Raw genomic sequence first — 114,749 nt, 5'->3', positions numbered from 1 at the left:
CGAGGTCTTCCGCGCGCAAAGTTGGCTGCTGCGCCAACGGATGATGCTCCGGCAATGCCAGCAGCATCGGGTCGTCCAGTACCTGAAAACCCAACAAATCCGGGTCATCGGCGACGGGCGGTTCACTGACCAAAGCGATATCCAGACTACGCTGGCGTAGGCCTTCGAGTTGTTCGGCGGAGCTGAGGTTGTACAACGCGACGTGCACATTGGGCCGATCCACGCGCAACACGCGCAACGCATTCGGCAGCACGCCGGCGTGCATGGCGTTCTCGATATAGCCGATGCACAAACCGCCTTCTTCGCCACGACCCAGGCGTTTGCCCAAGGATTCGAGGCGGTTGGCGTGGGTCAGCAAGGCGCGAGTTTCGGCGAGAAAAGTCTGGCCGTCGCGGGTCAAGCGGATGCGCTGCTGGCTGCGTTCGAACAGCGTCAGGCCCAAACGCTCTTCGAGTTGAGCGATCTGCCGACTCAGCGGCGATTGCGAAATGTGCAAACGTTCGGCGGCGCGACCGACGTGTTCTTCCTCGGCGACGGCGACGAAGTAGCGCAATTGGCGGATGTCGATCATGTCAGACCTCTGGGGACTCAAGTGCTGCGCATTATGTCTTGGACGGTCCGACTCTCGCAATCTACGATCGGCTCAACGGTCACAAGAGCTGACCCTCAACACAGAGGAATCACCCATGAGCTTGAAAGACAAACTGCCCGGCGCGCTGGGTTTCGGCACCGCACCACTCGGCAACATGTTCCGCGCCATCCCTGAAGAAGAAGCGCAAGCCACCGTGCACGCTGCCTGGGATGCTGGCGTGCGCTACTTCGACACCGCGCCGTTCTACGGTTCGGGCCTCTCGGAAATTCGCTTGGGCGCCGCATTGGCCCAGTACAACCGCGACGACTACGTGCTCAGCAGCAAGGTTGGCCGGGTAATTCTCGATGAAATCGAAGACACCGCATCGCGCGATCTGGGCGAGAAGAGCGGCGTGTTCGAACACGGCCGGCCGAACAAAATCGTCAACGACTACAGCGCCGACGCGACCCTGCGTTCGATTGAAGACAGCCTCAAGCGTCTGCAAACCGATCGCCTCGACATTGTCTGGATTCACGACATCGCCCAGGATTTCTACGGTGATCAGTGGCTGGAATACTTCAATCAGGCGCGCACCGGCGCGTTCAAAGTGCTCACCCGTTTGCGTGAAGAAGGCGTGATCAAGGGCTGGGGTCTGGGCGTGAACAAGGTCGAACCTTGCGAACTGACCCTCGACCTGACCGAAGCGCAGCCGGACGGTTTCCTCTTGGCCGGCCGCTACACGTTGCTCGACCACGACCGCGCGTTGCAGCGTTTGATGGAGTCGGCACTGGCGCAAAACGTTGAAATCGTCGTCGGCGGTCCGTACAGCTCGGGCATCCTCGCCGGCGGTGCGCACTTTGAGTACCAGCAAGCCAGCCCGGCGATTATCAACAAAGTCGAGCAAATCAAGCGCATCGCCGCGGCTCACGGCGTCAGCATCAAAGCGGCGGCGTTGCAGTTTTCCCTGGCGAACCCGGCGGTCGCTGCGGTGATTCCTGGGGCCAGCCGTCCCGAGCGAATTGCCGAAGATGTCGCGGCGTTGAACGAAGTGATTCCTGCAGCGTTCTGGCAGGCACTGCGTGATTCGAAGCTGATTTCCGAACGCGCGCCACTGCCGATCATTGGAGCTTGAGCATGAAAATTGATCTGACTGGAAAACTCGCGATTGTCAGCGGCAGCACCGCTGGCATTGGCTTGGGCATCAGCAAGGCGCTGGCCGAATCCGGCGCGACGGTGGTGGTGATCGGCCGCGACTCGGCCAAGGTTGAGCAGGCGTTGGCGAGCATTCTCCACGACGTGCCGGGCGCGCAATTGCGGAGCCTGACCGCCGACCTCGGCACTGCCGAAGGCGCCGAAAAACTCTTCGCCGCCGAACCGCACGCCGACATCCTGGTCAACAACCTCGGGATCTTCAACGAGGTGGACTTCTTCGACGCGCCGGACAGCGAATGGACGCGCTTCTATGAAGTCAACGTGATCTCTGGCGTCCGACTGGCGCGGCATTACACGCCGCAGATGGTCAACAACGGCTGGGGCCGGGTGATCTTCCTGTCCTCGGAATCCGGCGTGGCGATCCCGGCGGACATGATCAACTACGGCGTGACCAAAAGCGCCAACCTGGCGGTGTCGCATGGCTTGGCCAAACGCCTGGCGGGCACTGGTGTGACGGTCAATGCGATTTTGCCTGGCCCGACGTTCACGGATGGTCTGGAAGAAATGCTCAAGGACGCCACCGCCGAATCCGGCCGCAGCGCCCGCGAAGAGGCCGACGCTTTTGTCCGCAAGGCGCGGCCAAGCTCGATCATCCAGCGCGTCGCGGACGTCGCCGAAGTGGCGAATCTGGTCGCTTACATTGCATCGCCTCTGTCCTCGGCAACCACTGGCGCTGCGTTGCGCGTTGATGGCGGCGTCGTCGACAGCATGGCAATCTGAACCCCGAATTCATCGAGAGAAATCATTTATGGCAACTGCATCAGCATTTATCGACATCCCGGCTTCGGCCGACGAAGTGTGGCAATTGATCGGCGGCTTCGACACGTTGCCGAACTGGCTGCCGTTCATTCCCAAGAGTGAACTGAGTGAAGGCGGGCGCGTGCGCACCCTGCAAACGGCGGACGGCGCGGTGGTCGTCGAGCGTTTGCAAACGTTCGACAACGCGGCAAAAACCTACAGCTACTCGATTGAACAAGCGCCATTCCCGGCGACCGATTACCTGGCGACATTGCGCGTAGAAGCGCAAGGGCAGGGCGCGCGGGTAACGTGGTCCGGTCGTTTTAACGCCAAAGGCGTGACCGATGCCGAAGTGGAAGCGCTGTTCGACGGCATCTACAAGGGCGGCCTCGAAGCCCTGCGCGCGAACTACCCGGCCTAAAACCCCCGTGTAGGAGCAGAGCTTGCTCGCGAAAGTGGTCTATCAGCCGACATCAAATTGGCTGACCCACTGCCATCGCGAGCAAGCTTTGCTCCCACAGGGATTGGTGCCCAACCACAAATCCCGATGCCAGCAAAAAAACCTGTAGGAGCTGAGCTTGCTCGCGATAGCGGTCTATCAGCCAACACCAAATTGACTGGCCCACTGCTATCGCGAGCAAGCTCGCTCCCACAGGGATTTGTGGCAAACCACCAATCCCGATCCCAACCAAAAAACCTGTGGGAGCTGAGCTTGCTCGCGATAGCGGTGGGTCAGTCACCACAATTTTCAACTGGCAGACCGCCATCGCGAGCAGGCTCACTCCTACAGGGATTGGGGCTAAGCCAAAAATCCGGACGCCAGCAAAAAAACCTGTAGGAGCAGAGCTTGCTCGCGAAAGCGGTCTGTCAGCTGAAGCCAAACTGGCTGACCTACCGCAATCGCGAGCAAGCTTTGCTCCCACAGAGATTGGTGCAAAACCACCAATCCCTATCCCAACCAAAAAACCTGTAGGAGCTGAGCTTGCTCGCGATAGCGGTCTATCAGCCGACACCAAATGCCTGACCCACTGCTATCGCGAGCAGGCTCACTCCTACAGGGATTGGTGTTAAGCCACAAATCCGGACTCAGCAAAAAAACCTGTGGGAGCTGAGCTTGCTCGCGATAGCGGTGGGTCAGTCACCACAATTTTCAACTGGCAGACCGCCATCGCGAGCAAGCTTTGCTCCCACGGCGGTTTCGTCAGGTCTGGGCGATGAGGTTTTCTCGGCAATCAAGCACCAGGCGTGCGCCGCCGCGTTCGCTGGTGCCGACGTCGAGGGTGAAGCCGTGCAGGCTGACGATTGCCGCGACGATCGATAATCCCAGGCCAAACCCGCTCTGCTGATTGCCACCCTCCGCGCGATAGAAGCGTCGAAACACCGCTTCACGTTCCGCCAGCGCAATTCCCGGTCCGGAATCCAACACTTCAATGCGCGTATGTCCGCCCTCATTCAACCCACGCAAAATCACCTCGCCACCCGGCGGCGTGAATTTGATCGAGTTGCTCAACAGGTTCGCAATCGCCTCAAACAGCAACGCGCGATCACCGTTCAATGAGGGCAGCGACTCCGGCAGTTGCAGCTGGAAAACCAGTTCGCCTTCTTCCGCCAATGGCAGATAAAAGTCATGCAGTTCCTGCAGCAACGGCATCGGGTCAAGCTGCACAAACCCCGAGCGCCGCTGCCGATCTTCCAGTTCGGAAATCCGCAACAACCCACGAAAGCGCGCCATCAGCGTATCGGCCTCAGCCAGCACCGAATCCAGTTGCTGCACCAGCGGCGAACTGTCGTCGGCCTGTTGCTGAATCCGGTACAGCTGAGCGCGCAGCCGTGTGAGGGGCGTGCGCAGATCGTGGGCAATGTTGTCGCACACGCCTTTGACTTCGTTCATCAAGCGTTCGATGCGTTCGAGCATGGCGTTGACGATAGCGGCGAGCATGTCCAGTTCGTCGCGGCGGTTCGACAGCGGCAAGCGATGGGTCAGGTCGCCGGCGACGATGGCCTCGGCGCTGGCCTGGATCGCGCGGATCCGCCGCAGCGGCCGGCGGCGCAACAGATGCCAGCCGGCGATGCCCGGCAGGATCGTCAGCGAAACCCCCCAGAACAACGCGTGCAGGATGATTTGCGTCACAGCAAACAGCGAACCGTTGTCGCGCACCAGCACCAGCCAACGCCCATCCAATGTGCGCGTGGCCACTGCATCACAACTGTCGGCGGGCAGGGTCGGGTCGTCGGATTCGGCGCAACTGGAGAGCATGTGAATCCGCCCGTCCAACGGCAATTCCGCGGGGATCTCGCGCAGGGCGCCGCTGAGGTAACGCTGCTCGGCATCGAACAAGCCATAGGCGTCGATGCCGCGAATATCAAACATCATGCTGGCGCCGAGCGCGTCTACCAGTTGCTCGCCCTGAAAGCGTGAAAACAAGTGCTGGCGCTGCATCAACGAGTGCTTGGCGAGGTTGTCGAGGTAGCCGGAAACCTCGTAATACATGACGCCCATGAGGATCGCGCTCCACGCCACAAACAGTGAACTGTAGAGCGCGAGCAATCGGCTGCTGGAGGACCGCCAGCCTTTATAGGGGTTCAGCAATGACATACCCCGAGCCTCGCACGGTGCGGATCAACGGGACATTGCCGGGCGGATCGATCTTCTTGCGCAAGCGGCCGATGTGCACGTCGATCAGGTTGGTGCCGGGGTCGAAGTGATAACCCCAGACTTCCTCGAAAATCATCATCCGCGACAGAATCTGCCCGGTGTTGCGCATGAGGAATTCGAGCAGTTTGTATTCGGTCGGCAGCAACGTCAGCAATTCGCCGTTGCGGCTCGCTTCGTGGCTGATCAAATTCAGTTCCAGGTCCGCCACCCGCAGCGTGGTGGCTTGGGCGCTGACGGTGTTCTGCCGACGCAGCAACACTTCGACCCGCGCGGCCATTTCGTCGGTGGCGAAAGGCTTGGTCAGGTAATCGTCGCCGCCGGCGCGCAAGCCGCGCACGCGCTCATCAACGTCGGACAGCGCGCTGATCATCAGGATCGGCGTGGCCACGCCCATGGTCCGCAGCGTGGTAACGATGGCCAAACCATCGAGCTCCGGCAACATGCGGTCGAGGGTGATCAGGTCGTAATCGCCGCTGACCGCGCGCGCCAGGCCTTCGCGGCCATTGTCGACCCAATCCACGTCGAGCCCGTGGCTGCTCAACTCAGCGACAATCTCGCGGGCGGTCACGGCGTCGTCTTCGATGGTCAAAATGCGCGTCATAAGGGCGGCCTGCTGTGCGGTTCGTTACAGAATGCGGGCATTTTGCCAAGAAATGCGCGCGGCTAATTAAATTAACTTTCATGTTGCTGGGAGATCAGCTGCGGGCGCAGGTTTCGCCTGACCCCAAGCGGTAATAAAAGCTACAAGCGCAAGTAGGGCGCTTAACACCGGATTCGCGCTTGCCGTCCAATGCATAAAACCCGCTGATATTAAGCAACTCTTGCAAATTGCATGGTCTTCAGAACATCTGATTTTTTAACCTTATGATTTATAACGAATTATTAAATTCGGACGACTGGCACGCTGCCTGCAATTCCTCTCCTGACAACAAGTTGTAACACCATCTTTCATGCCTGGAGCTGAACAATAATGAATAGATCTTCTGAGGGTTATTACGCTGCCGCAGATGAATCGAGCACGCTCTCGGGCGTGTCCTGGGGCGCGATTTTCGCAGGGGCTGCTGCGGCAGCGGCGTTATCGCTGATTCTGGTGCTGCTCGGCTTCGGTCTGGGCTTCTCGGCTGTTTCACCGTGGGCCAACGAGGGCGTCAGCGCCAAGGGCCTGGGCATTTCCACAATCGTCTGGCTGGCCGCAACGCAGATTATTGCTTCCGGGCTCGGTGGCTACATTGCCGGTCGTCTTCGTGTGAAATGGGCCAACATGCACGGCGATGAAGTGTATTTCCGCGACACCGCGCATGGCTTCCTCTCATGGTGTGTGGCGACTCTGGTGGCCGCGACGCTGATCGTCGGTTCGGTCAGCAGCATCGTCAGCGGTGGTGTGCAGGCCGGTGCAAGCGTTGCCGGTGGCGCCGCAAGTGCAATGACCCAAGCTGCAGGCACAGCCGCTGCCAATACTGACAGCGACCAGTACGGTTACTTCATCGACAGCCTGTTCCGCGATGATCGTCCAGCTGCCGTCAGCGATGACGCTGCACGTGGCACCGTGACCCGCATCTTCGTGCGCAGCCTGAGCAATGAAGGCCTGTCGCCGGAAGATCGTACCTACCTCGCACAACTGGTTGCCCAACGTACCAACCTGACTCAGGCAGATGCCGAGCGCCGGGTTGACGAAGTCTATGCCCGTGCCCAGAAAGCCGTTGCCGACGCTAAGGTTGCCGCTCAACAAGCTGCCGACACCGCCGCCAAAATTGCTGCCTGGACCGCGTTGTGGATGTTCGTTGCGCTGCTGGCCGGTGCGTTCTTCGCCAGTTTCGCAGCTACTTTCGGCGGTCGTCGTCGGGATGCCGTGGTGTATCTGGAATCCGATGCCTACGTGACCACCAACTCGCTGCCACCAGTTCGCTAATCAAGGAGAAATAACCATGCGCTCACTACTTCTGTTCTTTCTCGGCGTGCCGATCCCGATCATCATTCTGATCGCGCTGTTCATGCACTGATCCGTTTAATGCAATAACGCTTACGAGGCTCATGCCTCCGCCGCTTCTGCCCTTGGTAGAAGCGGCTTTTTGCATTTTGGGGCACTATGTAACCCGATGTATCCTTGTGGGAGCAGGCTCGCCCCTACATTATTTTTGTCGTATCAGGGAGTAACACGTTGGACAAGAAGGAAATCAAACGGCAACTCGTGGCGATGCTCGATGCCGGTCGCTCGAAAACCGAAACGTTCAAGACCTTTTCCGGTGGCGCGGTCAAGGATCGGGTGCTGGCCTACTGGATTGGCGCGCACCCGGACCCGGCGCGTACCGCGCAGCACCAAGGCAAAATGAAAATATTGCTGGCGCTGACGATTGCCCAAGCGGTGCTCGGCGCGATTGCCGGGTTCTTCCTCGGCATGATGATCGGGCCGATTGCGACGCTGTTTTTCACCCTGTTCGCGGCCGGCATTCCACTGCTGTTCGCCTACGGTTTCTACACCGTCAAAGCGCAGTTCTATACGGTCTACGTGATCCTTTCCCTCAGCCAGTTTCCACGTCTGTTCAAGGATTTTTCCGAGGACCCGGTGTCCGTGCTGATCGGTGCTGCGATCACCTTGGCAATGGTGTTTTTCGTGGCGTACATGAAAAACCTGCTGTTCCCTGACCTGGGTTTCATCGGCCCGAAAAAGATCAAGGGCCAGTTCGTATTTTCCGACTGACGAGCGGGTGGTAGCGGGGCAGGTTCAATGGCGTGGATCAATATTTCGCAATGAAATATCGCTTAACGTAAAAGACTAAGCCCTCGCTGCAGCTTCAACTACAGTGCATTGGCGCGCAGCTGATGCGCTGTCGGAGTACCGGTGCAGACCTGCGCGTTTTTCGCGGATCAGTTGTTCGGCAAGGTGTAGTGCAGCTTGGAGCTGACAAAATCCACCTGAAACTTTCACGGAAGAATCACGTAATGCAACCCTCAGACAGAACCTTCGATATCCAGCCGCTGGTGCGCGCGGATATGACTTTGCACATCAACGGCCAAGCGGTCAGCGCTGCCGTCGGCGAGACCGTCCTGACGGTCATTCAATCCCTTGGCATTCGCCAAGTGGCTCGCAACGATCACGATCAAATCAGCGGCGCCTATTGCGGCATGGGCGTGTGCCAATGCTGCCTGGTGAAAATCAACGGCCGGCACAAGCGCCGCGCCTGCCAGACCATTGTTCGTGATGGCATGACCGTTGAAACCCAAGTCAATCGCATTCCCGAGCAGGAGGTTTTATGAGCCTGCAACCGGTGATCGTCGGCGGCGGCCCGGCGGGCATGTCTGCGGCCATTGAACTGGCCCGGCACGGCGTGCGGTGTACCTTGCTCGAAGAAGCGTCGCGCCTTGGTGGCGTGGTCTATCGCGGACCGTTGCGTGACGGCGTTCAGCTCGATTACCTCGGGCCACGGTATTGCGAAGTGTTGGGCAAATTGCATGGCGACTTCCAGGAGCAATCCGGCCTGATCGATGTGCGCCTCAACCATCGGGTGGTCGGCGCCGAAGGCACGCGGGCGCTGGTGGTGCTGGATGGTGAAGAACGTTTGCAGGAGATCGAGTATTCGCAGTTGTTGCTTGCTGCCGGTTGCCACGAACGCAGTGTGCCGTTTCCGGGTTGGACCTTGCCGGGGGTGATTCTGCTTGGTGGTTTGCAACTGCAAATCAAGAGCGGCGTGGTCAAGCCGCAAGGTCTGGTGGTCATCACCGGCACTGGGCCGTTGTTGCCGCTGGTGGCGTGCCAGTTGCACGCGTCCGGGGTCACCGTGGCGGGGGTTTACGAGGCGTGCGCGTTTGGCAAGATTGCCCGCGAAAGCCTAGCGCTGCTGAACAAACCGCAGCTGTTTCTCGATGGCCTGAGCATGCTCGCGTTCCTCAAATTACACGGCATCCCGATGTTGTACGGCTGGGGCGTGGTCGAGGGGCAGGGCGACAACGAACTGCAATCCGTCACCGTCGCGCCGTATTCGCGCGACTGGACGGCGGATTTGAGCCGTGCACAAACCATTGCCGCGCAGACCCTGGCGGTCGGCTACGGGTTTATCCCGCGCACTCAACTCAGTCAGCAAATGGGCCTGAACCACGGGTTCAGCGACGACGGTTACCTGCGCGCCCAGTCGAACATTTGGCAGCAGAGCAACGAACCGCACGTGCATCTGGCCGGGGACATGGGTGGCATTCGTGGCGGTGAAGCGGCGATGCTCGCCGGGCGAATTGCCGCGACCTCGATACTGCTGCAACGCGAGGTGCTGGACCCGCAATTGGCGTTGCTGCGGCGAGACCGCTACCTGGCGAAACTCAAGTCGATTGTGCGTTTCCGCGCGGCGGTCGATCGTTACACCGAGCGCGGCGCCGGGCAGACCGCATTGCCTGCTGCCGAAACAGTGATCTGCCGTTGTGAACACGCGACTCGCGCCGACATCGACCGCGCGCTGCAGCAAGGCGTGCAAGACATGGCCAGCCTGAAAATGCGCACCCGCGTGAGCATGGGCGATTGCCAGGGGCGCATGTGCGTCGGCTACTGCAGCGACCGCTTGCGCGAAGCCACCGGGCGCCAGGACGTTGGCTGGTTGCGCCCGCGCTTTCCGATCGACCCGATCCCGTTTTCCGCTTTCCACAACGCCGCCACGGAGGGCGCCGATCATGAGTAAGTTCTATGACGTGGTCATCGCCGGTGGCGGTGTAATCGGTGCGTCTTGCGCCTATCAATTATCCAAACGCAAAAACCTCAAAGTGGCGCTGATCGACGCCAAGCGTCCGGGCAACGCGACCCGCGCATCGGCGGGCGGTTTGTGGGCGATTGGGGAGTCGGTCGGCTTGGGCTGCGGAGTGATTTTCTTCCGCATGATGTCGGCCAATCGCAAACGCGAAGCCCAGGGTTCGGCGGTAGTGGTCGATTCGAGCACGCCGCACATCCTGCCGCAGTCGTTCTTCGATTTTGCCTTGCAGTCCAACGCGCTGTACCCGGCCCTGCACAAAGAGTTGCAGGACAACCACGGGATGGATTTCAAGTTCGAGAAAACCGGACTGAAGTTCGTGATTTACGACGACGAAGATCGGCTCTACGCCGAGCACATCGTGGCGTGCATTCCGCATCTGGCCGAACAAGTGCGCTGGCTCGATCAAGCCGCACTGCGCGAGGCCGAGCCAAGCGTCAGCCATGAGGCGAGGGGCGCGCTGGAGTTTCTCTGCGATCATCAGGTCAGCCCGTTTCGCCTCGCCGATGCCTACACCGAAGGTGCGCGGCAGAATGGTGTCGATATGTACTTCAACACCAACGTCACCGGCGTGCTGCATCACGGCTCGCGGGTGACCGGGGTGCAAACCGCCGAGGCCGGGGTGTTCCATTGCGACACGTTGATCAACGCGGCGGGGGCGTGGGCGGCTGATTTGAGCGAACAGGCCACCGGCATCCGGATTCCGGTGAACCCGGTCAAAGGTCAGATTCTGCTGACCGAGCGCATGCCGAAGATCCTGCGCGGCTGCCTGACTACCAGCGATTGCTACGTGGCGCAGAAGGACAACGGCGAGATCCTGATCGGCAGCACCACCGAGGACAAAGGCTTCGACGTCACCACCACCTACCCGGAAATCGCCGGACTGGTGCAAGGCGCGGTGCGCTGCATTCCGGAGCTGGCCGAGGTAAACCTCAAGCGCACCTGGGCCGGATTGCGTCCGGGCTCGTCGGATGAGTTGCCGATTCTCGGGCCAATGAACGGGGTGGAAGGCTATCTGAATGCCTGCGGACATTTCCGCACCGGCATTCTGACGTCGGCGATTACCGGGGTGTTGCTGGACAAGCTGATCAACAACGAACCGCTGCCGCTGGACATCACACCGTTTTCGGCGGATCGCTTTCAAGCCAGGGCGGCAGTCGCAAACAAAGAACTGGAACTGGCCTGATGAACTGTGGGAGCCGAGCTTGCTCGCGGTAGCGGTGGGCCAGCTGATATTGCGCTGTCTGACACCGCGCCATCGCGAGCAAGCTCGGCTCCCACAGGTCCGCGGCAAGGCTCAGATCCCTGGTGGGAGAGAGCCTGCTCGTGAACAGGATTTGTTGACCGCCTGCGGCTTAAACCTTGCCCGATTCCTGCTCTTCCAATTGATCCGACTCAAACAATCTGGCCAATTCCGCCCGGGCTTCCTGGGCGGTTTGCAGGACTTTGGCGGCGTCGTCGTAGATAGCATGCTGGGCTTCCAGCACCTGTTCGTCGTGATGCTTGAAGCGCTTGATCCGCGCATCCGCCTGCGCTTGCGTCAGGCCCAACCCGACCAGTGTGCGACGGCTCATTTCCAGGCTCGAGTAATAGGTTTCGCGCACCGCTTCTGCGCCCAGATCGACCAAACGGTGAACGTGCTGACGGTTACGCGCCCGCGCGATGATTTTCATGTGCGGGTAGAGCTTGTGCACCAGTTCAGCGGTTTTGATATTGGTGTCCGGATCGTCGGTGGCGATGACGAAATATTCCGCTTCCCCAACCTTCGCCGCACTGAGGATTTCCGGGCGCATCGGGTCGCCGTAAAACACCGGCACACCGCCGAAGCTGCGCGACAGTTCAATGGTTTCCACCGAGGTGTCCAGCGCAACAAACTTGATGTTCTGCGCGCGCAAGATACGCGCAACGATCTGGCCCATCCGGCCCATGCCGGCAATCACCACACGCGGCGCGTCGGTGTCGATTTCGCGGAATTTCTCCGGCACCACGACTGGCTGCACTTTCGGCGAATACAGCCGCGCGCATAACAGCAGCAACAGCGGCGTCACCGCCATCGACAGGGTGATGGTCAGCACCAGCAGGTCGTACAAACGTGGCTCGAACAGCCCTTGGTCGCGCCCGATCTTGAACACCACAAACGCAAATTCACCCCCGGCCGCGAGGACGATACCGAGGCGAATCGCACTGACTTTGCCCAGCCCACCGGCCAGGCGCCCAACTACAAACAGCAGCGGCAACTTGATCGCGATCAGCAACAGCGTCAGCCCGAGCACGGTGATTGGCGCGCTCAGCAGCAGGCTCAGGTTGGCGCCCATGCCGACGCTGATAAAGAACAAACCCAGCAGCAAGCCTTTGAACGGTTCGATCTGCGCTTCCAATTCGTGACGGTATTCAGAATCCGCCAACAGCAAACCCGCGAGGAACGCGCCCAGCGCCATTGACACGCCGACTTGATCCATCAGATACGCGGTGCCGATCACTACCAGCAACGCGGTGGCGGTCGACACTTCCGGCAGGCCGGTCTTGGCCACCACGCGAAACACCGGGCGCAGCAGGTAACGTCCGCCGATCACCACCACGGCGATACTGCCCAGCACACGCAAACCGTGATTCAAATCTTCGGCGGCCGTGGTGGTGTGATCACCGCCGGCGAGCAGCGGCACCATCGCGATCAGCGGGATCGCGGCGATGTCCTGAAACAACAGAATCGCGAAGGCCAATCGCCCATGAGGACTGGTCAGTTCCTTGCGTTCGGCCAGGCTTTGCAAGCCGAATGCAGTGGAGGACAGCGCCAGGCCCAGGCCTAACACGATCGCGCTGTTCAACGGCTGGCCGAACACGAACAACGCCAGCACACCAATCACCGAACCGGTCAGCAACACCTGCGCCAGCCCGACGCCAAACACCGATTTGCGCATCACCCACAAACGCCGCGGCGACAACTCCAGACCAATGATAAACAGCAGCAACACCACGCCCAGTTCAGAAATATGGCTGACGCTTTGCGGGTTGCCGATCAACCCCAGCACCGACGGCCCGATAATCACCCCGGCAAACAGGTAACCCAGCACCGCACCCAATTGCAGGCGTTTGGCCAACGGCACGGTGAGCACCGCCGCGAACAGAAACACGACAGCGGCTTGCAACAAGTTGCCTTCATGGGGCATGACAAAAACTCCAACGACTCGATACGGCGGGGGCGACAAGGATAAAGGCTGAGGCCGCAGGCGTCAGCTGCGCATTCGCCAGCGCCACCTCATTCCCCTGTAGGAGTGAGCCTGTTCGCGAAGGCACTCTCCAGCCAACCCAACCTTCGGCACATTCTGCATCAATTGGTTACATTCATAGGATAAGCTGATCAGTCTGTCTGTTTTCGAGTGCGCACCATGGCGATCAATTTCGACCTCAACGATCTGCAAGCCTTCCGCGCGGTGGTCGAGCAGGGCAGCTTTCGCAAGGCTGCCGATACCGTGCGCATTTCCCAACCGGCGCTGAGCCGGCGCATCGAAAAACTTGAAGAGGCGCTAGGGGTAAAACTGTTCGAGCGCACCACGCGCAAGGTCAGCCTGACCCAGGCGGGGCGCGGCTTCATCCCCAGCGTCGAGCGTTTGCTGGATGATCTGGACGTGGCGCTGTTGGGCATCAGCGAAGTGGCCTCGACCCGGCTCGGCCACGTCACGGTCGCCTGCGTGCCGTCGGCGGCGTACTACTTCATGCCGCGAGTGGTCGCCCGTTACCATCGGCAGTTCCCCCGAATCAAGGTCAAAGTCCTCGATTCCAGCGCCCACGACGTGCTTAGCGCCGTGGTCAACGGCGAGGCGGATTTCGGTTTGAGTTTTATGGGCACGCTGGAGGCCGAAGTCGATTTCGAACCCTTGGTGCAAGAAGGCTACGTGGTCGCCTGCCGCCGCGATCACCCGTTGGCCGAGCGCCGCAGCGTGACGTGGGACGAGTTTTATCGACAGGATTACATCTCGCTCGACAAGACTTCGGGCAACCGTTTTCTGCTCGACCAGGCGTTGGCCGGCGTGGTCCCACAACGCCCGAGCATCTGCGAAACCCGCCACGTCACGACCATGATCGGATTGGTCGAAGCCGGACTGGGGGTGGCCGCAGTGCCGCTAATGGCGATGCCGGCCGAGGATCATCCAATTCTCACGCGCGTGCCGCTGACCGACCCGCAAGTGATGCGCAGCGTCGGGCTGATCAAGCGCCGGGGTCGCACCTTGACCCCGGCAGCCCTGGAACTGGAACGTCTGGTGGTCGAAATGAAAGTTCAGCCGGCAACGCTCAACAACTGACGGTTAACGACTGACCGAATCCAGCCCGGTGCTCTGCACTTGCGGCTGAACGGCCGGGGAGGCCAGGAAGCTCAGCAAGGCCTTGGCTTGCGCCGGATGTTGCGCGCCGACCGGAATGCCCGCAGCGAAACGCGTCACCGACTGCATCGATTCCGGAATCTTTGCGACAAAACTCACACCGGGTACTGGCAGCAATTCGCTGACCTGCTGGAAACCCAATTGATAGTCGCCCGTGGCAACCACCGAGCCGACCGGAATCTTCGCGATCATCTTCGATTTGGGTTTGAGTTGGTCCTCGATGCCCAGGCGCTTGAACAGTTGCTGCTCGATGTAGACACCGCTGGCGCTATCGGAATACGCCACCGATTGCGCGTCAAGCAGGGTCTTTTTCAACGCCGCTTCGGAACTGATGTCGGGTTTCGCCGCGCCGTTACGCACCACCAGACCGATCCGCGAATCCGCCAGTTCGACTCGCGAGGCCGGGTCGACCTTGCCTTGTTTGATCAGCTCATCCAACGCGTAACCGACCATGATCACCACATCAGCCTTTTCGCCGCGCGCCAGACGATTGGGGATCGCCTCGGGTGCCTTGCCCATCGACGGCCCAAGCGCTGTGTCCAAAGTGTGGCCGGTGGCCGCAGCGAATTCCGGGCCGAGAATTTTGTAGGCCGCGGTAAACCCGCCCGAGGTCATCACCCGCAGCTCTTCAGCCTGGGCAACGCTGCTCAATCCAAGGCTGGCGACCAGGGCCAGCGCGGCGAAGTTGAATAGTTTTTTCATCAGTTGATTCTCAAAAAGTCAGGATTGCGAAAGAGCCGATTGCAGGCGACCAGTCGAACGGCGATACAGAAACAGCGTCGCGCACAACGCGCAGAGTGCGGCGAAACTCATCCAGTAACCGGGCGCGGCTTTGTCGCCGGTGTACTCGATCAGCAACGTCGACATGGCCGGGGTGAAACCACCGAACACCGCCGTGGCTAGGCTGTACGCCAGGGAAAAACCGGCGACCCGCACCTCTACCGGCATGATTTCGGTGAGGGCGGCAATCATCGCGCCGTTGTACAAGCCGTAGATGAACGACAACCACAGCAACACCAGCAGCATGTTGAGGAAACTCGGCGCGTTGACCAGGTACGTCAGCGCCGGATAAGCCGTGGCCAGGGTCAGCAGCGCCATGGCGATCAGCACCGGACGCCGGCCGATGCGGTCGGACAACGCGCCGCCAATCGGCAACCAGAAAAAGTTCGAAACCCCCACCAGCAACGTCACCAGCAACGCATCGGCGGTGCTCAGGTGCAGCACGGTTTTGCCGAAGGTCGGCGCGTACACGGTGATCAGGTAAAACGCGGTGGTGGTCAGGGCGACCATCATCATCCCGGCAAACACAATCACCCAATTCTGCGCCAGCGTGCGAAACACCTCGCCCATGCTTGGGCGGTGTTTGCGCGCGGCAAACTCCTCGGTTTCTTCCAGGTTACGGCGCAGGAAGAAGATGAACGGGACGATCAGGCAACCGACAAAAAACGGAATCCGCCAGCCCCAATCGGCAATCATCGCCGGCGCCATCCACTGGTTCAGCCCATAGCCCAACCCTGCGGCGACAATGATCGCCACTTGCTGACTGGCCGACTGCCAACTGGTGAAAAAGCCCTTATTGCCCGGTGTCGCGATCTCCGACAGATACACCGACACACCGCCCATTTCCGCGCCCGCCGAGAAGCCCTGAAGCAGGCGGCCGATCAACACAATCGCCGGGGCAAACAGGCCGATGCTCTCGTAACCGGGCACCAGCACAATCAAAATGGTGCCGCTGGCCATGATCGACAACGTCACGATCAAACCCTTGCGCCGCCCGACATCGTCGATATACGCACCGAGCACCACGGCGCCCAATGGCCGCATCAGGAACCCGGCGCCGAACACCGCAAAGGTCATCATCAGGGAGGCGAATTCGCTGCTGGCCGGGAAGAACACAGCCGCGATCTGCGTGGCGTAGAAGCCGAAAAGGAAGAAGTCGAATTGTTCGAGGAAGTTGCCCGAGGTCACTCGGAAGATCGCCCCGGCTCGCGAACCACCGGAAGGAATTGCTGCAGTCATTTGATGTGTCTCCACCGCTTTTATGACGTGCGCCTCGTTGCAGCGGCGCACGGTTCTTATTGGGGCGGATAGTGGAGCAGGGCCATCGATATGTTAATTGCATTGTTGGCATGTATTGATGCGTGAAGCGGATCAATGTCTGGTCATGCGTTGAGCGGCCAAGCGTATTGTTCTGGCAAATTTGATCACCGCAGCAAGGAATGATTTGCCGCGCGCGCAGTCCGAACTTCAGTACCCAGACATCCCAGAGGTTTACCGATGACAAGCAAAACCCTTATCGCCAGCCTCGCCCTCGTCGCAGGCTTCGCCGCAGCCACTCCAATCGTTCAAGCGGCGGACAATCCGCAAAAAACCGTGCAGCCCGGGGTCAACAACAAACGCACCCTGGAAGTCGGTGACCGTGCCCCGGACATCTACCAGCGCAGCGAAAAAGCCCTGAAAAACTGGAAAGAAAAAGGTCTGCAATCGCCGAAGGCTGATTCGCAGTGGGTGCAGATCAATGACAAGTACATGATGGTGATGATCACCAACGGGACGATTGTGGATATTCGGCCGGTTGAGCGTTAGCCCCTGAATCAATTGTTTCGGCGCACGCTTGACGCTGACCGTTAGCGCGCGCCGGGCAGTCGTTTCCCATCGCTCGGCTCGGCGCGCAGACTTCCTTCACAGAAACCACTCCTCAAGACAGTTGCCAACTCCGCAAAATTCTGGGAAAACGGCGCCCATTCAGCCCTTGCGGCTAATGAACAAAACAGAACAGATGAGTGCGGGCAATGAACGAAGAACTTCAGGTAATCGATCTCGAATCGGGTGATGGCAAGGCTGCGGTAAAAGGCGCTTTGATCACCACGCAATACCGTGGATGGCTGGAGGACGGAACCGAGTTCGATTCTTCCTACAGTCGCGGCAAGCCCTTTCAGTGCGTGATCGGCACCGGGCGCGTGATCAAGGGCTGGGACCAGGGAATCATGGGCATGCAGGTCGGCGGCAAACGCAAGCTGCTGGTGCCGGCACATCTGGCTTACGGCGAGCGCAGCATGGGCGCAATCACACCGAATTCGAACCTGATTTTCGAGATTGAATTGCTGGAAGTGCTGACGCGCGATGATTGATCGGTGGTGGCGTGAATGACCAAACCCCGCTGGCTGAAGAGGTGTCACTGCTTTCATACCCAGTTCACCATGACTACGGGCTATATGACCGAGCGCAGCGATGGCGGAAGTCGCGACAGATTCGACGTCATTGTTGATGTATTTCAGACACAGGTCTTGAGCCCAGATTCTGTCTTGCTCATTCAAACCAATGGAAAACCGGAATCCGCCCGTTCAGCGAAGGGCGATAAACCCATGACAACCGCTCCAACGCTGGCTTCATCGCCAAAATCTGCGTCAGGGTGGCACTCGCAATCGTCAGCGCCAGCAATTGCCCGGGACATTGATGCCGACCTGCGCCGAAGCTAAAGCTGCGACGGTTCGGGCGGTCGATCAGGAACGTGTCGGGCTGTTCATTGAGCAACGGGTCGCGATTGGCGGAGGCTAGCAACAAAAGAATCGTGTCCCCGCGCGCCAGGCTGACGCGGTCAATTTCACACGCCGCAGCGACGAATCGACGAGTGTTTTGCACTGGCGGATCGAAACGTTGGACTTCGGCTAGAAATTCGTCGGCGCCACCCGGCAACGGCGGGTTTTGAATCAATGTCACCAACGCATTGCCAATCAACCCGGCCGTCGCCTCGCAGGTTTGCGAACAGAGCCCGATCAAGTTAGCGATCAGTGTCTCTCGATCCAGATCGCCGGCCCGCTGCCTGATGCCCGTTAGCAGTGAGCTGTGCACGCCCGGAATTTCAAGCAACTCTATGAAATACCCGCGCAACTGTTCAGTCGCCGAATGCGCCGCCGCCAGTTGCGCCGTCGTGCTCAGCGGTGACAGGCAAGCGACGAAGTCGGCTGTCAAATCGCTGATCATCCGTCCCTGATCGGGGGTAAATCCGAGCAGCGCTGCGACCACGCACACCGGGTCACGCAGCATCGCTTTGTTCAGGCCGTCGGCGTCCGCAGTGAGCAGTCGTGCGCGAACCAGCGCGCGTACTTCGTCCTGATCAATCATCGCCAGGCCCGGCTCGACTGCCGCGCGCGGACATTGCTGGCGCGGGCCGTCATTCATTCGCATCAGCCGACCGAACACTTCACCGGCCTCGCCATCGGCAATCGCCTTGGGCACCGGCTCGGCGAACGGGCGCACGTGGCAGTCGGGATGCGCCAGCACCGCGGCGACGGCGGCGGCGCTGCTCGCGACCCAAAGCTGCAATTGCTGATGAAAAACCAGTCCACCCGCGGCGCGCAGTTGCGCGTAATACGGATAAGGATCGGCGTGAGTCGCAGCGATGATCGGGTCCATGGGCCGCAGCCTTGTTCGTGGAGGAGAAAGTGTTGCCAAGTAGCGGACTTGCGCGGTCAGCGCCGACGGTTTGCGCGCACATGCCTGAAGCGGAACAAACGCTGTCCTACGCCCGAAAATCCCAGACTATTTCCACCACGCGAATCGCCAACACCAGATAAATCAGAAACAAAATCACCTGAAACGCCGTGTGGTAGGGCAACCGCGACAATCGCCGCATGCCATCGCTGACGTTGAGCAGCATCAACACTGCCGACAAGCCGATCAGCGCCCAACCGGCCAGATCCGCGGCCAGCAGCCCCATATATAGGTGATGGCTACTGTCGAGGGCATTGGTGCCCGCCGCGAACAATAACGCGCAGACCAGCAGGTTCTTGATGTTGTCGAACACCTGCGTGGTGAAGTCGGTGTCCAGCAAGGCCAGATACTTTCGCCAGAATTTGTTCATGGTCTTAATACCTGTCGGGGGCATTCACACGCGGCTAGTTTAGTGAGGAATCGGTCCATGCGCCGATTTCATCCGGTCCGACGGAAGGGTCTGTTGCCGGGTTGTGCGTCGGGAGCCGAGTCTATACTGTATATCTGAACAGTAAAAGGCTCTCCTCATGGAACTCATCGACAAGCTCAGCATTCTCGCCGACGCCGCCAAGTACGACGCGTCTTGCGCCAGCAGTGGCGCGCCCAAGCGCAGCTCCGAAGGCAAGAGCGGGCTGGGTTCCACCGATGGCATGGGCATTTGCCACAGCTACACGCCGGACGGGCGCTGCGTGTCGCTGCTGAAAATCCTCCTGACCAATTTCTGTCTCTACGACTGCCAATACTGCGTTAATCGCCGCTCTAGCGATGTACCTCGGGCGCGGTTCACGCCAGAAGAAGTGGTGACGCTGACCATGGATTTCTACCGGCGCAATTGCGTCAGCGGATTGTTCCTCAGTTCAGGGATCATTCGTTCCGCCGACTACACCATGGAACAACTGATCCGCGTAGCCAAACTGTTGCGCGAAGAGCACGAGTTCCGTGGCTACATTCATTTGAAGACGATTCCCGAAGCCGATCCAGCATTGATTGCAGAAGCGGGGCGTTATGCCGATCGCCTCAGCGTCAACATCGAATTGCCCACCGATGCCAGCCTGCAAACCCTGGCGCCGGAGAAACAACTGGGCTCGATCAAACAAGCGATGCAGACCATCTACACCGGCGAGCAGACTGTGCTGAACGAGCCTCGCGCACCGAAGTTTGCCCCGGCCGGGCAGAGCACGCAGATGATTGTCGGCGCCGACGACACCGATGACAGCACTATTCTGCACGGCGCCCAGGCACTTTACGGCAACTTCAAGCTGCGGCGGGTTTACTACTCGGCGTTCAGTCCGATCCCGAACAGCCCGAAAAGTGTGCCGCTCGCGGCGCCGCCGCTGATGCGTGAACACCGTTTGTACCAAGCGGATTTTCTCCTGCGCAGCTATGGCTTTACCGCTGGTGAGCTGTTCAAGGGGCCGGGGCATCTGGCGCTGGACATTGACCCGAAACTGGCTTGGGCGCTGGAGAATCGCGAGGTATTTCCGCTGGACCTGAATCGCGCCGAAGCCTCGTTGATCGCGCGTATTCCGGGGATTGGCTTGCGCACCACCGAGCGGTTGGTGGAGCTGCGCCGCCAGCGGCGTATTCGATATGAAGACCTGGCGCGCATGCGTTGCGTGTTGGCCAAAGCCAAACCGTTCTTCATCACCAGCGATTACCACCCGCAGCAGTCGGAAGTCACCAGCCATTTGCTTTATCAGCAACTGCGTGACCGGCCGCAGCCGCAACAAATGGGCTTGTGGGGATGATCAACCTCGATTGCGACGACCTCTTCGACCTCTGGCGCCAGCAGGCGCGCTGGTTGCTCAGCCATGAGGTTGATCCGAGTCTGGTCAGTTGGGCGTCGGAAGGTGTTGCCGACCTGTTCGCCAGCGATGATTCGCCGCCCGAGGGCCAAGGGCCGTTCCAGGCGCGTATTCCCATGGCGCTGCTGGGCATTCTCGAAAGCGCCTCACGCTATCGCGGTGATCAGCGCTGGAGCCTGCTTTACGAAGTGTTGTGGCGAGTCAGCCATGGCGATCGCACGGCGATGCTTGCCGGCGACAAGCTTGGCAGCGAATTGCAGCGGCGGATCAAGCAAGTGCAGCGCGAGGCCCATCACCTGCACGCGTTCGTGCGTTTCGTCGAGCGGCCGCCAAACGTCGAAGGTCCGCAATACGTGGCGTGGCACGAAGCAGCCCACGACATTCTGCACAGCGCGAGTGAGCACTTCATCGGTCGTATGGGCCGCCATCGCTGGTTGATCGCCACGCCACGCGACGGGGTTTATTACGACGGCGAACAGTTGATCCACGAACGTCAGTGCCCGATTGAATGGCAAAAACTGGCGCAGAACGTCGACGATCCGCACGGCGACATGTGGCTGACTTATTACAGCCACATCTTCAACCCGGCGCGGCTGAACCCGAAGGTCATGCAGGGCCATTTGCCGGCGCGGTTCTGGAAGAATCTGCCGGAAGGCGCGTTGATTCCCGGGCTGATCACTCAGGCACGAACCGGCAAGCAGCAGGACGGGCAGGCCAGCAGCATCAAGGGCAGGGGCGGTAAACGCATTGCGCTGGGCGATGGCGAGCGCGGTTCTGCGGTGAATTCGGAGTAACGACTTACCGTAGGAGCGAGGCTTGCCCGCGAAGGCGCCGGCACAGCCAACATCTATTTGACTGATACAGCGCTTTCGCGGGCAAGCCTCGCTCCTACGGAAAAGCAGTTTTCAGCACGCATAAAAAAGCCCCTCATCACCAAAGCAATGAGGGGCTTTTGGTAGCTGGCGTCAGATCAAACCTTGACGATCCAGCCCGCTGGCGCTTCGACGTCGCCGGTTTGCACACAGGTCAGCTCTTTGTAGAGCTTCTGGGTGACCGGGCCGACTTCGGTTTCGCTGTGGAACACGTGCAGTTTGTCGTTGTAGCTGATGCCGCCGATCGGGGTGATCACGGCAGCCGTACCGCAAGCGCCGGCCTCTTTGAAGTCCGAGAGCTTGTCGATGAATACGTCACCTTCGATCACTTCCAGACCGAGACGCGATTTCGCCAGCTCGATCAACGACAGACGGGTGATACCCGGCAGCACCGAAGGCGACTTCGGCGTGATGAATTTGTCGTCGTGGGTGATACCGAAGAAGTTGGCCGAGCCGACTTCTTCGATTTTCGAGTGGGTCATCGGGTCGAGGTAGATGCAGTCGGCGAAGTTGGCTTTCTTGGCTTGCGAACCAGGCATCAGGCTCGCGGCATAGTTGCCACCGACCTTGGCCGCGCCGGTGCCTTGTGGGGCCGCGCGGTCGAAGCTGGAAATCAGGAAGTTGTGCGGGGTCAGGCCGCCCTTGAAGTAGGCGCCGACCGGGATTGCGAAGATCGAGAAGATGAACTCGGGCGCAGTGCGCACGCCGATGTTGTCACCGACGCCGATCACAAACGGACGCAGGTACAGCGCGCCGCCGGTGCCGTAAGGCGGAATGAAACGCTCGTTGGCGCGCACCACGGCTTTGCAGGCTTCGATGAACTGCTCGGTTTCGACGAACGGCATCAGCAGGCGCGCGCAGCTGCGTTGCATGCGCAGGGCATTCTGATCAGGACGGAACAGGTTGATCGAGCCGTCCTTGCAACGATAAGCCTTCATGCCTTCGAAGCATTGCTGGCCATAGTGAAGGGCAGTCGAGCCTTCGCTGATGTGCAGCACGTTATCTTCGGTCAGGGTGCCTGCGTCCCACTCGCCATTGCGCCAGTACGACAGATAGCGTTTGTCGGTCTTGATGTAATCAAAACCCAGCTTGTCCCAATTGATGCTTTCGTTACCCATGACACCCTCTATCACTGAACAACCGTCGAAACGGTTCAAGGCTTCTGACGTTTTTTTGGATGGGGACAACAATACTTCATTCCGGGCCTAAATCGCAGCCCGGACTATTGGGTGATTGGCAGATAAATCGAGTCGCCTGCGAAAATCGCGAGCAAGCTCGCTCCCCCATTTGATCCCGGTCTGTCTTGACATCTACAAACACCACAAATCCCCTGTGGGAGCGAGCTTGCTCGCGATGAGGCCATCACTGACCCCATCAATCCCCCGGGTTACAGATGCAGCGCGTGCCCCAGCGCACGCAACGCCGCTTCCTGCACCGCTTCGCCCAGCGTCGGATGGGCGTGGATGGTGCCGGCGATGTCTTCCAGTCGGGCGCCCATTTCCAGGCTCTGGCCGAACGCGGTCGACAGCTCCGAAACGCCCACGCCTACCGCTTGCCAACCGACAATCAGATGATTGTCCCGACGAGCGACCACGCGCACGAAGCCGCTTTTCGATTCCAGGGTCATCGCCCGGCCATTCGCGGCGAACGGGAAACTCGAGACGATGCAGTCCAGGCCCGCAGCTTTGGCGTCGTCCGGCGTCTTGCCGACCACCACCAATTCCGGATCGGTAAAGCACACCGCCGCAATCGCCGTCGGGTTGAACTCGCGGGATTTACCGCTGATCAACTCGGCAACCATTTCGCCCTGTGCCATTGCGCGGTGCGCGAGCATCGGTTCGCCGCTGAGGTCGCCGATGGCGTAGACGTTGCGCATGCTGGTCTGGCAGCGGTTATCGATCTTGATCGACGAGCCGTTCATCGCCAGATTCAACGCTTCAAGGTTCCAGCCCTGCGTGTTCGGTTTGCGCCCGACCGCCACCAGTACCTGATCAGTTTCCAGGTTCAACGTGTCGCCGTTCGGGTCCAACACCTGAAGCATATTGCTTGAAGAATCAAAGCCTTGCACGCTGTGCTTCAAGTAAAGCTTTATCCCGAGTTGCTTCAGTGCCTCATTGACTGGCTGCGTCAATTCGGCGTCGTAGGCTGGCAGGATTCGATCCTGCGCTTCGACCACGCTGACCTCGGCGCCGAGTTTGCGATAGGCGATGCCCAGCTCCAGGCCGATGTAGCCGCCGCCTACCACGATCAACCGCTTGGGCACAGTTTTCGGCGCCACGGCTTCGGTGGAGGAGATGATCGGGCCGCCAATTGGCAGCATCGGCAGGTTGACGCTTTTCGAACCGGTCGCCAGCACCAGATGCTCGCACTGGATCCGCGTATCGCCGACGTCAACGGTCTTGCCGTCGACCACGTTGGCCCAGCCTTGAATGACCTGGACCTTGTGTTTCTTCAGCAATGCCGCGACGCCAGTGGTCAGGCGATCAACGATGCCGTCCTTCCACTCGACACTTTTGCTGATGTCGAGGGTCGGCGCGGAAACGCTGATGCCCAGCGCTGAATGTTGGCTGTGATGCTGGGTCTGATGAAACTGCTCGGCGACGTGAATCAGCGCTTTCGAGGGAATGCAGCCGATGTTCAGGCACGTTCCGCCCAACGATTGGCCTTCCACCAGAATGGTAGAGATGCCCAGTTGACCGGCACGAATCGCCGTCACATAACCGCCAGGGCCGCCGCCGATAATCAGCAGCGTGGTGTTCAAAGTCTGTTGCATAACTGCTCCAGTCAAAACGCATCCACAAACAGGGTGGCGGGTTGTTCGAGCAAGCCACGAATGGCCTGGATGAATTGCGCCGCGTCCATGCCATCGACCACGCGGTGATCGAAGGAACTGGAGAGGTTCATCATCTTGCGAATGACGATCTGGCCTTTGACCACCATCGGCCGTTCGACGATTTTGTTGACGCCGACGATCGCCACTTCCGGCAGGTTCAGCACCGGCGTGCTGACGATCCCGCCCAATGCGCCGAGGCTGGTCAAGGTGATGCTTGAGCCTGACAGCTCATCGCGGCTGGCCTTGCCATTGCGCGCGGCGCTGGCCAAACGGGAGATTTCCGCAGCGCTGTCCCACAAGCTGCGAGCCTCGGCGTGACGCACCACCGGCACCATCAAGCCAATATCGCTTTGCGTGGCGACGCCGACATGCACCGCACCGAGGCGGGTGATGACTTGCGCTTCGTCGTCGTAACGGGCGTTGATCTGCGGGAAGTCGCGCAGGGCGACGACCAGCGCGCGGACCAGGAACGGCAGCAAGGTCAACTTGCCGCGTGTTGCGCCGTGTTTCTCGTTGAGGTGCGCGCGCAGTTCTTCCACGGCGGTCACGTCGATTTCCTCGACGTAGCTGAAGTGGGCGGCGCGCTGAGTGGCGTCCTGCATGCGCTGGGCGATCTTGCGGCGCATGCCGATCACCGGGATTTGCTGCTCGTCGGTACGCTGGGCGTAAGCAGCGGGGGCGGTCGAAGCGTTCGTCTGACCTTGCGCCAGGTAGGCGTCGAGGTCTTCGTGCAATACGCGGCCGGCCGGGCCAGTGCCACGCACCAGACGCAACTGAATCCCAAGGTCGAGCGCATGTTTGCGCACGGCCGGCGAGGCCAGTGGGCGCTCATCGGCTTCACGGCCGACCATCGGGCCTTGGCACACAGCGGCTGGGCGCGCAGACGCGGCCGGTTTGCTTTCAACGACGGGTTCGACTTTGGTCGGCGCTGCAACTGGCGCTTCTTTAGCCGCAGCAATCGGCTGGGCCGACTCTTTATGCGCCGGCTCTTTATAGTTGCCCGCGCCTTCCACTTCGATGCTGATCAGAATGCTGCCAACCGCCATCACTTCGCCCGGCTGGCCGCCCAGCGAAATGACTTTGCCGTGTACCGGCGATGGAATATCGACCATCGCTTTGTCGGTCATGACGTCGGCCAGGACCTGATCTTCGACGACCATGTCGCCGACTTTGACGTGCCACACCGACAATTCGACTTCGGCAATGCCTTCGCCAATGTCCGGCATTTTAATAACGTGCGTGCCCATTCAGACCTCCATGACCCGTTTCAACGCCGCGCCCACTCGGGACGGCCCTGGGAAATACGCCCACTCTTGCGCGTGCGGGTAGGGGGTGTCCCAACCAGTGACGCGTTCGATTGGCGCTTCCAGGTAGTGGAAGCAATGCTCTTGCACCAGCGCGACCAGTTCGGCGCCAAAACCGCAGGTGCGCGTGGCTTCGTGAACGATCACGCAACGGCCGGTTTTCTTCACCGATTTGACGATGGTTTCAAGGTCCAGCGGCCACAGGCTGCGCAGGTCGATGACTTCGGCATCGACGCCGCTTTCTTCGGCGGCGACTTGCGAGACATAAACCGTGGTGCCGTAAGTCAGAATCGTCACTTCCTTGCCCGGGCGGGCAATGGCGGCGACGTCCAGCGGCACGGTGTAATAACCGTCCGGCACTTGTGCGGCAGGGTGTTTTGACCACGGCGTTACCGGGCGGTCGTGGTGGCCGTCGAACGGGCCGTTGTACAGGCGTTTTGGCTCAAGGAAGATCACCGGGTCATCGTTTTCGATGGAGGCGATCAGCAAGCCTTTGGCGTCGTAAGGGTTGGACGGCATCACCGTGCGCAGGCCGCAGACCTGGGTGAACATCGCCTCGATACTTTGGCTGTGGGTCTGGCCGCCATAAATGCCGCCGCCGCAAGGCATGCGCAGGGTCATCGGTGCGGTGAACTCGCCGGCCGAGCGATAACGCAGACGCGCGGCTTCGGAAATGATCTGGTCGGACGCCGGGTAGACGTAGTCGGCGAACTGAATCTCGGCCACCGGGCGCAAACCGTAGGCGCCCATACCGACGGCGACGCCGACGATGCCGCTTTCGGAAATCGGCGCATCGAACACGCGCGAGGTGCCGTACTTGTTCTGCAGGCCTTCGGTGCAACGGAACACGCCGCCGAAATAGCCCACGTCCTGGCCGAATACCACGACGTTATCGTCGCGCTCAAGCATCACGTCCATGGCCGAGCGCAGGGCCTGGATCATGGTCATGGTGGTTGTGGTCATGGCGGTTTCCAACTCGATTTGGTTGTTGTGATCGTTCATGTCAGATCCCCAACTCTTGACGCTGGCGCTTCAAGTGCTCCGGCATCTCTTTGTAGACGTCCTCGAACATGGTCGCGGCGCTAGGCGTCTGGCCACCGGCGAGGGTGCCGTACTGCTCGGCTTCTTTCTGCGCGGCGATGACTTCGGCTTCCAGCTCAGCGCTGACGGCGGTGTGTTCCTCTTCGGACCACTGGCCGATTTTCACCAGGTGCTGCTTGAGGCGCACGATCGGGTCGCCCAACGGGAAGTGGCTCCAGTCATCGGCGGGACGGTATTTCGAAGGATCATCGGAAGTCGAGTGTGGACCGGCGCGGTAGGTGACCCACTCGATCATGGTCGGCCCGAGGTTGCGCCGGGCGCGTTCGGCGGCCCAAGCAGAGGCGGCGTAAACCGCGACAAAATCGTTGCCATCGACGCGCAGCGAAGCGATGCCGCAACCGACGCCACGACCGGCGAAGGTAGTGGCTTCACCACCGGCAATCGCCTGGAACGTCGAGATCGCCCACTGGTTGTTGACCACGTTGAGGATCACCGGCGCGCGGTAGACGTGGGCGAAGGTGAGGGCGGTGTGGAAGTCCGATTCAGCGGTGGCGCCGTCGCCGATCCACGCCGAGGCGATTTTGGTGTCGCCCTTGATCGCCGAAGCCATGCCCCAGCCCACGCCCTGCACGAATTGTGTGGCGAGGTTGCCGGAGATGGTGAAGAAGCCGTGATCACGAACCGAATACATGATCGGCAACTGACGGCCCTTGAGCGGATCGCGCTCGTTGGACAGCAGTTGGCAGATCAGGTCGACCAGCGGTACTTCGCGGGCCATCAGGATGCTTTGCTGACGATAGGTCGGAAAGCACATGTCGTCGATGTTCAGGGCCAGGGCCTGAGCGCTGCCGATGGCTTCTTCGCCGAGGCTTTGCATGTAGAACGACATTTTTTTCTGACGCTGGGCGACCACCATGCGGTTGTCGAAAATTCGCGTCTTGAGCATGGCGCGCATGCCTTTGCGGAGGATTTCCGCCGGCACGCCTTCGCCCCATGGGCCGAGCGCGTTGCCCTGATCGTCGAGCACGCGGATCAGGCCTTTGGCCAAGTCTGCGGTGTCCGCCGGTTCAACGTCGATTGGGGGTTTGCGCACCGTGCCGGCGTCGGTCAGACGCAGGTAGGAAAAGTCGGTCTTGCAGCCGGGACGCCCCGATGGTTCGGGAACGTGCAGGCGCAGCGGTTCGTACGCTTGGTTCATGGCTTCTACGCTCGATCTTGTGAATTTTTTGTAGTGAGCTGACGGTCATTCCACGGTGAGTGGAAATCTTGTCCTACAAACATCATAGGCTCGGCGCGGGAGAATATTTATCTCTGTTTCGTTGCGTTGTCGGTCATTTGGGGATAAAAAATCTGCATTAACAAAAATAACAGGTGGTTTTGTCTCATGCGCAAATTGGATCGTACCGATATCGGCATTCTCAACAGCCTTCAGGAGAACGCCCGCATCACCAATGCTGACCTCGCACGCTCGGTCAACCTGTCGCCTACGCCGTGCTTCAACCGGGTCAAGGCAATGGAAGAATTGGGCCTGATACGCGAGCAGGTCACGCTACTGGATGCTGATTTGCTCGGGCTGCATGTGAATGTGTTCATTCATGTCAGCCTAGAGAAGCAGGTCGAAGAAGCGCTGGCGCATTTCGAAGAGGCGATTTCGGATCGCCCGGAAGTGATGGAGTGTTATCTGATGGCGGGCGATCCGGATTATCTGATCCGTGTGCTGGTGCCGACGATTCAGTCGCTGGAGCGCTTCATGATGGATTTCCTGACCAAAGTCCCCGGTGTCGCGAATATTCGTTCGAGTTTTGCCTTGAAGCAGGTGCGTTACAAAACTGCGCTGCCGCTGCCGGCGAACGGGTTGACCCTTGGCAGTTGAGGCTGATCGTTGCCACGCAAAGCGTTGCAACGATTGAGCGTCAGAGTTTGTTCAGCGGGATCTTCAGGTAGGTCACGCCGTTGTCCTCAGCCGGGGGCAAGTTCCCCGCCCGCACATTTACCTGAATCGCCGGCAGCAACAAATTCGGCATGCCCAGCCCGGCATCGCGCTGGGTGCGCATCGCGACAAACGCCGCTTCATCGACACCGTCATGCACGTGAATATTGCTCTGGCGCTGCTCACCCACTGTGGTTTCGCAGTGCGGTGCGCGGCCCTCGGGCGGGTAGTCGTGACAGACGAAAAGCCGCACGCCGGCCGGGAACACCAGCAGCTTGTGGATCGAGGCAAACATCTGCCGCGCATCGCCGCCGGGAAAGTCGCAACGCGCGGTGCCGACGTCGGGCATGAACAGCGTGTCGCCGACCAGAATCACGTCGCTGTCGATCAGATAAGCCATGTCGGCCGGCGTGTGGCCGGGGACGTGCAGCGCGGTGGCTTTGAGGTTACCGATGCGAAACGACTCGTTCGGCGCGAACAGATGGTCGAACTGGGAACCGTCGATGCGAAATTCCGGTTCCAGATTGAACAGGGTTTTGAACACGTCCTGAACCTTGCTGATCGACTGGCCAATCGCAATCTTGCCGCCCAACTCGCGACGCAGATAAGGCGCGGCGGAGAGGTGATCGGCGTGGGCGTGGGTCTCCAGCAGCCATTGCACTTGCAGCTGGTTTTCGCGCACGAATGCGATCAAACGATCAGCCTGAACCGTGGTGCTGCGCCCGGCGGCGGGGTCGTAATCGAGCACCGGGTCAACGATTGCGCATTGCCCGCCAGCCTCTTCATAGACCACGTAACTGTAGGTCGAGGAGGCGGGGTCGAGGAAGGCTTCAATCTGCGCGGGCATGGGCTCTAGCCTCTGAAGGGAGTGATCTGAAAGCTGTGGTAGCGGTCATCAGTTGCAACACTTTATGTTTAGACATAATGTCTGCAGCTTAAGTGACCTCCAAGGCATCGTGCAAATGCAATCCAGTCTGACCGAAAGCGAAGTCGCCCAACTGCGGGCATCGGCGTCCAAAGCGTGCGCGCTGCTCAAGGCATTGGCCAATGAGGATCGTTTATTGATTCTCTGCCAATTGACCCAGGGCGAACGCAACGTTGGCGAACTGGAAACCATGACCGGCGTACGCCAACCGACACTCTCGCAACAGCTCGGCATCCTGCGCGACGAAGGCCTGGTCGCAACCCGGCGTGAAGGTAAATACATTTTCTATGGCCTGGCCAGCCACGAAGTGATTCAAGTGATGAAAACCTTGTCCGGGTTGTATTGCGGCGCAGTGTTGAAAAGCTGGGCGTGAGTCAGTGCCGCTGAAGCCGGGTTTTGAAGAGCTGTGAGCGCTGCGCACTCAAACGTGAGCAAGCTCGCTCGCCACGGGTTGGGTGTTGGGTTTTTAGTGATTGGTTTCGGCGGCCGTTTGGGTTGAGAGAATAATAATGTTGCTGGCGAGTTTTTTTGGTGTGGTGATGGGCTTGGTCCTTGGTTTGACCGGGGCCGGGGGCGGGATTCTGGCGGTGCCGGCGTTGGTGCTGGGGCTCGGCTGGAGCATGACGCAAGCGGCGCCGGTTGCCTTGTTTGCGGTGGGCAGTGCGGCGGCGGTCGGGGCCATCGACGGTTTGCGCCATGGTTTGGTGCGCTATCGCGCGGCGCTGCTGATCGCTTCGCTCGGCGCGGTGTTTTCGCCGTTGGGTATCTACTTCGCGCATCAGTTGTCGGAAAAAATCCTGATGGTTCTGTTCAGTCTGCTGATGGTCATGGTGGCCTGGCGGATGTTGCGCCGCGAGCGCAAGGACGCGGGCCCGAGCGACCACGGTCACGCCAACTGGGGCCAAAAGAACTGCATGCTCGATCAACACACCGGACGTTTTTCCTGGACCGCTAAATGCACCGCGACCCTGGCGGCACTCGGCGCGGTCACTGGCTTGGTCTCTGGTTTGCTCGGCGTCGGTGGCGGTTTTCTGATCGTTCCGGCGTTCAAGCAACTGACCGACGTACAAATGCGCGGCATCGTCGCCACATCGCTGATGGTGATCAGCCTGATCTCGGCCATCGGCGTCATCGGCGCGTTTCACGCCGGGGTGCGGATCGACCACATCGGCGTGACGTTCATCGTCGCGAGCATTGTCGGCATGCTGATCGGTCGCAAACTCTGCGCGCGGGTGCCAGCGCGGGCGTTGCAGGTCGGATTTGCCAGTGTTTGCCTGGTCGTCGCGGCTTATATGCTGCTGCGCGCCTGAACCCTGCAACGCTCGATAGTGCAGGCTGAAACCTGATTCGGCCGCTTGCCCGCGCTCCAACAATCGCAGCCCCGGCCGACCTGGCAAGTGATGTATCCAATCAATGCAAGACTTTTTCAGGCTTGAAACAGCGGCTCGGGCAAGCCTTTGACGCCCGGATCCAGGGCAAAAACCCCACCGGCCAACGACTGCTCGTCCCGATCATCCCCAGGGCGGATCGAGGTCACGAACAGCGTGTCCAGACGACTGCCGCCAAACGCACACATGGTCGGCTTCTTCACCGGCACCGCGAGTGAGCGATCCAGTCGGCCATCCGGGGTAAACCGGTGAATCAGCCCGGCGTCATTGGCGCAGATCCAGTAACACCCGTCGGCATCCACCGCCGCGCCGTCGGGGCGACCGCAGAAGTGATTCATGTCGACGAACAATCGACGATTGCTCGGCGTGCCGCTTTCGATGTCGTAATCAAACGCCCAGATCTGCTGCGCCAGCGGATGTGAGTCGGACAGGTACATCGTCCGCCCATCCGGGCTGAAACCCAGACCGTTGGGCACGATAAACCCGCTGAGCCGCGGATCGAGCGGCCCGCGTTGCCCGTGGCTGAAGCGATACATCGTGCCTTCAGCGGCGTTGGCGCCCATGTTCAAGACCATGCTGCCGGCCCAGAAACGTCCCTGGCGATCACAGCGGCCATCGTTCAAACGCATGTCCGGGCGCGCGTGATCGACGTGTGCGAGCAGCTCGCTGTCGAGGCTGCCGTCGTTGTTCGCGTGCAAATGGAAGAACCCGCTTTCCATCCCGGCGACCCAACTGCCGTCGCTGCAACGCGCTATGCAGGCGAGCATTTCCGGCGTGGTCCACGCATCGACATGGCCGGTTTCGGCATGCCAGCGTTGCAGGCCACCGGCAGGAATATCGACCCAGTACAGCGCGTTTTCTTCAGGCACCCACACCGGGCTTTCGCCGACCGTATTGCGGGCATCGACAATCAATTCGGCTTGCATGGCAGCTCATTCCTTTGCTCGAGGGCTCAATCGCCAAACGGACCGGCCGCGACAAATGCGCCGCCCTGATAAACCATCGCCGGGTCATCGGCCGCTGGCATCGGTTGCGCTTCGACCTTGTCGCGGAACACTTCGGAGCTGTCTTGCGGCACGTAACCGAGGCCGGCGGCGAGGCGGTTATCCCACCAGACGTTTTTGTTGTCGGAGACGCCGTAGATGATGGTGTGGCCGACATTCGGCGCGTACAAAGCGCGTTCGAGCAATTGCGTGAGGTCGCCGAAGCTCAGCCAGGTGCTCATCATCCTGCGGTTTTGCGGTTCCGGGAACGAGGAGCCGATGCGGATGCTGACGGTTTCGATGCCGTAGCGATCGAAGTAGAAACTGGCGACGTCTTCGCCGTAGGACTTGGACAAACCGTAGTAGCTGTCCGGGCGGCGCGGGGAGTGTGCGTCGATCACTTCGTCCTGTTTATAGAAGCCGATAACGTGATTGGAACTGGCGAAGATCACGCGTTTGACCCCATGCCGGCGCGCCGCTTCGTAGATATGGAACACGCCGCAGATGTTGGCGCCGAGGATCTCTTCAAACGCGTGCTCGGTCGAAACGCCGCCAAAGTGCAGGATCGCGTCCACGCCTTCGACCAGTTGGTGCACGGCTTGTTTGTCGGCGAGGTCGCAGGTCACGACTTCTTCGCTGCTGTCGCTGGCCGGGGTGATTTCGACAATGTCCGACAGGCGAATGACCTTGGCGTAAGGGCGCAGGGTTTCGCGCAGGACTTTACCGAGGCCACCGGCGGCGCCGGTCAAGAGCAGGCGATTAAACGGGGTCGGGGTCGAAGAGGTAGGGGAGGTAGTGGGCATGGAGATTCCTGAATATTTGAGTCATTGAAGTTGTTGTAAGTTGTCGTATGACTTGAGCGAAGTATCGTAAGGGATTCCAGTGCTTGTCAACGCGGCGGTGGCTGAAATTGATGTGTTGAATCTCAGCTGGCCATTCCTCCTGTGGCGAGGGGGCTTGCCCCCGTTCGGCGGCGAAGCAGTCGCAAACTCAGACAACTTGGTGAATCTGAACAACCACTGGGGCCGCTTCGCGACCCAACGGGGGCGAGCCCCCTCGCCACAAAAGCGCCTTGCCACGACTTCCCTTGCCACAAGCGTTATGAACGCCAGGCGAATTTCACAACAACGATATCGGATAGCTGACGAAGATCCGGTTTTCGTCGAATTCATTGGTGCTGTAGTCGCGGCGGATGCTTGCATTACGCCATTTGACGTTGAGGTTTTTCAATACGCCGCTCTGTACGGTGTAGGCCAGTTCCGACTCGCGGCCCCATTCCTTGCCGTCGGTGATGGTGCCGGTGTGCACGTTATCGCCGCTGATGTAGCGGTTCATCAGGGTCAGGCCGGGCACGCCGAGGGCGACGAAGTTGTAGTCGTGGCGCACTTGCCAGGATTTTTCCTTGGCGTTGTCATAACTGGAGTTGTAGCTGTCGTTGGCCAACGTTCCGCCGCTGGTGCCGTTGACGCGCATCCATGCATCGTCGCCGCTGAGTTTCTGCAGGCCAACGTAAAACGTGTTGCCACCGTAGCGGGCCGAGAGCAGGGCGAAAGTGGTCTTGTTATCCAGTTCGCCGGCCAATGCGCTGCCGTCCTCTTTGCCGGTGAAGAAACCGAGGTTGGCGCCCAGCGTCCAGTCGCCCATCGGTTGGCTGTGGCTGAGGTTGAAATACTGCTGCTGATAAATATCGCTGAGTTCCGAGTACCAGACGCCGACCAAAGTGCGCTTGTCGTTGAAGGTGTATTCGCCGCCACCGAAGTTGAACCGGTCCGAGGTGAACGCCGCTCGGCCGTTCATCGACATGTCGTCCATGCTCGAATCGTTGCGCGGGCTGTTGGCGCGGAACTGGCCGCCGTAGAGCTTCAAACCGTCAATTTCGCTGGAAGTCACCTGGCCACCGCGAAAGGTCTGCGGCAGCGAGCGGCCGTCATCCGCGCGCAGGATTGGCAACAGCGGCATCCACTCGCCGACCTTCAATTCAGTCTTCGAGACTTTGGCTTTGAACGCGACGTTGGTGCGGCCGAAGTTGTCCGCTGGGCGCCCGTCGCTGTCCAGCGGCAACAGTTGGGTGCCGCCGGTGCCTTTGCCGCCATCGAGTTTTTTCGAGTACAGGCCCAACACGTCGACGCCGAAGCCGACCGTGCCTTGGGTGAAGCCGGATCTGGCGTCGAGGATGAAGCTCTGCGTCCATTCTTCAGCCTTGCCCTGCGGGTAGGCCGGGTTGGTGAAGTTGCGATTGAAATAGGCGTTACGCAGGTTCAGCGTGGCGCTGGCATCGTCGACAAAACCTTCGGCGTGGCTGCTCAGCGGCAAGGCCAGTGCGAGGCTGCTGCAACCGATCAGGCTCAGGGTGTGGCGGCGTTTGAAGGTGAGGCGGGGCGTGCGGACAGAGGAATGACGGACGAGTTTGCTCACAGTGACGTTCCCTTTGTTTCTTTGTTGTTTTTATTTTTCGTTATACGTCGTCGTACAACATTGGCGGCGATTATTTGCGAGGGTTCGCGGGAATGTCAATCACAAGTTGTACGACAACGTGAGGGCCTAAATCAATCTGCTGGAGCGCGGCTTGTGTGGCGAGGGGGCTTGCCCCCGTTCGGCTACGCAGCAGTCGCAAAACCAAGCAGTGATATTTGTTTGGTATACACAGGGGGCCGCTTCGCGACCCAACGGGGCAAGCCCCCTCGCCACACAGGCCCCTGGCACAAGCCCCTGCCACAGCCCCTGCCACAAGCTTCTCGCCAGAAGTGCGCTGTTCCACAGGTGTGTATTGACTGTGATTTTCCGGCAAACTGGCGCGGTCCCCCGAACAAGGCTTTTGAATGGATCACTACGCCCCGCGCAACTGGCAGCCCCACGAGCGGCCCAGCTTGCCCGGTTCCCCCTCGACGCCCTTGCACTCCACGCCCAAGCGGCTGGCGTATGCGTTGGTCGGTCTGTTGGTGGCGTTGACCGGTGGCCTCGGCAACTCGCTGGTGATCGCCAACCTGCCTTACCTGCAAGGTGCGCTGGGCGCGACCACCGCCGAAATGGCCTGGTTGCCGGCCGCCTACGTCATGACCAACGTCTCGATGAACCTGCTGCTGGTGAAGTTTCGCCAGCAATTCGGTTTGCGCGCGTTCACCGAAGTGTTTCTGGTGCTCTATGCGCTAGTGACCTTCGGCCACTTGTTCGTCAACGACCTCAATTCGGCGATTGCCGTGCGCGCGGCCCACGGCATGGTCGGCGCGGCACTGAGTTCGCTGGGGTTGTATTACATGATCCAGGCGTTCCCGGCGAAGTGGCGGATGAAAGCGCTGGTGCTCGGTCTCGGCACGTCGCAACTGGCGTTGCCGCTGGCGCGATTGTTCTCTGAGGACCTGATGCAAATCGCCGAATGGCGCGGGTTGTACTTGTTCGAACTGGGCATGGCGCTGCTGACGCTGGGCTGCGTGTTCCTGCTCAAATTGCCGCCGGGCGACCGCTTCAAAACCTTCGAAAAACTCGACTTCCTGACCTTCGCTATTCTCGCTTCGGGCGTGGCGCTGCTGTGCGCGGTGCTGTCGCTGGGCCGCATCGACTGGTGGCTGGAAGCACCGTGGATCGGCGTGGCGTCGGCGGCGTCAATCGTGCTGATCCTCGCCGGCCTGGCCATCGAACATAACCGCAGCAACCCGATGCTGATGACCCGTTGGCTCGGTAGCGGCGTGATGATTCGTCTGGCGCTGGCGGTGATCCTGATTCGCATGGTGTTGTCCGAGCAATCCACCGGCGCTGTCGGTTTCATGCAAATGCTCAACATGAGCAGTCAGCAACTGCACAGCCTGTACGTGGTGATGTTGCTCGGCAGCATTGCCGGCCTCGCCACCAGCGCGCTGACGATTGATCCCAAACACCTGTTCATGCCGCTGATCGTGTCGCTGGCGCTGATGGCGACCGGCTCGGTGATCGACAGTTATTCGAACAACCTGACCCGCCCGGAGAACATGTATTTCAGCCAGTTCCTGTTGGCGTTCGGCGGTACGTTTTTCCTTGGCCCGACCATGGTCCTCGGCACGCGCAACGTGCTGACCAACCCACGCAATCTGGTGAGTTTTTCGGTGCTGTTCGGCATCTGCCAGAACCTTGGCGGCCTGATTGGCGCGGCGCTGCTCGGCACGTTTCAGATCGTCCGCGAGAAATTTCATTCGAGCAACATTGTCGAACACCTGACCCTGATGGATCCGCGGGTTGCCGCGCGGGTGCAAAGCGGCGGCAACGCGGTTGGCTCGCTGATCGCCGACCCGAGTTTGCGCAATTTGCAGGGCATTCGCAGCCTGGCCACGGCCGCCACCCGCGAAGCCAATGTGCTGGCCTACAACGATGTGTTCATGCTGATTGCGCTGATCGCGGTGCTGACGATGATCTGGATTTCCACTCGCGCGCTGTGGCTGATGAGCACCACCCAAGCGGTCGCGCCCGCCGCTCAAACTGCCACTTCTTCCGTTCAACCCAGCGGTGCCACTTCTTCATGACCGAACCGACTAACACCTCCACGCCGGCGTCGACCACGACCACCACCAATGCCATCGCCGCCACCCCGGAAGGCGTCGCGCCGCCGTCCTCGCCGGCCACCGAACCACGTTCGCTGCGGGTGCGGATCATCTCGTCGTTGGGCTTCGCGGCGATTGCGATTATTGGCGTGTTGATCGTGTTGTACGCCTGGCAACTGCCGCCGTTCAGCAGCGCCGTCGAAACCACCGAAAACGCCTTGGTCCGTGGCCAAGTGACGATCATCGGCCCGCAGCTCAGCGGCTACGTCTATGAAGTGCCGGTGACCGACTTCCAGCATGTGAAGGCCGGCGACTTGCTGGTGCGCCTCGATGACCGGATCTACAAGCAGCGTCTCGATCAATCGCTGGCGCAACTGGCGGTGCAGAAAGCCGCGTTGGCCAACGTGGTGCAGCAACGCAACAGCGCCGAAGCGACCATCAAGTTGCGGCAGGCCGCGGTGGTCGACAGCCAGGCGCAGGCGCGCAAAAGCGCCGCGGACCTGCGCCGTAACCAGGAATTGATCAATGACGGTTCGGTGTCCAAACGTGAGTTGGACGTGACCATGGCCGCCAACGCGCAGACCATCGCCGCGGTCGCGCAAGCGCAAGCCAATCTGGAAATCGCCCGGCAGGACCTGCAAACCGTGATCGTCAATCGCGGTTCGCTGGAAGCGGCGGTGGCCAGTGCCGATGCGGCGGTGCAACTGGCGCGCATCGACCTGTCGAACACCCGCGTACTGGCGCCACGTGACGGCCAGCTCGGACAAATTGGCGTGCGCCTCGGCGCGTTCGTCAACTCCGGCGCGCAACTGATGGCGTTGGTGCCACAGCAGTTGTGGGTGATCGCCAACATGAAGGAAACGCAGATGGATGAAGTGCGCGTCGGCCAACCGGTGACCTTCACCGTCGATGCGCTCAACCATCGAAAATTCCACGGCAAGGTGCAGCGGATTTCACCGGCGACCGGTTCGGAATTCAGCCTGTTGCAGGCCGACAACGCCACCGGCAACTTCGTCAAGATCGCCCAGCGCGTGCCCGTGCGGATCACCGTGGACGACGGCCAGGAACAAAGCGAACGGCTGCGCCCGGGGATGTCGGTGGTGGTGAGCATCGACACCGCGGCAGCCGGCCACACCGAAACTCCCGAACCTTTGTAGGAGCGAGGCTTGCCCGCGAAAGCGGTGTGTCAGGCAGCATCAATGTCAGCTGACACACTGCCTTCGCGGGCAAGCCTCGCTCCTACAAGGGTTATGTGGCGATCATGGGCGGCATGGTGCCGAGCAGCGAAACCGCCGCCACTGCGCCGATCCCCAGCAACCATTCCAGCAGCACGCTGGTTTTCAGCGTGCCGACCCGCTGTTCGCAATCCTTGATCCGCAGCCGATTGAACAACGCCAACCCGAGCATCGCTGCCACCAGCACAACCTTGATCAGCAGAATCAAGGCAAACCCCGACCATAACGGCGTCGGCCAGAATTGCCCGGTGAGTACGCGCACGTTGATCAAACCGGTGATCAGCAACCCCGCCACCAAGCCATAACCGATGCCGCTGAAACGCCGCAAAACCACATCCAGCGCAACCGGCTGGCGCAGAATCAGCACCAGCAGCATCAACCCGCCGAGCCACGTACCAACGCAGACCAGATGGATGATCTGGTTGAGAATCAGCAACTGACCGCTGAGCCCGTCAAGCATCGCGCCGTGCCCGACCGGCGCCAGCGTCGCCAGCAATAAACCGCTGACGATCAATCGCAAAGCAGCATTCGTGCGCAACGGCGTCCACAGCAACACCATCAGCAGCACATTGAGCAGCAAGTGCCAACGCCACACTTGGCCGAAAAAGGTTTTGCTCAGCACCAGACTCAATGTCGACGGCGCAAACGCCGCGCTCCAGTCGCCGGCCATACTGGCGGTGATCAGCAGCAACCACGTCACGCCGCTTAGCAGCGCCACGGCGGTCAGCCAACGCGTGATGCGCGCCAGTGACCGGTCGAGATTGACGGCGTCATCGGTCAACAACAGAGGCCTGAACACCCAGGCCCCGAACAGCATCAACACCACGACAAAATGCAGAAAGCGGCACAGCACCAGCGCATCGGTCATCGATTATTGGCCAATCTTGAAGCTGTAGGCGCCATCGCTTTTGTGCGTATCGACTGACGTCACTTTCCATTCAACTTTGTAATTGCCTGGCTGCAGCGCGACTTCCGGGGTAACGATCAAGGTCTTCTTGTCGCTGCTTTTGGTCGCGAGGTTTTTCACCGGCACGGCTTTGCCGTCGCGGCTGATTTTGACCGTGCTGAAGGTCGTTTCAATGCCTTCGGAAAACACTAGGCGCAATTCACCGGGGTCGGTGACGGTGCTGTTGGCGGCCGGGATCTGGCTTTTCAGGTGCGCGTGGGCAAACACCGAGGATGCGGCAAACAGCGAGCCGAGCAGGGCGGCGGCGGTCAGGGTTTTTTTCAGCGACTGGTTCAGGGACATGGTCGGTTACCTTCTTGGCAGAGGAAATGCGCGTCACTTAAACATGAACGCTAGACACCGGGAAATGTTTACGCCGCAGCTTTTCTCCCGGCAAGTGAAAAAACCGCTGTCGCCGCGACCCAGAGCGGATGCTAGTCTGAGGCAACGCTGTTGTCAGGGAGCCCTCATGGGCAATCACAAGATCGAAATCCGCCGCAGTAACGTCGAGAAAATCCTCCTCGGCGCCGAAAAGGTCTTCGCCGAAAAAGGCTTCGGCAGCACCGCCATGGCGGACATCGCCGCTGAAGTGCAACTGCCGCGCTCCAACTTGCATTATTACTTCAGCACCAAAGGCGAGCTGTACAGCGCAGTGCTGTTCGACCTGCTGGAAGTGTGGAAACAGGACGCCTTGTGCTTCGAGATGTTCGACGATCCGCGCGTGGTGCTCAGCAGTTATATCCGCGCCAAAATGAACCACTCGCGCAGCCGCCCGCACGGCTCGAAAGTCTGGGCCAACGAGATCATTCACGGCGCGCCGACGCTGGGCGAGGCGCTGGACGCCAGCTTGTATGACTGGGCGAAAATGAAGGAAGCGAAGATTCGCCAATGGGTCGAGGACAAACGCATCCTGCCGGTCGAGCCGTCGGCACTGCTTTATATGATCTGGGCCTCGACCCAGCATTACGCCGACTTCGATCATCAGGTGAATATCCTCAATGATCATCAGGCGTTGTCGGACATGCAGTTCGAGCGGGCGGTGCAAACCGTGACCAGCGTGATATTGCGCGGGATCGGGTTGGAACCCTGAGAAGCACCCCTCACCCCAGCCCTCTCCCCATAGGGGAGAGGGGGAAAGGGGGCCGATCTCCATGCCCTCCAAATCTGAGTTCGACTCAAATGTCCCCGGTCGCAAACTATCTGAAAATCACCTCGGTCAGTCCCCTCTACCCATAGGGAGGAGGGACGAAGGGGGCCGATCTCCATGCCCTCAAAATCTGAGTCCGACTCAAATGTCCCCGGTCGCAAACTATCTAAAAATCACCTCGGTCACTCACCTCTACCCATAGGGAAGAGAGGCGAAGGGGGCCGATCTCCATGCCCTCCAAATCTGAGTGCGACTCAAATGTCCCCGGTCGCAAACTATCTGAAAATCACCTCGGTCAGTCCCCTCTACCCCTTGGGGAGAGGGTTAGGGTGAGGGGTGGATTCCGGATCAGCCCCTAATCTAGAGAACAACGTGGTAAGGATTACGCGGATCATGATTCCAATCCAGAAACGGCTTGCCGGTGTCCATCGGCACCATCTCGATGCAATCCTCGACCGGGCAGGTGATCTGGCACAGGTTGCAGCCCACACACTCCTCATCGATCACTTCATATTTGTGCGTGCCGTCCACCTGTTTCAGGCTGGCCACCGCTTGGTGCGAGGTGTCTTCGCAAGCGATGTGGCAGCGCCCGCAACCGATGCACGCATCCTGATCGATCTTGGCGATCACCTGATAGTTGATGTCGAGGTACTTCCAGTCGGTGGTATTGCCCACCGCGCGCCCGGAAAACTCGGCGATATTGGCGTAGCCCTGACTGTCCATCCAGCGTGACAAGCCGTCCTTCATCTCATCGACAATGCGAAAACCATGCAGCATCGCCGCCGTGCACACCTGCACCGCGCCGCTGCCCAACGCCATGAATTCCGCCGCGTCACGCCAACTGCCGATGCCGCCGATGCCGCAGATCGGCAAGCCGAGCGTCTGCGGGTCACGAGCGATTTCGGCGACCATGTTCAGCGCAATCGGCTTCACCGCCGAGCCGCAATAACCGCCGTGGGTGCTTTGATGGCCGACGGTGGGCATCGCGACCATTTGCTCCAGATTGACGCTGGTGATCGAGTTGATCGTGTTGATCAGCGACACCGCATCGGCGCCGCCACGGTGGGCCGCACGCGCGGCAACGCGGATGTCGGTGATGTTCGGCGTCAACTTGACGATCACCGGCAGCGAGCAATAGGTCTTGCACCAGCGGGTCACCTGTTCGACGTATTCCGGGACCTGGCCGACCGCCGCGCCCATGCCGCGTTCAGGCATGCCGTGCGGGCAACCGAAGTTCAGCTCGATGCCATCGGCCCCTGTGGCTTCAACCAGCGGCAGAATGAATTTCCATGACTCTTCGACGCACGGCACCATCAGCGAAACAATCAGCGCGCGGTCCGGCCAATCCTTTTTCACTTGGGTGATTTCCCGCAAGTTGATCTCCAGCGAACGGTCGGTGATCAGCTCGATGTTGTTGATGCCCATGACCTCACGGTTGGCGCCGTAATGCGCCGAGTACCGCGACGAGACGTTGACCGCTGCCGGGTCTTCGCCGAGGGTTTTCCAGACCACGCCGCCCCAGCCAGCCTCGAAGGCGCGGACCACGTTGTAGGCTTTGTCGGTGGGTGGCGCGGAGGCCAGCCAGAATGGATTGGGGGCTTTGATACCGGCGAAGACAATCGAAAGATCGGCCATTTACGCAGCCTCCACGTTGAGCATGAGTTGGGCATTGATGGCTTCGGCAGCCCGTTTGCCATGCTGCACGGCTTGCACCGTCAGGTCCTGATCGAGGTTGGTGCAATCACCACCGGCGTACACGCCGGGAATGCTCGTGCGCAGGTTCGCATCGACCTCGATGCGCTCGCCCTGGCGTTTGAGATTGCGCGCCAACGGGTCGGCGAGGGCGCTGCCATCGAAGGCCTGGCCGATGGCTTTGAAGATTGCATCGGCGGCCAGTTCGAAGGTCTGCCCGGTAGTCTGCAGGCGCCCTTCGATCATGCAGGTACGGGCGAAACGCATGCCGCGCACGTGGCCCTGATCGTCGAGAAGCACCGTTTCCGGTTGCGCCCAGGTCAACAGGCGCACCTGATTGGCTTTGGCGATGTCTTGTTCGTGACCGGTCGCGCCCATGTCCTCGACGCCACGCCGATACACCAGATTGACGTCGCGGGCACCGAGGCGAGCCATTTGCACGGCCATGTCGATCGCGGTGTTGCCGGCGCCAAGGACGATGCAACGGTTGGCCAGCGGCAGTTGCGTCAGGTCATCGGCCTGGCGCAGTTCGCGGATGTAATCGGTGGCGGCGACCAGCCCCGGCGCGTCTTCGTGGTCGAGACCGAGCTGTTTGCTGGCGGCCAGACCGAGGCCGAGGAACACCGCGTCGTACTGCTGGTGCAAATCACTGAGGGTCAGGTTGGCGCCGAGTTTCTGTCCGTGGCGGATTTCGATGCCACCGATTTGCAGGAGAAACTCCAGTTCCTTTTGCGCGTAATCGTCCACCAGTTTGTACTTGGCGATCCCGTATTCATTAAGGCCGCCAGCCTTTTCCTGGGCTTCGAATATCACCACGTCATGCCCGTGCATCGCACTGCGATGCGCGCAGGACAAACCCGCCGGCCCGGCACCCACCACGGCGATGCGTTTGCCGGTGGCGGCGGCGCGCTGGAACGGGTGTTCGCTGAAGTGCGCGTTGTCCACGGCGTAGCGTTGCAGCAAGCCGATCAACACCGGTGCGCACTCGTGATCGTTGTTGCGCACACAGGCCTGCTGACAGAGGATTTCGGTCGGGCAAACCCGCGCGCAACTGCCGCCGAGAATGTTCGCCGAGAGGATTTTCTGCGCAGCGCCCTGGACGTTTTCCTGATGGATATTGCGGATGAACGACGGAATATCGATCTCGCTCGGACAGGCGTTCACGCACGGCGCGTCGTAGCAATACAGGCAGCGCGAAGCTTCCAGATGCGCCTGACGGGCGTTGAGCGGCGGCGCCAGATCGGTGAAATGGCCGGCGAGGGCGGCCGCATTCTCGTAAGGGTGCGGGAGATGGTTCAGGGTCTTGATCACGGTTTAAGGCCTCATGTTTTTTTGAGGTGCCTGCCTCTGGTGGGCAGTGGGGTTGTGTGCAGTCAGGGCCGGCCTCTTCCCGGGCAAGCCTCGCTCCTACAGGGGAATGCATTTCAAACTGTAGGCGCGAGGCTTGCCCGCGAAGGCCGAAGGCCTCGAACTCAGCGCTTTACCGCTGTCGGCTTATTCAGCTCAGCGCGCTTGCTGAGCAAATCAAACACCGCCGGGTACGCCGGCCGTTCGACATAGCGCCCGGCGCCACGCTCGGCGCGCAGGTCGCCATCGGCCCAGACCACGCGGCCCTGACTGACGGTGTGGCTCGGCACACCGCGCACGGTTTTGCCTTCGAAGATGTTGAAGTCGACTTTCTGATGATGGGTTTTTGCCGAAATGGTGCGCGTGCCCTCTGGGTCCCACAGCACCAGATCGGCATCGGCGCCGACGCGGATCGCGCCTTTGCGCGGGTAGAGGTTGAAGATCTTCGCGGTGTTGGTGGAGGTCAGTGCGACGAAATCCTGCATCGACAAACGCCCGGTGTTCACCCCTTCATCCCACAGCAGCGCCATGCGGTCTTCGATGCCGGCGGTGCCGTTGGGGATCTTGCTGAAATCATCGCGACCCGCCGCTTTCTGCTCGGCGCAAAAGCAGCAATGGTCGGTGGCGGTGGTGTGCAGGTTGCCCGATTGCAAACCGTGCCAAAGCGCTTCCTGGTGGCCGCGCGGACGGAACGGCGGGCTCATCACGTAACCGGCGGCGGTCTGCCAGTCCGGGTGTTGGTAGACGCTGTCATCGAGCAGCAAATGCCCGGCGAGCACTTCGCCGTAGACCTGCTGACCCTTGCTGCGCGCATAGGTGATTTCGTCGAGGGCTTCCTGGGTCGAGACGTGCACCAGGTACAACGGCGTGCCGATGGTTTCGGCAATCCGGATCGCCCGGCTCGCCGCTTCACCTTCAACTTGCGACGGACGCGACAGCGGATGCGCTTCCGGGCCGGTGATGCCTTGCGCCATCAATTTGCGTTGCAGGTGATAGACCAATTCGCCGTTTTCCGCGTGCACGGTCGGCACCGCACCGAGTTCCAGGCAGCGTTCGAAACTCGCTACCAGCGTGTCGTCGGCGGCCATGATCGCGTTTTTGTACGCCATGAAATGCTTGAAGCTGTTGATGCCGTGATGGCTGACCAGTTCGGCCATTTCCTCACGCACCTGCTCGCTCCACCAGGTAATCGCGACATGGAATCCGTAGTCGGAAGCGGACTTCTCGGCCCAGCCGCGCCACTGGTGAAACGCTTCCATCAGCGACTGCTGCGGGTTGGGAATCACGAAGTCGATGATCGACGTCGTTCCCCCGGCCAAACCAGCCGCCGTGCCACTGAAAAAATCTTCGCTGGCAACGGTGCCCATGAAGGGCAATTGCATGTGCGTGTGTGGGTCGATGCCGCCGGGCATCAGGTATTGGCCACTGCCGTCGAGCACTTCAGCGCCCGCCGGAACATCAAGGTTGTCGCCAATGGCTTTAATTACGCCATCAGCGCAATAGACGTCGGCGCGGTAACTTTCATCATGGGTAATAACGGTGGCGCCACGGATCAACAGAGACATTCCGAGTTCCTCGCAGGCATGACCGACTTATGCCGGTTCTAAATGTTTTGTATGAAGCCAGCGCAAACAGGTGTATTCCTGTCATCGCTGTCAGGAATAGAAACTAGTCGTAGTTTTTGGAATGAGCAAGAATAATTTTTATAAGCTTATGCCTGTTTTAACCAATTGAAATATAAGCAATAAATACATAAATCACCAAAATGGTGAGGCTGTTCACCATTTTGACGCACTTGACAGGAACGCAAAATAGACGAGATTTCCTATGTGAAATCAGCCGCTTGAGGAAGGTCTATGGTTGAGGCGCAATGCTGAAAAAAACATTGATGCACCAGATTGAGTCCTGACTGTTTCGACAACTTGCTGCACATTCGGCCTGAGTGGCGTTGCAAGTAACCGAAGACTCATTAATTGAATAAATAAAACTCAATGACTTCAGTTGTTTAGCAGGATTTTATGGCATTGGCCGTTGCATCAGTGGGGACCCCGGCACGTTTATTGATGCCGCCGCTGACACCTTGGCCGGTCCGTAAAAGTTGTCAGTTCCTCCGGCCATCGTCGGTTGGCGCGAGCAAGCGCCGGCCCCTGATGAGCAAAAAATAATTCAAAGAAAGTGGAGCGGCCATGCAACAGATCAGATCGCAAGTGACCGAGCGCGACGGCTTGTTCGAGCTCGAAGCCGGCACCGACGTCCTCGACAGTCCTCGTTACAACCACGACATGGCACCGACCAAGGTGCACGAACGAACCTGGAACAAGTGGCACATCACCGCGCTGTGGATCGGCATGTCGATTTGCGTGCCGACCTACACCCTTGGCGGCGTGCTCACCGCGTATTTCGGCTTGAGCGTCGGCGAGGCGCTGCTGGCGATCCTGTTTGCCAACCTCATTGTGCTGATCCCGCTGACCCTCAATGCCTTCGCCGGCACCAAGTACGGCATCCCGTTTCCAGTGTTGCTGCGCTCCTCGTTCGGCATCCTCGGCTCCAACGTACCGTGCCTGATCCGGGCATTGGTGGCGTGTGGCTGGTTCGGCATTCAGACGATGTTCGGTGGCCTGGCGATTCACCTGTTTCTCGGCTCGATTTTCGACGGCTGGAAGTCGCTCGGCGGCACCGGCGAGGTGATCGGTTTCATGGCGTTCTGGGCGCTGAACCTGTGGGTGGTGCTGCGCGGGGCCGAGTCGATCAAATGGCTGGAAACCCTCTCCGCGCCGCTGCTGGTGGCGGTCGGCATCGGCCTGCTGGTGTGGGCGATGCCCAACGTGTCGATGACCGAACTGTTGGCGATTCCGCCGAAGCGCCCTGAAGGTGCAAGCGTGGTCAGTTACTTCGCCGCCGGGCTGACGGCGATGGTCGGGTTCTGGGCGACGTTGTCGCTGAACATCCCGGACTTCAGCCGTTACGCGAAAAGTCAGAAGGACCAGATTCTCGGGCAGATTTTCGGCTTGCCACTGACCATGTTCCTGTTCGCCGCTCTTGGCGTGGTGATGACTGCCGCGTCGGTGAAACTGGTCGGCGTGACCGTGTCGGATCCGGTCAGCCTGATCGGGCATATCCAGAGCCCGGTGTGGGTCGCGGTGGCGATGGCGTTGATCATCATTGCGACGCTTTCGACCAACACCGCAGCGAACATTGTCTCGCCGACCAACGACTTCCAGAACATCGCGCCCAAGGTCATCAACCGCACCAAAGCGGTGTTGCTGACCGGTGTGGTCGGGCTGCTGCTGATGGGCCACGAGTTGCTGAAAAAACTTGGCTGGATCGTTTCCGAGGTCAGCCTGGAGACGGTTTATTCGAACTGGCTGCTCGGCTATTCCAGCCTGCTCGGGCCAATCGCCGGGATCATGGTGGTGGATTATTTCCTGATCAAGAAACAGCAACTGGACCTCGCCGGGCTGTACCGCGATGACGTGTATCCAGCGTGGAACTGGTTCGGTTTTATCGCCTTCGGCGTGCCGGTGGTGCTGACCCTGCTGTCGCTTGGGAGCGATGCGTTCAGCTGGTTCTACAGCTACGGCTGGTTTACCGGTTCGGCGCTGGGCGGGGTGATTTATTACGGGTTGTGCTCGATGCGGACCAGCCCGTCTGTTGCGAAGTCATCGGTGTGATTGCTCGCCTCTTCGCGGGCAAGCCTCGCTCCTACAGGTTCGTGCAGTCCCTTGTGGGAGCGAGGCTTGCCCGCGAAGACGGCCTCGAACACACCAAAGAACTACCTGAAGAAACCCATAAGAACAGCCTGAGGAGATCACCATGAACGCAGCCGTAGACGTTCTGCAATCCACCCATCAGCACATCAACCGCGACCGCTTGTGGCAGTCGCTCATGGAACTGGCCAAGCTGGGCGCCACGGTCAAGGGCGGTGTTTGTCGGTTGGCCCTGACCGACCTCGACCGCCAGGCCCGGGACATTTTCGTCAATTGGTGCGAGGAGGCCGGCTGCACCGTGACGGTCGATGGCATCGGCAATATCTTCGCCCGCCGTCCCGGTCGCAATCCCGACCTGCCACCAGTGATGACCGGCAGCCATATCGACACCCAACCCACTGGCGGCAAGTTCGACGGCTGCTTCGGCGTGCTCGCCGGAGTCGAGGTGTTGCGCACCCTCAATGACCTCGGCATCGAAACCGAGGCGCCGCTGGAAGTGGTGGTCTGGACCAACGAAGAAGGCTCCCGTTTTCCGCCGTGCATGATGGGCTCCGGGGTGTTTGCGGAAAAATTCACCCTCGAAGAAACCCTGGCCAAAGTCGACGTCGATGGCGTCACGGTCGGCGACGCGCTGAACGCCATCGGTTACGCCGGGCCGCGCAAGGTCAGCGGCCACGCGGTCGGTGCCTATTTCGAAGCACACATCGAACAAGGCCCGATCCTCGAAGACGAACACAAAACCATCGGCGTGGTGATGGGCGCACTCGGGCAAAAATGGTTCGACCTGAAACTGCGCGGCGTCGAAGCCCACGCCGGGCCGACGCCGATGCACTTGCGCAAGGATGCCCTGGTCGGCGCGGCGATTATCGTCGGCGCGGTCAATCGCGCCGCCCTCAGCCACCAACCGCACGCCTGTGGCACGGTCGGCTGCCTGCAAGCCTACCCCGGCTCGCGCAACGTGATTCCCGGTGAAGTGCGCATGACCCTCGACTTCCGGCACCTGGAACCGGCGCGCCTCGACTCGATGATCGCCGAAGTGCGCGAAGTCATCGAAACCACCTGCGAGGCCCACGGCCTGACCTTCGAACTGACCCCGACCGCCGACTTCCCGCCGCTGTACTTCGACAAGGGCTGCGTCGATGCGGTCCGCGACGCCGCCCACGGTTTGGGCCTGTCGCACATGGACATCGTCAGCGGCGCCGGGCACGACGCGATTTTCCTCGCCGAACTCGGCCCGGCCGGGATGATCTTCGTCCCGTGCGAGGGCGGCATCAGCCACAACGAAATCGAAAACGCCGCACCGGATGATCTCGCGGCCGGTTGCGCGGTGTTGTTGCGGGCAATGCTGGCGGCGTCGGCGGCGATCGCCAGCGGACAATTGGCGGCCTGATCAGCAGGTCAACTTCGCGCAGCACTATCGCAAACCCGTGCGGTCGTAATCTTCACAGGGCGGTGCCGCAGAGCGCCGCCGCCATTTTGTGGAGAGCCAATGAGCCAGGACGTCCTGACCACCGAAACCAATCGTCGTCAGTTGCAGCAGATCATCGCCGGTTTGTCCGACGGGGTGATTTTGCTCGAACTGGATCAGACCATTCTCTGGGCCAACGACGCGGCGCTGGCCATGCATGGGGTCAGCCGGGTCAACCAGCTCGGGGCGAATGCCAAGGAATACGCCAAGCGCTTCAACTTGCGCTATCGCAACAATCATCCTGTGCCGACCGAAAGCTACCCGATCAATCGAATCGCCGGTGGCGAGGTTTTCAGCGATGTGTTGGTGGAAGTAACGCCGAGCGACGATGAAGAAAGCCTGTGGGTGCACAACGTGCGCAGCATGCAATTGACCGACAGCGCCGGGCAGGTGGAATCGCTGGTGCTGATCATGAGCGATGTCACCGAGTGGGCCAGCGCCGAGCAGCGTTTCGAGAAGACCTTCAACGCCAACCCGGCGCCGGCGGTGATCTGTCGCCTGAGTGATTTGCGCTATATCAAGGTCAATCAGGGTTTCCTCGAAATGACCGGCTATACCCGCGATCAGGTGATCGGCGTTTCCACGTATGAGCTGGACATCCTCGACGGCGCCGAAAAACGCGATTTGGCCATCGAACGCCTGCGCCAGCACACAACGATTCCGCAGATGCAGGCCGAACTAAAACTGCCCGAGCGTGGCAATAAACAGGTGATCGTCGCCGGCCAGCCGCTGGAGCTCAACGAAGAAGCGTGCATGTTGTTTTCCTTCGTCGACATGGAACCGCGGCACAAGGTCGAACTGGCCTTGCGCCAGAGCGAGGAGCGCTTTGCCAAGGCGTTTCGCTTGACGCCGATGCCGACGCTGGTGTGCGGCGCCGAGAATGAACTGGTGATCGACGTCAACGACGCGTTCCTGGAAACCCTCGGGTATCCGAGCGAAGAAGTGCTCGGTAAAACCGTTGAGGAAATCGACTTTATCGATGACTCCGGCACCCGCACGCGCCTGTTCGCCGCGCTGGAAAAGGCCGGCAAACTGGATCGCGTCGACGTGCGCATTCGCAAAAAGGGCGGCGAGCTGATCGAGTGCAACGTTTCGGCCGACACCGTGAACATTCAGGACAGCCCGTGTTATCTGCTGGTGTTGATGGACATCACCGAACGCAAACGCACTGAAGTCGAGTTGGTGGCGGCAATCGAAGAAGTGATGAAAGACGCTTCGTGGTTCAGCCGCACGCTGATCGAGAAACTCGCCAATGTGAAGAGCGTCAATTCGCCGAAACTGCCTAGCGTGTCGTTCACCGACCTGACCGCACGCGAGCGCGATGTGCTCGGCTTGATCTGCGAAGGCCTGGCCGACAAGGAAATCGCCGCGCGCCTGAAACTGGCGCTGAACACGGTGCGCAACCACGTTTCGACGGTGTATTCCAAGCTTGATGTGCACAGCCGCAGTGAGGCGATTGTCTGGGCGCGCGAGCGCGGGTTGTTCGCCAGCGAGTGGCGGCCCAAGGCGCAGCGTTAGGGTGCAAATGCACTAGGCGCAAGGGGGCAAATGCGGGTTCTGGCCGGGTGGCGCAGTTCGTAATCTGGGAAGGTGCGGTAGAGCCTGCGGCGGGATGTCGCGTCGCTGCGAAAGCGCATTTTCGAAACAGACAGAGGAACAGCTACATGGATCAGCAACCGTTCAATGGTGTGTTCGATTTTGCAGTGTTGGTCGGGTGACCCGGAATGATTTATCTAACGCAGTTGCGTGCTCAACTGGAGCGTAGCTTTGCGCCGCTGGCTTGTGATTGTGCGCTCACTGGGGACAACTCCTTGACGGTCAAGCTCTACCACCCGGCGTCGGGTCAGGTGGATCTGGTGGTCAGCGGGTTGAGTGCGGCGAATTTGCGCACGCCGGAAGCGGTGGTCGCGTTGATTGAAGAGCTGCGCTATGAGCTCGAAAGCAATAGTTTGCATCGCTCTGAAAAAATGTAAGCAATAACCAACCTGTAGGAGCAGAGCTTCTCGGACTCACCTGTAGGAGCAAAGCTTGCTCGCGATAGCGGCGTGTCAGACGACGGAAATACAGGCTGACACGCCGCCTTCGCGAGCAAGCTCTGCTCCTACAGGGATCGGGAAAATTCTGATCTTCTGGCATTGCCCGGCGGCTGGGCTATAAGAAATGCGTGGTATTTATTTTCCGTGTCGCGGAAAAACCCCCGATCAGCCACCGCAGGTCAGCCTATGAAGAGTCTTGGGAAACGGTCGTTCACGCCGCTGTCGCTCGTATTCTGCGCAATCATCTTGAGTGGTTGCGCCAGTCCTCCACCGCCACCCCCCGCAGCACCACCGCCACCTCCTGAACGCACCTGCGAAACCCAGGACAAAACCGACGTGCTCGGCGATGTACGCGCCGACGGCCAGGTAACGCGAGTGACCACAACCACGCGGTGCGTGACGCAGTAGCGCCTGAGCTTTTGTGGCGAGGGGGCTTGCCCCCGTTCGGCCGCGCAGCAGTCGTACGACCATTGACGGCCGCTTCGCGCCCTTACGGGGGCAAGCCCCCTCGCCACAGGACCAAAGGTTCTTCGCGAGCAAAGTAAAAAGGCAGCCATGGTCGGCTGCCTTTTTTCGTGTTACCGGCGCCGCGTCAGGACAGAAACCCGCCATCCACGTTCAGCGAAACACCGGTCGTGTAGCTGGACGCATCGCTCGCCAGGTACAACACCGCGCCGGCCATTTCGCTCGGATCCGCCACGCGTTTCAGCGGAATCTGCTGCAGCGCAGTCTTCAGGATCGCGTCGTTTTTCACCAGCGCCGAGGCGAATTTGGTGTCGGTCAGGCCCGGCAGCAGGGCGTTGCAGCGGATGCCGAACTGCGCGCATTCCTTGGCGAACACTTTGGTCATGTTGATTACCGCAGCTTTGGTCACCGAGTAGATGCCCTGGAAAACTCCCGGTGAAATGCCGTTGATCGAAGCCACGTTGATGATGCTGCCGCCACCGTTGTCGCGCATCAGCTTGCCGGCTTCGACCGACATGAAGAAGTAGCCGCGAATGTTCACGTCGACAGTCTTCTGGAACGCCCCGAGGTCGGTGTCCAGCACGTTGCAGAACTGCGGGTTGGTCGCCGCGTTGTTGACCAGAATATCCAGGCGTCCAAATTGTTCGCGAATGGTCGCGAAGACTTGGCTGATCTGTTCCATCTCGCCGATGTGGCAAGCAATCGCAGTGGCTTTGCCGCCAGCGGCGATGATCGCGTCGGCGACGTGTTGGCAGCCGTCGATTTTGCGGCTCGAAACGATGACGTGCGCGCCTTGCTGGGCCAGCAGTTTGGCGATGGCTTCACCAATGCCACGGCTGGCGCCGGAGACGAAAGCGATCTTGCCGTCGAGGTCGAACAACTGAGTCTTGGACATGGGATTTCCTTGTTATAGGCCGGATATTTTCAGGCGCCAGTCTTGCCGGCGAACAACGATGACGCGGCTTTATCAATACACCGCAGCGTCTGGTTCGCCGGCAAGCCTGGTTCCTGCGGATCGTCTTGCTATCAAAGGCTGGATTTCTGGATGACCTGCAAACTCATCTGCTCCAGCAGTTTGTTCATGTGAATGAACTGCGCGAAGCGTTTGTCCTGGGTCTGGCCATGGAAGAAGCGGTAGTAGATCTGCTGGACAATCCCGGCGAGACGGAACAGGCCGTAGGTGTAATAGAAGTCGAAATTGTCGATCTGAATACCGGCGCGCGCGGCGTAATAGTCGACGAACTCGCGGCGGGTCAGCATGCCCGGTGCGTGGCTCGGCTGGCGACGCATCAGTTGCACCGGCGCCGGGTCGTCGGCCTCGATCCAGTAGGCGAGGGTGTTGCCCAAATCCATCAACGGATCGCCGAGGGTGGTCAGTTCCCAATCGAGCACGCCGATGATTTGCATCGGGTTGTGCGGGTCGAGGATCACGTTGTCGAAGCGGTAGTCGTTATGGACGATGCTTGAGGTCGGGTGGTCGGCCGGCATTTTCTCGTTGAGCCAGGCTTTCACCGCTTCCCACTGCGGCGCATCGGGGGTCAGGGCTTTCTCGTAGCGCTCGCTCCAGCCCTTGATCTGACGAGCGACGTAGCCTTGCGGTTTACCCAGGTCGGCGAGGCCGCACGCGGTGTAGTCGACCTGATGCAGCTCGACGAACTTGTCGATAAAGCTCTTGCACAGTGCTTCGGTTTTCGCCGAATCGAGATTCAGTTCCGGCGGCAGTTCCGAGCGCAGGATGATGCCGTTGACCCGTTCCATCACATAGAACTCGGCGCCGATCACTGTTTCGTCGGTGCAGTGCACATAGGCTTTTGGGCAGTACGGAAAGCCGTCCTTGAGCTGATTGAGAATGCGGAACTCGCGGCCCATGTCGTGGGCGGACTTGGCTTTGTGGCCGAACGGCGGGCGACGCAGGACAAATTCCTGTTGCGGGTATTCGAGCAAGTAGGTGAGGTTCGACGCGCCGCCAGGAAACTGGCTGATCTGCGGGGTGCCGCTCAGGCCCGGAATATGCGCCTTGAGGTAGGGATCGATCAGGCTGGCATCGAGTTCTTCGCCGGAGCGGATACGGGTGGACTGGTCAGTAAGCGCCATGCTTATCCCTTCTGCTTATTTTGGAGGCCAGACATCATTGGCTAATCTAATGCTGAGACGGGCGTGCCACAAGCTCGGCCCGGTCTTATAGGTTAGCGTGTTGCCGGATAATCAGCGTTCCTGATGCGCGGGGATGGCGGGTTTGAACGGCAGCCTACAGACCACCAGAGAACCCATGTGGGAGCGAGCTTGCTCGCGATAGCGTCCTGCCAGCCACCATTCATCTCGGCTGAACCGACGCTATCGCGAGCAAGCTCGCTCCCACAGGGTTGTCTATTGATGGTAAGAGACAGTGCAGGCAGGTCTAGCCCATCCGGCTGACCAGCGTGGTCGGTAGCGTAATCGGCGTCAGCACCGGTTCACCCGCGAAGAACGCCACGAGGTTTTTCCCCACCAGCTCCACCGTGCCCTGCGTCGCTTCCGGCGACAGCCCGGCCACGTGGGGGGTCAGGATCACGTTGGCCAGCGTCTTCAGCGCATCCGGCACTTGCGGTTCATGGTCGTAGACGTCGAGTGCGGCGCCACCGATTCGCCGTTGTTCCAGCGCGCTGATCAAATCCGCCGTGGCCACCACACTGGCCCGCGCGATATTCACCAGAAAGCCGTCCGGCCCCAGCGCCTCCAGCACTTGGCGGTTGATCAAATGTTGCGTGGCCAGCCCGCCGGGCGTCGCGACGATCAAAAAGTCCGAGGCCCGCGCCAGTTCGGTCGGCGTCGAGCAGTAGCTGTACGGCACGTGGCTGCGGTGCTGGCGGTTGTGGTAACTGACGCTCATGTCGAAGCCATTTGCCGCACGCTGAGCGATGGCCATGCCGACCGCGCCCAGACCGAGAATGCCCAGGCGTTTGCCGGCCAGCGACGGACGCATGATTTTCGGCCATTCGCCACGGCGCACGGCGGCGTCGGCCCGTGGGATATCGCGCACCAGCGCCAGCAGCAACGCCATCGCGTGATCCGCCACCGACGAGGCGTTGACCCCGGCGCCGTTGGTCACGGTAACCCCACGGTCGCTGGCCGCTTGCAGGTCGACATGCTCGTAACCGGCACCGATCACGCAGATGATTTTGAGGGCGGGCAGGGCGGCGATCTCGTCAGCGTACAAACCCAGCGGACCACGCGTCAGCACCGCGTCGATGCGCGCGCCATAGGTGTCAATGGCCTGGGCGCGCTCGGCGGGCGTCGGCGCCAGAATCAGGTGAAAGCCCTGACGTTCGAGAATCGGCAGGTAGTCATTAATCGTTTCAACCAATACCAGAACGGTTGCAGTCATGCTGGGCTCCTGTGGGCGCCGAGGTCGGAAACTCGAAAGTGCTTTCAGATTGCTGACTCAAGAGCGGTTTGGCAATCACCAAAGAGGATAGGCCATGCCCTTGCAGATCGCCGGAACGCGCACCCGCGAAAACCTGTGGGAGCACAGCTTGCTGGCGATGACTAACCTGAGGACGCCATCGCGAATACGCTTTGCTGCGATGTGTCACGGGTTTGGCGACGGGGCTTCCTTGGTCAAAAACGTGCGTGCCGCTTCGAGGATTTCGTCGGACAGGGCGTCGCCACGGGTGGCGCGGGCGAGGGTCAGGGCGCCGACCATCAGCGAGTAATCGACCAGCGCCTGGCGCCGATTCTGCGCGGCGTCGCCCGCGTCGATCAGCGAGCCGTAGGATTGCAGCAATCGGTTGAGGCCATCGAGGAAGGTCTGGCGCAAACCGCTGTCGGCCGCTTCGTGGCACATGTCGCCGGCGAAGGCGACCACCGGGCAGCTGTCGCCGGGATTGTCGCGGCTGGTGGCGGACAGGTAAGGATTGATCAGGGAACGGCGTGCCTGGTCCTTGTTGTCGTGCTCGGCGATTCGCGCGTTCCAGCGCTCGGCAGACTGCTTGAACGCCCGGCCACCGGCCTCGCGCGCCAGGGCTTCCTTGGACTCGAAGTGGCCATAAAAGCCGCCGTGGGTCAGGCCGGCGGCGCCCATCACGTCAACGACGCTGATGCCGTGCAAGCCACGCTCGCGGAACAGCCGCGTGGCGGCCTCGACGATGATTTCGCGGTTGAGGTCGGCTTGCTTGCGGGAGACTCGAGGCATCAGCGGCTCACAGGTGTAAAGAGGTCGGTGGGTTAAAAATACATGACGATGAACCTTTATCAAGCGTCAGATTAGTCCGGCAGACGAAATACACGCCCCCCCAACACTGAATAACCCTGTAGGAGTGCGCCTGCTCGCGATGGCGTCCTCACCTGCGAAATCACTCTCGACTGACCCACGGTCATCGCGAGCAAGCGCGCTCCCGCAGGGGCTTGCGGCGCTGTAGGCATCTGATCCGCACAACCGCTCCTCAGCTAAGTCTTTGCTTCTGCTCGTTAATCCCGGACAATCGCGCCCCTGTTTCGATCAGGGCGCTGCCTGTCGGGTTTTTCCGACTCGTCCTGGTCGGGTAGCAACTGACCGGAATGCGGAGATCCCACCGGATGAATGATCAGGCCAATAGCGTCGACGAACGCTATGTAGCGGCGAAACCAGCGACGCTCGAAAGCTGGAATCGCCATGACACCACCTGGATGCTGGGCCTGTTTGGCACGGCGATCGGGGCGGGCACCTTGTTTTTGCCGATCAATGCGGGCCTGGGCGGCTTCTGGCCGTTGCTGGTGCTGGCAGTGCTGGCGTTCCCGATGACGTTCTACGCACACCGTGGCCTGACCCGTTTTGTGTTGTCCGGCCGCGAAGGCGCCGACATCACCGAGGTGGTTGAAGAGCATTTCGGCATCAAGGCTGGCGCGCTGATCACCTTGCTGTACTTCTTCGCGATCTTCCCGATCCTGCTGATCTACAGCGTGGCGCTGACCAACACCGTCGGCAGTTTCCTCGAACACCAACTGCACATCACGCCGCCGCCGCGGGTGGTGCTGTCGTTTGTGCTGATCCTCGGTTTGCTTGCGGTGGTGCGCTGCGGCGAGCAGGTGATCGTCAAAGCCATGAGCCTGATGGTTTATCCGTTTATCGTCGCGCTGCTGTTTTTGGCCGTGTTCCTGATTCCGCACTGGAACGGCGGCATCCTCAGCACCGCTTCGACCCTGCCTGAGCCATCGGCGCTGCTGCACACGTTGTGGCTGGCGATCCCGGTGATGGTGTTTTCGTTCAACCACTCGCCGATCATCTCGGCGTTCGCCGTGGACCAGAAGCGTCGTTACGGTGAACACGCCGAGGAGCGCAGCTCGCAGATCCTGTCGCGCGCCCATGCGTTGATGGTGGTGATGGTGTTGTTCTTTGTGTTCAGTTGCGTGCTGACGCTGTCGCCGGCGCAGTTGGCTGAGGCGAAAGCGCAGAATTTGTCGATCCTGTCGTACCTGGCTAACCATTTCAGCAATCCGACGATCGCGTTTGCGGCGCCGTTGATTGCCTTTGTGGCGATTTCGAAGTCGTTCCTCGGGCACTACATTGGCGCCAGCGAAGGTCTGAAGGGGCTGATCGTGAAGAGCGGCAAGCGTCCTTCGCCCAAGGCACTGGACCGCATGACGGCGGCGTTCATGTTGGTGGTCTGCTGGATTGTTGCGACGTGGAACCCGAGCATTCTGGGGATGATCGAGACGCTGGGCGGGCCGATTATTGCGGCGATTCTGTTTTTGATGCCGATGTATGCGATTCGCAAGGTGCCGGCGATGGCGCGGTATCGTGGGCAGGCGTCGAATGTGTTTGTGACGGCCGTGGGCCTGGTGGCGATTTCGGCGTTGATTTATTCGCTGAGTGCTTGATTGCTGCGCTTTGCTTTTATGAAGTGATAACGGCTGACCCGATTGTGGGTCGGCCGTTTTTTTTGCCTAGGATTTTTGTGTCTTCGGCTGCGTAGTGACGCCAAACCCCTGTAGGAGCGAGGCTTGCCCGCGAAGGCGTCCTGACAGCCAACCGCGTTTCACGGATGTACTCAGCCTGAATGTAGGAGTGAGCCTGCTCGCGATGGCGATGTACCTGCGCACATTCAACCCCGCCATCACCCAAATAACGGATATGCACCCCACACAAAAAAAGCCAAAAAAAACGCCGCGCATCTCTCGACACGCGGCGTCTTTCAACTCAAAGGCTTAATACATAAAACCCTTAAGCCTGAACCACCGGAATATTTGCGTTCGCAGCAGCCTCGCGGAACTCCGCAATCTGATCGAAAGACAGATAACGGTAAACATCAGCCGCCATGCTATCGATCTTGCCAGCGTACTCCATGTACTCCTCAACAGTCGGCAAACGACCCAGAATCGAAGCCACAGACGCCAACTCGGCCGAGGCCAGGTAAACGTTCGCGCCATCGCCCAGACGGTTCGGGAAGTTACGGGTCGACGTCGACACCACAGTCGAATTCGGCTCAACACGTGCCTGGTTACCCATGCACAGCGAGCAGCCCGGCATTTCCATGCGCGCGCCAGCCTTGCCGTAGATGCCGTAGTAGCCTTCCTCGGTCAACTGGTGAGCGTCCATTTTGGTCGGCGGCGACAGCCACAGACGGGTTGGAAGCTGACCTTTGACTTGATCCAGCAACTTGCCGGCAGCGCGGAAGTGACCAATGTTGGTCATGCACGAACCGATAAACACTTCGTCGATCTTCTCGCCAGCAACGCTGGACAGCAGACGGGCGTCGTCCGGATCGTTTGGCGCGCAGAGCACAGGCTCTTTGATGTCGGCCAGATCGATTTCGATGATTTCAGCGTATTCGGCGTCAGCATCGGCAACCATCAGCTCAGGGTTGGCAACCCAGGCTTCCATCGCTTGAGCGCGACGTTCCAGCGTACGTGGATCGCCATAACCTTCACCGATCATCCAGCGCAGCAGCGTGATGTTGGAGTTCAGGTATTCGGTGATCGACTCTTTCGACAGCTTGATCGTGCAACCGGCAGCCGAACGTTCAGCCGAGGCGTCGGACAGCTCGAAAGCTTGCTCGATGCTCAGGTTGTCCAGGCCTTCGATTTCCAGGATGCGACCCGAGAAAGCGTTCTTCTTGCCTTTCTTCTCGACGGTCAGCAGGCCAGCCTGAATCGCGAAGTAAGGAATCGCGTGAACCAGGTCACGCAGGGTAACGCCCGGTTGCATTTTGCCTTTGAAGCGCACCAGGATCGATTCCGGCATGTCCAGCGGCATAACGCCGGTGGCTGCAGCAAATGCTACCAGACCGGAGCCGGCCGGGAACGAAATGCCCATCGGGAAACGGGTGTGCGAGTCACCACCGGTGCCGACAGTGTCAGGCAGCAGCATGCGGTTCAGCCACGAGTGGATGATGCCGTCGCCCGGACGCAGGGAAACGCCGCCGCGGGTCATGATGAAGTCTGGCAGGGTGTGGTGGGTGGTCACGTCGATCGGCTTTGGATAGGCCGCGGTGTGGCAGAAAGACTGCATCACCAGATCGGTCGAGAAGCCCAGGCACGCCAGGTCTTTCAGTTCATCACGGGTCATTGGACCAGTGGTGTCCTGGGAGCCGACGGTGGTCATTTTCGGTTCGCAGTAGGTGCCAGGACGCACACCTTTGCCTTCCGGCAGACCGCACGCCTTGCCGACCATTTTCTGTGCCAGGGTGAAACCCTTGCCAGTGTCGACAGGTGCTTCAGGCAGTTTGAACAGGTCGGTTGGGCCCAGGCCCAGCTCGGCACGTGCCTTGTCGGTCAAGCCGCGACCGATGATCAGCGGGATACGGCCGCCGGCACGCACTTCGTCCAACAGCACTGGCGTCTTCATTTCGAAGGTGGTCAGGACTTCGTCGGTGCCGTGTTTGCAGACTTTGCCAGCATGCGGGTACAGGTCGATCACGTCGCCCATGTTCATGTTGGTGACGTCGAACTCGATTGGCAGTGCGCCGGCATCTTCCATGGTGTTGTAGAAGATCGGAGCGATTTTGCTGCCGAAGCAGAAACCGCCGGCACGCTTGTTCGGCACGTGCGGAACGTCGTCGCCGAAGAACCACAGCACCGAGTTGGTTGCCGATTTACGCGACGAACCGGTACCGACCACGTCACCGACGTAGGCGATCGGGAAGCCTTGACCGCGCATTTCTTCGATCTGCTTCATCGGGCCGGTAACACCCTGTACGTCAGGCACGATGCCTTCGCGGGCCATTTTCAGCATGGCCAGGGCGTGCAGCGGGATGTCCGGGCGGGACCAGGCGTCCGGGGCAGGGGAGAGGTCGTCGGTGTTGGTTTCGCCGGTGACCTTGAACACGCGCAGGCTGATCTTGTCGGCCAGGGTCGGACGGTTTTTGAACCACTCGCCGTCAGCCCAGGACTGCAAAACGCCTTTGGCGTGTTCGTTGCCGTTCTTGGCTTTTTCCGCCACGTCGTGGAACGCGTCGAACATCAGCAGGGTGTGCTTGAGTTGAGCGGCAGCGACCGGGGCCAGTACGGCGTCGTCGAGCAGGTCAACCAGAGTCACGATGTTGTAGCCGCCCTGCATGGTGCCGAGCAGTTCAACAGCGCGTTTTTTGTCGATCAGAGGGGAGGTTGCTTCGCCCTTGGCCAGGGCGGACAGGAAACCGGCCTTTACATAGGCTGCTTCGTCCACGCCAGGTGGAATGCGATTGGTGATCAGGTCGACGAGGAAAGCTTCTTCGCCAGCCGGGGGATTCTTCAGCAGCTCGACCAGGCCTGCAGTTTGTTCGGCGTTTAGCGGCTGGGGAACAATACCCAGTGCTGCACGCTCTTCGATATGTTTGCGGTAGGCTTCAAGCACAGTTATTACCCTCATCAGTGGTCCCAAATGGGTGTCCGGGACGCTCATCCCGAAATTGCCGTACTCATGCGCTGCATGGCGTTGTGGGCCACTTAGCCAGAATTACCGGCAATTCCTTACAGAAGCTGCTTTCAAAGTTTTACGCCTGCAGAACGGGGAGCTGATGAGGGTTGGCGTAGAGCTTTTCCCCGCTGGAAAAACCCTTCGCCAACACCGCTCTGAAGGAACGACTGTGCTCGTGACGCTTTGAAAACAGCTTCAAACGGACATTGGCGCCTTAAAAGGCTGGCTGATTCTACGGCAAAAAAAATATAAACGTAAGTTAGCCCCCGAACTTTGAGGGGTGATGAATGTTAGACAAAGGGCTAACATGCCGACCTGTTCTGCTTTCCCGTGTTTTGCCTACCTATGCCCAATCAGACCATCAAAACCCCCTGCGTCGGCCTCTGTTCCACCGTTTACGGTGACTTGGTGTGCCGTGGCTGCAAGCGTTTTCACCATGAAGTGATCAATTGGAATGGTTACAACGAGGAGGAAAAACGCGCGGTGTGGCTGAGGCTGGAGCAATTGTTGTCGCAGGTGATGGCGAGCAAGCTCGAAGTGTTCGACCCGCAGCGCCTGCGCTTGCAGCTCGAACAGCGCAAGATCCGCTTTGTGCCGCATCAGTCGGAATATTGCTGGGCCTATCAGTTGATCGCTCGCGGAGCGCGGGTCATCAATAATCTGGAGGCTTACGGGATGGTGCTGATGCCGGAGTTTCGCGACTGGAACCTGCCGGAATTGCGCGACGCCATCGATCGGGAGTTTTTTCTGCTGTCGGAGGCGCATTACCAGCGTTATATCGCCCCGGGGTTCCTCAAGGACGCGTTCGGTGGCTGAAAGCATCGCGAGCAAGCTCGCTCCCACCTTGGATTTGTGGCGTTCACAACATTTGTGATCAACACATACCTGTGGGAGCGAGGCTTGCCCGCGAAGGCGCCCCGTCAGACGCTGCAATCTCAATGCTGCGCCACGATCTCCTCCAGATGATCCATGATCGTGTCCGGTTTCAGCACCAGCACATCGCTCTCCACCGCATCCAGCACCACTTCCGCGGTATTGCCGATCAACGCCCCGGACAATCCCGAGCGAGCTACCGTGCCGATCACGGTCACTACAGCCTGCAGTTTGTGCACCATGAACGGAATCAGCACATCCGCCGGACCTTCTTCGATATGCAGGTGATCGTCGTCGATATCGAATTCGGCCTGGAACGCCTTGCACTGCTCGCGATAGCGCGCCTGAATGGTTTCGCTGAGTTGCAGCGTCGGGTCAGTCGCCGACAGCATTGGTGATGGATGGGCGCTGATCACATGCAATTTCGCCTTGGCAAGACTCGCAATGTCGTAGCCGTGATCGACGATGCACGCGTGCAGCGTGCGGTGTTCGCCATCCGTATTGCCGACGTCGATGGCTGCCAGAATCACTCCGCCGGTCCACGGTTTGGCGGTTTTGACCAGCAACACCGGGGTCGGGCAGTAGCGCAGCAGTTTCCAGTCGGCCGGGGTCAGCAGGGCCTTTTTGAGCGGGCTGTCGGGGTAGTGCTGTTTGATCACCAGTCCGCAGCCCTCGGCTTGCTGCACATCGACGATGGTTTCGTGCAGGCTCTCGTTCCACGCCTGCTCGGTGGTGACGCTGTAGCCTTCTTCCTGCGCGGTTTGCTTGAGCTCGCGCAGGTGGTCGGAATGATCATGCTTCTTGTCGCACACCAGCAAATGCAAATGCGCCTGGGTCACGCCCGCAATCAGTTTGGCGCGCCGCAGCGCCAGGCTTTCGTCCGGGGACGGTTCGATGACCACCAGGATGCTGCGAATGGCTTGCATGAGCGCGATCTCCAGAAAGTGAAAGGCATTGCGTTGGACAACTATAGTTGCTGCCCGCCAACACGGGACTTGATGCATATCAACGGCAGCGACTGGTGGTCTGCGGGCAGGCCGGTATAATCGGCGCCCTTCGTTTCAACCATTTATCCGTGAGCCCCATGATCCTTCCCGAAATTCACGAGTTCCTCGGCTGCCGCACCCCTGACGGCTGGGTCCAGGCCGCGCTGGCCGATCAGGACACTTTGCTGATCGACCACAAGAACTGCGAATTCAAGGCCGCCAGCACGGCGTTGAGCCTGATCGCCAAGTACCATTCCCACGTCGATCTGATCAACCTGATGTCGCGCCTGGCCCGGGAAGAACTGGTGCACCACGAGCAAGTCATGCGCCTGATGAAAAAACGCAAGATCGAGCTGCGCCAGCTGTCCGCCGGGCGTTATGCCTCGGGCCTGCGCAAAGTGGTGCGCAGCCACGAGCCGGTGAAGCTGGTGGATACGCTGGTGGTGGGGGCATTTATCGAGGCGCGCAGTTGCGAGCGTTTCGAGGCGCTGGTGCCGCATCTGGATGAAGAGTTGGGCAAATTCTATTTCGGCCTGCTGAAAAGCGAGGCGCGGCATTTCCAGGGTTATCTGAAGCTGGCTTACCAGTACGGTGACGCCAAGGACATCGCCCAAGTCATCGAGCGCGTGCGCGCGGCCGAGCAGGAATTGATCGAATCGCCGGACGTGGAATTCCGTTTCCACAGCGGCGTGCCAATCGCCGCCTGACCTGCGTTTAATTGAACTGATCGTTCCTGCGCTCTGCGTGGGAAGGATCATCATTCGGCGCGCTGACGCCAGAACGCGCTCTAAGTGCACAGGGTTTGTGGGCAGCTCTTTGCCGAGTATCAGCGAGTCAGACCCAACCGCTCATGCCACTGCGCAATTGACTCCTCAGGGTAAACATCAAATTCCTTGTCCTTGGGCTGCACATTGGCTTCGACCCACGGCGCCTTCGAACCCAACATCAAATGCGTGTGCTCCGGCGGCACTGGCAGCGGGGTATCGATGGCCGAGGCGAACGGGTGAATCAGCTCCGGCCACTCCGGGCTGAACAGCCACAAACCGCTGCCGCACACCGAGCAGAAATGCCGCTCGGCGCTGCTGGGATGCGCGCGTTTGGCGCCGTCCTCCTTGAGCCGCGCATGGTAGATCGCGATGTGTTTGCGCCCGCGCACTTTCAGGCTGTTGGCATCGCCGCTGATGTTGATCGCGTAGCCGCCACCGCCCTGGGTCTTGCGACAGATCGAGCAATAACAACGCTGATACGGATAGGGATGGGCGCTGGTCAAATCGAACGATACCGCGCCGCAATGGCAGGAACCTTCGAGCTGCATGGAAACCTCCGACTGTGCTTGATCGACCCAAGACAGCCTAGACCCTCAGCGATTTTCCACCGGCACCAGAATCGCGTCGCCCGTCGCCACCCGTACGCACAAAAATCCCTGTAGGAGCGAGCCTGCTCGCGATAGCTTTCTATCAGCCAGCCTGTTCTTGTCGGATGTACATATCCATTTCTGCGGTCACGGCTGCTGTTGGTTTCGCTTTTACAGCGAGTCACTTTCGAGAAGCGCGAAAGTAACCAAAGCGCTCTTGCCCCTTTCGTTCGGTGCCTCGCCGTGGCTCGGCATGCCCTCGCTCCGGTCCTGCGCCGTGGGCCCGCCGCCATCGGCCATCCCTGGCCGGGGGCGGCTAACCCGGCATCCTTGCCGGGTTGCCCACTGCGCAGAACCTGCGCTCGGCCTCACGAGGGGGCGGGCACCGCAAAAGCGCCGCGAGGCGGCCTGATAGCCGACCTGTTCCCGCGGCTGTGCGCAATCCCTGTAGGAGTGAGCCTGCTCGCGATAGCTCTCTACCAGCCAACCCCTTTCTCTCAGATGTACAAAAATCCAAATGTGGGAGCGAGCTTGCTCGCGATAGCTGCGGCACATCCAACAATAACGCTGGCTGACACGCCGCTTTCGCGAGCAAGCTCGCTCCCATAGGTAATTTGCGCTGCCCGGAAGTTACGTGCCCAACACCAATCAAATGTAGGAGTGAGCCTGCTCGCGAACAACGATAACGCGGTCTACCTGGCCGGCACTCGCCACAGGTACCACGCTGCGACTGTCCGGTAAGGCGACCAGTCCAGGCCGATTTCGATCATCTGTTTGCGGGTTGGCTGCACCTCCAGGCCCTTCATGCGCCGATAGCCCTCGCGCACGCCGAAGTCATCCGCCGGCAGGATGTCCGGGCGCTCCAGGCTGTAGATCAGCAGCATCTCCACGGTCCAGCGGCCCACTCCGCGCAAGGTGATTAGCCGCTCTATCAGCGCTTCATCGTCCATCGCCAGCGCCGTCGGGTAATCCGGCACCACGCCGTCCAGCGTTGCCTGGGCGATGCCTTGGATGGTTGCAATCTTGCTCGCGGAAAACCCGCAACTGCGCATCTGCGCAAAGTCAGTCGCCAGAATCTGCTCAGGCCTGGGGAATGCATCGGCCGGGAACAATGCACGCAAGCGGCCGACAATCGCATCGCCAGCCTTGGCGTGCAGTTGCTGATAAGCAATCGCCCGCACCAGCGATTCATAGGGGTCGCGCGCCGGGTGCGGTTGATGCAGGCACGGGCCGACGGCGGCGATATGCCGCCGCCAGTCGTCATCGATCGATGCGAGAAACTCGCTGGCGGGCTGATAAATAGCCGTCATGCCATTCAACGTGGACCCAACAGCGCGTTGACTTCGCCGTAACTCAACGCGCGCAAATCGCGGCTGTCGAGCTTGCCGGTTCCGAGGAAGCTTTTCGCCAGCCCAGCCATCGCGCCATAGAGAAATTCGGCGATGCTCGACCCGGCGCTCAAGCGCCGCACGCCAAGGGCTTGCAGCACGTCGGGCGCGGGTAGATGCGCGAGGCCGAGCACGTTGACCGGCAGTGAGGTGCCTTGGCAAATCGCCGCAATTTCGTATTCCGCGGTCGCTCCGGCCGCGAACAAGCCGTCCGCGCCGGCCGCTTGATACAGCGCCGCACGCCTGAGCGTTTCGGCGACACGCTCCTCGGCAGGCACCAGGCCTTTGAGATAGACATCCGTGCGCGCGTTGATGAACAGCTTGACCCCGCGCCGTTCAGCCACTTGCCGGGCGACTTCGATCTTGCGTACCAGCACCTGCGGCGACGACGCCCCGTCCTCGATGTTGATGCCCACTGCACCGGCCGCGAGCACCGCATCGACCACCTCGGCGACCCGCGTCAGGTCATCGGAATAACCGGCCTCGATGTCCACGGTCAACGGCACACGGATCACCCGCGCGATAGATTCCACCGTCAACACCAGGCGTTCGACCGGCAGCGTGTTGCCGTCCTGATAACCGTGGGCCCAAGCCACCGCGGCGCTGCTGGTGGCCACGGCCTGGCTGCCCAATTGCTCGACCAGCCGCGCCCCGGCCGCATCGGCGACGTTGGTGAGGATCAGCAAACCGTGCTGATGCAGGTTGTGCAATTGCTGGTCGAGCGCTTCCATCGAATGTCCTTCTCTTTGAAATGATCAGAATGCCAAGGGTTGAGTCAGTTGTACCGCAGCATTTTCCAGCCTGAGCAGAAAGGCTTTTCGCGGCTGCCCGCCACCATACCCGGTCAGCGAGCCGTCGGCGCCGATCACCCGATGGCAGGGCAGCACGATCGACAGCCGATTATGCCCATTGGCCAAACCCACGGCGCGGCTGGCACCGGGTTTGCCCAACCGCGCGGCGATGGCGCTGTAGGTGCTGGTCTGGCCGTAGGGGATTTGCGCCAGTTCGGCCCAGACCTGCCGGGCGAACTCGCCGCCCGGCAGATGCAACGGCACGCTGAAGACTTGCAACTGGCCGGCGAAATACTGCGCCAGTTCGGTCTCGATCAGGCGCAAATGTGCGTTGTGCCCCGGCGCCACGGCGTAGCCATAACGCTGCTGCAACTGTTCGACTTCGCGGGTCAGCGCCGGCCGATCAAGGAACTCCAGCAACACCAGACCGCGCCGTTCGGCCATGGCGATCATCGGCCCCAGCGGCGTGGTCAGGCGGGTGAACAGCAGCGGCTCGCTGTTGGCGGCGCGGCCCGGTGTGACGTGAAAAGACTTCTGAAACGCATCGCGAAAACCGCTCAAGGACTCGTAGCCGGAATCGAACGCGACGTTATCGATTGATTCGCCTTGCTTGATCCCACCCAACGCCATGCCGAGCCGGCGAGTGCGCAGCCACGCGTGGAAGGTCATGCCGAAATGCTGCTTGAACCAGCGACGCAATTTCAGCGGTTCGATGCCCTCGGCTTGCAGCTGCGCATCGGTCCAGCGCTGCTCCGGTTCGGCATCGACCAGCCTCAGCAAACGCTGCACCCAATCCGGCGCGATCGCTGCAGCGTCCAGCGGTTTGCAGCGCAGACAGGCGCGGTAACCGGCAGACATGCACTCGTCGGCGTGGGCGAAAAACTCAACGTTCTCCGGCTTCGGTTTGCATGCGGTGCAACTCGGGCGGCAGAAAATCCCGGTGGTTTTGACCGCCGTAAAAAATACGCCTTCGTAGGCGGTATCGCGTTCGAGCATGGCGCGAACCATCTCGGCGTGGGGTGGCAAAGCAGCGTTTTTTAGGTTCATGGGCAGAGCATAGGTCCGCGCGTGCGGCGCCTCCACCGGTAAATCGACAGAGAATTGGCCGAGGGCAGTTTTGTTCAATACAGGCCCGCGCGTGCGCCCTAACGTGGGGGCCGGCTTAGTTGAATTGAAGAAGGTCGGTGATGAGTCTGATTATTTCCATGGCGGCGTTTGCTCTGGTCGCGTCGATAACGCCGGGGCCGGTGAACATTGTTGCGTTGAGTTCCGGCGCGCGGTACGGCTTTCGGGCCAGTCAGCGGCATGTGGCGGGGGCGACGCTGGGGTTTGTGCTGTTGCTGGTGTTGATGGGCCTGGGGCTGCATGAATTGCTGGAAATCTGGCCGGGGCTGACGCAAGTGGTGCAGTGGGCCGGGGTCGCGTTTCTGTTGTTTATGGCGTTCAAACTGGCAAGCGATAACGGCCAGGTGAATGCCAAGGATTCGGCACGGGCACCGTCGATGTTGTATGGCGCGCTGATGCAATGGCTGAATCCGAAAGCCTGGCTGGCCTGCGTCGCGGGGATGGGCGCGTTTGTTGCTAACGGCGAGGCGCGGCTGATTTGGCAGTTTGCCGCGGTGTATCTGGTGATTTGTTATGTGTCCGTCGGCTGCTGGGTGTATGCCGGGACATTCTTGCGCGGGTATTTGAATAACCCGGCAGGCATGCGTTTGTTCAATCGAAGCATGGCGTTGTTGCTGGCGGGCAGTGCGGCGTATTTGCTTTGGGCGTGACGTTTGAACATTGAACCGTGCCCCGTCAAGCGGAGCACGGAATAGACGTCAACGAATTCCGCTGAGCGAATTAACCACGTCTCGTGGCAGCGGTGTAAATCGACCAGCCCTTAGTTGACTGATCGCGTAGAGCGCACTGGCGGTCCGACCATTGCCATCGCCAAATGCCTGGAAACCGATCACGGCAGCGAGCAACTGTTGATCGCTTTAATGTGATCGGAATCGAAGTAGGCCATCGGTTTATCGGATAGACCTGGCTGTAGGGAGCACTCGAATTCAGCTATTTTGCGCACGTACACCGCCGAAGTTGCGTCACTGCGAGGCACGCTGTTTTTGAAGTAGGCGTCCATGCCCAGTCGGCCCTTTTCGATAAATCTGCGGTCGGATTCGACCATTTGTGAAAACACATAGCGGATGGTGGTCGACAGTCCCTCTTTCAGATCGTTGTAATGGTTATGGATGGCCGTTTCATAAAGATCTGAAACCGGCAGCAGGTCTTTCAGTCTGGGCAATTGCCCATAGATGTCGCGCCCCCTGAGCCGCCCCCAGTCCTGGGTATGCAACGGGTCACTCATGTACAAATCCAGCACCGAGACTTTGCGTCCGGCACCGCCGCTGGATCCGCGGTGCTTGACCAGTTGTAACCTGAGCCTTGACGTCATCAATACGGCCATTGACGCCTACAACCGCTATGTCGAATCCCTTTCCAAGGCGCTTGGCGCGATCAACCGCCCGATTCCCCGACGCAAGGCCATTGCCTTGATGGAGCTGACCGCCGACGTGCCGGAATCAGCCGCGATATTGCCCAGGCGTCGCCGCCAGATGTTGTTTGAACACTCGCTGAAAGTGCGCCTGATCGGCAAATCCCGCCGCAATCGCCACATCGGCAATCAACTTGCCGTTGCGCAGTTGCTCTTGGGCAAACTGAATGCGCTGGTTCAACAAAAACGCGTGCGGGGTCATGCCGTAATGTTGCTTGAACGCGCGGATCAGATAAGACGGCGACAACTGCGCGGCCGCGCAAATGTCCTCCAGTTTGAGCAATTGCGTGCAGTGGTCGCGGATGTAGTCAGCAGCGCGCTGCAGTTTAGAGTTCGGCTCGCGCAACGGTTGATCGATCGGGTTGAGGCGCTGCTGCACATCAGTGAAAAATTCCACGGCAGCACTGTGCTTGCGCAGGATGTCTTGTTGTTCATCGACCAGCACGGCGTATAGATCACTCAGCCCGGCAAACAGGCTGGCATCGTGCAGATGGGTGATAGCGAACCGGCGAAATTCCTGATCCTCGGCAAAACCCAATTGATGCTGCAAATCGGTGAGCCACGACGTCTCGACGTAGAGCATCAGGTACGACCAGGGTTGGTCGTCGATCGGATTGCAGGCGTGCACATCGCCGGGATTCATCAACACCACGGTGCCGGCGCAGACCTCGAATTGCGCGTGTTCGTGGAGGTAAGTGCTGCGCCCGGCGGTGATCGCGCCGATCGAAAAGTGCGCGTGGGAATGCCGCGAATAGCAGACCTCGCGGCCATCGGCGATGGCCCGCGCCTCGATGAAGGGCAGGGCGTCGTCGCGCCAGAAGCGTGGGGCTTTGTCAGCGTGTTGAGCAACGGTGCGCGTCATCGTTGGCGTCCTCGGCAGGCCAGTGGCGCAGTGTATGGGTTCTGAGCGCGAAAGGCGCGAGGCGCAAGCTCGCAGAGATATCGGTATGCACCGTTAGTCGCTAGACTTGCCGCCCCGAATTTGCCGCAAGGACGCTCAGCATCATGGTTGCCCCTCGTTTATCCGCCGTCAGCTGCCTGCTCGCCAGCCTGTTCACCAGCGCCAGTGCTGTTGCGGCGGCTGAACCCCTGACCCTGCACCTCGCCGACCCGGCGCAGAAATACGCAATCGACGTGGTCTACCCGCAGGCACCAACGCAGACCTTCGATGACGCTCCGGCGACCATCACCCTGCGCGACAAGGCCAGCGGCGCAGTGCTGCAACGCATCGAATCGGCCGAAGCGTTTGCCTTGTTCAAGCCTGGCAGCAACGAACTGGCGGCCGATCAGAACCTGCTGCTGTTCGGTGATTTCAATTTCGACGGCGAGCAAGACTTGGCTGTGCGCAACGGCAATGACGGCGGTTATGCGGAGCCTTCCTACGATATTTATCTGTCCGACCCCGAGAGCCCGACGCTGGTACTGAACAAGGCTTTTGCGGCGCTGAGCCGCGAACCGAATCTGGGGCTGTTTGGCGTGGATGCGGCGAGCAAACGGCTGATCACCCAATCGAAAAGCGGCTGCTGCTGGCGCCAGACCGGGACGTGGCAGATTCAGAACAACCAGCCACTGATGATTGCCGAAACCATCAAAGTTGCGCAGCGACCATTGGAGGCAACGCCACTGATGCCGCGGGGTTACACCGACATCACCCAGCGCGACTTGGTCAACGGTCAGTGGACTGAGCGCAACCATCTCGAAGGTCCCGAGGCGACGGCGCCGGTGATGGTGCGCGGCACATTGGACGGCAAGATTGCCTTCGAACTGTGGTGGCAAGTGCAGGGCGCCGCGTACGTCGGTGAAGTGCGCTACCCGAAAAGCGGCAACGGCCAGCCGATTCGGCTGATCGGCGGGCCATATGAGGATGGCGCCGTGCTGCTGCATGAGTTGAACGAGGCGGGCGAAACCACCGGCGACTGGTATGTGCAGGGCGAGCCCAACCTGCACGGCGTTCAAGATGTCAGTTGGCACGGCCCGGCGGAAAAAATCCTCAGCGGCACTGGCCGGCCGACGGTGTTCAAAGTCGCGGCCACGGCGCTGCTGCCGGTGGTCGCCAGTCAGCGCGAAGGGCGCTATCTGGTGAACAACGCCGAGGAGCCGAGAACCGGCGAATTGATCCTGAAAATACTGCCGTCCACCGACGCCAGCGGTGTCGAATTGGCCGACATTCACCTGAGCATTCGCATCAGCAAGGACCGGGTCTGGGAGCTCAATAAAAAACTGCCATTGCAGGCCGGCAACCTGGTGATCGGCATGGACGACAAAAACGACTTCAGCTATCGCCTGCAACTGCTCAATGGTGCGGTTCAGTTCCAGGCTTATGGCGATATCTACGAATTCAGTTCGGTCTTCGTCAAACAAAACCCGTGACTGATGGGGATTTACAACATGTAGTCGTTATGACTTTAGATAGGGTCATAACGACTACTCTGCACAAGAGTCATATTGACTGCTAAGTAAGCAAGTCATTGATTTAATATCATTTTCTACCTGGCACGGCTTTTGAGTTACTTAAAGTAAATCTCAACCGCATCAGGAGTACGGAAAATGTTCGATTTCTTCAGCAATCCTCATAACGTTCTGCACCTGTCCAGCAAAGTGCTGGGTGTTGGCCTGATGCTGTTGCTCGTCGGCATCTACGGCGCTTACCTGCACAGCGGTTATCTGCCGATTGTGCTGTTGGTGACGCTGCACGCGATGACTATCGTCGGCCCGACGCTGCTGAAAATCGGCTACGTGATGCGCCTGCTCGCGCAACATCGGCTGAGCACTCACCCGATCGCCGCGGCTGCCTGATGCGCAATCTCAAAGCAACAACGCAAACCCCCTGTAGGAGTGAGCCTGCTCGCGATAGCGGTTTTTCATCCAGAATTTATGGAAACTGGACGAACGCAATCGCGAGCAGGCTCGTTCCTACAGGTACAGCGGCAGTGTTCAGTCTGGGGTTTCGGCCATTCTTTCTTGCAGGCGCCGGGTTCGCGCTGGTGGCCGTGGCGATCTGGGGGTTTTGGCTCTACGGGCGTTTACCCGGCGCGCAACCGGTGGGCGGCATGTTGGCGTGGCATCGACATGAAATGCCGTTCGGTTTTGCCACGGCGTTCATTGCCGGGTTCCTGCTGACCGCAGTGCCGAACTGGACCGGGCGCCCCGGCCTCAACGGCTGGCCGCTGATCGGCCTGGTGATGGTGTGGCTGCTGGCGCGGCTGGCCTGGCTGCTGCCGATTGAGCCGCTGCTGTTGATCGCCGCGCAAATGCCGTTTCTGCCGTTGCTGGCGTGGTGCATCGGCCGCGATCTGGTGAAGGCGGGCAAACGTGAAAACTATCCGATTCTGCTGGTGATCATGTTGCTGGCGGGCTGTCAGGTGCTGACGCTGTGGGGCATCGGCAACGACAACGCAGTATTGCAACGCCACGGGGTGCTGGCGGCGTTGTGGCTGGTCGCGGCGCTGATTAGCGTGATTGGCGGGCGGGTGATTCCGTTTTTTATCCAGCGTGGCTTGAACCGTCCTGCCGCTGCCGCCGCGCAGCCATTGCTGACGAAAGTGTTGCTGCTCGGCGGCGTGCTGCTGGCGCTTTCGTTTGCTGCCGGTTTCAACGACACGCCGCGGATCTGGCTGGGCGCGCTGTTCGCGATAATCGCGGTTTTGCATGTGCAGCGCTTGTGGCGCTGGCACGATCGCGGCATGTGGCGCGTGCCGTTGCTGTGGTCGTTGTATCTGGCGTATGCGTGGCTGTTGGTCGCCGCGCTGGCCATGGCGCTGTGGCACGCCGGGTGGATGCCGCAACAAAGTCTGGCCACGCATTCGTTGGCGGTGGGCGGGATGGGCGGATTGATCCTGGCGATGATCGCCCGCGTCAGCCTCGGGCACACCGGCCGACCGCTGCAACCGCGCAAAGGCATGGTGCTGGGGTTTGCCTTGCTGGTGCTTGCCGGGTTGAGCCGAGTGCTGCTGGTGCCGTTTTCCAGCGCCGGGCTGGGCATTTCGGCGCTGCTGTGGTGCGCCGCGTTTGCCGTGTTCTTGCTGCACCACAGCGCCATCCTGCTCAAACCCAGGCTCTGAACCGCCATCATTCCTGTAGGAGCGAGGCTTGCCCGCGAAGGCGTTGTGCCAGTTGAAAAAGATATCGACCGATACGACGCCTTCGCGGGCAAGCTTGAACTGGCCTAATGATTTTGGACACTTCAATCGGGCGCTATGATGTCGCCCAAATCTGAGGTGTTTTTGGATATGCGTAATTCTTATTCAACTGAGTTCAAACTCAAGGCTGCTGGCATGGTGCTGGATGAGGGGATATCGGTTCCCGAGGTTTGCGCCAGTTTAGATATTGGCCCTACCGCCTTGCGTCGCTGGGTCGATCAGGTGCGTAAAGAACGCCAGGGTTCGACCCCGGTGGGAGCCAAAGCGATCACGGCTGACCAGCGAGAAATTCAGGAACTCAAAGCCTTGCTCAGGCAAAAAGACCGGGATATCGAAATCCTAAAAAAGGCCAGTGCTCTCCTGCTGTTGGACGCCAAAGATCATTCTCACTGATCAATGAGCTGGGTGAGCGATACGGCGTTAACGACTGCTGCCGGGTGTTTGAAGTCAGCCGCAGCAGTTTTTATGCCTGGCGTCAGCGCCAAGGCAAGGTGAACCCTGAGCGGGAGAAACTCAAAGCCATGCTGGTCGAGCATCACAAGGAATCCAGAGCTTCCGCGGGGGCGCGCACCCTTTCCAGGGAGCTGCAAGCCAAGGGGCATCGCGTCGGGAGGCACATGGCTCGCAGCTTGATGCGAGAAGCCGGCGTGGTCAGTCGTCAGCGCCGACGTCACAAATACAAGTCATCTGGCGTTGAAGCCTTGGTGGCGCCGCACGTGCTTAAGCGCGAGTTTGATGTCACGGCGATCAACCAAGTGTGGTGCGCGGACGTGACGTACATCAAGGTCGGCACGCGGTGGATGTATTTTGCAGCGGTTCTGGATCTGTTCGCCCGCCGGCTCGTGGGGTGGGCGTTTTCGATGATCTCGGATGCGGAGCTGACCTGCGAGGCCCTACGGATGGCGGTTGAGCTGCGAGGCAAACCCAAAGACGTGCTGTTTCACTCCGATCAAGGCTGCCAGTACACCAGCCATAAGTTCAGGAATGAGTTGCTGGCGAATGGACTGCGGCAAAGCATGAGTCGTAAAGGCGAATGCTGGGATAACGCCCCGATGGAGCGTTTCTTTGGAAGTCTGAAATCAGAGTGGGTGCCTGAAGCCGGTTACCGCTCGGAGTATGAAGCCCGGGCTGATTTGCAGCGCTACGTGGTGCGCTACAACAACTTCAGGCTCCATAGCTACAACGATTACCGTTCACCGGTCGCCATGGAGAAAATGGCGGCGTGAAAAAACCGTAATTGGTGTCCAGGATTACTTGACCAGATCAGCCTCGCTCCTACATGGGCATTTGCGGGATTGCAGGTGACCGGCGGTCGCTGAAGCTGGCTGCGCGGTCAATCTGCGCTTAGCTGTATGGATAACCCGAGGCGCGCGGACCCGCCGACCCAGCAACGACGCGGTCACAGCGAGCCCTTCAGAACACCGTGAGTCTGAGGAAATCCGCAATGCTGACCCTGAATATCAATGGCAAGGACCAAGAGCTGAATGTCCCCGCCGACATGCCGCTGCTCTGGGTTCTGCGCGATGTCGCGCACCTGACCGGGACCAAGTTCGGTTGCGGCATGGCCCAGTGCGGCGCCTGCACCGTGCACGTCGATGGCGCGCCGCTGCGCTCGTGCATCACCCCCGCAACCGCAGTCGCCCACGGGCAAAAAATCCTCACCATCGAAGGCTTGTCCACCGACGGTTCGCACCCGGTGCAGCAGGCCTGGGCCGAACTCGACGTGGTGCAATGCGGTTATTGCCAGTCGGGGCAGATCATGTCCGCCGCCGCGCTGCTGGCGAAAATCCCTAAGCCCACCGACAGCGACATCGATCAGGCGCTGTCCGGCAATATCTGCCGCTGCGGCACCTACCCAAGGATTCGCGCGGCGGTCAAACGCGCGGCCGACATCGGTTGATGCCACGTCGAGGGGAGTCATCGCAATGACCATGAATAGTCTCAACCCGGTTTCACGGCGTAATTTCCTCAAGGGCAGCGCCATGCTCGGCGGCGGTCTGGTGGTGGCGTTTGTCATCCCCGGCGCCCACCGTTTTGCCATCGGTGCGGAGAATCAGGGCAACGTTTTCGCGCCCAACGCCTTCCTGCGCATCGCCAGCGACAACAGCGTGACCATATTGCTCGGCCACTCGGAAATGGGCCAGGGCATCTGGACCGGCCTGACCATGCTGATCGCCGAAGAATTGGACGCCGACTGGTCGAAAATTCGCGTCGAACACTCGCCAGCCTCGGCCAAGGATTACGGTTTGGCAGGGTTTGGCGGCATGCAGATCACCGGCGGCTCGACCTCGACCTGGATGGAGTTCGACCGCTACCGCCAGGCCGGCGCCGCTGCGCGTTTGATGTTGATCGACGCCGCCGCCAAACGCTTCAATGTTGCGCCGTCGCAGATCCGCACCGAGCCCGGCGTGGTGATTGCCGGCGAGCACCGCGCGACCTACGGCGAGCTGGCGGATGACGCCGGCAAGTTGCCAGTGCCGGACCCGGCCTCGATCAAATTCAAGGACGCCAAGGATTGGAAAATCATCGGCAAACCGACCCCGCGCCTCGACACCCCGGAGAAAATCACCGGCCGCGCCAAGTTCGGCATGGACGTGCAATTCGAAGGCCTGATGACTGCAATGGTCGCGCGTTCGCCAGTGTTCGGCGGCAGCGTCAAATCCTTCGAGGGCGCCGAGGCCTTGGCCATACCGGGCGTGCATAAAGTGCTGCAAGTACCGAGCGGCGTGGCGGTGATCGCCGAGCATTATTGGGCGGCGAAACTGGGCCGCGATGCGCTGAAAATCGATTGGGACTTGGGGCCGAATGCCGGGCTCGACAGCCTCAAACTGCTCGAAAGTTTCCGCCAACTCGCCACCACCGCCGGCATGTCTGCCAGCCAGGCCGGGGACGCCGTGGCGACGTTGAAGACGGCGGCGAAAACCATCGACGTCGAATACAGCGTGCCGTACCTCGCCCACGCGCCGATGGAACCGCTCAACTGCACGGTGAAGATCAGCGCCGACAAATGCGAGATCTGGACCGGCACGCAGTTTCAGACGCTGGATCAAATGATCGCCGGGCAGATCACCGGGCTCAAACCCGAACAAGTGGAAATTCACACCGAGTTCCTCGGCGGCGGTTTCGGTCGACGGGCCAATCCGACCTCGGACTTTGTCGCCGAAGCGGTGCAAGTGGCCAAGGCTGCGGGCATGCCGGTGAAGACCGTGTGGTCGCGCGAGGATGACATTCGCGGCGGCTATTACCGCTCGATGTTTCTGCATCAGGCGAACATTGGCCTCGACGCCGACGGCCTGCCGCTGGCGTGGAAACATGTGCTGGTCGGGCAGTCGATCATGGACGGCACGGCGTTCGCCGCGACCATGGTCAAGGACGGCGTCGACAAGACCTCGGTCGAGGGCGTGGCCGACAGTCCTTACCTGGCGAAACTGGCCAACCACCACGTCGAGCTGCATTCACCGAAAACCGGCATCAACGTGCTGTGGCTGCGTTCGGTCGGGCACACGCACACCGGTTTTGTCATGGAATCGCTGATCGACGAAATGGCCGAAGCCGCCGGCAAGGACCCCGTGGAGTACCGACGAACCCTGCTCAAGGAGCATCCGCGCCACCTCGGTGTGTTGAATCTGGCGGTGGAGAAAGCCAACTGGAACGCGCCGTTGCCCGATGGTCACGCGTTGGGCGTGGCGGTGCACGAATCGTTCGGCAGCTACGTCGCGCATGTGGCCGAGGTGTCGCAGGACAACCTGAAAATTCGCGTGCATCGCGTGGTCTGTGCGGTGGATTGCGGCATCGCGGTCAACCCGCAGAGCATCGCCGCGCAAATGGAATCCTGCGTGGCGTTCGGCCTCAGTTTCGCGCTGCACAGCAAACTCACGCTCAAGGATGGCGCGGTGGTGCAGTCCAACTATCACGATTATCAGGTGCTGCGGCTCAACGAAATGCCGGTGGTCGAGGTGCACATCGTGCCCAGCAGCGAAAAACCCGGCGGCATTGGCGAGGCCGGCGTGCCACCGATGGCGCCAGCGGTGGCCAACGCGTTGTTTGCCTTGACCGGGCAACGCCTGCGCGAACTGCCACTGCAGTTGTCGGGAGTGTGAGATGAAACGACATTTGATGCTGGGCGCGGTGGTGATGGTCGGTCTGGCGGGCTACGCCTCCGATCTGTTTGCCGAAGATCCGGCGGCATTGAAGGCCTTTGAAACGGTGCAGAAGGTGTTCCAGAGTCCGCGCTGCCAGAACTGCCATATCCCCGGTGATTCGCCATTGCAATTCGACGCCGGTATTCCTCACGCGATGAACGTGGTGCGCGGCATGGACGGCAAGGGCGCCGCCGGTTTGCCGTGTGCGACCTGCCACGCAGAGAGCAATCCGCCGGCGAGTTACGGCCCGCATGCGCCGCCGGGTGCGCCGCACTGGAGCCTGCCGCCCGCCGCGCACAAAATGGCCTGGATCGGCCTGCCTGCGGACAAACTCTGCGCGATGATCAAGGACCGGTCGAGCAACGGTGACCGCGATTTCGCCGCGCTGATCAAGCACGTCAGCGACGACAAACTGGTGCTCTGGGGCTGGAATCCCGGCGGCAATCGGGCGCCGGTGCCGGTGCCGCACGACATTTTTGTCACGCAGTTCAAGCTGTGGGCGGACGCTGGAGGACCGTGCCCTGTAGCGGGCATCTGACCAACGGCGAGCTAAAAAGGAGTCAAATCGGGTATGTGTGCCTCTAACGCACATACCCTCCACAGGAGTGACACATGCTGCTTCCAGGCAAACCGATCAAACCGGGCACTTTCGCAGATGCCGTGCACGGGCCGGATACTGCTTTGCAGGAGCGTGAATTACTGCGCGAACTAGCGCGAAAAGCCGAGCAGGAGCTGACAGCGGTGCAGGTCGCCAGCCTCGACGAATTGACTCTTTTGCCCAATTGCCACGGCTTCGAGGCCTTGGCGCAAATGGGCCTGGATGCCTGTCTGGCCTTGGGCAAACCGGCGACTTTGCTGTCTTTCGATCTCGATCACTTCCAACACATCAACCAGTTGTATGGCCGCGCCGAAGGTGACGACGCGTTGAAGACGTTTGCTGACGTGTTGCGCATTGCGTTTCGCGAAAGTGACGTGATCGGGCGCATGGGCGGCGATGAATTCGCCGCGCTGCTGACCGGCGCCAGCGCGGTGGACGTCCGCGCCATCCGCGCGCGCCTCGAAGAAATGCTCGACGAGCGCAACGCCACGGTGCACCGCGCCTATGACATTCGCTTCAGCATTCGCCAGATCGAATTTCACCCGGCGCTGCACCGCACGGTCGGCGGACTATTGCGGGCGATCAGCCGCCAGGTCGGCTGCGAGCCGCTCGGCGGCGTGCAACAGCCCGGCGTCGTCGCGGAACCGGCCGATCATCTGTAGGCCGATCGGCAACAAGCCTGCGACGCGTGCCAGTGGCACATTCACTTGCGGCCAGCCAAACGCGCCCCAGAACTTGATGTAGTCGGACGGCCCGGTGTTGTCGGCGCTCCCCGACGCCAGTGGTGCAACGCTGGCGCAGCATGGGCCGAGCATGGCGTCGAACGGCTGACAGAGTTCTGTCAGGCGCGGCGCGAGCGCCGCCAGTCGCGCCTTGGCCGCCGATTCCTGCTCCCAAGTGGTAGCCGCTGCTCGATCAAACATCGCCAGAATGGAGGGGCTCAGCAGGTCTCGGTGTTGCTGGAATTCTTTGGCCAGCGAGCGGGCGCCTTCGCAGTCGTTGATCAACAGGTGATCGTCGAAGACGCTGGCAAACGCTTCCGGTAGTTGTATTTCGCTGATCTGGTGACCGATTTCGCGCAGCTGTTCGATGGCGTGTTCCAGCGCCGTGGTGACTTCCGGCTCGATCCGATCCCAGCGTGTGGTGCGATAGAACCCCAAGCGCAACGGCCGCCGCTCAGCTTCGGTGACTGCAAAACCTGGAATCAATACCTGCGCCACCCGGCTCAAATCGCGCACCGAGCGACCGTACCAGCCGACCGTGTCGAAGCTCGGCGCCAACGGTTTTACCCCTTCCAGCGAGACCAGGCCCAGCGATGGCTTGAAGGCGAACAGTCCGCAATACGCCGCCGGTTTCAGCAGCGAACCGGCGGTTTGCGTGCCCAGCGCGACGGCAAAGAAATCCGCCGCCATGCCCGCCGCCGAACCGGCGCTGGAGCTGCCCGGCGTGCGCAGCAAGTCATGCGGATTGCGCGTCGGCCCGGTTTGCATATAAGCGAACTCGGTGGTGTGGGTTTTGCCCATGATCAGCGCGCCGGCCTGGCGCAACAGGGTCACGGCGTGGGCGTCGCGCGACGGTTGATGACCGGCATAGATCGGCGAGAAAAACTGCGTCGGATGGTCGGCGCTGTCGAAGATGTCTTTGACGCCCACCGGCACCCCGGCCAGCAGGCCTTGGCGATTGATCTGTGCGGCTTGCTCGCGGACCTGTTGCGGATCAAAAGAGACAAAGGCGTGAACGTCTGGCTCCTGGGTCTGGATGCGTTCGAGGCAGGACTCGGCAATCGCCGCGGCACTGATTTCGCCACTGCGTACCGCTTCGCTCAGGGCCGTGGCGTCGCGGCGGATCATTTGGCGAACAACTGGCTGATGTCCTTGAACGCCTTGAACTCCAAGGCATTGCCGCACGGATCGAACAAGAACATCGTCGCTTGTTCGCCGACCAGGCCCTGAAAACGAATCCCCGGTTCAATCACGAACGGCGTGCCACGCGCCTGCAACCGTTCGGCCAGTGCCTCCCACTCCGGCATCCCCAATACCACGCCGAAGTGCGGCACCGGCACGTTATGGCCATCGACGGCGTTGGTGTGCGCGGCTTCCTGTGTGGCGTTTTTCGGCGCCAGGTGAATCACCAGTTGATGGCCGAAGAAATTGAAATCCACCCAATGCGCACTGGAGCGGCCTTCCTCCAAACCGAATACCTCGCCATAAAAACTGCGCGCCGCCGCCAGGTCGTACACCGGAATCGCCAAGTGAAAAGGGGAGAGCTGCATCGGGTAATCCTCAACGGTCAGAAGTTGCAGCTGAGTTTAGTCCTGTGCTTTTTGATTGAAAGACGATAATTTTTGCGCCGAGCTGCAATTATTTCGATCAATAGCCGACGGTGATGGCGAGGTGCGCATGCTGCGGGAACTGAAAACCTTTATTGCGGTAACGCGCTACGGCACGTTTGCCGCGGCGGGCATGCACATCGGCCTGACGCAATCAGCGGTCAGTGCGCAGATCCGCAATCTGGAGCAGGCGTTGGGTATTCGCCTGTTTGATCGCACCGGACGCCAGGCGTTGCTCAACGCGGCGGGGCAGCGTGCTTTGCCGATGGCGCGGGAGATGCTCGAAACCTTCGCGCGGATGGCGGTCAGCGATGACGTCAGCGAGTATCGCGGCGAATTGAAAATCGGCGCGGTGGCGACTGTGCAAACCGGGTTGCTGCCGCACGCCTTGCTGCGTTTGCGGCAGCAGGCACCGTTGCTGGAGGCGAAACTGGTGCCGGGGGTGTCGCTGAGTTTGCTCAGTCAGGTGGATACCGGGGAGGTGGATCTGGCGATTCTGATCAAGCCACCGTTCGAGCTGCCCAAGGAACTGTCGGCGCAGGTCATTCGCAAAGAGCCGTTTGTATTGATCGTGCCGCAGGACCTGCCGGGTGACGATCCGCTGCGCCTCCTCGCCGAGCATCCGCATGTGCGTTATGACCGAAATTCGTTCGGTGGGCGGCTGGTGACGCGGTTTTTAAGGGAACAACAGGTTGACGTGCACGTCGCGCTGGAGCTGGACGAGCTGGAGGCGATTGTGAAAATGGTTGAGTGCGGGTTGGGTGTTTCATTGCTGCCCGAAGCCGGGTTATGGGTAGAACACGGGGCCAGAGTGCGGGTGATTGCGTTGGGGGAATTGACGTTCTACCGGGAAATTGTGTTGTTGCAGCGGTACAACCAGAGGACGCAACCGATCCAGAGATTGTTTGCCCAGTGCCTCGAAAGCGGCGTTTGAAGCGATTGGAATGGGTTGGCCGATGGATCGCCATCGCGAGCAGGCTCGGCTCCCACAGGGATTTGTGCTGTTTAGAAAATCTGTGTCCGCCCGCAAATCCTCTGTAGGAGTGAGCCTGCTCGCGATCGCGGTGTATCAGGCCACATGACATCACCTGACCCACCGGCATCGCGAGCAAGCTCGGCTCCCACAGGGATTTCTGGTGTTCAGAAAATCTGTGTCCACCCGCACATCCCCTGTGGGAGCGAGCTTGCTCGCGATCGCGATCTATCAGGCCACATCGCATTACCTGACCCACCGCCATCGCGAGCAAGCTCGGCTCCCACAGGGATTTCTGCTGCTCGGAAGATCTGTGTCCGCCCGCAAATCCTCTGTAGGAGCGAGCTTGCTCGCGATGGCGGTGTGTCAGGCCACATCGCATCACCTGACCCACCGCCATCGCGAGCAGGCTCACTCCTACAGGGATTTCTGCTGCTCGGAAGATCTGTGTCCGCCCGCACATCCCCTGTAGGAGTGAGCCTGCTCGCGATCGCGGTGTATCAGGCCACATCGCATCACCTGACCCACCGCCATCGCGAGCAAGCTTGAACTGGCCTAATGATTTTGGACACTTCAATCGGGCGCTATGATGTCGCCCAAATCTGAGGTGTTTTTGGATATGCGTAATTCTTATTCAACTGAGTTCAAACTCAAGGCTGCTGGCATGGTGCTGGATGAGGGGATATCGGTTCCCGAGGTTTGCGCCAGTTTAGATATTGGCCCTACCGCCTTGCGTCGCTGGGTCGATCAGGTGCGTAAAGAACGCCAGGGTTCGACCCCGGTGGGAGCCAAAGCGATCACGGCTGACCAGCGAGAAATTCAGGAACTCAAAGCCTTGCTCAGGCAAAAAGACCGGGATATCGAAATCCTAAAAAAGGCCAGTGCTCTCCTGCTGTTGGACGCCAAAGATCATTCTCACTGATCAATGAGCTGGGTGAGCGATACGGCGTTAACGACTGCTGCCGGGTGTTTGAAGTCAGCCGCAGCAGTTTTTATGCCTGGCGTCAGCGCCAAGGCAAGGTGAACCCTGAGCGGGAGAAACTCAAAGCCATGCTGGTCGAGCATCACAAGGAATCCAGAGCTTCCGCGGGGGCGCGCACCCTTTCCAGGGAGCTGCAAGCCAAGGGGCATCGCGTCGGGAGGCACATGGCTCGCAGCTTGATGCGAGAAGCCGGCGTGGTCAGTCGTCAGCGCCGACGTCACAAATACAAGTCATCTGGCGTTGAAGCCTTGGTGGCGCCGCACGTGCTTAAGCGCGAGTTTGATGTCACGGCGATCAACCAAGTGTGGTGCGCGGACGTGACGTACATCAAGGTCGGCACGCGGTGGATGTATTTTGCAGCGGTTCTGGATCTGTTCGCCCGCCGGCTCGTGGGCTGGGCGTTTTCGATGATCTCGGATGCGGAGCTGACCTGCGAGGCCCTACGGATGGCGGTTGAGCTGCGAGGCAAACCCAAAGACGTGCTGTTTCACTCCGATCAAGGCTGCCAGTACACCAGCCATAAGTTCAGGAATGAGTTGCTGGCGAATGGACTGCGGCAAAGCATGAGTCGTAAAGGCGAATGCTGGGATAACGCCCCGATGGAGCGTTTCTTTGGAAGTCTGAAATCAGAGTGGGTGCCTGAAGCCGGTTACCGCTCGGAGTATGAAGCCCGGGCTGATTTGCAGCGCTACGTGGTGCGCTACAACAACTTCAGGCTCCATAGCTACAACGATTACCGTTCACCGGTCGCCATGGAGAAAATGGCGGCGTGAAAAAACCGTAATTGGTGTCCAGGATTACTTGACCAGATCAGCTCGGCTCCCACAGGGATTTCTGGCGCTACGAAGATCTGTGTCCACGCGTAAATCCCCCTGTAGGAGTGAGCCTGCTCGCGATGGCGGTGTGTCAGGCCACATCGCATCACCTGACCCACCGTCATCGCGAGCAGGCTCGGCTCCCACAGGGATTTTTGGTGTTTAGAACATCTGTGTCCGCCCGCACATCCCCTGTGGGAGCGAGCTTGCTCGCGATGGCGGCCTATCAGCCCACATCGCATCACCTGACCCACCGCCATCGCGAGCAAGCTCGGCTCCTACAGGGGTTTCTGCCGTTCATAGAATCTGTGGCCAACCCCAAATCCCGGGCATAAAAAAACCCGCCATCGCGGCGGGTTTTTTCGGGCGTTAACCGAAGATTACTCTTCGAGGTTGCCCATGGCGGTGGTGTTGAAGCCGCCGTCGACGTACATGATTTCGCCGCTGATGCCGGACGCCAGGTCCGAGCACAGGAAGGCGCCGGCGTTGCCGACTTCGTCAATGGTGACGTTGCGACGCAGCGGGGTTTGCGCTTCGTTGGCGGCCAGCATCTTGCGGAAGTTCTTGATGCCGGAAGCCGCGAGGGTGCGGATCGGGCCAGCCGATACGGCGTTGACGCGGGTGCCGTCCGGGCCCAGGGAGCCGGCCAGGTAACGCACGCCAGCTTCCAGCGAAGCCTTGGCCATGCCCATTACGTTGTAGTTCGGCATGGTGCGCTCGGCGCCCAGGTACGACAGGGTCAGCAGGCTGCCGTTGCGGCCCTTCATCATTTCGCGGCCAGCCTTGGCCAGGGCCACGAAGCTGTAGGCGCTGATGTCGTGAGCGATGCGGAAACCTTCACGAGTGGTGGCTTCGGTGAAGTCGCCGTCCAGTTGGTCGCCCGGGGCGAAGCCGACGGAGTGAACGATCACGTCCAGGCCATCCCACTTTTTGCTCAACTCTTCGAAGACCTTGGCGATTTCTTCATCGCTGGCCACGTCGCACGGGAAGCACAGCTCAGGGCTCGAGCCCCAGCCTTGTGCGAATTCTTCAACACGACCTTTCAGTTTGTCGTTCTGATAAGTGAAGGCAAGCTCAGCGCCCTCGCGATGCATGGCGGCAGCGATGCCGGATGCGATGGACAGCTTGCTGGCGACACCGACGATCAGTACGCGCTTACCGGCGAGAAAACCCATGTGTTGCTCCTCTCTTTCAGGTTATTGCGCAGTGGCTGGTGCCAGGAAAGCGGCTTCCAGCAACTGCTGTGTATACGGATGTTGGGGGGCGGCAAAGATACTTTGCGCGTCACCCTGTTCGACCACTTGGCCATGCTTGACCACCATCAGCTGGTGGCTCAGCGCCTTGACGACAGCCAGGTCATGGCTGATAAACAGATACGTCAGGTTGTACTTGGTTTGCAGTGAACGCAAAAGCTCCACCACTTGGCGTTGTACCGTGCGGTCGAGGGCCGAAGTCGGCTCGTCGAGCAGGATCAACGCCGGTTTTAGCACTAATGCCCGGGCAATGGCGATTCTCTGCCGCTGCCCGCCGGAAAATTCGTGGGGGTAGCGGTTCCGGGTTTCCGGGTCCAGACCTACCTCCTTCAATGCCGCAATAATCGCTTGTTCCTGTTCCGCCTCGGTGCCCATCTTGTGAATCCGCAGGCCTTCGCCGACGATCTGGCTCACGCACATGCGCGGGCTCAGGCTGCCGAACGGGTCCTGGAAGACCACCTGCATCTCCCGGCGCAACGGCCGAATCTCATTCTGCGTCAGGCAGTCTAGCTGCTTGCCCTCAAAACGGATGCCGCCCTTGCTGCCGATCAAACGCAAAATCGCCAAACCGAGCGTCGATTTGCCGGAACCGCTTTCCCCGACAATCCCCAACGTCTGACCCTGCGGCAGGCTGAAATTGATCCCGTCCACCGCTTTGATGTGATCAACCGTGGTTTTCAGGAAGCCTTTCTTGATCGGAAACCACACCTTCAGGTCCTCGACCTGCAGCAACGGCGGGCCGATTTCATTGGTCGCCGGCTTGCCGCTGGGCTCCGCTGCCAGCAGTTCCCGAGTGTACGGATGCTGCGGCGCGCGGAACAACTCTGCGCACGATGCCTGTTCGACGATGCAACCGCGCTGCATGACACATACGCGATGCGCAATTCTTCGTACAAGGTTCAAATCGTGACTGATCAGTAACAACGCCATGCCCAGGCGCGACTGCAATTCCTTGAGCAATTCGAGGATTTTCAGCTGAACGGTCACGTCCAGCGCGGTGGTCGGCTCGTCGGCAATCAGCAATTCCGGTTCGTTGGCCAGGGCCATGGCGATCATCACCCGCTGCCGTTGGCCGCCGGACAATTCATGCGGCAATGCCTTGAGGCGCTTGTGTGGCTCGGGAATGCCGACCATCTCCAGCAGCTCCAGCGTGCGCCGGGTCGCCACTTTGCCGGTTAAACCCTTGTGAATGCCGAGCACCTCGTTGATCTGCTTCTCGATCGAGTGCAGCGGATTCAGCGAAGTCATCGGCTCCTGGAAAATCATCGCAATGCGGTTGCCGCGAATATGCCGGATGGTTTTCTCTTTCAGGCTCAGCAAATCCTGCCCGGCGTATTCGATGGTGCCGGACGGATGGCGCGCGAGCGGGTAGGGCAGCAGGCGCAGGATCGAGTGCGCGGTCACCGATTTGCCGGAGCCGCTTTCGCCGACCAGGGCCAGGGTTTCGCCGCGTTTGATATCGAAACTGACGCCTTCGACCACTCGCTGCACGCGCTCGCCGACGACGAATTCGACGGCGAGGTCGCGCACTTCGATCAGATTGTCCTGATTCATTTCACTTCCTCGGGTCGAAGGCATCGCGAGCGGACTCGCCGATAAACACCAGCAAACTCAACATCAGCGCGAGCACCGCAAACGCGCTCATGCCCAGCCAGGGCGCTTGCAGATTGGATTTGCCCTGGGCCACCAGTTCACCCAGCGACGGGCTGCCGGCCGGCAAACCGAAACCGAGGAAATCCAGCGCGGTCAGCGTGCCGATGGCGCCGGTGAGGATGAACGGCATGAAGGTCATGGTCGAGACCATCGCGTTGGGCAGGATGTGGCGGAACATGATCGCGCCATTCTGCATGCCCAGCGCCCGGGCGGCGCGCACGTATTCGAGGTTGCGCCCGCGCAGGAACTCGGCGCGGACCACGTCCACCAGGCTCATCCACGAGAACAACAGCATGATCCCCAGCAGCCACCAGAAGTTCGGCTGGACGAAACTGGCAAGAATGATCAGCAGATACAACACCGGCAGCCCCGACCAGATCTCGAGGAAGCGCTGCCCGGCGAGATCGACCCAACCGCCGTAAAAGCCCTGCAACGCGCCGGCAATCACACCGATGATCGAGCTGAGAATGGTCAGCGTCAGCGCAAACAGCACCGACACACGGAAGCCATAAATCACCCGCGCCAACACGTCACGGCCCTGATCGTCGGTGCCCAGCAGGTTATCTGCCGAGGGCGGCGCCGGGGCCGGGACTTTCAGGTCGTAGTTGATGCTCTGATAGCTGTAGGGAATCGGCGCCCACAACACCCACGCGTCTTTGGCTTTGAGCAGTTCGCGGATGTACGGGCTCTTGTAATTGGCCTCGAGCGGAAATTCGCCGCCGAAGGTGGTTTCCGGGTAGCGCTTGAGCGCCGGGAAATACCAGCCGTCGTCGTAATGCACCACCAGCGGTTTGTCGTTGGCGATCAACTCGGCGCCGAGGCTGGCGCCAAACAGGATCAGAAACAGCCACAGCGACCACCAGCCGCGCTTGTTGGCCTTGAACAGTTCGAAACGTCGGCGATTGAGCGGGGACAGGTTCATCTCAATGCTCCCGGTGTTCGAAGTCGATACGCGGATCGACCAGGGTGTAGGTGAGGTCGCCGATCAGTTTCACCACCAGCCCCAGTAGCGTGAAGATAAACAGCGTGCCGAACACCACCGGGTAATCGCGGTTGATCGCCGCTTCAAAACTCATCAGGCCCAGGCCATCGAGGGAGAAAATCACTTCGACCAGCAGCGAACCGGTAAAGAAAATCCCGATAAACGCCGAAGGAAAACCGGCAATCACCAACAGCATGGCGTTGCGGAACACGTGGCCGTACAGCACTTTGTGATGGGTCAGGCCCTTGGCTTTGGCGGTGACCACATACTGTTTGTTGATTTCATCGAGAAAGCTGTTTTTCGTCAGCAGGGTCATGGTCGCGAAGTTGCCGATCACCAGCGCGGTCACCGGCAATGCTAGGTGCCAGAAGTAGTCGAGGACTTTGCCGCCCATGCTCAGCTCGGCGAAGTTGTTCGAGGTCAAGCCGCGTAACGGGAACCAGTCGAAATAACTGCCGCCGGCGAACAACACGATCAGCAGAATCGCGAAGAGGAACGCCGGGATCGCGTAGCCGACGATGATCAGCGAACTGGTCCAGACATCGAAATGGCTGCCGTGGCGCGTGGCTTTGGCGATCCCCAGCGGGATCGACACCAGGTACATGATCAGCGTGCTCCAGAGCCCGAGCGAGATCGACACCGGCATCTTTTCCTTGATCAGGTCGATAACCTTGGCATCGCGGAAGAAGCTGTCGCCGAAATCCAGGGTCGCGTAGTTCTTGATCATGATCCACAAGCGTTCCGGCGCCGATTTGTCGAAGCCGTACATGTGCTCGATTTCCTTGACCAGCGCCGGGTCGAGGCCCTGGCCACCGCGATAGGAGGAACCGGCCACCGACACTTCTGCGCCGCCGCCAGCAATGCGGCTGGTGGCGCCGTCGAAGCCTTCGAGCTTGGCGATCATCTGTTCCACCGGGCCACCGGGGGCGGCCTGGATGATCACGAAGTTGATCAGCAAGATGCCGAACAAGGTCGGGATGATCAGCAGCAGTCGCCGAAAAATATACGCCAGCATCTGATTACTCCGTGCCCGCAGGGTCGGCTTGCAGTTTCGATTCGACTTCTACCGCCGGCGCCGCGTCAGGCTTGATCCACCAGGTGTTGATGCCGACGTCGTACTTGGGCGAGGTTGTGGGGTGACCGATGTGGTTCCAGTAAGCCACGCGCCAGGTCTTGATGTGCCAGTTGGGGATCACGTAGTAACCCCATTGCAGCACGCGGTCGAGCGCGCGGGCGTGGGCCACCAGGCTTTTGCGTGAATCGGCGTTGATCAGTTGTTCGACCAACTGGTCAACCGCCGGGTCTTTCAAACCCATGGTATTGCGGCTGCCGGGTTTGTCTGCGGCGGCGGACATCCAGAATTCGCGCTGCTCGTTGCCCGGCGAGCTGGACTGCGGAAAACTGCCGACGATCATGTCGAAGTCGCGCGAGCGCACGCGGTTGATGTACTGCGAAACGTCAACGCGGCGAATCACCATGTCGATGCCGAGGTCGCTGAGGTTGCGCTTGAACGGCAGCAGCACCCGTTCAAAATCGGTCTGCGCCAACAGGAATTCGATGGTCACCGGTTTGCCGTGGGTGTCGACCATTTTGTCGTCGACGATGCGCCAGCCAGCCTCTTGCAGCAATTGATAGGCCTTGCGTTGCTGGTTGCGAATCATGCCGCTGGCGTCGGTCATCGGGTTCTGGAACGCTTCGCTGAACACTTGCTCGGGGATCTTGCCGCGAAACGGATCGAGGATCGCCAATTGATCGGCATCCGGCAGGCCGGTAGCGGCCATTTCCGAATTCTCGAAGTAACTGCGCGTACGTGCGTAGGCGCCGTTGAACAGTTGCTTGTTGGTCCACTCGAAATCCAGCAGCAGTGTCAGTGCCTGACGCACGCGCACGTCCTGGAACGCCGCGCGGCGCAGGTTGAAGACGAAGCCCTGCATGCCGGTCGGGTTGCCGTTGGGGATCTGTTCCTTGATCAACCGGCCCTCGGTCACCGCCGGAATGTTGTAGGCGTTGGCCCAGTTCTTCGCGGTCATCTCCAGCCAGTAATCGAACTGCCCGGCCTTGAGCGCTTCCAGGGCCACGGTGTTGTCGCGGTAATAGTCCGTGGTCATCACGTCAAAGTTATAGAAACCGCGATTGACCGGCAGGTCTTTGCCCCAGTAATCCTTGACCCGCTCGTAGCGCACCGAACGTCCGGCCTTCACTTCGCTGACCTTGTACGGGCCGCTGCCGAGCGGCATTTCGAGGTTGCCCTTGTTGAAGTCGCGCGTCGCCCACCAGTGTTTCGGCAGCACCGGGATCTGGCCGAGGATCAGCGGCAGTTCGCGGTTGTTGCTGTGCTTGAACTTGAACACCACGGTCAGCGGGTCTTCTGCGACCACGTCGGCGACGTCGTTGTAGTAGCCGCGATACAGCGGCGCGCCGTCCTTGACTAGGGTCTGGAAACTGAACACGACGTCTTCGGCGCGCACCGGATGGCCGTCGTTGAACCGTGCTTCGGGGCGCAGGTAAAAACGCACCCAGCTGTTGTCCGGGTCTTTCTCGATTTTGCCTGCGATCAGCCCGTATTCGGTGAACGGTTCGTCGAGGCTGTGGCGGGTCAGGGTGTCGTAGATCAGGTCGATGTCGCTGGCCGGCACGCCTTTGCTGATGAACGGGTTGAGGCTGTCGAAACCGCCGAGGCCGGCCTGACGGAAGATCCCGCCCTTGGGCGCGTCCGGGTTGACGAAGTCGAAGTGCTTGAAGTTGGCCGGGTATTTCGGCGGCTCGTTGTACAGGGTCAGGGCATGTTGCGGGGCGGCGCAGGCCAGCCCGGCGAACAACAGACCGCTGGCCTGCAAGAGCAGGGCGCGTACGGGTTTCATTGATCTTTCTCCGAAGATTTCAGCCACCACGCGGACAGGCCCAGGGTGTAGGGCGGCGTGGTGACGAAAGCCAGCCGATTGCGGTAGGCCAGGCGATGATAATTGAGGTACCAGTTGGGAATGCTGTAGTGCTGCCACAGCAGTACGCGGTCGAGCGCTTTGCCGGCGGCGACCTGTTCGTCGCGAGTTTGCGCGGCGAGCAATTGTTCGAGCAGGTGATCGACCACCGGGTTGGCGATGCCTGCGTAGTTTTTGCTGCCCTTGACCCCGACCTGACTGGAATGGAAATACTGCCACTGTTCCAGGCCCGGGCTGAGGGTCTGGTTGAGCGTGAGCAGGATCATGTCGAAATCGAACTGGTCGAGGCGCTGTTTGTATTGCGCGCGATCAACCGTGCGCAGCCGCGCGTCGATGCCGATGCTCGCCAGGTTCTCGACGTAAGGCTGGAGGATGCGTTCGAGGTTCGGATTGACCAGCAGAATCTCGAACCGTAACGGACGCCCGGCGGCGTTCTGCACGCGCTGGCCGTTGAGCTTCCAACCGGCTTCACCGAGCAGGGCCAAGGCCTTGCGCATGGTTTCTCGCGGGATGCCGCGCCCGTCCGTCTGCGACAGGCTGAATGGTTCGGTGAACAGCTTGGCCGGCAATTGCTCGCGGTACGGCTTGAGCATCAGCCATTCGTGCCCGACCGGCAGGCCGCTGGCGGAGAACTCGCTGTTGGGGTAGTAACTCATCGCCCGTTTGTAAGCGCCGCTGAACAGCGTGCGGTTGGTCCATTCAAAGTCAAACATCAGCCCCAGCGCTTCGCGGACTTTGGTCTCGGCGAACGTCGGGCGCCGGGTGTTCATGAACAGGCCTTGGCTCTGGGTCGGGATCTGATGCGCGATTTGCGCCTTGATCACATCGCCACGGCGCACGGCCGGGAAGTTGTAGCCGTTGGCCCAGTTTTTCGCCTGATGCTCGATGTAGATGTCGAACTCGCCAGCCTTGAAGGCTTCGAACGCCACATCGCTGTCGCGGTAGAACTCGACTTGCATGCGGTCGACGTTGTACTTGCCGCGATTGACCGCCAGGTCTTTGCCCCAGTAATCCTTGACCCGCTCGAACACCACTTGCCGCCCCGGTTGCACCGCGGTGATGCGATACGGCCCGCTGCCCAGCGGCGGCTCGAACGTGGTGGCTTTGAAGTCGCGGTTTTTCCAGTAGTGCTGCGGCAGCACCGGCAACTCGCCGAGGCGCAGGATCAGCAGCGGATTGCCGGCGCGTTTGAACACGAAGCGAATCCGCCGTGGATTAAGGATGTCGACCCGCAGCACTTCCTGAAGGTTGGTGCGGTACTGCGGATGGCCTTCCTTGAGCAGCAGACGGTAGGAAAACGCCACGTCGTAAGCGGTGATCGGCGTGCCATCGTGGAAGCGCGCTTCGGGCCGCAGGTTGAACACTACCCAGCTGCGATCCTCGCTGTATTCCACCGATTGCGCGATCAGGCCATAGCTGGACGTCGGCTCATCGCCGGACGGCGCGTACTGGCCGGTGCCGACCATCAACGGTTCGTTGAGTTCGTTGATGCCGTACTGGAGGAAGTTGGGTGTGGAAACCGGGCTGGAGCCCTTGAAGGTGTATGGGTTGAGCGTATCGAAGGTGCCAAACGCCATCACCCGCAACGTACCGCCCTTGGGCGCTTGCGGGTTGACCCAGTCGAAGTGGGTAAATCTGGCCGGGTACTTGAGCGTGCCGAACTGCGCATAACCATGGCTTTCGCTGATCGTCGCGTGCGCACAGGGGCTCAATGCCAGGCTGATCAGGAGCAGGAGGAGGGGACGCTTCAAGTCAAATCAGATCCAGGCGGCTGGGGCTTTGTGGCCAGTACAGTAACAGCTTGTATCGACAGGAAAAAGACAGGGGCTTAATGCGTGGTTAATTGCAGGGATAGACGGCCTGTAGCAGCTGCCGAGCCTGCGAGGCTGCGTTCGGCTGCGAAGCAGTCGTGAATTGAGATGACGCGGTGTATCAGGAATATCTGGCACTCAGGTTTTACGACTGCTGCGCAGCCGGACGCAGCCTCGCGGGGCTCGGCAGCTGCTACAGGGGATGCGGATTCTGGGTAAAAAAAAGCCCCTGAATTCAGGGGCTCTTTATTAGCGTGGCGACGACACCGTCAGCATCTGGCCTGGCTTCAGCGCCTGGCCAACGCGCGGATTCCAGCGCTTGAGGTGTTGCATTTCAACGTTGAAACGTTTGGCAACCATATACAGCGAATCGCCTTGCTTGACCTTGTACTGGGTCTGCTGCGATTTGCTGGTGGTTTTGGAGGAGGCTTTGGTTTTGCTGTTCGCGGCGATAACGGTGTTGACGCGACCACTGCGCTTGGCCGGGGTTTTGTCCTGCATGACCAGGGTCTGGCCAACCTTGAGGTTTTTCCCGGTCAACTTGTTCCAGCGCTGCAAATCCCGCACATCGACCTTGTTGGCCTTGGCGATGGTGCCGAGGTTATCGCCACGTTTGACCCGGTAAGCGCGTTTGAGCTGGGCGATTTCCGCACTGTCAGCGCCTTCGAACACAGGCTTGAGCGAACGCTGACTGATCAGCTCGTCCGGGCGCATGGTCGACAGGCTGGCCGTGAGCAGTTGCGCCTTGGACGTCGGCACCAGCAAATGCTGGGGGCCGTCGATGGTGGTGCGCTGCTTGAAGGCCGGGTTGAGCTGGAACAGCTCGTCTTCGTCGATGTTGGCGACCGCCGCAACCTTGGACAGGTCCATGCGCTGGTTGATTTCGACGACTTGGAAATACGGTTCGTTGGCGATCGGGTTGAGGTTGACCCCGTAGGCTTCCGGCGCCAGCACCACTTGCGACAGCGCCAGCAACTTCGGCACATAGGCCTGGGTTTCGGCCGGCAGTGGCAGGTTCCAGTAGTCGGTCGGCAGGCCGAGCTTCTCGTTGCGCTCGATGGCGCGGCTGACCGTGCCTTCGCCCGCGTTATACGAGGCGAGGGCCAGCAGCCAGTCACCGTTGAACATGTCGTGCAGGCGGGTCAGGTAATCCATCGCCGCCGTGGTTGAAGCGGTGATATCGCGACGGCCATCATAGAAACGGGTTTGCCGCAGATTGAAATAACGCCCGGTGGACGGAATGAACTGCCACAAGCCCACTGCGTCGGCGCGCGAGTAAGCCATCGGGTTGTAGGCGCTTTCAATCACTGGCAGCAGCGCCAGTTCCAGCGGCATGTTGCGTTCTTCGAGGCGCTCGACGATGTAGTGAATGTAGAGGCTGCCGCGTTCGCCGGCATTTTCGAGGAAGGACGGGTTGCTGGCGAACCACAGGCGCTGTTGCTCGATGCGCGGGTTGACGCTGACGCTGTCCTGCAACTGGAAGCCTTGGCGCATGCGCTCCCAGACGTCCTGTGGAATTTGTGGTGTGGGCTTCTCGTTGATCCAGATCGGCTTCTGTTTGGCGCGAGCGGCAACGTTGGGTGTATGGGTGATTTCGGTTTGCGGGACATGGCTTGAACAGCCCGCCAGAGTGGCGGACACAGCCACCGCGATGGCTTGAGCCAGGCGGGTCAATGCGTCTGAATTGATGGCTTTACGAATAGATGACGACATTGGCTGGAAGTAAGTTCCGGGCAAAAATGTCGGGCGATTCTAGAAAGCGCACCCCTTGCGGTCAACCATTCAGATTTATCGGACCCGCCGGGAGCCCGCTTAGAACTTGTCTTTCCAAGCGCGCAAGGCAGCAAAAACCGCAGTGGGACCCTCGTGCAGGGTTCCATTCCGTTCGTCCACTTTTTCTTTAACGGATGTTTCGTCGACCCGCAAAAACGGATTGGTGAGCTTTTCCAGGGCCAAAGTCGAGGGCAGCGTCATGATCCCCGCCTCGCGTTGAGCGCTGACTTTTGCCAGCCGTTCGGCGGTGTCCGGGTTGCCCGGTTCGACGGCGACGGCAAACTTCAAATTGCTCAAGGTGTACTCGTGGGTGCAATACACCAGCGTATCTTCGGGCAACGCCGCCAGACGTGTCAGCGAGGTGTGCATCTGCTGCGGCGTGCCTTCGAACAGGCGGCCGCAACCGGCGGCAAACAGGGTGTCGCCGCAAAACAGCAGGCCGTGGTGATAAAACGCGATGTGGCCGAGGGTGTGGCCGGGCACGGCGTACACCTCGAATTCCCAATCGAGCACATTGATGCGGTCGTTGTCCTTGAGCGCAACGTCGCGCGCCGGGATATTCTCGCTGGCCGGGCCGTAGACTTTTGCGTCGGTCGCATTTTTCAGCTGCTGGACGCCGCCGACATGGTCATGATGATGGTGAGTGATCAGAATATCGCTGAGCACCCAGCCCGGATGCGCCGCGAGCCAGGCTTGTACCGGCGCGGCATCGCCCGGATCGACCACGGCGCAGCGCTGGGTACGGTGGTCCTGTAACAACCAGATGTAGTTGTCGGTGAAGGCGGGCAGGGCACTGATCTGTATCATCGTCGGATTCGCCAAGCGGAAAACATTGGCGCATCTTAGAACTTCCTGGCGCTTTGGAGAATGCAATGACCGATAAAGCGTTCGCTCAGGCCGATCCTGAGTGGCTGGCATTGATCAGCGCCGCCCGTGAATGGCTGGCCGGCCCGATCGGGCAATTTCTGCTGGACGAAGAACGACGCATGCTCGACGAAGAGCTGGGCCGGTTCTTCGGCGGCTATCTTGTGCACTACGGTCCATCGGCGGAAACCCCGCCGGCAGCGCCGCAAGTGCAGCGCAATGTGCGCCTCGGTGCGCCGTTGCCCGGCGTCGAGATTGTCTGCGAAGAGCAGGCGTGGCCGCTGAGCGAGCACGCCGCCGACGTCGTGGTGTTGCAGCATGGGCTGGATTTTTGCCTGTCGCCCCACGGTTTGCTGCGTGAAGCGGCCAGCAGCGTGCGGCCCGGCGGGCATCTGGTGATCGTCGGCATCAACCCCTGGAGCACCTGGGGCCTGCGCCATATGTTCGCCAATGACGCGATGCGCAAAGCCCGCTGCATTTCGCCGTCGCGGGTCGGCGACTGGCTGAACCTGCTGGGCTTCGCGCTGGAGAAACGCCGCTTCGGGTGCTATCGTCCGCCGCTTGCGTCGCCCAAATGGCAGGCCCGTCTGGCAGGCTGGGAGCGCAAGGCCGGTGACTGGCAACTGTCGGGCGGCGGCTTCTATTTACTGGTCGCGCGCAAGATTGCCGTTGGGCTGCGGCCGGTGCGTCAGGCCCGGCGTGAGCCGATGGGCAAGCTGATTCCGTTGCCGATGGCCAAGGTCAATCGTCGCAATATCGAGCCGTAAACCTTCTTTATTTTCCCGGCCGGGTGATCCCGGCCTCGGGCATCGTCGATCGCGGATCGGTGAGCCAGCGCATTTTTCGCGCATTTTCCCCGCATTTTTCTGGATAGATTGGCATGAGCGATAGCGTAGAACTGTTCACTGATGGCGCCTGCAAAGGCAACCCTGGCCCCGGCGGCTGGGGCGCTCTGCTGGTGTGCAAAGGCGTCGAAAAGGAATTGTGGGGCGGCGAAGCCAACACCACCAACAACCGCATGGAACTGATGGGCGCGATCAAAGGCCTGGAAGAACTCAAGCGTTCCTGCGACGTGCTGCTGGTGACGGATTCGCAGTACGTGATGAAGGGCATCAACGAATGGATGGCCAACTGGAAAAAACGCGGCTGGAAGACGGCGGCGAAAGAACCGGTGAAGAATGCCGACCTGTGGAAGTTGCTCGACGAGCAGGTCAACCGCCACACCGTGACCTGGAAATGGGTACGCGGCCACATCGGCCACCATGGCAACGAACGCGCTGACCAACTGGCCAACCGCGGCGTCGACGAAGTACGCGGTTACAAGCAGGATTGATCTGTGGCGATCGTTCCCACGCAGAGGATGGGAACGATCAGTGCATTCCTTTGTAGCAGCGAGCCTGCCCGCGAGGAACGCTGACGCGGTGTCATTGAAGACTGCGTCGCCAGCACGCTTTGCTCCGGCGGCGAGCATGTTAAGATCGCCGCTTTTGCACGATTGACCCGTTGAGAGCTGAGCACTGATGGCCACCAGATCCGTTGTACTCGATACCGAAACCACCGGCATGCCGGTGACCGACGGCCACCGGATTATCGAAATCGGTTGTGTCGAGTTGATCGGTCGGCGCCTCACTGGCCGGCATTTCCACGTTTACCTGCAACCGGACCGCGAGAGTGATGAAGGCGCCATCGGCGTTCACGGCATCACCAACGAATTCCTGGTCGGCAAGCCGCGTTTCAATGAAGTCGCCGATGAGTTTTTCGAATTCATCAAAGGCGCACAGCTGATCATCCATAACGCGGCGTTCGACGTTGGTTTCATCAACAACGAATTCGCGCTGATGGGCCAGCACGACCGCGCTGACATCACCCAGCATTGCTCGATCCTCGACACCTTGATGATGGCCCGGGAACGTCACCCGGGTCAGCGCAACAGCCTCGATGCCTTGTGCAAACGTTACGGCGTCGACAACTCCGGCCGTGAGTTGCACGGCGCCTTGCTCGACTCCGAGATTCTCGCTGACGTTTACCTGACCATGACCGGCGGCCAGACCAGCCTGTCGCTGGCCGGTAATGCTTCGGACGGCAACGGCTCGGGCGACGGCGCAGATAACTCCGCCACGGAAATCCGCCGCTTGCCGGTGGATCGCCGACCAACGCGGATCATTCCGGCCAGCGAAGATGACCTGGCGCAACACGTAGCGCGACTCGAAGCGATCGCCAAGTCTGCCGGCGCACCATCACTGTGGCAGCAACTCGCCGAAGCAAAAGCCCAGGCCTGAGGCTAGCGCTAACCTGTGGCGAGGGGGCTTGCCCCCGTTCGGCTGCGCAGCAGTCGTCAATCCTGCACATGCGGTGTGACTGTTGGAATGCAGGGGGCCGCTTCGCGCCCCAACGGGGGCAAGCCCCCTCGCCACGGGATGTCACCCGCCTCAAATTTGGGATTCTGATCACTATCCTGGCAGCAACTCGCCGAGGCAAAGCCAGGTCTGAGGCTAGCGCTAACCTGTGGCGAGGGGGCTCGCCCCCGTTCGGCTGCGCAGCAGTTGCCAATCCTGCACATGCGGTGTGACTGTGGAAATGCAGGGGGTCGCTTCGCGCCCCAACGGGGGCAAGCCCCCTCGCCACGGGATGTCACCCTTACTCAAATTTGGGATTCTGATCACTATCGTGGCAGCAAATCGCCTAGGCAAAGCACAGATCTGAGGCTAGCGCTAACCTGTGGCGAGGGGGCTTGCCCTCGTTCGGCTGCGCAGCAGTCGCCAATCCTGCGCATGCGGTGTGATTGGAGAAATGCAGGGGGCCGCTTCGCGCCCCAACGGGGGCAAGCCCCCTCGCCACGGGATGTCACTCTTCTTCAGATTTGGGATTCTGATCACTATCGTGGCAGCAACTAGCCGAGGCAAAGCCCAGGTCTGAGGCTGACGCTAACCTGTGGCGAGGGGGCTTGCCCCCGTTCGGCTGCGCAGCAGTCGCCAATCCTGCGCATGCGGTGTGACTGTTGGAATGCAGGGGGGCGCTTCGCGCCCCAACGGGGGCGAGCCCCCTCGCCACGGGATGTCACTCTTCTTCATAATTGGGATTTTGATAAAGACTATTGACGACGGGATCTAACTATCCCCAATTCAGCATTTTTGCCCAACACTGCTGGCCACATGATGGTGCAGCGCCTGACCCGCTTCAGGGCATCCGCACTCGCCACATTCGCCGCAACCCTCTACCCTGATGAAATTGGCGGGCTGCGCTCTGCCGCCTCAGGACACTGAGCCTCATGTACAAAGATTTGAAATTTCCGGTGCTGATCGTGCACCGCGACATCAAGGCCGACACGGTTGCCGGCGATCGCGTGCGCGGGATCGCGCGGGAGCTGGAGCAGGAAGGCTTCAGCATTTTGAGTGCGATGGATTACGCCGAAGGGCGCCTCGTGGCGTCGACCCATCACGGCCTCTCGTGCATGTTGATCGCCGCCGAGGACGCCAGCTCCAACTCGCATTTGTTACACAATATGGCCGAATTGATCGGTCTGGCGCGTGTTCGGGCGCCGGACTTGCCGATCTTCGCGCTCGGTGAACAGGTCACACTGGAAAACGCCCCGGCCGATGCGATGGCCGAGCTCAATCAACTGCGCGGCATCCTTTACCTGTTCGAAGACACCGTGCCGTTCCCCGCCCGCCAAGTCGCCCGCGCCGCGCGCAAATACCTCGACGGTCTGCTCCCGCCATTCTTCAAGGCGCTGGTGCAGCACACCGCCGATTCCAACTATTCCTGGCACACGCCCGGCCACGGTGGTGGCGTGGCGTATCACAAGAGCCCGGTGGGGCAGGCGTTTCACCAGTTTTTCGGTGAAAACACCCTGCGCTCGGACTTGTCGGTGGCAGTCCCGGAGCTCGGTTCGCTGCTTGATCACACGGGCCCGCTGGCCGAGGCTGAGGCGCGGGCCGCGCGCAATTTTGGCGCCGATCACACCTTCTTCGTGATCAACGGCACCTCGACCGCGAACAAGATTGTCTGGCATTCCATGGTCGCTCGCGATGACCTGGTCCTGGTCGACCGCAACTGCCATAAATCGGTACTGCACTCGATCATCATGACTGGCGCCATTCCGCTGTACCTGTGCCCCGAGCGCAATGAACTGGGGATCATCGGCCCGATTCCGTTAAGCGAATTCAGCCGCGAATCGATCCAGGCGAAAATCGACGCCAGCCCGCTGACCAAGGGCCGCGAGCCTAAAGTCAAACTGGCAGTGGTAACCAACTCGACCTACGACGGCCTCTGCTACAACGCCGAGCTGATCAAACAGCAACTGGGCAACAGCGTCGAAGTCCTGCATTTCGACGAAGCCTGGTATGCCTACGCGGCGTTTCACGAATTCTTCGCCGGACGCTACGGCATGGGCACTGCGCGCAGCGAAGACAGCCCGCTGGTGTTCACCACCCATTCCACGCACAAATTGCTCGCCGCGTTCAGTCAGGCCTCGATGATTCACGTGCAGGACGGCGGCGCGCGGCAACTGGACCGCGATCGCTTCAACGAAGCGTTCATGATGCACATCTCCACCTCGCCGCAATACAGCATCATCGCCTCGCTGGACGTCGCGTCGGCGATGATGGAAGGCCCGGCCGGGCGTTCGCTGTTACAGGAAATGTTCGATGAGGCGCTGAGTTTCCGCCGGGCGCTGGCCAATCTGCGTCAGCACATTGCGGCGGACGATTGGTGGTTTTCGATCTGGCAGCCGCCGTCGGTGGAAGGCATCAATCGCGTCAGCACTGAAGACTGGCTGCTGCAACCCGACGCCGATTGGCATGGTTTTGGCGGCGTAACCGATGATTACGTGTTGCTTGATCCAATCAAAGTCACCTTGGTCATGCCGGGCCTGACCGCTGGCGGTGCCCTCAGCGAGCGCGGGATTCCGGCGGCGGTGGTGAGCAAATTCCTCTGGGAACGCGGGTTGGTGGTCGAGAAGACTGGCCTGTATTCCTTTCTAGTGCTGTTCTCGATGGGCATCACCAAAGGCAAATGGAGCACGCTGCTCACCGAGCTGCTCGAATTCAAGCGCAGCTACGACGCCAACGTCAGCCTCGGCGCGTGCCTGCCGTGTGTCGCGCAAGAGAACCCGACGCGGTATCAAGGCATGGGCCTGCGCGATCTGTGTGATCAACTGCACACCTGCTACCGCATCAACGCCACGGCCAAACACCTCAAACGCATGTACACCGTGCTCCCGGAAATCGCCATGAAACCCGCCGACGCCTATGATCAACTGGTGCGCGGCGAGGTCGAGGCGGTCTCGATCGATGCGCTGGATGGGCGCATTGCGGCGGTGATGCTGGTGCCGTACCCGCCGGGCATTCCGTTGATCATGCCCGGTGAGCGCTTCACCGAGTCGACCCGCTCGATCATCGATTACCTTTCATTCGCCCGTACCTTCGACAGCAGCTTCCCCGGATTTGTCGCCGATGTGCACGGATTGCAACACGAAGACGAGGGCAATGGACGGCACTACACCGTCGATTGCATCAAGGAATGAGGACCTTTCCCAGCATGCAACCGGTCATGAATCCAAAGTATCCAGGGCTGTCGGTACGCGTTGCCGACGAGGGTTTCGCGCCTTACATCTGGGGCAGCGATTTCAGTTTTGAAGTCGCCGCTTACGGTGCCGCCGCCATCGATACCACGGTGGCGCAGTGGCCGGTGACGCCGATCACGCCTTATCGCAAGTGTTACGGCATCGACCCGGAAGAGTTCAGCAGTTTCCGCGATGCCGCCGACAGCGCGATTTTCATGGCGTATCTGGATGACGAGCCGGTCGGCCACTTGGTCATCAGCACCAATTGGAACGGCTTTGCGCACATCGATGAATTGGCGGTGCACGCTCCGGCGCGGCGCCACGGCGTGGCCAAGGCGTTGCTGGACGTCGCGCAATTCTGGAGTCGCAAGAAGAAGTTGCCGGGCATCATGCTCGAAACCCAGAACAACAACCTGGGCGCCTGCCGGCTCTATGAGCGCTGCGGTTACGTGATTGGCGGCATCGATCATCTGCGCTATCGCGGCATCGATCCAAACACCGCCGAGGTGGCGTTGTTCTGGTATCGCTTGTTTGATAACCCGCTGGAAAACCCGCTCAGCTCGACAACATCGCCACGGCTTGTTCCGTGATGATCGCCAGCAACGCCTGAACGGCGGGCGAGGGCTCGGCGTTCTTCAGGGTCAAGGCATAGAGGCTGATCGGCACGGCGGGCGCCAACGGGCACACGTCGAGCCCGGACGACTTGGCGCCGAGCGCGGTAAACGGGTCGACGATGGCCAAGCCTTCGCCAGCCTCGACCATGCTGCGCATCATTTGATGCGTCTGCACGCGCGTCTGGATCACCAGCGCCGGGCGCAATGCCTGCAATTTGGTTTCCAGCGCCGGACTCAGCGGATCATGGCCGTCGAGGCCGACCATCGACTGCCCGGCCAGATCCTGCACTGACACATATTTCTGTTTGGGTTGCAGCCAGCCATGCGGCGCGAGCAATTGCAGTTTGCCTTGGGCAATCACTTGGCAATCGACGTCGGCGTGCTCGGGATCGTGCAGGCTCAGGCCCAGATCACTCTCGCGCAGCAACAGGCTACGGACGATCTCGCGGGTGGGTTGGCTGAGGAGGGTGCACGGCGCATCGGGGAAACGTCGGCGCAGGGCCGCGATGCTGTGGGGCAATAATTGTTGGGCCAGCGGTGGGGTGCCGATGACGCGCAGTGGTGGTGCGAGATATTGCTTGAGGCTGTCGGCCAGACGTTGCACCGGCTCCAGCGCCTGGTAGACGTGGGCAATTTCGACTTGCAGTTGCCGCGCCTCGCGCGTGGCCTGCAACCGGCCGCGCACACTGGAAAACAGCATGAAACCCAACTGACCCTCGGCGTCGCGCAAGACGCTTTCGACCTCGGCCACCGGCAACTGCAACCATTCGGCGGCGGTACCCAGGTGACCGGTCTGCAACAGCGCCTGAATCACTTCGATATGACGTAAACGCATGCGTGAAGTCCATGTTCAGCAGGTGAGGGAGTCAGTGGCTGAATCCTAACTCAAGTGCGTGCATATGACTTCTGCTCATAACGCTGGGTTATGAAGCGACGGTAGGTTCCGGCAGTTTACCGATGTAGGTATCCGGTTCACGCGTCAAGGTAATGTCCGACTGAACCAACTGGAAACGGTTTTCGTCGAGCTGTTTCATGCGATCGCCGATAGCCAGTTTGTAGGTGGTGACAGGCGCTGAGCCTTCAACACCGTCTGCCGACGGGGTGGATTCCTGGAACTCATGCACGGAATAAACGCGGCCTTCCGCGTCTCTCGCATGAAACTGACCGACCAGTACTGCTGCCATCTGCTTAGAACCTCTGGAGATAAATCACTCAATTTGCGGTTCTGTAGACCGCTGTTAAGCGAGGTAAGTTTTCCTGCTGGAAAAAAATAGTCAGCGGCGGCATTTTTCGCTCGCACGCTGCTTGAATCGTCATTTATAACTACACGTCCTTTCCATCGCACAGTCGAGAATCTTCCATGAGCAACGTCTATACGATCGCCGTTGTGGTCGGCAGCTTGAGAAAAGAGTCGATCAATCGCAAGGTCGCACTGGCCCTGGCTGATCTGGCGCCGGCCAATCTGAAGCTGAACATCGTCGAAATAGGCGATTTGCCGCTCTACAACGAAGACATCGATGGCGATTCACCGCCGGCAGCCTACAGCACTTTCCGCCAACAAGTGAGCTCATCCGACGCAGTGCTGTTCGTCACGCCGGAATACAACCGTTCGGTGCCGGCGCCATTGAAGAATGCGATTGACGTGGGATCGCGCCCTTACGGCCAGAGTGCCTGGAGCGGCAAGCCGGGCGCGGTGATCAGCGTGTCGCCGGGCGCCATCGGTGGTTTCGGCGCCAACCATCATCTGCGCCAGTCGATGGTGTTTCTCGATGTGCCGTTGATGCAGCAACCGGAAGCGTATCTGGGCGGCGCGGGCACGGCGTTCGATGAAGCGGGCAAGTTGTCGGAAACGGTGAAGCCGTTCCTGCAAAAATTCATCAACGCCTACGGCCAATGGGTCGAACAACACAAAAAGGTCTGACAGGCCCCTGTAGGAGCAAAGCTTGCTCGCGATAGCGTCCGCACAGCCAACATCAAAGTTGCCTGATACAGCGCGATCGCGAGCAAGCTTTGCTCCCACAACTGTTTGTGGTTGCTGAGGATATTTGTTCGCCACCACGGAATTATCGCTTCGGCCATTCACTCTGTAGGATGTCCTCCCTTCCGATTGTCTGTTCAAGGCTGCTTGCGCATGCTCACTGCGTCGTTGATTTTCCTGTTGACCATAACCCTGGTGATCTGGCAGCCCAAAGGCCTCGGCGTTGGCTGGAGCGCGGTGCTCGGCGCGGTACTGGCGCTGCTGTTCGGCGTGGTGCACCTCAGCGACATTCCGCTGGTGTGGCAGATCATCTGGAACGCCACCGGCACCTTTGTGGCGCTGATCATCATCAGCCTGTTGCTCGACGAAGCCGGTTTTTTTGCCTGGGCGGCGTTGCACGTAGCGCGCTGGGGCAAGGGCAGTGGGCGCAAGCTGTTTGCCTTTATGGTGCTGCTCGGCGCATTGGTATCGGCATTGTTCGCCAATGACGGCGCAGCGCTGATCCTCACACCAATTGTGATTTCCATGCTGCTGGCGCTGCGTTTCTCGCCGGCCGCGACCCTGGCATTCGTCATGGGCGCCGGGTTTATCGCCGACACCGCGAGCCTGCCGCTGGTGGTGTCGAACCTGGTGAACATCGTTTCCGCCGACTTCTTCCACATCGGCTTCAACCGCTACGCGGCGGTAATGGTCCCGGTCAACTTCGTCAGCGTCGGCGCCACGTTGGCGATGCTGATGTGGTTCTTTCGCAAGGACATTCCCAAAGCCTACGACCCCGAACAACTGGAAGACCCGAGCACAGCGATTCACGACAAAGCCACGTTTTACGCCGGTTGGGCCGTGTTGGTGATTCTGCTGGTGGGCTGTTTCGCCCTGGAACCGCTGGGCATTCCGATCAGCGCGATTTCTGCGGTGTGCGCAGCGTTGCTGCTGGCGATCGCGGCGCGCGGGCACAAGATTTCCACGCGCAAAGTGATGAAAGAAGCACCGTGGCAGATCGTGATTTTCTCGCTGGGCATGTATCTGGTGGTCTACGGTTTGCGCAACGCCGGGCTCACCGATTATCTCGCTGGATGGCTCAACTACTTCGCCGGCCACGGCATCTGGGGCGCGGCGATGGGCACCGGGGTGCTGACGGCGCTGCTGTCGTCGATCATGAACAATCTGCCGACGGTGTTGATCGGGCTGTTATCGATTGATGCCAGCCAGGCGAGCGGGGTGATCAAGGAAGCGATGATTTACGCCAACGTCATCGGCAGCGACCTCGGGCCGAAAATCACTCCGATTGGCAGCCTGGCGACGTTGTTGTGGCTGCATGTGCTGGAGCGCAAAGGCATTCGGATTGGCTGGGGTTATTACTTCAAAGTCGGGATTGTGCTGACGGTGCCGGTGTTGTTGGTGACATTGGCGGCGTTGGCGCTGCGGTTGTCCTTCTAGACCGAGTTGGGGCATTCGCGGGCAAGCCTCTCTCCTACAGGAGTTGTGTCGTTCATATCATTCCCAAACGACCCAAACCTGTAGGAGCGAGGCTTGCCCGCGAAGAGGCCAGACCAGACGCCACAACTCCTTAGCCATTACCCGGCACATTCGGCCAAAGATCCGCCACCAGAAACAGCCGCTCCGCTTCCTCCCATTCGCCTTGCGCATTTTCGACCAGGCGCACCATCAACTGCGCCGGTGCCAGCGGTTCGAGCGCGGCAATCCACATATCCAACTGCTCCTGCTGCCACGTCTGCTCCGCCGGGTAATGCGCCGGCGCCAGCCAGGCGTGGCGGGGCAGGGGTTGCCAGCGGCCGAACGGCCGTTGCACGACAAAGTCCGCCCAATCCTTTTGATGCAACCAGCTCCCGCGCAAGTGCTGCGGGTGCGCGCCGACCGGCGCGGCGGCGTGGCCCGGCCACGGATATAACAGGTAACCGCCAAGCCACAAATGCGCGCTGAATTGTTGGATATCCAGCGCAGCGAGCACTTCGCGGCTTTCCGGTCGGGCGGAAATCGGCAATTGATGCTGGCTCAAATGCGCCAGTTTGCGGTCCAGCCGATCATGGCAACCGGGGCCGAGCCACTGCGCGGTGTCATGGCCGTCACCGTTTTGCGGACCCAAATAAAGCTTGATCGCCAGTTCCAGGTGATGCACGCCGTCGCGGTCGCGCAGCAGCATGTCCAGCTCGCCGAGGGTGTGGCCCTCGCGGCGGATCGGCAGGTTGGCGGCAATCAATTCGATGCCGGGCGCATGACGCACCGCGTATTGCCACAAGCGTTCGTAATACAGGCCCAAGCGCCGGGTTCGTGATTGCGCCAGCCAGTGCAACAAGTCGTAGCTGTCGTGATCGAGTTGGCGCAACCAGCGTTCGAGGCCGTCCGGCGCCTGCACCCAATCGCTTCCGGTCAGCGGATGACGCTGCGGCCACGGCGGTTCGCCGAGCATTGGCGGGGCGAGGATGACCCACGCCAGGTCGCGCACTTCCGGATGGCGCAACTGGTGGGGCAACTGGAGCAAATCTGGAAACAGGATCATCTTGCGAGCATAGCCGGTCAGATCGCGGCTGAAAGGATTTTGTCTACGGGCGGCTTTCGCCCATAATCGGGTTTTTTCACCGTCGCGCAGGAACCTCATGGAGCAATTTCGCAATATCGGCATCATCGGTCGCCTGGGCAGTTCACAGGTGCTGGATACCGTCCGCCGACTGAAACGGTTTCTGCTCGATCGTCACTTGCACGTGATCCTCGAGGACACCATTGCCGAAGTCCTGCCGGGCCATGGCCTGCAGACTTCATCGCGCAAGATGCTCGGCGAAGTCTGCGACATGGTCATCGTCGTCGGCGGTGACGGCAGCCTGCTCGGCGCCGCGCGTGCGCTGGCCCGACACAACGTTCCGGTGCTGGGGATCAACCGTGGCAGCCTGGGGTTCCTCACCGACATCCGCCCCGATGAGCTGGAAGTCAAAGTCGCCGAAGTGCTCGACGGCCACTATCTGGTGGAAAACCGCTTCCTGCTGCAAGCCGAAGTGCGCCGTCACGCCGAGGCCATCGGCCAGGGCGACGCGCTGAACGACGTGGTGCTGCACCCCGGAAAATCCACGCGAATGATCGAGTTCGAGCTGTACATCGACGGCCAGTTCGTCTGCAGCCAGAAGGCTGACGGCCTGATCGTCGCGACGCCGACCGGCTCCACCGCGTATGCCTTGTCGGCCGGTGGCCCGATCATGCACCCCAAGCTCGACGCTATTGTGATTGTGCCGATGTACCCCCATACCTTGTCTGGCCGGCCAATTGTGGTCGACGGCAACAGTGAGCTGAAAATCGTCGTGTCCAAGGATATGCAGATTTACCCGCAAGTCTCCTGTGATGGGCAGAACCACTTCACCTGCGCGCCGGGTGACACCATCACCATCAGCAAAAAAGCGCAGAAGCTGCGGCTGATTCACCCGCTCGACCACAACTATTACGAAGTGTGCCGGACCAAGCTTGGCTGGGGCAGCCGTTTGGGTGGTGGAGGCGACTGATGCTCGATCCCGCGCGTAGCTACGACCTGATCGGTGACGTGCACGGTTGCGCTCTGACCCTTGAGCACTTGCTCGACCGTCTCGGTTATCACAAACACGCTGGCGTCTGGCGACATCCATCGCGCATGGCGGTGTTTGTCGGCGACATCATCGACCGCGGCCCGCGGATTCGCGAGGCGCTGCACATCGTTCACGACATGGTCGAGGCCGGTCAGGCGCTGTGCATCATGGGCAACCATGAATTCAACGCGCTCGGCTGGAGCACTCCGGCGCCGCCGGGCAGCGGCAAGCAATTCGTGCGCGAACACACGCCACGCCACGCGCGCCTGCTGGGCGAAACCCTGACCCAATTCGAAGATCATCCGGGCGACTGGCACGACTTCCAGCAATGGTTCTATGAACTGCCATTGTTCGTCGATGCCGGGCGTTTCCGCGTGGTGCACGCCTGTTGGGATGCCGGGCTGATCCAGCCGTTGCGCGCCTTGTTCCCCGATGGCTGCGTCGATGAGCATTTCCTCCAGGCCTCGGCCGTGCCCGGCAGTTTTGCCTGCACGGTGTTCGATCGCCTGTTGCGCGGCACCGATATGCGCCTGCCGGATGGCCAGACCATGACCAGCGGCGACGGCCTGACGCGTTCGTTCTTCCGCACCAAATTCTGGGAAGACGACCCGCAAACCTACGGAGACATTGTGTTTCAACCCGACGCCTTGCCTGAACCGGTGGCGCTGACGCCACTGTCGTCCTCTGAAAAGAGCAATTTGCTGCGCTACGGCGTCGACGAGCCGTTGTTGTTTGTCGGCCATTACTGGCGCAGCGGCAAACCGGCGCCGATCCGCCCGAACCTCGCCTGCCTGGATTACAGCGCCGTGCTCTACGGCAAATTGGTCGCTTATCGACTGGACCAGGAAACCCGCCTCGATCCGCACAAGTTTGTCTGGGTCGATGTCGAGCGCCCGGAGGCTTTGCAATGAGTACGGTGGCGGTTTTGCGTCTGCCGCTGGCGGTGGATTTGAGTGGTTTCGTCAAACTGCTGCAACGCATGCAAGTCCCGCATCGGGTCAGCGAAGAAGCGGGCGAGCAGGTGCTGTGGGTGCCGGACAACATCAGCGAAGACGTGCGTTCGCTGTACGAACGCTTTCCCGCCGGTGATCCGGAGCAGCAGCTCGACATCCCGGTGGCTCAGACCAGCAAACGTCCAGGTTTGGTCGAGCAACTGCGCCACAGCAAGGCGACCGCGGTGGTTTTGCTGCTGAGCCTGATCGTCGGCGCGGTGACGTTGCTCGGGGAAAACCTCGAGACGATGCACTGGTTTACCTTCCTTGATTTCCGCGTGGTCGGCGAATACATCCAGTTCACGCCATTGGCCGACAGCCTGGCGGCGGGGCAGTGGTGGCGTCTGGTAACGCCGATGTTGCTGCACTTTGGCTTCCTGCACCTGGCCATGAACGGCATGTGGTATTGGGAACTGGGACGGCGCATCGAGGCGCGGCAGGGCAGCATCAACCTGATCGGCCTGACGTTGCTGTACAGCCTGGTGTCGAACTATTCGCAGTTTTATTACAGCGGCGCAACGCTGTTTGGTGGCTTGTCCGGCGTGCTCTACGGCTTGCTCGGGCATTGCTGGATCTTCCAGTTGCTGTCGCCGAACCCGGCTTATCGCCTGCCGCGTGGCGTGCTGGTGATGATGCTGATCTGGCTGGTGGTGTGCATGTCCGGGCTGATCTCGATGATCGGTTTTGGCGAAATCGCCAACGCCGCGCACGTCAGCGGGCTGCTCATCGGATGCTTCACCGGTTTGTTGGGCGGTTTGTACAACCGCCGTAAACTCGCCGTCTAAAACAGTTATTGCATAAAGAGCGCGGAGACCCTGATGTCCTCTTTTAACGAAATGATCAAAAACATCACCCCCGATATCTACCAGAGCCTGAAGCTGGCGGTGGAAATCGGCAAATGGTCGGACGGTGGCAAACTCACCGCCGAGCAACGCGAACTGTCGCTGCAAGCGATGATCGCCTGGGAAATCCAGAATCTGCCCGAAGATCAGCGCACCGGTTACATGGGCCCGCAGGAATGCAGCTCCAAGTCGATTGAAGTGCCGAATATCCTGTTCAAGTCGGATGCCATCCATTGATTGAGATTGGCCGCGGTGCAATCAGCAAAATGTCGGCGCGCCTCGACGGGCCGGACGTGCAATACGCTTTTCGTCTGGGCGATACCGAGGTGCCAGTCAATCCATTGATCGGCAGCACGGTTCGCCTCGAATACCTGGGGGCGATTTTCTGTTCCCATTGCGGACGCAAGACCAAAACCAGTTTCAGCCAGGGTTATTGCTACCCGTGCATGACCAAACTGGCGCAGTGCGACCTGTGCATAATGAGCCCGGAACGCTGCCACTTCGACGCCGGCACCTGCCGTGATCCGGAGTGGGGCCAGACGTTTTGCATGACCGACCACATCGTTTACCTGTCGAATTCGTCGGGGGTGAAAGTCGGGATTACCCGGCTCAACCAGTTGCCGACCCGCTGGATCGATCAGGGCGCGCGCCAGGCGTTGCCGATCATGCGCGTCTCGACTCGCCAGCAATCGGGCTTCGTCGAAGACCTGTTCCGCAGTCAAGTGGCGGACAAGACCAATTGGCGTGCTTTACTCAAGGGCGAAGCGCTGTCGGTGGATCTGGCTGAAGTTCGCGATCAGTTGTTCGAGAGCTGCGCCGAAGGTTTGCAAGGTTTGCAGGAACGATTCGGCCTACAGGCAATCCAGACTATTGCCGATGTCGACGTCCTCGAAATCCGCTATCCGGTCGAGCAATACCCGGCCAAGATCGTCAGCTTCAACCTGGACAAGAACCCGATTGCCGAAGGCACGCTGTTGGGGATCAAGGGCCAGTACCTGATTTTCGACACCGGCGTCATCAATATTCGCAAGTACACGGCCTATCAGCTCGCCGTGCATAGTTAAGGATTCCAGCATGCGCACCGAACAACCGAAGATGATTTACCTGAAGGACTATCAGGCGCCCGACTACCTGATCGACGAGACGCACCTGACCTTCGAGTTGTTCGAGGACCACAGCCTGGTCCATGCGCAACTGGTGATGCGCCGTAATCCCGAGCGCGGTCCGGGCCTGCCGCCGCTGGTGCTCGATGGCCAGCAGCTGGAATTGCTGACGGTCAACCTGGCCGACCGCGAGCTTGGCGCCGACGACTATGTGCTGACTGAAAACCACCTGACATTGCATCCGCAGAGCGAACGTTTCACGGTCGACACCACCGTGCGCATTCACCCGGAAACCAACACCGCGCTGGAAGGTTTGTATAAATCCAGCGGCATGTTCTGCACCCAGTGCGAGGCCGAAGGCTTCCGCAAGATCACCTATTACCTTGATCGCCCGGACGTGATGAGCAAGTTCACCACCACGGTCGTCGCCGAGCAGCACAGCTACCCGGTGCTGCTGTCCAACGGCAACCCGATTGCCAGCGGTCCTGGCGAAGACGGCCGGCACTGGGCGACCTGGGAAGACCCGTTCATGAAACCGGCGTACCTGTTTGCGCTGGTGGCCGGTGACCTTTGGTGCGTCGAAGACACCTTCACCACCATGACCGAGCGCTCGGTGGCGCTGCGCATTTACGTCGAGCCGGAAAACATCGACAAGTGCCAGCACGCGATGAACAGCTTGAAGAAGTCGATGCGCTGGGACGAAGAGGTCTACGGTCGCGAATACGATCTGGACATCTTCATGATCGTTGCGGTCAACGACTTCAACATGGGTGCGATGGAGAACAAAGGCCTCAACATCTTCAACTCCAGCGCCGTGCTGGCCCGCGCCGAAACCGCCACCGACGCCGCGCACCAGCGCGTTGAAGCGATCGTCGCTCACGAATACTTCCACAACTGGTCGGGCAACCGCGTGACCTGCCGCGACTGGTTCCAGTTGTCGCTCAAGGAAGGCTTCACAGTGTTCCGCGATTCCGGCTTCTCCGCCGACATGAATTCGGCCACGGTCAAGCGCATCCAGGACGTGGCTTATCTGCGCACCCACCAGTTCGCCGAAGACGCCGGCCCGATGGCCCACGCCGTGCGCCCGGACAGCTTCATCGAGATTTCCAACTTCTACACCCTGACCGTGTACGAAAAGGGTTCGGAAGTGGTCCGCATGCTCCACACCTTGCTCGGCGCTGAGGGTTTCCGTAAGGGCAGCGACCTGTATTTCGACCGCCATGACGGCCAAGCCGTGACCTGCGACGACTTCATCAAAGCCATGGAAGACGCGAATGGCGTTGACCTGACGCAGTTCAAACGCTGGTACAGCCAGGCTGGTACGCCACGTCTGGCGGTGAGCGAGTCTTACGATGCGGCGGCGAAAACCTACAGCCTGACGTTCCGTCAGAGCTGCCCGGCAACCCCGGACAAGGTTGAGAAACTTCCGTTTGTGATTCCTGTGGAACTCGGTCTGCTGGACTCCAAAGGCGCGCCGATTGCTTTGCGCCTGTCGGGTGAAGACGCTGCTCAAGGCACTTCGCGGGTAATTTCGGTGACGGAAGCCGAGCAGACGTTCACCTTCGTTGATATCGCCGAACAGCCGTTGCCTTCGCTGTTGCGTGGTTTCTCGGCGCCGGTGAAGTTGAGCTTCCCGTACAACCGCGATCAGTTGATGTTCCTGATGCAGCACGACAGCGACGGTTTTAATCGTTGGGATGCCGGGCAGCAGTTGTCGGTGCAAGTGTTGCAGGAGTTGATCGCGCAGCAGCAGAAGGGCGAAACGCTGGTGCTGGATCAGCGGCTGATTTCGGCCCTGCGCACAGTGCTTTCCGATGAAACGCTGGATCAGGCGATGGTCGCGGAGATGCTGTCGTTGCCGGGCGAGGCGTATCTGACCGAGATCAGCGATGTGGCTGATGTCGATGCCATCCACACCGCGCGGGAGTTTGTGCGCAAGCAGTTGGCGGACAATTTGTTCGAGGCGTTGTGGCTGCGTTACCAGGCCAATCGTGATTTGTCGAAGAACACGCCATATGTGGCTGAGGCTGAGCATTTTGCCCGCCGCGCGCTGCAGAATATTGCGCTGTCGTACTTGATGCTGAGCGGTAAGCCGGAGGTGTTGGCGGCGACGCTGGAGCAGTTTGAGACCAGTGACAATATGACCGAGCGCCTGACGGCGTTGGCGGTGTTGGTGAATTCGCCGTTCGACGATGAGAAGGCCAAGGCGCTGGCGAGTTTCGCCGAGCACTTCAAGGATAATCCGCTGGTTATGGATCAGTGGTTCAGTGTTCAGGCGGGCAGCACGCTGCCGGGTGGATTGGCACGGGTGAAGGCGCTGATGGAGCATCCGGCGTTCAATATCAAGAATCCGAACAAGGTGCGCGCGTTGGTAGGGGCGTTTGCCGGGCAGAATCTGGTGAATTTCCATGCAGCGGACGGTTCCGGGTATCGGTTCCTGGCGGATTTGGTGATTGAGTTGAATGGGTTCAATCCACAGATCGCTTCTCGGCAGTTGGCGCCGCTGACCCGCTGGCGCAAATATGACGATGCACGTCAGGCTCTGATGAAAGCGGAGTTGGAGCGGATTCGTGGCTCGGGTGAGTTGTCCAGTGATGTGTTTGAGGTAGTGAGCAAGAGCCTGGCTTGAGTTTTTGGGGCTAGTGAAGAAGGCGCCTTCGGGCGCCTTTTTTGTGTGAGGTGGATTGCGGGTATATCCGTTGCTGCGGTGATGGCTGCAGGAGTGAGCCTGCTCGCGATGGCGTTATGTCTGCCAGCGCATGCATCGACTGGCAGACCGCTTTCGCGAGCAAGCTCAGCTCCTACAGGATCTGCGCCAAGCCCAAATTCTGCGTCCACAGCCATTTTCCTGTGGGAGCGAGCTTGCTCGCGATGGCGTTATGTCTGCCAGCGCATGCACCAACTGATCCACCGCTTTCGCGAGCAAGCTCAGCTCCTACAGGATCTGCGCCATCCCCAAATCCAGCGTCCGCAGCTATTCCACTGTGGGAGCGAGCTTGCTCGCGATGGCGTCATGCCTGCCAGCAGATGCACCAACTGGCAGACCGCTTTCGCGAGCAAGCTCAGCTCCTACAGGATTTGCGCCACGCCCAAATTAACTGTCAGGCAACCACGCGATAACACGGCACGTACGCCGCGCCGCCCGGCAGTTTCATCCGGTGCTGGGCGACGAATGCCTTGAGCAGTTGATCGAGCGGTTGCATCACCGCCACGTCGCCGCGGATTTTATACGGGCCGTGTTCCTCGATCAGGCGAATGCCCTTGTCCTTGACGTTGCCGGCAACGATCCCGGAGAACGCGCGGCGCAGGTTGGCCGCCAGTTCGTGGGCCGGCAGGCTGCGGCTCAGTTGCAGGCTGGCCATGTTTTCGTGGGTCGGGTCGAACGGGCGCTGGAAGCCTTCATCGATCTTCAGCAGCCAGTTGAAATGGAACGCGTCGTTGCGTTCGCGGCGGAACTGCTTGACCTCCTTGAGCCCGGCAGTCATCTGCCGCGCCACTTCGGCCGGGTCGTCGATGATGATTTCATAATGCTGCTTGGCCGCTTCACCGAGGGTTGCGCCGACAAACGCATCCAGTTGCTCAAGGTACGGCGCCGCGTGTTTCGGCCCGGTGAGGATGACCGGGAAGGGCAGGCCCTTGTTGTCCGGGTGCATCAAAATGCCGAGCAGGTACAGGAACTCTTCAGCGGTACCGGCACCGCCCGGGAAGATGATGATGCCGTGGCCGACGCGGACAAACGCTTCCAGACGCTTTTCGATGTCCGGCAGGATCACCAGCTCATTGACGATCGGGTTCGGTGCTTCGGCCGCGATAATCCCAGGTTCGGTCAGACCGAGGTAACGCCCGCCCTGAATACGCTGTTTGGCGTGAGCGATGGTCGCGCCTTTCATCGGGCCTTTCATCACGCCGGGGCCGCAACCGGTGCAGATGTCGAGGCTGCGCAAACCCAGTTCATGCCCGACTTTCTTGGTGTATTTGTACTCTTCGGTGTTGATCGAGTGGCCACCCCAGCACACCACAATCTTCGGCTCGACGCCGGGGCGCAGGGTGCGCGCATTGCGCAGCAGGTGGAACACGTAGTCGCTGATGCCTTGCGATGTGCTGAGATCGATGCGCTGGGCGTCGAGTTCGTTTTCGGTGTAGACGATGTCGCGCAGGGCGCTGAAAAGCATTTCCCGGGTGCTCGCGATCATTTCGCCATCGACAAAGGCGTCGGCCGGCGCGTTCAGCAGTTCGAGGCGCACGCCGCGGTCCTGCTGGTGAATGCGGATTTCGAAGTCCTTGTAGGCTTCGAGGATGGTCTTGGCGTTATCAACGTGGGCGCCGGTGTTGAGGATGGCCAGGGCGCACTGGCGGAAAAGGGTATAGGTGCTGCCGGAACCGGCTTCGCTCAGTTGCTGCACTTCACGTTGGGACAGGGTTTCGAGGCTGCCCTTAGGGCTGACGGAAGCGTTGATTACTTGACGTTGGGACATTCAATGATCCTTAAAACGATGCCGTTCAGACAGGAGTAGCGATTGGCATCCGAATAATATGTATCCAGGAAAGAAGATGGCACGAACTGCGGACTCTCGCCACGTCCCGGTTTGACGATGAAAAAATCAAAAGGAGCCCCAGCATAGCTAAATCCCTCGCAGAGGCGATAATGCCCGGCACTCTTTTCGCTCACTGATTCAAGGACGTTCGCCACCATGTTCGAAATCCAGCCGATGAATGCCGAAACCTTCCGCCGCCAGACCCGGCGCAGCACGGTGATCATTGCCCTGATTTTCCTCGCGCTGGCCATGGCGCTGTCGACCGCTGCGGTGACGTTGTTCGGTGAACCCCGCGGCGACAACCTGCGCTTCAACGTCGGCGGGGTGTTTGTCGCGGTGCTGCTGATGGTCGCGTTGATGCGCGGCACGTTCTGGCATCAGCCATGGATGGCGCCGGCGGTCTACGGCTGGCGGCTCAAGCGCAGCCTGATGAGCGTGACCAACGTCATGCACCAGGTGACAGCTGCGGTCGAAGCGGGCGATGCCGATGCGATGAAGCTGCTGCGCTTCTATCATCTCGGGTTGAGCCAGATGCATGAACTGGACGGTAACTCCAGCAATCACGGGCAATTGAACCGCGAAATGGAGCAACACAAGCAACGCATGCAGGCGCTCGGTATCGACACTGAACAGACGCACTTGAACCCGGCCTGGCTCGAAGCAGTCAAGCAAACCCCACGCTAACGCCTGCGGCGCAAGGCATCAGCTAGTCTCAGCAGACCAGTGGCGGTCAGGAAGCATCGCCTCTACAGAAAAATCAGGGAATGTCATGGGACAGCCGTCCGTTAAAGTTCGTATCGAAACCCTTCAGCCGACGGCGTCATTGCTCGCCGAACAGCTGCAAGCCAGGCTCAAGGTGCGTTACGCCGTGGTGTTGCTGATCGCGGTGTGTCTGTCGATGACCGCGCTGGCGGTCTGGGAGTCGTGGAATTCGCGGCACTACCACTTGCATGACAAAGAAGTGGCGATGTCCAACCTCGCGCAGACGCTGGCCTCGCAGGCGCAATCGACGATCAAACAGGCCGATACGATGCTGTTCACCCTGGTCGATCGCCTGGAAAAGGACGGCGCGGGCCAGGCACCGTTCAGCCGTGTGCAGCAATTGCTCGTGGCGCAACGCAGCGAGCTGCCGCAGTTGCATGGCTTGTTTGTCTACGACGAAAACGGCCGTTGGCTGGTCAATTCCAACGGCGCGTCCGTGCCGCAATCGAACAACTCTGACCGCGAGTATTTTGTCTTCCACCGCGATCATCCCGAGCGCGGCCCGCACATCGGCCCGTCGATAAAAAGCCGCTCGACCGGCGAATGGATCATGACCGTTTCCAGAAGGATCAATCATCCCGACGGCCGTTTCGCCGGCGTGGCGCTGGCCACTGTGTACCTGAACCATTTCCTGGCACTGTACGACGGTATCGACATGGGCAAAAACGGCGCGATCAGCCTGATCGCCGACAACGGCAATCTGCAGGTGCGCCGCCCGTTCAATGAAAACGATATCGGCACCAGCGTCGCCAATGGGCCGTTGTTTACGCAGTTGCTGCCGTATGCCAGTTCCGGGACGGCGACGATCAAATCGGTGATCGATGGCGTTGAACGCGTTGTCGGTTTTCGTCGGGTCGAGGGTTATCCGCTGGTCGTTTCGGCGGCGCTGAACAAGCAAGAAGTGCTGACCGCCTGGCGCCAGGAATCGTTGAACAGTGCGACCATCGTCGCGCTGCTGCTGGGGGTCCTCGGCACACTCGGTTATCGCCTGATCCGCGTGATGAAGCAGCAAAACCGCGTGCAGAACGAATTGCTCGAAGCCCAGGAAAAACTTCTCGAGATCAATCACAGCCTCGAACTGCTGGCGCTGGAAGATGCGCTGACCGGGCTGGCCAATCGACGCCAGTTCGATCTGTTCATGATTGCCGAAATGGGCCGCGCGCGGCGCAGCCAGAGCATGTTGGCGATGCTGATGATCGACGTCGATCACTTCAAGCTGTTCAACGATCATTACGGGCATGTGGCGGGCGACGAATGTTTGCGCAGGATCAGCGCGATCATCATCGAGAGCATCCAGCGCCCCGGCGATCTGGCGGTGCGTTATGGCGGCGAAGAATTTGCCGTGGTGCTGCCCGGCACCGACTATGTCGGGGCGTTTCTGGTCGCCGAAAAAATCCGCCGCGCGGTGCAGCAGGCCGGCATCGTCCACGGCGAAGGGATCGAGGGCGTGGTGACGGTCAGTCTTGGCGTTTGCGCTTATGATCCGGCCTCGCAAGCCAAGGCCGATGACTTGATCGGCGCGGCGGACAAGGCGATGTACGTGGCCAAGGCGAGCGGGCGCAATATGAGTGTGATTGCCAATTGATCGGCTGAAATCTACGGACTGCTGCGCAGTCCAGCGCGAGCAAGCTCGCTCGCTACAGAGGGTGGGTGGTTTGCGCTTCAGGTGGCGCGACGGAGTTTCCAGAGGCGGATCAGACGCGCGTAGACCAGCACGTTGACCGCCAGCACGATGCTGCCGAGCCCGAGTTGAATGGTCGGGGTCAGCCCGGCCGGGTAGATGATCGGCAATACGTAATGTTCGATGAAACCGCCGCCATACACGGTTTGCCCGGCCGCTTCGCGCATCAGGTTCTCCCAGTAGGTCAGCGGGCAGGTCAGGTGAAACACCTCGACGATCACGCCCCACGTCGCTGCGGGCAGGTGCCACCAGACCAGGTGATGCCATTTGAGCACCAGCAGTCCGCCGAACAGCACGAACAAAATGAACAACAAGTGAAACAGCACCAGCCCGTCGGCGGCGATTCGGTAAAGCATGTCGGCTCCCTGACTTTTCAAGTGAATGGCGCCATGTTACTCGGCTGCGGCGTCGCGCTCCAGGTGGGCAAAATTGTGCATGCCTTCGAGCGCGACTGCTGGCACAGTTGGCGGTCCATTCATCGGTGAAGCGTGTTATGTCCAACTCACATTTGCCGCGCAGCGCGTTTTTGCGTGGTGCGGCGGCGATCATGCCGTTGTCCCTGGCCACCGCGCCGTGGGGATTGCTCGCCGGTTCGATGGCCATCGAGGCCAATCTCACGCCGCTGCAAGGTCAGGGCTTGTCGAGCATCGTGTTTGCCGGCGCCGCACAATT

General features: G+C 60.2%; 105 protein-coding genes and 1 pseudogene (2 of these 106 running past the window's edge). 55 read left to right on the top strand and 51 right to left on the bottom strand.

From position 1 onward, the window contains the following. Positions 1-571: the 5' portion of a LysR substrate-binding domain-containing protein gene (locus tag BLU01_RS01295; protein WP_092269756.1), read on the bottom strand. Its footprint begins 332 nt before the window's first position; the window shows 571 of its 903 coding nt (coding positions 1-571); its start codon is at positions 569-571; its stop codon lies off the left edge, out of view. 115 nt (positions 572-686) lie between these two features. Between BLU01_RS01295 and BLU01_RS01290 the strand changes: the two genes are divergently transcribed. The 3 genes from BLU01_RS01290 to BLU01_RS01280 are packed head-to-tail and all read left to right on the top strand — an operon-like array spanning position 687 to position 2,942. Beyond that, positions 687-1,703 carry an aldo/keto reductase gene (locus BLU01_RS01290; protein ID WP_092269753.1) on the top strand — a complete coding sequence of 339 codons (1,017 nt, stop codon included), beginning with the start codon at positions 687-689 and terminating at the stop codon, positions 1,701-1,703. 2 nt (positions 1,704-1,705) lie between these two features. Beyond that, positions 1,706-2,503, top strand: coding sequence for an SDR family NAD(P)-dependent oxidoreductase (locus tag BLU01_RS01285; RefSeq protein WP_092269751.1), 798 nt, complete (start codon positions 1,706-1,708; stop codon positions 2,501-2,503). Between the two features lie 28 nt (positions 2,504-2,531). After that, the gene (locus BLU01_RS01280; protein ID WP_092269748.1) at positions 2,532-2,942 is read left to right on the top strand and encodes an SRPBCC family protein; all 411 of its coding nucleotides are present in this window, start codon (positions 2,532-2,534) and stop codon (positions 2,940-2,942) included. Positions 2,943-3,722: 780 nt separating this feature from the next. Here the strand turns inward: BLU01_RS01280 and BLU01_RS01270 are convergent. After that, positions 3,723-5,117 carry a sensor histidine kinase gene (locus BLU01_RS01270; protein WP_092269742.1) on the bottom strand — a complete coding sequence of 465 codons (1,395 nt, stop codon included), beginning with the start codon at positions 5,115-5,117 and terminating at the stop codon, positions 3,723-3,725. Then, a complete protein-coding gene (locus tag BLU01_RS01265) occupies positions 5,095-5,778 on the bottom strand; it encodes a response regulator transcription factor (protein WP_092269740.1) in 684 nt (227 codons plus the stop codon). The genes BLU01_RS01270 and BLU01_RS01265 overlap by 23 nt, the downstream gene beginning before the upstream one ends. A gap of 369 nt (positions 5,779-6,147) precedes the next feature. Between BLU01_RS01265 and BLU01_RS01260 the strand changes: the two genes are divergently transcribed. From BLU01_RS01260 to hcnC, 5 genes are all read left to right on the top strand, one after another. After that, positions 6,148-7,086 (top strand): hypothetical protein, encoded by a 939-nt coding sequence (locus BLU01_RS01260; RefSeq protein ID WP_092269737.1) that lies wholly within the window; start codon positions 6,148-6,150, stop codon positions 7,084-7,086. Between the two features lie 249 nt (positions 7,087-7,335). Then, complete coding sequence (locus tag BLU01_RS01255; protein ID WP_092269734.1) at positions 7,336-7,875, top strand: hypothetical protein; 540 nt, start codon at positions 7,336-7,338, stop codon at positions 7,873-7,875. 242 nt (positions 7,876-8,117) lie between these two features. Further along, entirely contained in the window at positions 8,118-8,432 is a 315-nt protein-coding gene (locus BLU01_RS01250) for a (2Fe-2S)-binding protein (protein WP_092269730.1), read from the top strand. Beyond that, complete coding sequence (hcnB, locus tag BLU01_RS01245; RefSeq protein ID WP_092269727.1) at positions 8,429-9,838, top strand: cyanide-forming glycine dehydrogenase subunit HcnB; 1,410 nt, start codon at positions 8,429-8,431, stop codon at positions 9,836-9,838. Before BLU01_RS01250 ends, hcnB begins: the two co-directional genes overlap by 4 nt. Next, a complete protein-coding gene (hcnC, locus tag BLU01_RS01240; RefSeq protein WP_092269724.1) occupies positions 9,831-11,090 on the top strand; it encodes a cyanide-forming glycine dehydrogenase subunit HcnC in 1,260 nt (419 codons plus the stop codon). Before hcnB ends, hcnC begins: the two co-directional genes overlap by 8 nt. A gap of 169 nt (positions 11,091-11,259) precedes the next feature. Here the strand turns inward: hcnC and BLU01_RS01235 are convergent, their stop codons facing one another. After that, a complete protein-coding gene (locus tag BLU01_RS01235; protein ID WP_092269721.1) occupies positions 11,260-13,071 on the bottom strand; it encodes a monovalent cation:proton antiporter-2 (CPA2) family protein in 1,812 nt (603 codons plus the stop codon). Positions 13,072-13,290: 219 nt separating this feature from the next. Between BLU01_RS01235 and BLU01_RS01230 the strand changes: the two genes are divergently transcribed. After that, on the top strand, positions 13,291-14,205 hold the full coding sequence (locus BLU01_RS01230) for a LysR family transcriptional regulator (protein ID WP_092269718.1): 915 nt from the start codon (positions 13,291-13,293) through the stop codon (positions 14,203-14,205). A gap of 3 nt (positions 14,206-14,208) precedes the next feature. Here the strand turns inward: BLU01_RS01230 and BLU01_RS01225 are convergent, their stop codons facing one another. Together BLU01_RS01225 and tcuC are read right to left on the bottom strand one after the other, a co-directional pair. Continuing rightward, positions 14,209-14,985, bottom strand: a complete 777-nt coding sequence (locus tag BLU01_RS01225; RefSeq protein WP_092269715.1) for a substrate-binding domain-containing protein — start codon at positions 14,983-14,985, stop codon at positions 14,209-14,211. Between the two features lie 18 nt (positions 14,986-15,003). Beyond that, complete coding sequence (gene tcuC / locus BLU01_RS01220; protein ID WP_092269712.1) at positions 15,004-16,302, bottom strand: MFS transporter; 1,299 nt, start codon at positions 16,300-16,302, stop codon at positions 15,004-15,006. A gap of 258 nt (positions 16,303-16,560) precedes the next feature. Here tcuC and BLU01_RS01215 point away from each other — a divergent pair, with 258 nt between their 5' ends. Further along, entirely contained in the window at positions 16,561-16,869 is a 309-nt protein-coding gene (locus BLU01_RS01215) for an RcnB family protein (RefSeq protein WP_092269709.1), read from the top strand. A gap of 206 nt (positions 16,870-17,075) precedes the next feature. Further along, positions 17,076-17,414 carry an FKBP-type peptidyl-prolyl cis-trans isomerase gene (locus BLU01_RS01210; protein WP_092269707.1) on the top strand — a complete coding sequence of 113 codons (339 nt, stop codon included), beginning with the start codon at positions 17,076-17,078 and terminating at the stop codon, positions 17,412-17,414. A gap of 178 nt (positions 17,415-17,592) precedes the next feature. Here the strand turns inward: BLU01_RS01210 and BLU01_RS01205 are convergent, their stop codons facing one another. Together BLU01_RS01205 and BLU01_RS01200 are read right to left on the bottom strand one after the other, a co-directional pair. Next, positions 17,593-18,699 (bottom strand): cytochrome P450, encoded by a 1,107-nt coding sequence (locus BLU01_RS01205; protein ID WP_092269704.1) that lies wholly within the window; start codon positions 18,697-18,699, stop codon positions 17,593-17,595. Between the two features lie 106 nt (positions 18,700-18,805). After that, positions 18,806-19,147, bottom strand: coding sequence for a hypothetical protein (locus BLU01_RS01200; RefSeq protein WP_092269701.1), 342 nt, complete (start codon positions 19,145-19,147; stop codon positions 18,806-18,808). Positions 19,148-19,304: 157 nt separating this feature from the next. Between BLU01_RS01200 and BLU01_RS01195 the strand changes: the two genes are divergently transcribed. Continuing rightward, the gene (locus BLU01_RS01195; protein WP_092269698.1) at positions 19,305-20,525 is read left to right on the top strand and encodes a putative DNA modification/repair radical SAM protein; all 1,221 of its coding nucleotides are present in this window, start codon (positions 19,305-19,307) and stop codon (positions 20,523-20,525) included. Beyond that, the gene (locus BLU01_RS01190; protein WP_092269696.1) at positions 20,522-21,376 is read left to right on the top strand and encodes a TIGR03915 family putative DNA repair protein; all 855 of its coding nucleotides are present in this window, start codon (positions 20,522-20,524) and stop codon (positions 21,374-21,376) included. The genes BLU01_RS01195 and BLU01_RS01190 overlap by 4 nt, the downstream gene beginning before the upstream one ends. A gap of 176 nt (positions 21,377-21,552) precedes the next feature. Here BLU01_RS01190 and BLU01_RS01185 read toward each other — a convergent pair whose 3' ends face one another. From BLU01_RS01185 to BLU01_RS01165, 5 genes are all read right to left on the bottom strand, one after another. Then, positions 21,553-22,572: a branched-chain amino acid aminotransferase gene (locus BLU01_RS01185; RefSeq protein ID WP_092269693.1), complete on the bottom strand. Its 1,020-nt coding sequence runs from the start codon at positions 22,570-22,572 to the stop codon at positions 21,553-21,555. 269 nt (positions 22,573-22,841) lie between these two features. Next, on the bottom strand, positions 22,842-24,227 hold the full coding sequence (gene lpdA / locus BLU01_RS01180) for a dihydrolipoyl dehydrogenase (protein WP_092269690.1): 1,386 nt from the start codon (positions 24,225-24,227) through the stop codon (positions 22,842-22,844). Positions 24,228-24,238: 11 nt separating this feature from the next. Continuing rightward, on the bottom strand, positions 24,239-25,534 hold the full coding sequence (locus BLU01_RS01175) for a dihydrolipoamide acetyltransferase family protein (RefSeq protein ID WP_092269687.1): 1,296 nt from the start codon (positions 25,532-25,534) through the stop codon (positions 24,239-24,241). Next, entirely contained in the window at positions 25,535-26,593 is a 1,059-nt protein-coding gene (locus BLU01_RS01170; protein WP_092269685.1) for an alpha-ketoacid dehydrogenase subunit beta, read from the bottom strand. Position 26,594: 1 nt separating this feature from the next. Then, entirely contained in the window at positions 26,595-27,830 is a 1,236-nt protein-coding gene (locus BLU01_RS01165; RefSeq protein ID WP_092269682.1) for a 3-methyl-2-oxobutanoate dehydrogenase (2-methylpropanoyl-transferring) subunit alpha, read from the bottom strand. Between the two features lie 186 nt (positions 27,831-28,016). Between BLU01_RS01165 and bkdR the strand changes: the two genes are divergently transcribed. Next, positions 28,017-28,505: a Bkd operon transcriptional regulator BkdR gene (bkdR, locus tag BLU01_RS01160; protein WP_092269679.1), complete on the top strand. Its 489-nt coding sequence runs from the start codon at positions 28,017-28,019 to the stop codon at positions 28,503-28,505. A gap of 40 nt (positions 28,506-28,545) precedes the next feature. Here bkdR and BLU01_RS01155 read toward each other — a convergent pair whose 3' ends face one another. Then, entirely contained in the window at positions 28,546-29,409 is an 864-nt protein-coding gene (locus BLU01_RS01155; RefSeq protein WP_092269676.1) for an MBL fold metallo-hydrolase, read from the bottom strand. Positions 29,410-29,524: 115 nt separating this feature from the next. Here BLU01_RS01155 and BLU01_RS01150 point away from each other — a divergent pair, with 115 nt between their 5' ends. Next, positions 29,525-29,860, top strand: a complete 336-nt coding sequence (locus tag BLU01_RS01150; RefSeq protein ID WP_092269673.1) for an ArsR/SmtB family transcription factor — start codon at positions 29,525-29,527, stop codon at positions 29,858-29,860. A gap of 136 nt (positions 29,861-29,996) precedes the next feature. After that, positions 29,997-30,797 carry a sulfite exporter TauE/SafE family protein gene (locus BLU01_RS01145; RefSeq protein ID WP_092269669.1) on the top strand — a complete coding sequence of 267 codons (801 nt, stop codon included), beginning with the start codon at positions 29,997-29,999 and terminating at the stop codon, positions 30,795-30,797. 6 nt (positions 30,798-30,803) lie between these two features. On the opposite strand, the pseudogene BLU01_RS27885 reads toward BLU01_RS01145, so the two are convergent. From BLU01_RS27885 to BLU01_RS01130, 4 genes and pseudogenes are all read right to left on the bottom strand, one after another. Next, positions 30,804-30,890: pseudogene (locus BLU01_RS27885) on the bottom strand (aldose 1-epimerase); the annotation flags it as partial. A gap of 23 nt (positions 30,891-30,913) precedes the next feature. Next, positions 30,914-31,801 (bottom strand): SMP-30/gluconolactonase/LRE family protein, encoded by an 888-nt coding sequence (locus BLU01_RS01140; RefSeq protein WP_092269666.1) that lies wholly within the window; start codon positions 31,799-31,801, stop codon positions 30,914-30,916. Positions 31,802-31,827: 26 nt separating this feature from the next. After that, complete coding sequence (locus BLU01_RS01135; protein WP_092269663.1) at positions 31,828-32,661, bottom strand: NAD-dependent epimerase/dehydratase family protein; 834 nt, start codon at positions 32,659-32,661, stop codon at positions 31,828-31,830. Positions 32,662-32,977: 316 nt separating this feature from the next. Then, positions 32,978-34,273, bottom strand: coding sequence for an OprD family porin (locus BLU01_RS01130; RefSeq protein WP_092269661.1), 1,296 nt, complete (start codon positions 34,271-34,273; stop codon positions 32,978-32,980). A gap of 404 nt (positions 34,274-34,677) precedes the next feature. On the opposite strand from BLU01_RS01130, the gene BLU01_RS01125 reads away from it, so the two are divergent. After that, on the top strand, positions 34,678-36,348 hold the full coding sequence (locus tag BLU01_RS01125; RefSeq protein WP_092269658.1) for an MFS transporter: 1,671 nt from the start codon (positions 34,678-34,680) through the stop codon (positions 36,346-36,348). Next, positions 36,345-37,523 (top strand): HlyD family secretion protein, encoded by a 1,179-nt coding sequence (locus BLU01_RS01120; protein WP_092269655.1) that lies wholly within the window; start codon positions 36,345-36,347, stop codon positions 37,521-37,523. The genes BLU01_RS01125 and BLU01_RS01120 overlap by 4 nt, the downstream gene beginning before the upstream one ends. Before the next feature lie 91 nt (positions 37,524-37,614). Here BLU01_RS01120 and copD read toward each other — a convergent pair whose 3' ends face one another. Next, a complete protein-coding gene (gene copD / locus BLU01_RS01115; protein ID WP_092269652.1) occupies positions 37,615-38,469 on the bottom strand; it encodes a copper homeostasis membrane protein CopD in 855 nt (284 codons plus the stop codon). A gap of 3 nt (positions 38,470-38,472) precedes the next feature. Then, complete coding sequence (gene copC / locus BLU01_RS01110) at positions 38,473-38,850, bottom strand: copper homeostasis periplasmic binding protein CopC (RefSeq protein ID WP_092269649.1); 378 nt, start codon at positions 38,848-38,850, stop codon at positions 38,473-38,475. Positions 38,851-39,016: 166 nt separating this feature from the next. On the opposite strand from copC, the gene BLU01_RS01105 reads away from it, so the two are divergent. Further along, positions 39,017-39,637: a TetR/AcrR family transcriptional regulator gene (locus BLU01_RS01105; protein WP_092269646.1), complete on the top strand. Its 621-nt coding sequence runs from the start codon at positions 39,017-39,019 to the stop codon at positions 39,635-39,637. Between the two features lie 417 nt (positions 39,638-40,054). Here BLU01_RS01105 and preA read toward each other — a convergent pair whose 3' ends face one another. The 3 genes from preA to hydA form a co-directional block, all read right to left on the bottom strand. Beyond that, positions 40,055-41,329: an NAD-dependent dihydropyrimidine dehydrogenase subunit PreA gene (gene preA, locus BLU01_RS01100; RefSeq protein ID WP_092269643.1), complete on the bottom strand. Its 1,275-nt coding sequence runs from the start codon at positions 41,327-41,329 to the stop codon at positions 40,055-40,057. After that, the gene (locus tag BLU01_RS01095) at positions 41,330-42,697 is read right to left on the bottom strand and encodes an NAD(P)-dependent oxidoreductase (RefSeq protein ID WP_092269640.1); all 1,368 of its coding nucleotides are present in this window, start codon (positions 42,695-42,697) and stop codon (positions 41,330-41,332) included. A gap of 161 nt (positions 42,698-42,858) precedes the next feature. Then, positions 42,859-44,298 carry a dihydropyrimidinase gene (gene hydA / locus BLU01_RS01090; RefSeq protein ID WP_092269637.1) on the bottom strand — a complete coding sequence of 480 codons (1,440 nt, stop codon included), beginning with the start codon at positions 44,296-44,298 and terminating at the stop codon, positions 42,859-42,861. Between the two features lie 621 nt (positions 44,299-44,919). Here hydA and BLU01_RS01085 point away from each other — a divergent pair. The 4 genes from BLU01_RS01085 to BLU01_RS01070 all read left to right on the top strand — a co-directional run bounded on the left by BLU01_RS01085 (position 44,920) and on the right by BLU01_RS01070 (position 49,881). Further along, positions 44,920-46,404 (top strand): NCS1 family nucleobase:cation symporter-1, encoded by a 1,485-nt coding sequence (locus BLU01_RS01085; RefSeq protein WP_092269634.1) that lies wholly within the window; start codon positions 44,920-44,922, stop codon positions 46,402-46,404. Between the two features lie 142 nt (positions 46,405-46,546). Continuing rightward, positions 46,547-47,830 carry a Zn-dependent hydrolase gene (locus tag BLU01_RS01080; protein ID WP_092269632.1) on the top strand — a complete coding sequence of 428 codons (1,284 nt, stop codon included), beginning with the start codon at positions 46,547-46,549 and terminating at the stop codon, positions 47,828-47,830. Between the two features lie 99 nt (positions 47,831-47,929). Beyond that, positions 47,930-49,426 carry a helix-turn-helix transcriptional regulator gene (locus BLU01_RS01075; protein ID WP_092269629.1) on the top strand — a complete coding sequence of 499 codons (1,497 nt, stop codon included), beginning with the start codon at positions 47,930-47,932 and terminating at the stop codon, positions 49,424-49,426. A 206-nt stretch (positions 49,427-49,632) separates the two neighbouring features. Continuing rightward, a complete protein-coding gene (locus BLU01_RS01070) occupies positions 49,633-49,881 on the top strand; it encodes a DUF1652 domain-containing protein (protein ID WP_092269626.1) in 249 nt (82 codons plus the stop codon). A gap of 655 nt (positions 49,882-50,536) precedes the next feature. Here BLU01_RS01070 and BLU01_RS01065 read toward each other — a convergent pair. From BLU01_RS01065 to BLU01_RS01050, 4 genes are all read right to left on the bottom strand, one after another. After that, a complete protein-coding gene (locus BLU01_RS01065; RefSeq protein WP_092269623.1) occupies positions 50,537-51,304 on the bottom strand; it encodes an SDR family oxidoreductase in 768 nt (255 codons plus the stop codon). A gap of 131 nt (positions 51,305-51,435) precedes the next feature. After that, a complete protein-coding gene (locus BLU01_RS01060; protein ID WP_092269620.1) occupies positions 51,436-52,503 on the bottom strand; it encodes a phosphotransferase family protein in 1,068 nt (355 codons plus the stop codon). Between the two features lie 304 nt (positions 52,504-52,807). Then, a complete protein-coding gene (locus tag BLU01_RS01055; RefSeq protein ID WP_092269617.1) occupies positions 52,808-53,773 on the bottom strand; it encodes a 2-hydroxyacid dehydrogenase in 966 nt (321 codons plus the stop codon). Between the two features lie 204 nt (positions 53,774-53,977). Beyond that, positions 53,978-54,580: a TetR/AcrR family transcriptional regulator gene (locus BLU01_RS01050; RefSeq protein WP_092269615.1), complete on the bottom strand. Its 603-nt coding sequence runs from the start codon at positions 54,578-54,580 to the stop codon at positions 53,978-53,980. A 383-nt stretch (positions 54,581-54,963) separates the two neighbouring features. On the opposite strand from BLU01_RS01050, the gene BLU01_RS01045 reads away from it, so the two are divergent. Next, a complete protein-coding gene (locus tag BLU01_RS01045) occupies positions 54,964-56,244 on the top strand; it encodes an HAAAP family serine/threonine permease (protein ID WP_092269612.1) in 1,281 nt (426 codons plus the stop codon). 343 nt (positions 56,245-56,587) lie between these two features. Here BLU01_RS01045 and acnB read toward each other — a convergent pair whose 3' ends face one another. Next, the gene (acnB, locus tag BLU01_RS01040; protein ID WP_092269610.1) at positions 56,588-59,197 is read right to left on the bottom strand and encodes a bifunctional aconitate hydratase 2/2-methylisocitrate dehydratase; all 2,610 of its coding nucleotides are present in this window, start codon (positions 59,195-59,197) and stop codon (positions 56,588-56,590) included. A gap of 408 nt (positions 59,198-59,605) precedes the next feature. Between acnB and BLU01_RS01035 the strand changes: the two genes are divergently transcribed. Next, positions 59,606-60,076, top strand: coding sequence for a DUF1289 domain-containing protein (locus BLU01_RS01035; protein ID WP_008028699.1), 471 nt, complete (start codon positions 59,606-59,608; stop codon positions 60,074-60,076). A 119-nt stretch (positions 60,077-60,195) separates the two neighbouring features. Here the strand turns inward: BLU01_RS01035 and BLU01_RS01030 are convergent, their stop codons facing one another. Next, positions 60,196-61,059 carry a universal stress protein gene (locus BLU01_RS01030; RefSeq protein WP_092269607.1) on the bottom strand — a complete coding sequence of 288 codons (864 nt, stop codon included), beginning with the start codon at positions 61,057-61,059 and terminating at the stop codon, positions 60,196-60,198. 158 nt (positions 61,060-61,217) lie between these two features. Between BLU01_RS01030 and miaE the strand changes: the two genes are divergently transcribed. Further along, complete coding sequence (gene miaE / locus BLU01_RS01025; RefSeq protein WP_092269604.1) at positions 61,218-61,826, top strand: tRNA-(ms[2]io[6]A)-hydroxylase; 609 nt, start codon at positions 61,218-61,220, stop codon at positions 61,824-61,826. Between the two features lie 119 nt (positions 61,827-61,945). Here the strand turns inward: miaE and BLU01_RS01020 are convergent, their stop codons facing one another. The 4 genes from BLU01_RS01020 to BLU01_RS01005 all read right to left on the bottom strand — a co-directional run bounded on the left by BLU01_RS01020 (position 61,946) and on the right by BLU01_RS01005 (position 65,699). After that, the gene (locus BLU01_RS01020; RefSeq protein WP_092269601.1) at positions 61,946-62,434 is read right to left on the bottom strand and encodes a GFA family protein; all 489 of its coding nucleotides are present in this window, start codon (positions 62,432-62,434) and stop codon (positions 61,946-61,948) included. Between the two features lie 731 nt (positions 62,435-63,165). Further along, positions 63,166-63,783, bottom strand: coding sequence for a DNA-3-methyladenine glycosylase family protein (locus BLU01_RS01015; RefSeq protein WP_092269598.1), 618 nt, complete (start codon positions 63,781-63,783; stop codon positions 63,166-63,168). Between the two features lie 5 nt (positions 63,784-63,788). Further along, the gene (locus BLU01_RS01010; protein WP_092269596.1) at positions 63,789-64,592 is read right to left on the bottom strand and encodes an isocitrate lyase/PEP mutase family protein; all 804 of its coding nucleotides are present in this window, start codon (positions 64,590-64,592) and stop codon (positions 63,789-63,791) included. 24 nt (positions 64,593-64,616) lie between these two features. Further along, positions 64,617-65,699 (bottom strand): bifunctional transcriptional activator/DNA repair enzyme AdaA, encoded by a 1,083-nt coding sequence (locus BLU01_RS01005; protein WP_092269594.1) that lies wholly within the window; start codon positions 65,697-65,699, stop codon positions 64,617-64,619. Between the two features lie 140 nt (positions 65,700-65,839). On the opposite strand from BLU01_RS01005, the gene BLU01_RS01000 reads away from it, so the two are divergent. Further along, positions 65,840-66,427, top strand: coding sequence for a LysE family translocator (locus BLU01_RS01000; protein WP_092269592.1), 588 nt, complete (start codon positions 65,840-65,842; stop codon positions 66,425-66,427). A gap of 179 nt (positions 66,428-66,606) precedes the next feature. On the opposite strand, the gene BLU01_RS00995 is transcribed toward BLU01_RS01000, so the two are convergent. Together BLU01_RS00995 and BLU01_RS00990 are read right to left on the bottom strand one after the other, a co-directional pair. Beyond that, a complete protein-coding gene (locus BLU01_RS00995; protein ID WP_157720132.1) occupies positions 66,607-67,002 on the bottom strand; it encodes a hypothetical protein in 396 nt (131 codons plus the stop codon). Positions 67,003-67,216: 214 nt separating this feature from the next. Beyond that, entirely contained in the window at positions 67,217-68,050 is an 834-nt protein-coding gene (locus BLU01_RS00990; RefSeq protein ID WP_092269586.1) for an AraC family transcriptional regulator, read from the bottom strand. A 143-nt stretch (positions 68,051-68,193) separates the two neighbouring features. On the opposite strand from BLU01_RS00990, the gene BLU01_RS00985 reads away from it, so the two are divergent. The 9 genes from BLU01_RS00985 to BLU01_RS00950 all read left to right on the top strand — a co-directional run bounded on the left by BLU01_RS00985 (position 68,194) and on the right by BLU01_RS00950 (position 76,729). Next, a complete protein-coding gene (locus BLU01_RS00985; RefSeq protein WP_092269583.1) occupies positions 68,194-69,558 on the top strand; it encodes an XAC2610-related protein in 1,365 nt (454 codons plus the stop codon). A 177-nt stretch (positions 69,559-69,735) separates the two neighbouring features. Next, positions 69,736-69,984, top strand: a complete 249-nt coding sequence (locus BLU01_RS00980; protein ID WP_092269581.1) for a transmembrane sensor/regulator PpyR — start codon at positions 69,736-69,738, stop codon at positions 69,982-69,984. A gap of 134 nt (positions 69,985-70,118) precedes the next feature. Further along, positions 70,119-71,249: an NnrS family protein gene (locus BLU01_RS00975; RefSeq protein ID WP_231987122.1), complete on the top strand. Its 1,131-nt coding sequence runs from the start codon at positions 70,119-70,121 to the stop codon at positions 71,247-71,249. Between the two features lie 168 nt (positions 71,250-71,417). Then, positions 71,418-71,720, top strand: coding sequence for a transposase (locus BLU01_RS27880; protein ID WP_231987094.1), 303 nt, complete (start codon positions 71,418-71,420; stop codon positions 71,718-71,720). Continuing rightward, positions 71,717-72,553 carry an IS3 family transposase gene (locus BLU01_RS00970; RefSeq protein WP_331716149.1) on the top strand — a complete coding sequence of 279 codons (837 nt, stop codon included), beginning with the start codon at positions 71,717-71,719 and terminating at the stop codon, positions 72,551-72,553. Before BLU01_RS27880 ends, BLU01_RS00970 begins: the two co-directional genes overlap by 4 nt. 218 nt (positions 72,554-72,771) lie before the next feature. Next, positions 72,772-73,227: a (2Fe-2S)-binding protein gene (locus BLU01_RS00965; RefSeq protein WP_092269575.1), complete on the top strand. Its 456-nt coding sequence runs from the start codon at positions 72,772-72,774 to the stop codon at positions 73,225-73,227. A 31-nt stretch (positions 73,228-73,258) separates the two neighbouring features. Next, on the top strand, positions 73,259-75,427 hold the full coding sequence (locus BLU01_RS00960) for a xanthine dehydrogenase family protein molybdopterin-binding subunit (RefSeq protein WP_092281402.1): 2,169 nt from the start codon (positions 73,259-73,261) through the stop codon (positions 75,425-75,427). A gap of 1 nt (position 75,428) precedes the next feature. Further along, positions 75,429-76,007 (top strand): hypothetical protein, encoded by a 579-nt coding sequence (locus BLU01_RS00955; protein ID WP_092269572.1) that lies wholly within the window; start codon positions 75,429-75,431, stop codon positions 76,005-76,007. A 74-nt stretch (positions 76,008-76,081) separates the two neighbouring features. Next, positions 76,082-76,729, top strand: coding sequence for a GGDEF domain-containing protein (locus BLU01_RS00950; RefSeq protein ID WP_092269569.1), 648 nt, complete (start codon positions 76,082-76,084; stop codon positions 76,727-76,729). On the opposite strand, the gene BLU01_RS00945 is transcribed toward BLU01_RS00950, so the two are convergent. Further along, entirely contained in the window at positions 76,637-77,917 is a 1,281-nt protein-coding gene (locus BLU01_RS00945) for an amidase (RefSeq protein ID WP_092269567.1), read from the bottom strand. The two genes, BLU01_RS00950 and BLU01_RS00945, sit on opposite strands and share 93 nt — an antisense overlap. Next, positions 77,914-78,339 (bottom strand): VOC family protein, encoded by a 426-nt coding sequence (locus BLU01_RS00940; RefSeq protein WP_092269564.1) that lies wholly within the window; start codon positions 78,337-78,339, stop codon positions 77,914-77,916. Before BLU01_RS00940 ends, BLU01_RS00945 begins: the two co-directional genes overlap by 4 nt. Before the next feature lie 127 nt (positions 78,340-78,466). Between BLU01_RS00940 and BLU01_RS00935 the strand changes: the two genes are divergently transcribed. From BLU01_RS00935 to BLU01_RS00930, 3 genes are all read left to right on the top strand, one after another. Next, complete coding sequence (locus BLU01_RS00935; RefSeq protein ID WP_092269561.1) at positions 78,467-79,330, top strand: LysR family transcriptional regulator; 864 nt, start codon at positions 78,467-78,469, stop codon at positions 79,328-79,330. A gap of 658 nt (positions 79,331-79,988) precedes the next feature. Then, positions 79,989-80,291, top strand: coding sequence for a transposase (locus BLU01_RS27875; RefSeq protein ID WP_231987094.1), 303 nt, complete (start codon positions 79,989-79,991; stop codon positions 80,289-80,291). Further along, a complete protein-coding gene (locus tag BLU01_RS00930; RefSeq protein WP_331716149.1) occupies positions 80,288-81,124 on the top strand; it encodes an IS3 family transposase in 837 nt (278 codons plus the stop codon). Before BLU01_RS27875 ends, BLU01_RS00930 begins: the two co-directional genes overlap by 4 nt. 422 nt (positions 81,125-81,546) lie before the next feature. Here BLU01_RS00930 and fabI read toward each other — a convergent pair whose 3' ends face one another. The 8 genes from fabI to gloB all read right to left on the bottom strand — a co-directional run bounded on the left by fabI (position 81,547) and on the right by gloB (position 92,384). After that, positions 81,547-82,341 (bottom strand): enoyl-ACP reductase FabI, encoded by a 795-nt coding sequence (gene fabI, locus BLU01_RS00925; RefSeq protein ID WP_092269559.1) that lies wholly within the window; start codon positions 82,339-82,341, stop codon positions 81,547-81,549. 21 nt (positions 82,342-82,362) lie between these two features. Next, on the bottom strand, positions 82,363-83,973 hold the full coding sequence (locus BLU01_RS00920) for an ABC transporter ATP-binding protein (protein WP_092269556.1): 1,611 nt from the start codon (positions 83,971-83,973) through the stop codon (positions 82,363-82,365). A gap of 1 nt (position 83,974) precedes the next feature. Further along, entirely contained in the window at positions 83,975-84,994 is a 1,020-nt protein-coding gene (locus BLU01_RS00915; protein WP_092269554.1) for an ABC transporter permease, read from the bottom strand. Between the two features lies 1 nt (position 84,995). Then, the gene (locus BLU01_RS00910; protein WP_092269551.1) at positions 84,996-86,069 is read right to left on the bottom strand and encodes a microcin C ABC transporter permease YejB; all 1,074 of its coding nucleotides are present in this window, start codon (positions 86,067-86,069) and stop codon (positions 84,996-84,998) included. Positions 86,070-86,073: 4 nt separating this feature from the next. After that, positions 86,074-87,915, bottom strand: coding sequence for an extracellular solute-binding protein (locus BLU01_RS00905; protein ID WP_092269548.1), 1,842 nt, complete (start codon positions 87,913-87,915; stop codon positions 86,074-86,076). Continuing rightward, positions 87,912-89,726, bottom strand: a complete 1,815-nt coding sequence (locus tag BLU01_RS00900) for an extracellular solute-binding protein (RefSeq protein ID WP_408003136.1) — start codon at positions 89,724-89,726, stop codon at positions 87,912-87,914. The genes BLU01_RS00905 and BLU01_RS00900 overlap by 4 nt, the downstream gene beginning before the upstream one ends. A 327-nt stretch (positions 89,727-90,053) precedes the next feature. Further along, positions 90,054-91,517 (bottom strand): transglycosylase SLT domain-containing protein, encoded by a 1,464-nt coding sequence (locus BLU01_RS00895; protein WP_092269542.1) that lies wholly within the window; start codon positions 91,515-91,517, stop codon positions 90,054-90,056. Positions 91,518-91,616: 99 nt separating this feature from the next. Further along, complete coding sequence (gloB, locus tag BLU01_RS00890; RefSeq protein ID WP_092281400.1) at positions 91,617-92,384, bottom strand: hydroxyacylglutathione hydrolase; 768 nt, start codon at positions 92,382-92,384, stop codon at positions 91,617-91,619. 65 nt (positions 92,385-92,449) lie between these two features. Between gloB and BLU01_RS00885 the strand changes: the two genes are divergently transcribed. From BLU01_RS00885 to BLU01_RS00865, 5 genes are all read left to right on the top strand, one after another. Next, positions 92,450-93,208 carry a class I SAM-dependent methyltransferase gene (locus BLU01_RS00885; protein ID WP_092269539.1) on the top strand — a complete coding sequence of 253 codons (759 nt, stop codon included), beginning with the start codon at positions 92,450-92,452 and terminating at the stop codon, positions 93,206-93,208. A 113-nt stretch (positions 93,209-93,321) separates the two neighbouring features. Continuing rightward, positions 93,322-93,774, top strand: coding sequence for a ribonuclease HI (gene rnhA, locus BLU01_RS00880; protein ID WP_054047533.1), 453 nt, complete (start codon positions 93,322-93,324; stop codon positions 93,772-93,774). A gap of 187 nt (positions 93,775-93,961) precedes the next feature. After that, positions 93,962-94,720, top strand: coding sequence for a DNA polymerase III subunit epsilon (gene dnaQ, locus BLU01_RS00875; RefSeq protein ID WP_092269536.1), 759 nt, complete (start codon positions 93,962-93,964; stop codon positions 94,718-94,720). A 989-nt stretch (positions 94,721-95,709) separates the two neighbouring features. Continuing rightward, on the top strand, positions 95,710-97,965 hold the full coding sequence (locus BLU01_RS00870; protein ID WP_092269534.1) for an Orn/Lys/Arg family decarboxylase: 2,256 nt from the start codon (positions 95,710-95,712) through the stop codon (positions 97,963-97,965). Positions 97,966-97,979: 14 nt separating this feature from the next. Beyond that, entirely contained in the window at positions 97,980-98,594 is a 615-nt protein-coding gene (locus BLU01_RS00865) for a GNAT family N-acetyltransferase (protein ID WP_092269531.1), read from the top strand. Here the strand turns inward: BLU01_RS00865 and BLU01_RS00860 are convergent. Next, positions 98,560-99,453 (bottom strand): LysR substrate-binding domain-containing protein, encoded by an 894-nt coding sequence (locus tag BLU01_RS00860; RefSeq protein ID WP_092269528.1) that lies wholly within the window; start codon positions 99,451-99,453, stop codon positions 98,560-98,562. The genes BLU01_RS00865 and BLU01_RS00860 overlap by 35 nt on opposite strands. A gap of 88 nt (positions 99,454-99,541) precedes the next feature. After that, positions 99,542-99,802 carry a hypothetical protein gene (locus BLU01_RS00855; protein WP_092269525.1) on the bottom strand — a complete coding sequence of 87 codons (261 nt, stop codon included), beginning with the start codon at positions 99,800-99,802 and terminating at the stop codon, positions 99,542-99,544. 176 nt (positions 99,803-99,978) lie between these two features. On the opposite strand from BLU01_RS00855, the gene BLU01_RS00850 reads away from it, so the two are divergent. Both BLU01_RS00850 and BLU01_RS00845 read left to right on the top strand, forming a co-directional pair. Further along, positions 99,979-100,539, top strand: coding sequence for an NADPH-dependent FMN reductase (locus tag BLU01_RS00850; protein ID WP_092269522.1), 561 nt, complete (start codon positions 99,979-99,981; stop codon positions 100,537-100,539). 210 nt (positions 100,540-100,749) lie between these two features. Beyond that, positions 100,750-102,033: an arsenic transporter gene (locus BLU01_RS00845; RefSeq protein WP_092269518.1), complete on the top strand. Its 1,284-nt coding sequence runs from the start codon at positions 100,750-100,752 to the stop codon at positions 102,031-102,033. Between the two features lie 130 nt (positions 102,034-102,163). Here BLU01_RS00845 and BLU01_RS00840 read toward each other — a convergent pair whose 3' ends face one another. Further along, positions 102,164-103,114: a DUF1853 family protein gene (locus tag BLU01_RS00840; protein ID WP_092281398.1), complete on the bottom strand. Its 951-nt coding sequence runs from the start codon at positions 103,112-103,114 to the stop codon at positions 102,164-102,166. A gap of 97 nt (positions 103,115-103,211) precedes the next feature. Here BLU01_RS00840 and BLU01_RS00835 point away from each other — a divergent pair, with 97 nt between their 5' ends. From BLU01_RS00835 to pepN, 6 genes are read left to right on the top strand one after another with little or no spacing between them, the layout of a single operon-like run. Beyond that, a complete protein-coding gene (locus tag BLU01_RS00835; RefSeq protein ID WP_092269515.1) occupies positions 103,212-104,102 on the top strand; it encodes an NAD(+) kinase in 891 nt (296 codons plus the stop codon). Then, positions 104,099-105,073: a metallophosphoesterase gene (locus BLU01_RS00830; protein ID WP_371918727.1), complete on the top strand. Its 975-nt coding sequence runs from the start codon at positions 104,099-104,101 to the stop codon at positions 105,071-105,073. Before BLU01_RS00835 ends, BLU01_RS00830 begins: the two co-directional genes overlap by 4 nt. Then, positions 105,070-105,939: a rhomboid family intramembrane serine protease gene (locus BLU01_RS00825; protein ID WP_092269509.1), complete on the top strand. Its 870-nt coding sequence runs from the start codon at positions 105,070-105,072 to the stop codon at positions 105,937-105,939. The genes BLU01_RS00830 and BLU01_RS00825 overlap by 4 nt, the downstream gene beginning before the upstream one ends. A gap of 33 nt (positions 105,940-105,972) precedes the next feature. Then, positions 105,973-106,233, top strand: coding sequence for a YeaC family protein (locus BLU01_RS00820; RefSeq protein WP_092269506.1), 261 nt, complete (start codon positions 105,973-105,975; stop codon positions 106,231-106,233). Then, positions 106,230-107,060: a DUF2797 domain-containing protein gene (locus BLU01_RS00815; protein WP_092269503.1), complete on the top strand. Its 831-nt coding sequence runs from the start codon at positions 106,230-106,232 to the stop codon at positions 107,058-107,060. Before BLU01_RS00820 ends, BLU01_RS00815 begins: the two co-directional genes overlap by 4 nt. A gap of 10 nt (positions 107,061-107,070) precedes the next feature. Then, positions 107,071-109,728, top strand: a complete 2,658-nt coding sequence (gene pepN, locus BLU01_RS00810) for an aminopeptidase N (protein WP_092269500.1) — start codon at positions 107,071-107,073, stop codon at positions 109,726-109,728. A 472-nt stretch (positions 109,729-110,200) separates the two neighbouring features. On the opposite strand, the gene ppnN is transcribed toward pepN, so the two are convergent. Both ppnN and BLU01_RS27480 read right to left on the bottom strand, forming a co-directional pair. Continuing rightward, on the bottom strand, positions 110,201-111,574 hold the full coding sequence (gene ppnN, locus BLU01_RS00805; RefSeq protein ID WP_092269497.1) for a nucleotide 5'-monophosphate nucleosidase PpnN: 1,374 nt from the start codon (positions 111,572-111,574) through the stop codon (positions 110,201-110,203). After that, on the bottom strand, positions 111,556-111,792 hold the full coding sequence (locus tag BLU01_RS27480; RefSeq protein WP_101207946.1) for a hypothetical protein: 237 nt from the start codon (positions 111,790-111,792) through the stop codon (positions 111,556-111,558). Before BLU01_RS27480 ends, ppnN begins: the two co-directional genes overlap by 19 nt. Between BLU01_RS27480 and BLU01_RS00800 the strand changes: the two genes are divergently transcribed. Together BLU01_RS00800 and BLU01_RS00795 are read left to right on the top strand one after the other, a co-directional pair. Next, the gene (locus BLU01_RS00800) at positions 111,791-112,318 is read left to right on the top strand and encodes a DUF3087 domain-containing protein (protein WP_092269494.1); all 528 of its coding nucleotides are present in this window, start codon (positions 111,791-111,793) and stop codon (positions 112,316-112,318) included. The two genes, BLU01_RS27480 and BLU01_RS00800, sit on opposite strands and share 2 nt — an antisense overlap. Before the next feature lie 85 nt (positions 112,319-112,403). Further along, positions 112,404-113,981 (top strand): GGDEF domain-containing protein, encoded by a 1,578-nt coding sequence (locus tag BLU01_RS00795; RefSeq protein ID WP_092269491.1) that lies wholly within the window; start codon positions 112,404-112,406, stop codon positions 113,979-113,981. Between the two features lie 77 nt (positions 113,982-114,058). Here BLU01_RS00795 and BLU01_RS00790 read toward each other — a convergent pair whose 3' ends face one another. Next, positions 114,059-114,433 (bottom strand): DUF2784 domain-containing protein, encoded by a 375-nt coding sequence (locus BLU01_RS00790; RefSeq protein WP_092269488.1) that lies wholly within the window; start codon positions 114,431-114,433, stop codon positions 114,059-114,061. Between the two features lie 137 nt (positions 114,434-114,570). Between BLU01_RS00790 and BLU01_RS00785 the strand changes: the two genes are divergently transcribed. After that, positions 114,571-114,749: the 5' end (the start) of an AzlC family ABC transporter permease gene (locus BLU01_RS00785; protein WP_092269484.1), read on the top strand. 520 nt of this gene lie beyond the right edge of the window; only the first 179 of its 699 coding nucleotides appear in the window; it begins with the start codon at positions 114,571-114,573; the stop codon falls past the right edge of the window.

The organism is Pseudomonas prosekii, assembly GCF_900105155.1.
In the GTDB taxonomy this organism is placed as follows: Bacteria; Pseudomonadota; Gammaproteobacteria; order Pseudomonadales; family Pseudomonadaceae; genus Aquipseudomonas; species Aquipseudomonas prosekii.
This window is presented reverse-complemented; position numbering and strand designations above follow the sequence as displayed.

Coding starts and splice junctions, on each gene's coding strand:
- BLU01_RS01290 (WP_092269753.1), top strand. CDS start 687: ATGAGCTTGAAAGACAAACTGCCCGGCGCGCTGGGTTTCGGCACCGCA.
- BLU01_RS01285 (WP_092269751.1), top strand. CDS start 1,706: ATGAAAATTGATCTGACTGGAAAACTCGCGATTGTCAGCGGCAGCACC.
- BLU01_RS01280 (WP_092269748.1), top strand. CDS start 2,532: ATGGCAACTGCATCAGCATTTATCGACATCCCGGCTTCGGCCGACGAA.
- BLU01_RS01270 (WP_092269742.1), bottom strand. CDS start 5,117: ATGTCATTGCTGAACCCCTATAAAGGCTGGCGGTCCTCCAGCAGCCGA.
- BLU01_RS01265 (WP_092269740.1), bottom strand. CDS start 5,778: ATGACGCGCATTTTGACCATCGAAGACGACGCCGTGACCGCCCGCGAG.
- BLU01_RS01260 (WP_092269737.1), top strand. CDS start 6,148: ATGAATAGATCTTCTGAGGGTTATTACGCTGCCGCAGATGAATCGAGC.
- BLU01_RS01250 (WP_092269730.1), top strand. CDS start 8,118: ATGCAACCCTCAGACAGAACCTTCGATATCCAGCCGCTGGTGCGCGCG.
- hcnB (WP_092269727.1), top strand. CDS start 8,429: ATGAGCCTGCAACCGGTGATCGTCGGCGGCGGCCCGGCGGGCATGTCT.
- hcnC (WP_092269724.1), top strand. CDS start 9,831: ATGAGTAAGTTCTATGACGTGGTCATCGCCGGTGGCGGTGTAATCGGT.
- BLU01_RS01235 (WP_092269721.1), bottom strand. CDS start 13,071: ATGCCCCATGAAGGCAACTTGTTGCAAGCCGCTGTCGTGTTTCTGTTC.
- BLU01_RS01230 (WP_092269718.1), top strand. CDS start 13,291: ATGGCGATCAATTTCGACCTCAACGATCTGCAAGCCTTCCGCGCGGTG.
- BLU01_RS01225 (WP_092269715.1), bottom strand. CDS start 14,985: ATGAAAAAACTATTCAACTTCGCCGCGCTGGCCCTGGTCGCCAGCCTT.
- tcuC (WP_092269712.1), bottom strand. CDS start 16,302: ATGACTGCAGCAATTCCTTCCGGTGGTTCGCGAGCCGGGGCGATCTTC.
- BLU01_RS01215 (WP_092269709.1), top strand. CDS start 16,561: ATGACAAGCAAAACCCTTATCGCCAGCCTCGCCCTCGTCGCAGGCTTC.
- BLU01_RS01210 (WP_092269707.1), top strand. CDS start 17,076: ATGAACGAAGAACTTCAGGTAATCGATCTCGAATCGGGTGATGGCAAG.
- BLU01_RS01205 (WP_092269704.1), bottom strand. CDS start 18,699: ATGGACCCGATCATCGCTGCGACTCACGCCGATCCTTATCCGTATTAC.
- BLU01_RS01200 (WP_092269701.1), bottom strand. CDS start 19,147: ATGAACAAATTCTGGCGAAAGTATCTGGCCTTGCTGGACACCGACTTC.
- BLU01_RS01195 (WP_092269698.1), top strand. CDS start 19,305: ATGGAACTCATCGACAAGCTCAGCATTCTCGCCGACGCCGCCAAGTAC.
- BLU01_RS01190 (WP_092269696.1), top strand. CDS start 20,522: ATGATCAACCTCGATTGCGACGACCTCTTCGACCTCTGGCGCCAGCAG.
- BLU01_RS01185 (WP_092269693.1), bottom strand. CDS start 22,572: ATGGGTAACGAAAGCATCAATTGGGACAAGCTGGGTTTTGATTACATC.
- lpdA (WP_092269690.1), bottom strand. CDS start 24,227: ATGCAACAGACTTTGAACACCACGCTGCTGATTATCGGCGGCGGCCCT.
- BLU01_RS01175 (WP_092269687.1), bottom strand. CDS start 25,534: ATGGGCACGCACGTTATTAAAATGCCGGACATTGGCGAAGGCATTGCC.
- BLU01_RS01170 (WP_092269685.1), bottom strand. CDS start 26,593: ATGAACGATCACAACAACCAAATCGAGTTGGAAACCGCCATGACCACA.
- BLU01_RS01165 (WP_092269682.1), bottom strand. CDS start 27,830: ATGAACCAAGCGTACGAACCGCTGCGCCTGCACGTTCCCGAACCATCG.
- bkdR (WP_092269679.1), top strand. CDS start 28,017: ATGCGCAAATTGGATCGTACCGATATCGGCATTCTCAACAGCCTTCAG.
- BLU01_RS01155 (WP_092269676.1), bottom strand. CDS start 29,409: ATGCCCGCGCAGATTGAAGCCTTCCTCGACCCCGCCTCCTCGACCTAC.
- BLU01_RS01150 (WP_092269673.1), top strand. CDS start 29,525: ATGCAATCCAGTCTGACCGAAAGCGAAGTCGCCCAACTGCGGGCATCG.
- BLU01_RS01145 (WP_092269669.1), top strand. CDS start 29,997: ATGTTGCTGGCGAGTTTTTTTGGTGTGGTGATGGGCTTGGTCCTTGGT.
- BLU01_RS01140 (WP_092269666.1), bottom strand. CDS start 31,801: ATGCAAGCCGAATTGATTGTCGATGCCCGCAATACGGTCGGCGAAAGC.
- BLU01_RS01135 (WP_092269663.1), bottom strand. CDS start 32,661: ATGCCCACTACCTCCCCTACCTCTTCGACCCCGACCCCGTTTAATCGC.
- BLU01_RS01125 (WP_092269658.1), top strand. CDS start 34,678: ATGGATCACTACGCCCCGCGCAACTGGCAGCCCCACGAGCGGCCCAGC.
- BLU01_RS01120 (WP_092269655.1), top strand. CDS start 36,345: ATGACCGAACCGACTAACACCTCCACGCCGGCGTCGACCACGACCACC.
- copD (WP_092269652.1), bottom strand. CDS start 38,469: ATGACCGATGCGCTGGTGCTGTGCCGCTTTCTGCATTTTGTCGTGGTG.
- copC (WP_092269649.1), bottom strand. CDS start 38,850: ATGTCCCTGAACCAGTCGCTGAAAAAAACCCTGACCGCCGCCGCCCTG.
- BLU01_RS01105 (WP_092269646.1), top strand. CDS start 39,017: ATGGGCAATCACAAGATCGAAATCCGCCGCAGTAACGTCGAGAAAATC.
- preA (WP_092269643.1), bottom strand. CDS start 41,329: ATGGCCGATCTTTCGATTGTCTTCGCCGGTATCAAAGCCCCCAATCCA.
- hydA (WP_092269637.1), bottom strand. CDS start 44,298: ATGTCTCTGTTGATCCGTGGCGCCACCGTTATTACCCATGATGAAAGT.
- BLU01_RS01085 (WP_092269634.1), top strand. CDS start 44,920: ATGCAACAGATCAGATCGCAAGTGACCGAGCGCGACGGCTTGTTCGAG.
- BLU01_RS01080 (WP_092269632.1), top strand. CDS start 46,547: ATGAACGCAGCCGTAGACGTTCTGCAATCCACCCATCAGCACATCAAC.
- BLU01_RS01075 (WP_092269629.1), top strand. CDS start 47,930: ATGAGCCAGGACGTCCTGACCACCGAAACCAATCGTCGTCAGTTGCAG.
- BLU01_RS01070 (WP_092269626.1), top strand. CDS start 49,633: ATGATTTATCTAACGCAGTTGCGTGCTCAACTGGAGCGTAGCTTTGCG.
- BLU01_RS01065 (WP_092269623.1), bottom strand. CDS start 51,304: ATGTCCAAGACTCAGTTGTTCGACCTCGACGGCAAGATCGCTTTCGTC.
- BLU01_RS01060 (WP_092269620.1), bottom strand. CDS start 52,503: ATGGCGCTTACTGACCAGTCCACCCGTATCCGCTCCGGCGAAGAACTC.
- BLU01_RS01055 (WP_092269617.1), bottom strand. CDS start 53,773: ATGACTGCAACCGTTCTGGTATTGGTTGAAACGATTAATGACTACCTG.
- BLU01_RS01050 (WP_092269615.1), bottom strand. CDS start 54,580: ATGCCTCGAGTCTCCCGCAAGCAAGCCGACCTCAACCGCGAAATCATC.
- BLU01_RS01045 (WP_092269612.1), top strand. CDS start 54,964: ATGAATGATCAGGCCAATAGCGTCGACGAACGCTATGTAGCGGCGAAA.
- BLU01_RS01035 (WP_008028699.1), top strand. CDS start 59,606: ATGCCCAATCAGACCATCAAAACCCCCTGCGTCGGCCTCTGTTCCACC.
- BLU01_RS01030 (WP_092269607.1), bottom strand. CDS start 61,059: ATGCAAGCCATTCGCAGCATCCTGGTGGTCATCGAACCGTCCCCGGAC.
- miaE (WP_092269604.1), top strand. CDS start 61,218: ATGATCCTTCCCGAAATTCACGAGTTCCTCGGCTGCCGCACCCCTGAC.
- BLU01_RS01020 (WP_092269601.1), bottom strand. CDS start 62,434: ATGCAGCTCGAAGGTTCCTGCCATTGCGGCGCGGTATCGTTCGATTTG.
- BLU01_RS01015 (WP_092269598.1), bottom strand. CDS start 63,783: ATGACGGCTATTTATCAGCCCGCCAGCGAGTTTCTCGCATCGATCGAT.
- BLU01_RS01010 (WP_092269596.1), bottom strand. CDS start 64,592: ATGGAAGCGCTCGACCAGCAATTGCACAACCTGCATCAGCACGGTTTG.
- BLU01_RS01005 (WP_092269594.1), bottom strand. CDS start 65,699: ATGAACCTAAAAAACGCTGCTTTGCCACCCCACGCCGAGATGGTTCGC.
- BLU01_RS01000 (WP_092269592.1), top strand. CDS start 65,840: ATGAGTCTGATTATTTCCATGGCGGCGTTTGCTCTGGTCGCGTCGATA.
- BLU01_RS00995 (WP_157720132.1), bottom strand. CDS start 67,002: ATGAGTGACCCGTTGCATACCCAGGACTGGGGGCGGCTCAGGGGGCGC.
- BLU01_RS00990 (WP_092269586.1), bottom strand. CDS start 68,050: ATGACGCGCACCGTTGCTCAACACGCTGACAAAGCCCCACGCTTCTGG.
- BLU01_RS00985 (WP_092269583.1), top strand. CDS start 68,194: ATGGTTGCCCCTCGTTTATCCGCCGTCAGCTGCCTGCTCGCCAGCCTG.
- BLU01_RS00980 (WP_092269581.1), top strand. CDS start 69,736: ATGTTCGATTTCTTCAGCAATCCTCATAACGTTCTGCACCTGTCCAGC.
- BLU01_RS27880 (WP_231987094.1), top strand. CDS start 71,418: ATGCGTAATTCTTATTCAACTGAGTTCAAACTCAAGGCTGCTGGCATG.
- BLU01_RS00965 (WP_092269575.1), top strand. CDS start 72,772: ATGCTGACCCTGAATATCAATGGCAAGGACCAAGAGCTGAATGTCCCC.
- BLU01_RS00960 (WP_092281402.1), top strand. CDS start 73,259: ATGAATAGTCTCAACCCGGTTTCACGGCGTAATTTCCTCAAGGGCAGC.
- BLU01_RS00955 (WP_092269572.1), top strand. CDS start 75,429: ATGAAACGACATTTGATGCTGGGCGCGGTGGTGATGGTCGGTCTGGCG.
- BLU01_RS00950 (WP_092269569.1), top strand. CDS start 76,082: ATGCTGCTTCCAGGCAAACCGATCAAACCGGGCACTTTCGCAGATGCC.
- BLU01_RS00945 (WP_092269567.1), bottom strand. CDS start 77,917: ATGATCCGCCGCGACGCCACGGCCCTGAGCGAAGCGGTACGCAGTGGC.
- BLU01_RS00940 (WP_092269564.1), bottom strand. CDS start 78,339: ATGCAGCTCTCCCCTTTTCACTTGGCGATTCCGGTGTACGACCTGGCG.
- BLU01_RS00935 (WP_092269561.1), top strand. CDS start 78,467: ATGCTGCGGGAACTGAAAACCTTTATTGCGGTAACGCGCTACGGCACG.
- BLU01_RS27875 (WP_231987094.1), top strand. CDS start 79,989: ATGCGTAATTCTTATTCAACTGAGTTCAAACTCAAGGCTGCTGGCATG.
- fabI (WP_092269559.1), bottom strand. CDS start 82,341: ATGGGTTTTCTCGCCGGTAAGCGCGTACTGATCGTCGGTGTCGCCAGC.
- BLU01_RS00920 (WP_092269556.1), bottom strand. CDS start 83,973: ATGAATCAGGACAATCTGATCGAAGTGCGCGACCTCGCCGTCGAATTC.
- BLU01_RS00915 (WP_092269554.1), bottom strand. CDS start 84,994: ATGAACCTGTCCCCGCTCAATCGCCGACGTTTCGAACTGTTCAAGGCC.
- BLU01_RS00910 (WP_092269551.1), bottom strand. CDS start 86,069: ATGCTGGCGTATATTTTTCGGCGACTGCTGCTGATCATCCCGACCTTG.
- BLU01_RS00905 (WP_092269548.1), bottom strand. CDS start 87,915: ATGAAACCCGTACGCGCCCTGCTCTTGCAGGCCAGCGGTCTGTTGTTC.
- BLU01_RS00895 (WP_092269542.1), bottom strand. CDS start 91,517: ATGTCGTCATCTATTCGTAAAGCCATCAATTCAGACGCATTGACCCGC.
- gloB (WP_092281400.1), bottom strand. CDS start 92,384: ATGATACAGATCAGTGCCCTGCCCGCCTTCACCGACAACTACATCTGG.
- BLU01_RS00885 (WP_092269539.1), top strand. CDS start 92,450: ATGACCGATAAAGCGTTCGCTCAGGCCGATCCTGAGTGGCTGGCATTG.
- rnhA (WP_054047533.1), top strand. CDS start 93,322: ATGAGCGATAGCGTAGAACTGTTCACTGATGGCGCCTGCAAAGGCAAC.
- dnaQ (WP_092269536.1), top strand. CDS start 93,962: ATGGCCACCAGATCCGTTGTACTCGATACCGAAACCACCGGCATGCCG.
- BLU01_RS00870 (WP_092269534.1), top strand. CDS start 95,710: ATGTACAAAGATTTGAAATTTCCGGTGCTGATCGTGCACCGCGACATC.
- BLU01_RS00865 (WP_092269531.1), top strand. CDS start 97,980: ATGCAACCGGTCATGAATCCAAAGTATCCAGGGCTGTCGGTACGCGTT.
- BLU01_RS00860 (WP_092269528.1), bottom strand. CDS start 99,453: ATGCGTTTACGTCATATCGAAGTGATTCAGGCGCTGTTGCAGACCGGT.
- BLU01_RS00855 (WP_092269525.1), bottom strand. CDS start 99,802: ATGGCAGCAGTACTGGTCGGTCAGTTTCATGCGAGAGACGCGGAAGGC.
- BLU01_RS00850 (WP_092269522.1), top strand. CDS start 99,979: ATGAGCAACGTCTATACGATCGCCGTTGTGGTCGGCAGCTTGAGAAAA.
- BLU01_RS00845 (WP_092269518.1), top strand. CDS start 100,750: ATGCTCACTGCGTCGTTGATTTTCCTGTTGACCATAACCCTGGTGATC.
- BLU01_RS00840 (WP_092281398.1), bottom strand. CDS start 103,114: ATGATCCTGTTTCCAGATTTGCTCCAGTTGCCCCACCAGTTGCGCCAT.
- BLU01_RS00835 (WP_092269515.1), top strand. CDS start 103,212: ATGGAGCAATTTCGCAATATCGGCATCATCGGTCGCCTGGGCAGTTCA.
- BLU01_RS00825 (WP_092269509.1), top strand. CDS start 105,070: ATGAGTACGGTGGCGGTTTTGCGTCTGCCGCTGGCGGTGGATTTGAGT.
- BLU01_RS00820 (WP_092269506.1), top strand. CDS start 105,973: ATGTCCTCTTTTAACGAAATGATCAAAAACATCACCCCCGATATCTAC.
- pepN (WP_092269500.1), top strand. CDS start 107,071: ATGCGCACCGAACAACCGAAGATGATTTACCTGAAGGACTATCAGGCG.
- ppnN (WP_092269497.1), bottom strand. CDS start 111,574: ATGTCCCAACGTCAAGTAATCAACGCTTCCGTCAGCCCTAAGGGCAGC.
- BLU01_RS00800 (WP_092269494.1), top strand. CDS start 111,791: ATGTTCGAAATCCAGCCGATGAATGCCGAAACCTTCCGCCGCCAGACC.
- BLU01_RS27480 (WP_101207946.1), bottom strand. CDS start 111,792: ATGGTGGCGAACGTCCTTGAATCAGTGAGCGAAAAGAGTGCCGGGCAT.
- BLU01_RS00795 (WP_092269491.1), top strand. CDS start 112,404: ATGGGACAGCCGTCCGTTAAAGTTCGTATCGAAACCCTTCAGCCGACG.
- BLU01_RS00790 (WP_092269488.1), bottom strand. CDS start 114,433: ATGCTTTACCGAATCGCCGCCGACGGGCTGGTGCTGTTTCACTTGTTG.